The 115,343-nt window shown below is 66.4% G+C and carries 83 protein-coding genes, 1 tRNA gene and 1 pseudogene (2 of these 85 only partly in view); 27 read left to right on the top strand and 58 right to left on the bottom strand.

The genetic code is table 11. From position 1 onward, the window contains the following. From JX552_RS14155 to argC, 11 genes are all read right to left on the bottom strand, one after another. Positions 1-5,910, bottom strand: the 5' portion of a protein-coding gene (locus JX552_RS14155) for a type I polyketide synthase (protein ID WP_205877971.1). 351 nt of this gene lie to the left of the window's left edge; the window shows 5,910 of its 6,261 coding nt (coding positions 1-5,910); its start codon is at positions 5,908-5,910; its stop codon lies beyond the left edge, outside the window. Positions 5,911-5,915: 5 nt separating this feature from the next. Then, a complete protein-coding gene (locus tag JX552_RS14150; protein ID WP_205877970.1) occupies positions 5,916-6,977 on the bottom strand; it encodes a type III polyketide synthase in 1,062 nt (353 codons plus the stop codon). Between the two features lie 140 nt (positions 6,978-7,117). Next, on the bottom strand, positions 7,118-9,079 hold the full coding sequence (locus JX552_RS33340) for a PE family protein (RefSeq protein ID WP_205877969.1): 1,962 nt from the start codon (positions 9,077-9,079) through the stop codon (positions 7,118-7,120). Between the two features lie 230 nt (positions 9,080-9,309). Further along, positions 9,310-10,728: an argininosuccinate lyase gene (gene argH, locus JX552_RS14140; RefSeq protein ID WP_205877968.1), complete on the bottom strand. Its 1,419-nt coding sequence runs from the start codon at positions 10,726-10,728 to the stop codon at positions 9,310-9,312. Between the two features lie 86 nt (positions 10,729-10,814). After that, positions 10,815-12,011: an argininosuccinate synthase gene (locus tag JX552_RS14135; RefSeq protein WP_205877967.1), complete on the bottom strand. Its 1,197-nt coding sequence runs from the start codon at positions 12,009-12,011 to the stop codon at positions 10,815-10,817. Positions 12,012-12,061: 50 nt separating this feature from the next. Further along, entirely contained in the window at positions 12,062-12,568 is a 507-nt protein-coding gene (locus JX552_RS14130) for an arginine repressor (RefSeq protein WP_205877966.1), read from the bottom strand. Beyond that, on the bottom strand, positions 12,565-13,491 hold the full coding sequence (gene argF, locus JX552_RS14125; RefSeq protein WP_205877965.1) for an ornithine carbamoyltransferase: 927 nt from the start codon (positions 13,489-13,491) through the stop codon (positions 12,565-12,567). The genes JX552_RS14130 and argF overlap by 4 nt, the downstream gene beginning before the upstream one ends. Further along, positions 13,484-14,677 carry an acetylornithine transaminase gene (locus JX552_RS14120; protein ID WP_205877964.1) on the bottom strand — a complete coding sequence of 398 codons (1,194 nt, stop codon included), beginning with the start codon at positions 14,675-14,677 and terminating at the stop codon, positions 13,484-13,486. Before JX552_RS14120 ends, argF begins: the two co-directional genes overlap by 8 nt. Further along, positions 14,674-15,555: an acetylglutamate kinase gene (gene argB, locus JX552_RS14115; RefSeq protein ID WP_431195951.1), complete on the bottom strand. Its 882-nt coding sequence runs from the start codon at positions 15,553-15,555 to the stop codon at positions 14,674-14,676. The genes JX552_RS14120 and argB overlap by 4 nt, the downstream gene beginning before the upstream one ends. A gap of 2 nt (positions 15,556-15,557) precedes the next feature. Further along, entirely contained in the window at positions 15,558-16,796 is a 1,239-nt protein-coding gene (argJ, locus tag JX552_RS14110; RefSeq protein ID WP_205877963.1) for a bifunctional glutamate N-acetyltransferase/amino-acid acetyltransferase ArgJ, read from the bottom strand. Continuing rightward, complete coding sequence (gene argC / locus JX552_RS14105; RefSeq protein WP_431195950.1) at positions 16,793-17,836, bottom strand: N-acetyl-gamma-glutamyl-phosphate reductase; 1,044 nt, start codon at positions 17,834-17,836, stop codon at positions 16,793-16,795. The genes argJ and argC overlap by 4 nt, the downstream gene beginning before the upstream one ends. Positions 17,837-18,200: 364 nt before the next feature. Between argC and JX552_RS14100 the strand changes: the two genes are divergently transcribed. After that, complete coding sequence (locus JX552_RS14100) at positions 18,201-26,780, top strand: PE family protein (protein ID WP_205878788.1); 8,580 nt, start codon at positions 18,201-18,203, stop codon at positions 26,778-26,780. An 87-nt stretch (positions 26,781-26,867) separates the two neighbouring features. Here the strand turns inward: JX552_RS14100 and JX552_RS14095 are convergent, their stop codons facing one another. The 10 genes from JX552_RS14095 to JX552_RS14050 all read right to left on the bottom strand — a co-directional run bounded on the left by JX552_RS14095 (position 26,868) and on the right by JX552_RS14050 (position 42,958). Next, positions 26,868-29,789, bottom strand: coding sequence for an ATP-binding protein (locus tag JX552_RS14095; RefSeq protein ID WP_205877962.1), 2,922 nt, complete (start codon positions 29,787-29,789; stop codon positions 26,868-26,870). A gap of 174 nt (positions 29,790-29,963) precedes the next feature. Next, on the bottom strand, positions 29,964-31,088 hold the full coding sequence (locus JX552_RS14090; RefSeq protein ID WP_205877961.1) for a hypothetical protein: 1,125 nt from the start codon (positions 31,086-31,088) through the stop codon (positions 29,964-29,966). A gap of 80 nt (positions 31,089-31,168) precedes the next feature. Further along, positions 31,169-31,822 carry a PE family protein gene (locus tag JX552_RS14085; RefSeq protein WP_205877960.1) on the bottom strand — a complete coding sequence of 218 codons (654 nt, stop codon included), beginning with the start codon at positions 31,820-31,822 and terminating at the stop codon, positions 31,169-31,171. Between the two features lie 171 nt (positions 31,823-31,993). Next, positions 31,994-34,534 (bottom strand): PE family protein, encoded by a 2,541-nt coding sequence (locus JX552_RS14080; RefSeq protein WP_205877959.1) that lies wholly within the window; start codon positions 34,532-34,534, stop codon positions 31,994-31,996. A 239-nt stretch (positions 34,535-34,773) separates the two neighbouring features. Beyond that, entirely contained in the window at positions 34,774-35,466 is a 693-nt protein-coding gene (folE, locus tag JX552_RS14075; protein WP_205877958.1) for a GTP cyclohydrolase I, read from the bottom strand. A gap of 184 nt (positions 35,467-35,650) precedes the next feature. Then, entirely contained in the window at positions 35,651-38,140 is a 2,490-nt protein-coding gene (gene pheT / locus JX552_RS14070; RefSeq protein ID WP_205877957.1) for a phenylalanine--tRNA ligase subunit beta, read from the bottom strand. Continuing rightward, positions 38,140-39,183, bottom strand: a complete 1,044-nt coding sequence (pheS, locus tag JX552_RS14065; RefSeq protein WP_205877956.1) for a phenylalanine--tRNA ligase subunit alpha — start codon at positions 39,181-39,183, stop codon at positions 38,140-38,142. The genes pheT and pheS overlap by 1 nt, the downstream gene beginning before the upstream one ends. A gap of 166 nt (positions 39,184-39,349) precedes the next feature. After that, positions 39,350-41,035, bottom strand: coding sequence for a PE domain-containing protein (locus tag JX552_RS14060; RefSeq protein ID WP_205877955.1), 1,686 nt, complete (start codon positions 41,033-41,035; stop codon positions 39,350-39,352). Between the two features lie 222 nt (positions 41,036-41,257). Beyond that, positions 41,258-42,067, bottom strand: coding sequence for a rhomboid-like protein (locus JX552_RS14055; RefSeq protein WP_241011037.1), 810 nt, complete (start codon positions 42,065-42,067; stop codon positions 41,258-41,260). Positions 42,068-42,076: 9 nt separating this feature from the next. Beyond that, positions 42,077-42,958 (bottom strand): adenylate/guanylate cyclase domain-containing protein, encoded by an 882-nt coding sequence (locus JX552_RS14050; RefSeq protein WP_431195983.1) that lies wholly within the window; start codon positions 42,956-42,958, stop codon positions 42,077-42,079. Between the two features lie 239 nt (positions 42,959-43,197). On the opposite strand from JX552_RS14050, the gene JX552_RS14045 reads away from it, so the two are divergent. After that, positions 43,198-44,241 (top strand): oxygenase MpaB family protein, encoded by a 1,044-nt coding sequence (locus JX552_RS14045; protein WP_205877953.1) that lies wholly within the window; start codon positions 43,198-43,200, stop codon positions 44,239-44,241. 5 nt (positions 44,242-44,246) lie between these two features. Here the strand turns inward: JX552_RS14045 and JX552_RS14040 are convergent, their stop codons facing one another. The 7 genes from JX552_RS14040 to infC form a co-directional block, all read right to left on the bottom strand. After that, a complete protein-coding gene (locus tag JX552_RS14040; RefSeq protein WP_205877952.1) occupies positions 44,247-44,408 on the bottom strand; it encodes a hypothetical protein in 162 nt (53 codons plus the stop codon). Further along, a complete protein-coding gene (locus JX552_RS14035; protein WP_205878435.1) occupies positions 44,405-44,926 on the bottom strand; it encodes a PE family protein in 522 nt (173 codons plus the stop codon). The genes JX552_RS14040 and JX552_RS14035 overlap by 4 nt, the downstream gene beginning before the upstream one ends. A 213-nt stretch (positions 44,927-45,139) precedes the next feature. Beyond that, positions 45,140-45,379, bottom strand: coding sequence for a PE domain-containing protein (locus JX552_RS34115; RefSeq protein ID WP_205877951.1), 240 nt, complete (start codon positions 45,377-45,379; stop codon positions 45,140-45,142). Between the two features lie 93 nt (positions 45,380-45,472). Further along, positions 45,473-46,273, bottom strand: a complete 801-nt coding sequence (locus JX552_RS14025; RefSeq protein ID WP_205877950.1) for a TrmH family RNA methyltransferase — start codon at positions 46,271-46,273, stop codon at positions 45,473-45,475. Positions 46,274-46,292: 19 nt separating this feature from the next. Then, entirely contained in the window at positions 46,293-46,682 is a 390-nt protein-coding gene (gene rplT, locus JX552_RS14020) for a 50S ribosomal protein L20 (protein ID WP_205877949.1), read from the bottom strand. A gap of 90 nt (positions 46,683-46,772) precedes the next feature. After that, positions 46,773-46,967 carry a 50S ribosomal protein L35 gene (rpmI, locus tag JX552_RS14015; protein WP_055579168.1) on the bottom strand — a complete coding sequence of 65 codons (195 nt, stop codon included), beginning with the start codon at positions 46,965-46,967 and terminating at the stop codon, positions 46,773-46,775. A gap of 55 nt (positions 46,968-47,022) precedes the next feature. Then, a complete protein-coding gene (gene infC, locus JX552_RS14010) occupies positions 47,023-47,613 on the bottom strand; it encodes a translation initiation factor IF-3 (RefSeq protein ID WP_205878434.1) in 591 nt (196 codons plus the stop codon). A gap of 383 nt (positions 47,614-47,996) precedes the next feature. Here infC and lysX point away from each other — a divergent pair, with 383 nt between their 5' ends. The 8 genes from lysX (at position 47,997) to JX552_RS13975 (ending at position 58,789) form a co-directional block, all read left to right on the top strand. Beyond that, the gene (gene lysX, locus JX552_RS14005; protein ID WP_205877948.1) at positions 47,997-51,383 is read left to right on the top strand and encodes a bifunctional lysylphosphatidylglycerol synthetase/lysine--tRNA ligase LysX; all 3,387 of its coding nucleotides are present in this window, start codon (positions 47,997-47,999) and stop codon (positions 51,381-51,383) included. A gap of 59 nt (positions 51,384-51,442) precedes the next feature. Next, a complete protein-coding gene (locus tag JX552_RS14000; protein WP_205877947.1) occupies positions 51,443-52,951 on the top strand; it encodes an alpha/beta hydrolase in 1,509 nt (502 codons plus the stop codon). A 3-nt stretch (positions 52,952-52,954) separates the two neighbouring features. Continuing rightward, the gene (locus JX552_RS13995; RefSeq protein WP_346779304.1) at positions 52,955-53,449 is read left to right on the top strand and encodes a DUF6653 family protein; all 495 of its coding nucleotides are present in this window, start codon (positions 52,955-52,957) and stop codon (positions 53,447-53,449) included. A gap of 169 nt (positions 53,450-53,618) precedes the next feature. Next, on the top strand, positions 53,619-55,844 hold the full coding sequence (locus tag JX552_RS13990) for a PE family protein (protein ID WP_277396076.1): 2,226 nt from the start codon (positions 53,619-53,621) through the stop codon (positions 55,842-55,844). After that, a complete protein-coding gene (locus JX552_RS33335) occupies positions 55,844-56,224 on the top strand; it encodes a PE-PGRS family protein (RefSeq protein WP_277396075.1) in 381 nt (126 codons plus the stop codon). The genes JX552_RS13990 and JX552_RS33335 overlap by 1 nt, the downstream gene beginning before the upstream one ends. A gap of 205 nt (positions 56,225-56,429) precedes the next feature. Then, entirely contained in the window at positions 56,430-56,660 is a 231-nt protein-coding gene (locus tag JX552_RS13985; RefSeq protein ID WP_205877946.1) for a hypothetical protein, read from the top strand. 16 nt (positions 56,661-56,676) lie between these two features. Next, a complete protein-coding gene (locus JX552_RS13980) occupies positions 56,677-57,858 on the top strand; it encodes a winged helix DNA-binding domain-containing protein (protein WP_205877945.1) in 1,182 nt (393 codons plus the stop codon). 52 nt (positions 57,859-57,910) lie between these two features. Continuing rightward, positions 57,911-58,789, top strand: coding sequence for a DMT family transporter (locus JX552_RS13975; protein WP_205877944.1), 879 nt, complete (start codon positions 57,911-57,913; stop codon positions 58,787-58,789). Between the two features lie 66 nt (positions 58,790-58,855). On the opposite strand, the gene uvrA is transcribed toward JX552_RS13975, so the two are convergent. After that, positions 58,856-61,762 (bottom strand): excinuclease ABC subunit UvrA, encoded by a 2,907-nt coding sequence (gene uvrA / locus JX552_RS13970; protein WP_205877943.1) that lies wholly within the window; start codon positions 61,760-61,762, stop codon positions 58,856-58,858. Between the two features lie 125 nt (positions 61,763-61,887). Between uvrA and JX552_RS13965 the strand changes: the two genes are divergently transcribed. After that, a complete protein-coding gene (locus tag JX552_RS13965; RefSeq protein ID WP_205877942.1) occupies positions 61,888-62,571 on the top strand; it encodes an MBL fold metallo-hydrolase in 684 nt (227 codons plus the stop codon). Between the two features lie 10 nt (positions 62,572-62,581). Here JX552_RS13965 and JX552_RS13960 read toward each other — a convergent pair whose 3' ends face one another. Then, positions 62,582-63,022: a universal stress protein gene (locus JX552_RS13960; RefSeq protein WP_065137026.1), complete on the bottom strand. Its 441-nt coding sequence runs from the start codon at positions 63,020-63,022 to the stop codon at positions 62,582-62,584. 123 nt (positions 63,023-63,145) lie between these two features. Here JX552_RS13960 and JX552_RS13955 point away from each other — a divergent pair, with 123 nt between their 5' ends. After that, positions 63,146-64,717, top strand: a complete 1,572-nt coding sequence (locus JX552_RS13955) for a mannosyltransferase (protein WP_205877941.1) — start codon at positions 63,146-63,148, stop codon at positions 64,715-64,717. Here the strand turns inward: JX552_RS13955 and JX552_RS13950 are convergent. The 4 genes from JX552_RS13950 to JX552_RS13935 are packed head-to-tail and all read right to left on the bottom strand — an operon-like array spanning position 64,706 to position 71,772. Continuing rightward, positions 64,706-66,115 (bottom strand): MFS transporter, encoded by a 1,410-nt coding sequence (locus tag JX552_RS13950; RefSeq protein WP_205877940.1) that lies wholly within the window; start codon positions 66,113-66,115, stop codon positions 64,706-64,708. The two genes, JX552_RS13955 and JX552_RS13950, sit on opposite strands and share 12 nt — an antisense overlap. 27 nt (positions 66,116-66,142) lie before the next feature. After that, positions 66,143-67,576, bottom strand: coding sequence for an MFS transporter (locus tag JX552_RS13945; protein WP_205877939.1), 1,434 nt, complete (start codon positions 67,574-67,576; stop codon positions 66,143-66,145). Continuing rightward, positions 67,573-69,741 carry an excinuclease ABC subunit UvrB gene (gene uvrB, locus JX552_RS13940; RefSeq protein ID WP_205877938.1) on the bottom strand — a complete coding sequence of 723 codons (2,169 nt, stop codon included), beginning with the start codon at positions 69,739-69,741 and terminating at the stop codon, positions 67,573-67,575. The genes JX552_RS13945 and uvrB overlap by 4 nt, the downstream gene beginning before the upstream one ends. A gap of 57 nt (positions 69,742-69,798) precedes the next feature. Further along, complete coding sequence (locus JX552_RS13935; RefSeq protein ID WP_205877937.1) at positions 69,799-71,772, bottom strand: serine/threonine-protein kinase; 1,974 nt, start codon at positions 71,770-71,772, stop codon at positions 69,799-69,801. 158 nt (positions 71,773-71,930) lie between these two features. Here JX552_RS13935 and JX552_RS13930 point away from each other — a divergent pair, with 158 nt between their 5' ends. Both JX552_RS13930 and JX552_RS13925 read left to right on the top strand, forming a co-directional pair. After that, positions 71,931-74,477, top strand: coding sequence for an FHA domain-containing protein (locus JX552_RS13930; protein ID WP_241011035.1), 2,547 nt, complete (start codon positions 71,931-71,933; stop codon positions 74,475-74,477). Between the two features lie 75 nt (positions 74,478-74,552). Further along, positions 74,553-74,993, top strand: coding sequence for a ribonuclease FAU-1 family protein (locus JX552_RS13925; RefSeq protein WP_205877935.1), 441 nt, complete (start codon positions 74,553-74,555; stop codon positions 74,991-74,993). A gap of 372 nt (positions 74,994-75,365) precedes the next feature. On the opposite strand, the gene JX552_RS13920 is transcribed toward JX552_RS13925, so the two are convergent. Further along, on the bottom strand, positions 75,366-75,779 hold the full coding sequence (locus JX552_RS13920; protein ID WP_205877934.1) for a transposase: 414 nt from the start codon (positions 75,777-75,779) through the stop codon (positions 75,366-75,368). A gap of 519 nt (positions 75,780-76,298) precedes the next feature. Here JX552_RS13920 and JX552_RS13915 point away from each other — a divergent pair. Further along, on the top strand, positions 76,299-77,480 hold the full coding sequence (locus tag JX552_RS13915) for an MFS transporter (RefSeq protein ID WP_205877933.1): 1,182 nt from the start codon (positions 76,299-76,301) through the stop codon (positions 77,478-77,480). Between the two features lie 10 nt (positions 77,481-77,490). On the opposite strand, the gene larC2 is transcribed toward JX552_RS13915, so the two are convergent. The 4 genes from larC2 to JX552_RS13895 form a co-directional block, all read right to left on the bottom strand. Next, entirely contained in the window at positions 77,491-78,633 is a 1,143-nt protein-coding gene (gene larC2, locus JX552_RS13910) for a nickel pincer cofactor biosynthesis protein LarC2 (protein ID WP_205877932.1), read from the bottom strand. Beyond that, on the bottom strand, positions 78,630-79,286 hold the full coding sequence (gene larB, locus JX552_RS13905) for a nickel pincer cofactor biosynthesis protein LarB (protein WP_277396074.1): 657 nt from the start codon (positions 79,284-79,286) through the stop codon (positions 78,630-78,632). The genes larC2 and larB overlap by 4 nt, the downstream gene beginning before the upstream one ends. Then, complete coding sequence (gene larE, locus JX552_RS13900; RefSeq protein ID WP_205877930.1) at positions 79,283-80,137, bottom strand: ATP-dependent sacrificial sulfur transferase LarE; 855 nt, start codon at positions 80,135-80,137, stop codon at positions 79,283-79,285. The genes larB and larE overlap by 4 nt, the downstream gene beginning before the upstream one ends. Before the next feature lie 400 nt (positions 80,138-80,537). Next, positions 80,538-80,984: a hypothetical protein gene (locus JX552_RS13895; protein ID WP_205877929.1), complete on the bottom strand. Its 447-nt coding sequence runs from the start codon at positions 80,982-80,984 to the stop codon at positions 80,538-80,540. Between the two features lie 62 nt (positions 80,985-81,046). Here JX552_RS13895 and JX552_RS13890 point away from each other — a divergent pair, with 62 nt between their 5' ends. After that, positions 81,047-81,718, top strand: coding sequence for a TetR/AcrR family transcriptional regulator (locus JX552_RS13890; protein ID WP_205877928.1), 672 nt, complete (start codon positions 81,047-81,049; stop codon positions 81,716-81,718). 13 nt (positions 81,719-81,731) lie between these two features. Here JX552_RS13890 and coaE read toward each other — a convergent pair whose 3' ends face one another. The 5 genes from coaE to JX552_RS13865 form a co-directional block, all read right to left on the bottom strand. Then, entirely contained in the window at positions 81,732-82,946 is a 1,215-nt protein-coding gene (gene coaE / locus JX552_RS13885; protein WP_205877927.1) for a dephospho-CoA kinase, read from the bottom strand. A 9-nt stretch (positions 82,947-82,955) separates the two neighbouring features. Continuing rightward, complete coding sequence (rpsA, locus tag JX552_RS13880) at positions 82,956-84,401, bottom strand: 30S ribosomal protein S1 (RefSeq protein ID WP_205877926.1); 1,446 nt, start codon at positions 84,399-84,401, stop codon at positions 82,956-82,958. Between the two features lie 121 nt (positions 84,402-84,522). Continuing rightward, a complete protein-coding gene (locus tag JX552_RS13875) occupies positions 84,523-85,476 on the bottom strand; it encodes a lysophospholipid acyltransferase family protein (protein ID WP_205877925.1) in 954 nt (317 codons plus the stop codon). A gap of 28 nt (positions 85,477-85,504) precedes the next feature. Further along, positions 85,505-88,171, bottom strand: a complete 2,667-nt coding sequence (gene polA / locus JX552_RS13870; protein WP_205878433.1) for a DNA polymerase I — start codon at positions 88,169-88,171, stop codon at positions 85,505-85,507. A gap of 97 nt (positions 88,172-88,268) precedes the next feature. After that, positions 88,269-88,556, bottom strand: coding sequence for a putative quinol monooxygenase (locus JX552_RS13865; protein WP_205877924.1), 288 nt, complete (start codon positions 88,554-88,556; stop codon positions 88,269-88,271). A 141-nt stretch (positions 88,557-88,697) separates the two neighbouring features. On the opposite strand from JX552_RS13865, the pseudogene JX552_RS13860 reads away from it, so the two are divergent. Both JX552_RS13860 and JX552_RS13855 read left to right on the top strand, forming a co-directional pair. Further along, positions 88,698-89,137, top strand: a pseudogene (locus JX552_RS13860) (Zn-ribbon domain-containing OB-fold protein). Beyond that, positions 89,128-90,336, top strand: a complete 1,209-nt coding sequence (locus tag JX552_RS13855; protein ID WP_205878432.1) for a lipid-transfer protein — start codon at positions 89,128-89,130, stop codon at positions 90,334-90,336. The pseudogene JX552_RS13860 and the gene JX552_RS13855 overlap by 10 nt, the downstream one beginning before the upstream one ends. 432 nt (positions 90,337-90,768) lie before the next feature. Here JX552_RS13855 and JX552_RS13850 read toward each other — a convergent pair whose 3' ends face one another. Then, complete coding sequence (locus tag JX552_RS13850; protein ID WP_055579179.1) at positions 90,769-91,386, bottom strand: ANTAR domain-containing response regulator; 618 nt, start codon at positions 91,384-91,386, stop codon at positions 90,769-90,771. A gap of 72 nt (positions 91,387-91,458) precedes the next feature. On the opposite strand from JX552_RS13850, the gene JX552_RS13845 reads away from it, so the two are divergent. After that, a tRNA-Leu gene (locus JX552_RS13845) sits at positions 91,459-91,532 on the top strand. Positions 91,533-91,659: 127 nt separating this feature from the next. On the opposite strand, the gene JX552_RS13840 is transcribed toward JX552_RS13845, so the two are convergent. From JX552_RS13840 to JX552_RS13830, 3 genes are all read right to left on the bottom strand, one after another. Beyond that, on the bottom strand, positions 91,660-91,956 hold the full coding sequence (locus JX552_RS13840) for a WXG100 family type VII secretion target (RefSeq protein ID WP_205877923.1): 297 nt from the start codon (positions 91,954-91,956) through the stop codon (positions 91,660-91,662). A gap of 3 nt (positions 91,957-91,959) precedes the next feature. Then, positions 91,960-92,265 carry a WXG100 family type VII secretion target gene (locus JX552_RS13835; RefSeq protein ID WP_205877922.1) on the bottom strand — a complete coding sequence of 102 codons (306 nt, stop codon included), beginning with the start codon at positions 92,263-92,265 and terminating at the stop codon, positions 91,960-91,962. Positions 92,266-92,394: 129 nt separating this feature from the next. Next, entirely contained in the window at positions 92,395-92,613 is a 219-nt protein-coding gene (locus JX552_RS13830; RefSeq protein ID WP_205877921.1) for a hypothetical protein, read from the bottom strand. Between the two features lie 68 nt (positions 92,614-92,681). Here JX552_RS13830 and JX552_RS13825 point away from each other — a divergent pair. Further along, a protein-coding gene (locus JX552_RS13825) for an IS3 family transposase (protein WP_241011034.1) occupies positions 92,682-93,862 on the top strand; the annotation gives its coding sequence in 2 pieces (ribosomal slippage) (positions 92,682-92,951 and positions 92,954-93,862; 1,179 coding nt in all). A 392-nt stretch (positions 93,863-94,254) separates the two neighbouring features. Here JX552_RS13825 and JX552_RS13820 read toward each other — a convergent pair. The 8 genes from JX552_RS13820 to JX552_RS13785 form a co-directional block, all read right to left on the bottom strand. Continuing rightward, complete coding sequence (locus JX552_RS13820) at positions 94,255-94,713, bottom strand: hypothetical protein (RefSeq protein ID WP_205877920.1); 459 nt, start codon at positions 94,711-94,713, stop codon at positions 94,255-94,257. Positions 94,714-94,724: 11 nt separating this feature from the next. Next, positions 94,725-95,699, bottom strand: coding sequence for an RHS repeat-associated core domain-containing protein (locus JX552_RS13815; protein ID WP_205877919.1), 975 nt, complete (start codon positions 95,697-95,699; stop codon positions 94,725-94,727). Beyond that, the gene (locus tag JX552_RS13810) at positions 95,648-96,940 is read right to left on the bottom strand and encodes an RHS repeat domain-containing protein (protein WP_205877918.1); all 1,293 of its coding nucleotides are present in this window, start codon (positions 96,938-96,940) and stop codon (positions 95,648-95,650) included. The genes JX552_RS13815 and JX552_RS13810 overlap by 52 nt, the downstream gene beginning before the upstream one ends. A gap of 52 nt (positions 96,941-96,992) precedes the next feature. Beyond that, the gene (locus tag JX552_RS13805) at positions 96,993-97,544 is read right to left on the bottom strand and encodes a hypothetical protein (RefSeq protein WP_205877917.1); all 552 of its coding nucleotides are present in this window, start codon (positions 97,542-97,544) and stop codon (positions 96,993-96,995) included. Positions 97,545-97,553: 9 nt separating this feature from the next. Then, entirely contained in the window at positions 97,554-98,330 is a 777-nt protein-coding gene (locus JX552_RS13800; RefSeq protein WP_241011132.1) for an RHS repeat-associated core domain-containing protein, read from the bottom strand. A gap of 313 nt (positions 98,331-98,643) precedes the next feature. Next, positions 98,644-99,042, bottom strand: coding sequence for a hypothetical protein (locus JX552_RS13795; protein WP_205877916.1), 399 nt, complete (start codon positions 99,040-99,042; stop codon positions 98,644-98,646). Between the two features lie 74 nt (positions 99,043-99,116). After that, positions 99,117-101,240 (bottom strand): RHS repeat protein, encoded by a 2,124-nt coding sequence (locus JX552_RS13790; RefSeq protein WP_205877915.1) that lies wholly within the window; start codon positions 101,238-101,240, stop codon positions 99,117-99,119. Positions 101,241-101,286: 46 nt separating this feature from the next. Then, positions 101,287-105,066 carry a DUF6531 domain-containing protein gene (locus JX552_RS13785; protein ID WP_205877914.1) on the bottom strand — a complete coding sequence of 1,260 codons (3,780 nt, stop codon included), beginning with the start codon at positions 105,064-105,066 and terminating at the stop codon, positions 101,287-101,289. Positions 105,067-105,232: 166 nt separating this feature from the next. Here JX552_RS13785 and JX552_RS13780 point away from each other — a divergent pair, with 166 nt between their 5' ends. From JX552_RS13780 to cydC, 6 genes are all read left to right on the top strand, one after another. Further along, positions 105,233-106,564, top strand: a complete 1,332-nt coding sequence (locus JX552_RS13780; RefSeq protein ID WP_205877913.1) for an adenylate/guanylate cyclase domain-containing protein — start codon at positions 105,233-105,235, stop codon at positions 106,562-106,564. A 51-nt stretch (positions 106,565-106,615) separates the two neighbouring features. After that, positions 106,616-107,185 (top strand): HdeD family acid-resistance protein, encoded by a 570-nt coding sequence (locus tag JX552_RS13775; protein ID WP_205877912.1) that lies wholly within the window; start codon positions 106,616-106,618, stop codon positions 107,183-107,185. A 94-nt stretch (positions 107,186-107,279) separates the two neighbouring features. Further along, the gene (locus JX552_RS13770; protein WP_205877911.1) at positions 107,280-108,749 is read left to right on the top strand and encodes a cytochrome ubiquinol oxidase subunit I; all 1,470 of its coding nucleotides are present in this window, start codon (positions 107,280-107,282) and stop codon (positions 108,747-108,749) included. 23 nt (positions 108,750-108,772) lie between these two features. Next, positions 108,773-109,813: a cytochrome d ubiquinol oxidase subunit II gene (cydB, locus tag JX552_RS13765; protein WP_205877910.1), complete on the top strand. Its 1,041-nt coding sequence runs from the start codon at positions 108,773-108,775 to the stop codon at positions 109,811-109,813. A 56-nt stretch (positions 109,814-109,869) separates the two neighbouring features. Continuing rightward, a complete protein-coding gene (cydD, locus tag JX552_RS13760) occupies positions 109,870-111,483 on the top strand; it encodes a thiol reductant ABC exporter subunit CydD (RefSeq protein WP_205878430.1) in 1,614 nt (537 codons plus the stop codon). After that, a complete protein-coding gene (gene cydC, locus JX552_RS13755) occupies positions 111,470-113,113 on the top strand; it encodes a thiol reductant ABC exporter subunit CydC (protein ID WP_205877909.1) in 1,644 nt (547 codons plus the stop codon). Before cydD ends, cydC begins: the two co-directional genes overlap by 14 nt. 38 nt (positions 113,114-113,151) lie before the next feature. Here cydC and JX552_RS33330 read toward each other — a convergent pair whose 3' ends face one another. Further along, on the bottom strand, positions 113,152-113,274 hold the full coding sequence (locus JX552_RS33330) for a hypothetical protein (protein WP_277396073.1): 123 nt from the start codon (positions 113,272-113,274) through the stop codon (positions 113,152-113,154). A 20-nt stretch (positions 113,275-113,294) separates the two neighbouring features. On the opposite strand from JX552_RS33330, the gene JX552_RS13750 reads away from it, so the two are divergent. Then, complete coding sequence (locus JX552_RS13750) at positions 113,295-113,792, top strand: MTB12 family secreted protein (protein WP_205877908.1); 498 nt, start codon at positions 113,295-113,297, stop codon at positions 113,790-113,792. Here JX552_RS13750 and JX552_RS13745 read toward each other — a convergent pair. Further along, a protein-coding gene (locus tag JX552_RS13745; RefSeq protein ID WP_205877907.1) for a TIR domain-containing protein crosses the window boundary here: on the bottom strand, positions 113,789-115,343 show its 3' portion. It continues 1,220 nt past the right edge of the window; 1,555 of the gene's 2,775 nt are visible here — the last part of the coding sequence; the start codon falls outside the window, past its right edge — the gene reads right to left on this strand; its stop codon occupies positions 113,789-113,791. The genes JX552_RS13750 and JX552_RS13745 overlap by 4 nt on opposite strands.

Raw genomic sequence — 115,343 nt, 5'->3', positions numbered from 1 at the left:
CGTCAGCGAGTCAAAACCCATCTCTTGGAAGGCGCGCTGAGCGCTGATGTCGGCGGTGCCCGAGCGGCCGAGCACCGTTGCGGCATTGCTGCACACCATGTCGACGAGTTCACGGCGGCGCTGTTCGGCGGTGAGTCCGGAAAGTCGCGCGGTCAGGCCCGTTGTCGATACGCCCGTCGCCTCCACGGTCCTTCGCATCGGGCGGTGCACCAGCTCACTGAGCAGCGCGGGAGCATCTTCGCTCAGCGCGGCGGCGTCCAAGCGGGTGGCGGTCACGACGGCGGAATCGGCCCGTAGGGCGGCGTCGAACAACGCCAGCGCTTGGCCGGTCGACAGCGTGGCAAGACCGACCCGGCCCATCCGGGCCTTGTCACGCTCACCGAGATGGCGCGTCATCGCACTGGCCTGTTCCCACAGCCCCCATGCCACCGACGTGGCCGGCAAGCCCCGCACCCGGCGGTGTTCGGCCAGCCCGTCCAGGAAGCTGTTGGCCGCCGCGTAATTTCCCTGGCCTGGGGTGCCCAAGATGCCGGCCATCGACGAGAACACCACGAAGGCAGACAAATCGAGATCCCGCGTGAGTTCGTGCAGATTCCAGGCTCCGTCCACCTTGGCCCGCAGCACCGCGTCCAATCGCTCGGGGGTCAGCGTCTCGATCAAGCTGTCGTCGAGAATGCCGGCTGCGTGAATCACCGCCTGCAACGGAAACTGTTGCGGCAGCTGCGCCAGCAACGCCGAAACCGCTTCACGATCGGCCACGTCGCACGAGAGCACCGACACCTGCGCGCCGCACGCTTGTAACTCTCCGACCAACTGCGAGGTCTCCGGGGCCTGAGCACCGGAACGGCTCACCAGCACAATGCTGGGCACCCGGTAGCGGAAAACGAGGTGCCGGGCCAGTGCCGCGCCGGCCATTCCGGTGCCACCGGTGATCAACGCGGTGCCGGTGGCGAGCGGGTCGATGGTCAGCACCACCTTTCCCGTGTGCCGGGCCTGGCTGACAAACCGATACGCCTGGCGAACCCGCTGCACGTCAAAAGTCTTGAACGGCAACGGCGCCAGCTCTGCCGTCGCGAACAAGGTCATCAGATCGGTCAGCATCCGCGCCGTGAGGTCCGGACCGGCCTCGATCAGATCGAATGCCCGGTAATGGATTTCGCGGGCTGCCAAGTCCTGGGGTGCGCGAAGATCGGTCTTCCCCATCTCGATGAAGCGACCGCCCGGGGCCAGCAGCCGCAGCGAGGCGTCGATGAACTCACCGGCCAGTGAGTTGAGCACCAGGTCGACTCCGGCGCCGCCGGTAACCGCCCGAAACTTCTCCTCGAACTCCAGCGTCCGCGAGTCAGCGATGTGCTCGTCGTCAAACCCCATCGCCCGTAGCGTTTCCCACTTGCCACTGCTGGCGGTGCCGAAAACCTCCAAGCCCCAATGCCGGGCGAGCTGCACCGCCGCCATCCCCACTCCGCCGGTGGCCGCATGCACCAATACCCGCTCGCCGGCCTTGGCCGCGCCCAGTACCGACAATCCGTACAGCGCCGTCAGAAACACTACCGGGACGCCGGCGGCCTGGGGCAGCGACCAGCCGGCCGGCACCGCGGTCACCAATCGCCGATCGACCACCGCCTCCGGACCGACCACACCCAGCAAGCCGAGCACCGCGTCACCGACGGCCACATCGGAGATCCCCGGACCCACTTCCACCACCACACCGGCGCCCTCGGCGCCGAGCTCGCCACCTCCGGGATACATGCCCAACGCCACCAGGACATCCCGAAAGTTCACCCCGACTGCTGCCACGGCGACCCGCACCTGTCCAGGGGCGAGCTCCACCCGTTGATACGGGCCGACCCGCACGTCGTCCAGCGTGCCTCCACCCCCGGTGACCAGATGCCACGCCTCCTGGCCCGCGGGCAACTCCAGCGTCGACGATTCGCACGGCTTCAGCCGGGCCCGGTAGGCGACCCCGCGGCGCACCACCAATTGCGCCTCAGCGCAACCGATTAGCTCGGCGGCGTCCAGTGATCCGTCGGAATCCAGCAGCAGCAATCGACCGGGATGTTCGGCCTGAGCCGATCGCACCAGACCCCACACCGCCGCACCGGCCAAGTCCGACACGTCTTCGCCTGCCAACCCGACAGCGCCGCGGGTTTGCACCACCAAAACTCCGCCGTCCTCACCTGCCAACCAGGATTGCAGCCGGCGCAGCGCTGCGTGCGTCGCCGCATACACCGATGTCGGGGGCTCACCGTCGCGCGCCACCTGCCACACCCTCGGTGAGGTACCGTCGCCGGTCGGCGCGACGATGGGTGTCCAGTCGATCTCGAACAGGCCGGCGTCGCCACGCCCGCCCACCGCGGGAGGCTGGGCAGCGACCGGGCGAAACGCCAAGTCCCGCACCGTCAGTACCGGAAGTCCCCACGCGTCGGCCAAGTCCAGAGCCACCGAATCGGTGCCCACCCGGGTGATCCGGACCCGCAGCCGAGCGGCGTCAGTGGCGTGCAGCGACACACCCTGCCAGGAGAACGGCAGCACCGTGGCGTTCGGTGCATCCGCTAGTCCCAGCGCATGCAGCGCCGCGTCCAACAGCGCCGGATGGATGCCGAATCCGGTGGTGGTCAGTCCGTCGGGCAATGCGATTTCCGCGAAGATGTGATCAGCCGACTGCCACATCGCCTGCAGCCCAAGGAAAGCCGGGCCGTACTGATAGCCCCGGGCGGCCAATCGCTGATAAGCGCCAGCCAGATCGACGGCCGTCGCACCGACAGGCGGCCACACCGACAGGTCCGCCTGCGGTGCCGGTGTATCGGTCCCCAGAGATCCCGTGGCGTGCAGCGTCCACTCCGATTCGGGACCATCGGCATACACCGCGATCTCTCGATACCCGGCGTCGTCGGGGGCTCCCACCACTACCTGCACGCGTACCGCGCCCACCTCGGGCAACGGCAACGGCGTCGACAACGTCAGCTCCCGCACCACCGGGCAACCGACCTCGTCGCCGGCCCGCAGAGCGAGTTCGACGAATCCAGCGCCGGGGAACAGGACGCTGCCGGCCACGCCGTGATCGGCCAGCCACCGCTGGGCCGACCGCGAGAGGTTGCCCGTCAACACCACACCGCCGGAATCGGGCCGCTGCACCACCGCACCCAGCAGGTCGTGCGCGGCGCCAACCAATCCGGCGCGGCGCACATCTCCGTCGCCAGACTCGGTCAGCCAGTACCGGCGCCGTACGAATCCGTAGGTGGGCAGCGGGACTCGGTGGGCTCCCTGGAACACCGTGGACCAGTCCACTGCCACGCCCGCCACCTGGGCCTGAGCCGCTGACTGCCAGAACCGTTGCAACCCGCCGTCGTTGCGGCCCAACGACGGGATAATCACCGACCGCTCGGCGCCGAGCGTCTCCTCAATGCCCCCGATCAATACCGGGTGCGGACTCGATTCGATGAAGACCTGATGGCCGGCGTCGAACGCCGCGCGCACGGCACTTTCGAATTGCACTGTCCCACTGATGTTCTGATACCAGTAGTCGGCGTCGAGTGCGGCGGTGTCCAGTATCGCGCCGGTCACCGTCGAGTAGAACGCCACCGACGACGAACGTGGTGTGATGCCCTTGACGGCAGCGATGAGATCGTCACGGATGGCCTCGACGTGGAACGAGTGTGACGCGTAGTCGACATCGATCCGGCGTGCGCGGACGTTCTCCGCCTCGCATCGGCTGACCAGTTCGGCCACGGCATCCACCTCGCCGGACACAACGATCGACGAAACTCCGTTGACGGCAGCGATATTCAACCGGCCGGCCCAGGCTGTCAACAGTTCCTTGGCGCGGTCCAGGCTGAGCGCCAGCGACGCCATGCCACCGGCGCCGGACAGTTGCACCAGCAGCCGGCTGCGCTGCGCCACCACCGTGGCGGCATCTTCCAAAGAGAGGGCACCGGCCACATAGGCGGCGGCGATCTCACCCTGCGAATGGCCTATGACCGCGTGTGGTGGGACCCCGAGGGAACGCCACAGTTCGGCGAGCGAAACCATGATGGCCCAGAGGGCCGGTTGCACCACATCCACCCGGTCGAGACCGGGCGCGCCGGGCGCTGACCGGATGACGTCGAGCAGCGACCAGTCCACGTGTTCCCGCAGTGCCTTGTCACAGCGCTGCAGGTGGTCAGCAAATACCGCCGAGCTGTCCAGTAGTTCGAGTCCCATGCCGATCCACTGCGAGCCCTGGCCTGGAAACACGTACACCGTCTTGCCCACCCTGGCGGCGCGGCCGGTCACCACGCCGGGACCGACCTCGCCGGCCGCCAGGAGGGCGAGCCCGTCGCTGAACTCGGCGGCATCGGCGGCCACCACCACCGCGCGGTGGTCGAACAGCGATCGGGTGCTCACCAGTGACCAGCCCACGTCGAGCGGGCGCGCGTCGCCGGCCTGGACCCGCGCCAGCAAGCGCCGGGCTTGGTTGACTAGCGCGTCCGCCGATCGAGCGGACAGCACCCACGGCACCACGCGCTCATCAGGCTCGGGTGGGTGATCATCCACGTCCGGAAACTGCTCCAGAATCACGTGCGCGTTGGTGCCGCTGATCCCGAACGACGACACCGCGGCCCGGCGTGGACGTGCGCGCTGCGGCCAGGGTCGCTGTTCGGTCAACAACGACACCGCACCCGCCGACCAATCGACATGCGGGGTCGGCACGTCGACATGCAACGTCTTGGGCAGCACCGCATGCCGCATCGCCATCGTCATCTTCATGACGCCCGCGACTCCCGCCGCTGCCGACGTGTGAGCCATGTTCGACTTGATCGAACCCAGCCACAGCGGCTCATCGCGATCCTGGCCGTAGGTCGCCAAGATAGCTTGTGCCTCAATGGGATCGCCGAGCGTGGTGCCGGTCCCGTGGCCTTCGACGACGTCAACGTCCGCGGTGGTGAGCCGGGCATTGGCCAATGCGGCGCGAATGACCCGCTGTTGGGATGGACCGTGGGGGGTGGCCAGGCCATTGGAAGCGCCGTCCTGGTTGACCGCCGAGCCTCTAACCACGGCCAGCACCGGATGTCCCAACCGTTGCGCATCGGCCAACCGCTCCACGACCAGAGCACCGGCACCCTCGGAGAAGGCGGTCCCGTCGGCGGCACCTGCGTAGGCTTTGCACCGACCGTCCGCCGAAAGTGCGCGCTGCCGGCTGAATTCGATGAACATGGCCGGGGTGGCCATCACCGTCACGCCGCCGACCAGTGCCAGGTCACACTCCCCCGATCGTAGTGACTGCACCGCCAGGTGCAGTGCCACCAATGATGACGAACACGCCGTATCCACCGACACCGCCGGACCTTCCAGGCCCAGCACGTAGGCAACCCGACCGGACGCCACACTCAGCGTCGAACCGCGCAAGCCGTAACGCTCCAGGTCGCCGGGCACCCGGCCCTGGCCGCCATACGAGCCGTGGAATATGCCGGCGAACACGCCGGTCGCCGAACCGCGCAGGGTCAGCGGATCAATTCCACTGCGCTCCAACGCTTCCCACGACACTTCGAGCAGCAACCGCTGCTGGGGGTCCATCGCCAGCACCTCACTGGGCGCGATCCCGAAGAACTGCGCGTCGAATCCCGCGACATCGGTCAGAAAACCTCCGGAGCGGGTGTAGGACTTGCCTGCCGCGTCCGGATCGGCGTCGTACAACTCTGCCAGGTCCCAGCCGCGGTCCGCGGGGAACTCGGTGACCACATCGCGACCGGCGGCCACCATCTCCCACAGGTCTTCCGGGGTCTCGACTCCACCCGGATACCGGCAGCCCATGCCGACCAACGCAATTGGCTCGGTCGCCCGGGATAGGTAGTCGCGATTCTCGCGCTTGAGCCGCTCGTTCTCCTTGAGTGATCTCCGCAGGGCGGCAATGAGCTCGTCTTGGGTGCTCACGGCATTCAGTGCCAGCGCAACAGGACCAGCTCGGAACAGAAGCCGGGTCCCATGGCGATCATCAGTCCGGGGCTTCCACTGGGCGGTGGCTTGGCGAGTGTGTCACGCAGCACGTGCAGCACCGACGCCGAGGACAGGTTTCCGATCTCACCGAGGGAGCGCCAGGTGAGTTCCAGCGCTTCCGCCGGCAGATTGAGGGTTTCGATGATCGCGTTGATGATCTTCGGCCCGCCTGGATGGCTGACCCAGGCGCCGATGTCGGTGGTAGTCAGGTCATGTTCGGCCAGAAAGGCGGTCACGTCGGTGCGCAGATACTGTTCGACCACGGCCGCCACGTCTTTGGAGAGAACAAGCTCGAAACCGCCCGAGCCAACATCGAATCCCATGGTGCGCAACGAGTCTGGGTACAGGTGGCTACGCGAGGCGATGATGCTCGGACCACCGGCACTCACCTCCCCGGCGCGAGACTCGCCGACGGCGATCACCGCGGCCGCACCGTCGGCGAACAAGGCGCTGCCCACGAGCCCGGCCACAGAGGGCTTGTACCCGGGGAAGGTCAGCGAGCACAGCTCGACCGATATCAGGGCCGCGATGCCGTCGGGGGCTCCCTTCAAGTAGTCGTGCAGCCGGGCCACTCCGGCCGCCCCGGCCACGCAGCCCAGCCCGAACAGCGGCACCCGCCGAACGTCGTCCCGCAGCCCGACCCGCCCGGCGATCCGCGCGTCCAGGGACGGCACCGCCAGACCGGTGACCGTGGTGGTGTAGAGCACGTCAAGATCTTCGGGACGCAGTCCGGCCTCGTCGAGCGCACCCATCAGGGCCTCGACCCCCAAATCCACAGCCTTCTCGATGAAGATGCTGTTCGCTTCGCCGAAGTCGTGCAGCCGCGGGTACTGCTCCAACGGAAGCACCAGGTGACGGCTGTTGACTTTGCCGCTGGCATGCAGCTGCCGGACGATGTCTTCGTAGTCGGCGAATTCGGGGATGCTGACGAACATGTCGGTGAGTTCTTGCTGCGAATAGCGATAGGGCGGCAGGGCACCGAAGACGCCTGCGATGACACTCATTGGTCCCACCCCCTTAGATACGAACATCACGGTCACATCGTTCAGGCAAAAGTTCAACCGAATCGCTTAGAGCGGGAAGTTTAGTCGCGGCCAACGTGACCGGCAAAAGCGGCGATCCGCCACTCGGCTGCTCCGCGTGATCAGCGCGGCCCGGGGCTGCCCGCCGGTCCTGCCGTTCCGACAGCACCGTCAGCCCCCGCACCACCGTCATCCCCTTGAGTACCGTCCAAGCCGACTCCGCTGACACCGACGCCGCCCTGGCCGCCGGCGCCGCCGGCTCCGCCTTCACCGCCGAGGCCGCCCAGACCGGCGACCCCGCCGGCCCCGCCACTACCGGGTTGCCCGAACCAGCCACCAGCACCGCCGTTGCCCCCGGCGCCACCAACGCCGCCGCCACCGCCTGCACCGCCGGTGCCACCATCGCCACCAGCGCCGCCGTCGCCACCGAATGCCTTGGCCGACGCTGTGGTGGCGGACGCGGTGGCTGTGGCGCCACCACCGGCGCCGCCGTGGCCGCCAAGCCCGCCGGTGGACCCGAGGCCGCCTTGTCCACCCGCGCCGCCGGCCCCGCCGTGCCCGCCATCACCGAATAACCAGCCGCCGTGGCCCCCAGTCCCGCCGGTGCCACCGGCAGCGCCGGTACCGGCATTGTTGGCACCGGCGCCGCCGGTCCCACCAGGGCCGCCCATACCGCCAACGGCGATGGCCGTGGCTTTGGCAGTGGGGTCCGTTCCCCCGGTGGCGTTGGCTGTGCCAGTACCACCGGCGCCTCCGGTGCCTCCGGTGCCTCCGGTGCCGCCGGTGCCTCCTGCGCCTCCGACACCACCGCCAGCGGTCGCGCTAGTCTGTCCGACACTCGTGCTGGTGACGGCGGTGGCAGTGTTGGCGGCCCCGGCACCTCCCAGGCCACCGTTGCCACCGCTGCCGCCTGTGCCACCCGTTCCACCGTTGCCACCGACCGCGGTGGCGGTGGCGCCGATACCGGCGGTCGCAGTGGCGGTGTTGGTGGCACCAAGCCCTCCCGGGCCGCCCGAGCCGCCGATACCTCCGGTCCCCCCTGCACCCCCGTTGCCGCCCGAGGTGGACGCCCCTGACGAGATGACGGCGCTGATAGAACTGCCGGTGGCGGTGGCGGCGCCGGCCGGGCCGCCGAAGCCGCCAACCTGGCCGACCCGACTGCCGTCGGCCCCGAGCCCGCCGTCGCCGCCGACAGCCTGGGCGAGGCCGACCACAGAGTTGGTGACCGAGACACCCTGCGCCCCGCCCTGAGCACTGCCGTTAGGGGCCGCAGGACCCGGGTTGGTGCCGGCGACTCCGGTGGCCCCGGTCCCACCGGGCCCGCCGATACCACCAGCACCTGAGATCAAGGCGGCGTTACCGCCAGTCCCACCCGACCCGCCGATGCCGTTGTTGATCGCCGGGTTTCCCGCGCCACCGGCCCCCCCGGCACCCCCGTCACCGAAGAAGTACCGGCCGTTGCCGCCCGCCCCGCCGGTGCCGCCAGGCCCACCCACGCCACCCGCCCCACCGTTGCCGAACAACCACCCGCCCGCTCCGCCCGACCCTCCGGGCGCACCCAGCCCTCCGGTTCCACCGATTCCGCCGCTGCCGATCAAACCGGCATCGCCGCCCCGACCGCCAACCACCCCAGCAGCTGTGCTGGACCCGCCCCTCCCACCACTGCCGTATAACAATCCGCCGTCACCGCCTGGCTGTCCTACGCCGCCAACGGTCCCGCCATTTGCGCCATTGCCGATCAGTGGACGTCCCAGCAGGGTCTGCGTGGGCGCATTGATCAGGTCGAGGACAATCTGCTGAGCATTGGTTGACTCGGCGTTCGCATACGAGGTCTCTGCCGATTGCAGCGTTTGCAGCAATTGCCGATAAGACACTTCTACCCGGGCGCTGAATTCCTGATAAGAATGAGCATGTTGGCCGAACAATGCAGTAACGGCCGCCGATACCTCGTCAGCTGCCGCGGCGGCAATGGTGGTCGTCGAGGCTGCCGCAGCCGCGTTCGCCGTTCCGATCAGGGTCCCGATGCGGGCCAGGTCTAGTATCGCTGCAGCTTGCACCGAAGGCGCGACAACGACGAACGACATTCTCGGATCTCCTGGTCTGGGGATGTGCGCAGGGACCCGGCAGCGCTGACCACCGAGCCCCCAGGGTCGCCGAAGCATACCGCCATTGATGTCGCCCAACACCGGATTCCGGAGATTCTGTCCCGCCATTTTGGTGTCCGTCGTGGACCCGCGAAATCCACGCAGAGGTGGCCGCCGTCCAGGCAAAAATTCAGGCGATGAAAGAATGGGAAAAATAGGGGCATTTCAGCTCAGCGTAAATGGCCCAATCGCTCCCGCAAGGCGACGCATTCGACAGTTACCGCATCTAATTGACCGGCGACCCGCTCCGGCGCCGTACCACCCCGTGCGTCACGCGACGACACCGAGCCCTCGACGGTCAGCACGTCACGGACACTGGGCGTGAGCTCGGGGCTGATCGCCGCCAGCTCGTCGTCGGTCAACTCCTGCAGCCCGACGCCGCGTTGTTCGGCGGCCTTCACCGCGGCGCCGGCGGCCTCGTGGGCGGACCGGAACGCGACGCCCTGGCGCACCAGCCATTCGGCGATATCGGTGGCCAGGGTGTAGCCGGCCGGCGCCAGGGCGGCCATTCGGTCGACATGGAACGTCAGGCTGCCCACCAGCCCGGCCATCGCTGGCAGCACCAACTCCAGCTGGGCCACCGAGTCGAATACCGGCTCCTTGTCTTCCTGGAGGTCGCGGTTGTACGCCAGGGGTTGGGCCTTCAGCGTGGCCAGCAATCCGGCCAGGTTGCCGATCAGCCGCCCGGACTTGCCGCGGGCCAGTTCGGCGATATCCGGATTTTTCTTCTGCGGCATGATCGAGCTGCCGGTGGACCACGAGTCGTGCAGCGTGACGTAGCCGAACTCCGTCGAGCTCCAGATGATGATGTCCTCGGCCAGGCGCGACAGATCGACCCCGATCATGGCGAACACGAACGCCGCCTCGGCGGCGAAATCCCGGGCCGCTGTGGCGTCCACGGAATTGTCGGCGGCGGCCGCAAAGCCCAGCTCCGCGGCGATGGCGTCCGGGTCCAGCCCTAGGGACGAGCCGGCCAGCGCCCCGGATCCGTATGGCGAGATGGCGGCGCGCTTGTCGAAGTCGACGATGCGGTCCACATCGCGCAGCAACGGGTGCGCGTGGGCCAGCAGGTGATGTGCCAGCAGGATCGGCTGGGCGGATTGCAGATGCGTCTTGCCCGGCATGATCGCCGTCGGGTGGGCGCCGGCCTGTTCGGCCAACGCCGCGACCACCTCGAGCACCCCGTCGGCGACCCGGCGTACCGCGTCGCGCAGCCACATCCGGAACAGCGTGGCGACCTGGTCGTTGCGGGAACGTCCGGCACGCAGCCGGCCACCGAGGTCCGGCCCCACCCGGTCGATCAGGCCACGTTCCAGGGCGGCGTGCACATCTTCATCGGTGACCAGCGGGCCGAAGCTGCCGTCGGCGACGTCTTCGGCGAGGCTGTCCAGTCCGGCCAGCAGACCGTCGCGCTGTTCTTCGGTGAGCAGGCCCGCGTGGTAGAGCACCACGGCGTGCGCCCTCGATGCGGTGATGTCGTAGGGGGCCAGGACCCAGTCGAAGTGGGTGGACTTGCTCAATGCAGCGAGCGCGTCGGACGGGCCGCCGGCGAACCGGCCACCCCACAGCGAACCCTCATTGGTCACCACGTGTCACCTTCTCCTGGCGAGCAGACGCAGAAGGCCCTCTGCCGGCGGCGTGTCAGGGGCTTTTCCGTCTGTTCGCGCCGGGAAGGTCACCGCATGTCCCGGCGGGACGCGATCTTCGACGACAGGCCATGAACGTAGACGAAGCCCTTGGCCATCGACTGGTCGAAGGAGTCGCCCTCGTCGTAGGTGGCCAGGTTGAAGTCATACAAGGACTCGGCGCTGCGGCGGCCGTTGACCGCGATGTGGCCGCCGTGCAGGACCAGCCGGACCTCACCGGTGACGTGCTCCTGGGTCTTGGCGACGAAACTTTCCAGCGCCACCTTCAGCGGCGAGAACCACAGCCCGTCGTACACCAGCTCGGCCCAGCGCTGGTCGGTGTGCCGCTTGAACCGACCCAGCTCGCGTTCCAGGGTCACGTGCTCGAGTTCGGCATGCGCGGTGATCAGCACCATGGCCCCGGGCGCCTCGTATATCTCGCGGCTCTTGATGCCCACCAACCGGTCCTCCACGACGTCGAGGCGCCCGACGCCCTGCGCCCCGGCCCGGCGGTTGAGCTCCTCGATAGCCTGCAGCACGCTCACCCGCCTGCCGTCGATAGTGACCGGTACGCCCTGCTCGAAACCGATGATCACCTCGTCGGGGGTGTTCCAGTTGACGGTGGGGTCTTCGGTGTAGGAGTAGACGTCCTTGGTCGGCGCGTTCCACAAGTGCTCCAGGAACCCGGTTTCGACGGCGCGTCCCCACACGTTCTGGTCGATGGAAAATGGCGAGCGTTTGGTGACGTTGATCGGAATCGCGTTCTCCTCGGCGAACGCGATCGCTTTCTCGCGGGTCCAGGCATAGTCGCGGACCGGTGCCAGCACCTCCAGATCCGGTGCCAGCGAGGCGAATCCGACCTCGAAGCGAACCTGGTCGTTGCCCTTGCCGGTGCAGCCGTGCGCGACGATGCTGCCGCCGTGCTCGCGTGCGGCGGCTACCAGATGCTTGGCGATCAGCGGCCGGCTGATGGCCGAAACCAGCGGATAGCGGTCCATGTACAGCGCATTGTTGAGAATGGTCGGCAGGCAGTACCCCTCGGCGAACTCGTCGCGGGCGTCGACCACGACGGCCTCCACCGCGCCGCAGTCCAACGCCCGCTGGCGCACCACCTCCATGTCCTCACCGCCCTGGCCGAGGTCGATGGCCACCGCAACGACCTCACGGCCGGTCTCCTTGCCTATCCAGCTAATGGCCACCGAGGTGTCCAGACCGCCGGAATAAGCCAGGATGACGCGCTCTGACATGAACAGTTCTCCTTTTGCTCGTGCAAAGTCTGCAGCAGTGTATTTGAGATCTACGAGGTCTTCTTGAGGCCTTCCAACGCCACGGCCACTTCGGCGCCGGTCATCGGTTCACGGGCAACCACGAACACCGTGTCGTCACCGGCGATGGTGCCGACGACGTACGGTAACGCCGCGCGGTCGATGGCGCTGGCCAGGTAATGGGCACCGCCGGGCGGCGTGCGTAGGACAGCGAGGTTTGCGCTGGCATCGGTGGATACCAGCAGCTCACCGAGCAGGCGGGTCAACCTTCCGGTGCCGCCGGCGACACCCCGGACGGGGCTGCCGTCTTCGGGTACGACATAGACGCCGACGCCGCCGTCCGCGCCACGCAGCTTGATCGCCCCGAGTTCCTCCAGGTCCCGCGAGAGCGTGGCCTGGGTGACTTCGATGCCTTCGGCGGCCAGCCGGGCGGCCAGTTCGCTCTGGCTGCGCACCTCGGCGGTGGACAGGATCGCGACGATTCGGGCCTGCCGGCCGGCGCGGTTGGCGCTCACCTCCGGAGCCGCTTTCGCCGTCATTGCGACCGCTCCAGCAGCCAGACCAGCAGCGCCTTCTGCGCATGCAGGCGGTTCTCGGCCTCGTCCCACACCGCGCTGGCCGGGCCGTCCATCACCTCGTCGGTGATCTCGTCACCGCGGTGCGCCGGAAGGCAGTGCAGCACAAGGGCATCGGCGTTAGCCAGGGTGAGCAATCGGCGGTTGACCTGGAATGGCCGGAACGGCTTGACACGGTCCAGGCCGTCGCCCTCCTGGCCCATCGATATCCAGGTGTCGGTGACCAGGACGTCGGCGCCGGCCGCGCCCGCGTCGGCATCGGCCGTCACTGTCACGGTGCCACCGGTCTCGTCGGCGCGCCGGCGTGCCGAGGTCACCACATCCGGATGGGGCGTAAAGCTCTCTGGCGCAGCGACGGTCACGTGCATGCCCGCGGTGACGCCGCCCAACATCAGGGAGTGGGCCATGTTGTTGGCGCCGTCGCCCAGGTAGGTCATCTTCAGGCCTGCCAGGGTGCCTTTGCGTTCGGTGATGGTCTGCAGGTCGGCCAGGACCTGGCAGGGATGAAACTCGTCGGAGAGTGCGTTGACGACGGGCACCGACGCGGTCGAGGCCATGGCCTCCAGCCGCTCCTGCCCGAAGGTGCGCCAGACGATGGCGTCGACGAAGCGGGACAGCACTCGCGCTGTGTCCTCGAGGGTTTCGTCGCGCCCGAGTTGGGTGTTGCGCCCGTCGACCACCACGGCGTGCCCGCCGAGCTGCGCGACACCCATCTCGAAGGAGAACCTGGTGCGGGTCGAGTTCTTGTCGAAGATCACCGCGACTCCGCGCGGACCGTCGAGGGGACGACGGCTGAACGGATCCTTTTTCAGGATGGCGGCCAACTCGAGGACCTCGGCCTGTTCGGCGGGCGTGAGGTCGTCATCACGCAGAAAATGTCTAACCATGTGCGGCTCCCGCGGTGTCGAGGATGGCCGGCAGGGCGGCGACGAAGCCGTCCAGTTGAGATTCTGTGATGATCAGCGGCGGGGCCAGCCGAATCACGTTGGGCGCGGCTGCGTTAACCAGGTATCCGGCGGCGCGGGCCGCCGCTTCGGCTTCCTTCGCGTGTGGCGCCTTGAGCACGATGCCCTGAAGTAAGCCCCTGCCCCGCACCTGGTCGATCAGCGGATGGCCCAGCGACTCGATGCCGTCACGCAGCGACTTGCCCTTGGTTTCGGCGCTATGGACCAGATCCTCGTCGGCCAGCACCGTCAGTACGGCCAGCGCCGCGGCGGTGCAGACCGGGTTGCCGCCGAACGTGCTGCCGTGCAGGCCCGGGGTGAACAGGTCGGCGGCCGGCCCGACTGCGATGCACGCGCCGATCGGCAACCCACCGCCCAGCCCCTTGGCGAGGGTGATCACATCCGGGGTGATGCCGTCGTGTTGGTGGGCGTAAAACGCACCGGTGCGCCCGATTCCGGTCTGCACCTCGTCAAGCACCAGTAGGGCTCGGTGCCGGGCGGTGATGTCTCGAGCCCCGGCCAGGTACCCCTCGGGCGGCACGACGACGCCGCTCTCCCCCATGATCGGTTCGAGGAAAACTGCGGCGGTCTCGTCGTCGACCGTCGCGGCCAACGCGTCGACGTCGCCGTAGGGGACGTGGGTGACATAACCCGGTAGCGGTTCGAACGGCGCCTGTTTGCTCGGTTGTCCGGTAAGCGCCAGCGATCCCATGGTCCGGCCGTGGAAGGCTTCTTGTGCGGCAACGATTTTGGTACGACCGGTCAGCCGCGTCAGCTTGAACGCGACTTCGTTGGCTTCGGTTCCGGAGTTGCAGAAGAACACTCGCGCTTGAGCGTCCGCCCCCAACAGCGCCACCAGCCGTTCGGCCAGAGCGATTCCCGGTTCGGTGGCATAGAGGTTGGAGGTGTGGCCGAGTGTCGACATCTGTCGGGTGACGGCATCGATGATGGCCGGGTGCCGGTGGCCGAGGACGTTGACCGCGATGCCGCCGAGCAGGTCGACGTAGGTGGTGCCGTCGACGTCGGTGACGACGGCTCCGTCTCCGCTGGCCAGTGCCATCGCCGGGGTGCCGTAGTTGTTCATCATCACGGCCTGCCAGCGTTGCTGCACCCCCTGCGTGGCGGTCATGCGCAGACCACCTTGGTGCCGGTGCCCGCATCGGTGAAAAGCTCGACCAACACACAGTGTTCGACTCGTCCGTCGATGACGTGTGCGCTGGGCACACCGGCCGTCACCGCGCGCAGGCATGCCTCGACTTTGGGGATCATCCCGGCCTCCAGACTGGGGAGCAGTTGCGCCAATGTGGCCGTGTCGATTTCGCTGACCAACGACGTGCGGTCGGGCCAGCGGGTGTACAGGCCCTCGACATCGGTCAGCATCAACAACTTCTCTGCGCCCAGCGCTTCGGCCAGTGCCGCCGCGGCGGTGTCCGCGTTGATGTTGTGCACCACGCCCTCGGCATCCGGGGCCAGCGTTGACACCACTGGAATCCGTTTGGCGGCAATCAGATCCAGCACGGCCGCAGTATTGACGAGTTCGACGTCGCCAACCAGGCCGATGTCGGTGTCCACACCGTCGACGGTGACGCTGCGCCGCACCGCAGTGAACAGTTGCGCGTCCTCACCGGTGATCCCGACGGCGTACGGGCCGTGCACGTTGATGAGGTTGACCAGTTCGCGGCCCACCTGGCCGAACAGCACCATCCGCGCCACATCGAGCACTTCCGGTGTGGTGACCCGAAATCCGCCCTTGAAATCACCTTCGATACCGAGTCGGCGCAGCATCGCGGTGATCTGTGGGCCGCCGCCGTGCACCACAACGGGATGCACCCCGCAGTTGCGCAGAAACGCCATGTCCGCGGCGAAGGCCCGGCGCAGCGACTCGTCGGTCATCGCGTTGCCGCCGTATTTGATGACGACGATCTTGCCGTTGAGCTGTTTGAGCCACGGCAGCGCCTCGGCCAGCACCTGCGCCTTGACCTGGGTGGGCAGGTCGTCGATGTTCATGATCATGAGCTGTAGGCCGAGTTCTCTTCGACGTATGCGTGCGAGAGGTCGGTGGTGCGAATGTCGGCGTAGCCGTCACCGATCGCGAGGTCGACTACGATGTGGATGTCGGCGCCCGACAGATCCACATCGCGCGCGCCGGGAGTGCCGGTACCTTCCCGGTACACCACGGACCCATTGAATGACACGGTGATTCGGTCGGGATCCAAAGCGACCGGGGCCATCCCGACCGCCGCCACCACCCGGCCCCAGTTGGGGTCGGAGCCGAACACCGCGGTCTTGACCAGGCTGTCGCGGGCAATGAACCGCGCGGCGGCCAACGCGTCGTCTTCGGTGGCCGCCCCGGTCACCGTCACGGTGACGCGCTTGGTGACACCTTCGGCGTCGGCCTGCAACTGAGCACATAGATCATCACACACCCGGAGCACCGCATCGTCGAGATCGGCTTGCGAGGGCATGATTTCGCTGGCGCCCGACGCCAGCAGCAAGACGGTGTCGTTGGTCGAGCAACTGCCGTCGATGTCGAGTCGGTCGAATGTGCGTGCCGTGGCCCGCCGCAGCGCCCGCTCCAAAGCCGTCGCGTCGGCCACAGCGTCAGTGGTGATCACGCACAACATGGTGGCAAGTGACGGCGCCAACATGCCGGCCCCCTTTGCCATTCCACCGACCGTCCACTTGTTCTGATGATGCAGCGCAACCTGTTTGGGCACGGTGTCAGTGGTCATGATGGCGTGAGCGGCGTCATCCCCGCCAGTGAGCCCACCGTGCATCTCATGCACGATGTCGCTGGCACCCGCGAGCACCTTGTCCATGGGCAGCCGATCCCCGATCAGCCCGGTGGAGCAGACGGCTACCTCGATAGCGCCCGTCTCGGTGCCCCAGTCCGACAAGGCGGCAGCGACGGCTTCAGCGGTCGCGTGAGTGTCCTGGAACCCGCCCGGCCCGGTGCAGGCGTTCGCCCCACCAGAATTGAGGATCACCGCGCGCAGCCGTCCGGTGGATAGCACCTGCTGGGTCCAGAGCACCGGCGCGGCCTTGACCTTGTTGCGGGTGAAGACCCCGGCCGCCGTGTAGTCGGGTCCCTCGTTGAAAACCATCGCCAGATCAAGAGCGCCGGAAACCTTGATACCGGCCGCGATACCGGCGGCCCGGAAACCGGCCGGGGCGGTGACACCTTGAGCGCGAAGCAACCTCGTCAGGTCAGCAATGTCGGACGCGGGGTTGGTGACAGGATCGGTCACGGGGCCACTCCGACCACCGAAAGTCCTTCGGTTTCAGGCCAACCCAGCGCCAGATTCATCGACTGCACCGCAGCGCCTCCCGTTCCTTTGACCAGGTTGTCGATTGCGGCGATCGCTACGAACGTCGCAGCGTCCTCGTCCACGGCAACCGCAATGTGCGCAGCATTGCTGCCGATCACCGAGCCGGTGCGGGGCAGCTGCCCTGCTGGCATCAGATGAATGAAAGGCTCGACGTCGTAGGCTTTTTTGTAAGCGGCGCGGAACTGCGAAATCGGTGCGCGGGTGGGTGCGGTGCAGGTGGCGAGGATGCCGCGAGAGGTCGGGATCAGCACCGGGGTGAAGGACACGGTCACCTCACGATCGGTGACCGACCTCAGACCTTGCACGATTTCGGGAGTGTGACGGTGGGCGCCGCCGATGTTGTAGGCCCGCGCCGATCCGATGACCTCCGACCCGAGCAGATCCGTCTTCGCCGCGCGTCCAGCGCCGGAGGTGCCGCTGACCGCGACGACGGTGACCGCCGGTTCGATGAGGCCCTCCGCCACTGCCGGCAGCAGGGCGAGCAGCGCCGCCGTCGGATAGCAGCCGGGTACGGCGATGCGGCGCGCACTTCTCAACTTGTCCCGTCCGCCGGGCAACTCGGGCAACCCGTAGGGCCAGTTTCCGGCATGCGGGGAGCCGTAGAAGCGTTTCCAGGCCGCCGCATCATTGAGCCGGAAGTCTGCGCCGCAGTCGATGACCAGCGTCTCCGGTCCGAGTTGGTCGGCCAGCGCCGCCGAATGCCCATGCGGCAGGGCGAGAAAAACCACCTCATGGCCGCTCAACACCGCAAGCTCGGTAGGTTCGACGACGCGCCCCGCCAGGGGAACCAAGTGCGGATGGTGCTCCCCCAGCGAGCTCCCGGCACTGCTAGCCGCCGTCACTGCACCTATTGCCAGGCGACCGTCGGCGTAGGCCGGGTGCCCGAGGAGCAGGCGGAGAATCTCGCCCCCCGCATAACCACTGGCACCGGCAACTGCCACCCGTATCGCGTCGACCATCGGCCGATTGTGCATGGTTATGCAGAGCATTGCAAACTCATTCCCCAAGTGAGCGGTACCCGCACCGCGGGAGGGGAAGAGACCCCGCCGGCCCATGTCAATGCGACACGCCGAAGCGGCCTTCCCAATCTGTCAAACCGCTGATATACACGAGGGAGCAGTTGCTCTCTCGCACAGCTGATTTCGGGCAAAAAGTAGGACCGGAAGGTCAATCGCAAACTATAAGATTTCACCCGAAAATTCTTAGGAATAACGGGTTTAACCCTGTCTCCGTACGGGGATCTATTGCCCACGTGTTGCCCCTAGACGATCGGGCGTCGTTGGGTCGCGACTTGTTCCATTGGGGTCATCTGGGGAGATGGACATGTCCTTTGTCATTGCTGTGCCTGAATTCGTCGAAGCGGCGGCTGAACAGCTAGCCGGTATCCGTTCGTCGTTGGTTGACGTGAGTTCCGCTGCGGCGGGGGCAACCACTGAGCTCGTTCCCGCAGCCGCGGACGAGGTGTCTGCGGCGATCGCCCGGATGTTCGGCACGTTAGGTGCGGACTACCAAGCTGTCAGCGCCCAAGCCGCGGCCTATCACCAAGAGTTCGTCGGCCTGATGACACGCAGTGCGACGGCATACGCCGCTGCCGAGGCGGTCAATGGTTCACTGCTGCTGGACTTCGGCGGGTTCCTCAGCGGCCTGCAGAACAACTTCGCCAACCTTGCCGCACAGGTCAATGGTGCGCTGGGCACCACCTTCGGCATTCCCGGGCTGGGCGGTTCGATCGGCGGGTCCGGCTCGCTGATGGGCAGCCTGGACGCGGGAGCCGCGGTGCGGGCATTGACCTCGCTGCCCAGCCTCGGGGCCGGACTGGCTCTGCAGACCGGCGGGGCGCTCTCCTCGGGCCTGGGCGCCGGACTGGCCCAGACCGGACAAGTGATCGCCAACACCGGCGTCGCGCTGCAGAGCCTCGGTGCCGGACTGTCGGGCAGCGGCACCGCCCTGTTCGGCCCTGCGAACGCGGCCCTCGAGGCGTTCCTGACCACAGGAATCGGCGCCGACCTCTCCGCCGCTTTGACCGGCAGCCTCAACGCGAACTTCTCCGGACTGGCCGAACTCGCCCAGACGGGCGGCATGCTGGTCGGCAACTTCTTCGGCAACCTCTCCGGGCTGGCCTCCGACTTCAGCGCCACCCTGCCCGCTCTCGGCGCGCAGCTCAGCGGCGCGATCAACGGCGCTATCAGCGGCGGTCTGCCCGCGTTCCAGGCTGGCCTGAGTGGATTGATCAGCGCCGGCCAGAACCTGGCCGCCAACTTCAGCGCCACCCTTCCGACCCTCGCCGCGCAATTCAACGGCGCCCTGAACGCTGCCCTGAGCGGAGGTCTCCCCGCCGTTCAGGCCCTCATCAACGCCAGCCAGAATTTCGCCGCGAGTTTGGGTGCCGCACTGCCCGCATTGGCCGGACAGCTCAACGGCGCTTTGTCCGGCGCCTTCGGCACCGGCCTGGGCAGCCTCAACGCAGCCCTCAACGCCGCTCTGAGCGGCGGTCTGCCCACGCTGCAGGCCGGCCTGAGCGGACTGATCAACGCAGGTCAGAACCTGGCCGCCAGCTTCAGCGCGACCCTGCCCGCCCTGTCCGCAGCGCTCAACGGTGCCCTGTCGGGCAGCTTCGAGGCCAGCCTCGCCGGGTTGAGCGCTGCCCTCAATGGCACCTTGAGCCTGCCGGCCCTGTCCGCCGCACTCGAGGGGCTGGTCCAGACCGGCGCCAGCCTGGCCGGCAACTTCCCGGCCCTCGCCGCACAACTCGCGGGCGGCTTCGGCACCGGCCTGGCAAGTCTGAACACCGCACTCAACGCAGCGTTCAACGCCGCGCTCAGTGGTGCTCCGGCCTTCCAGGGCGCCCTGAATGCACTGCTCAGCGCGGGCCAGAACCTGGCCGCGAACTTCAGTGCAGCCTTCCCCGCGCTGTCGGCATCCCTTTCCGGGGCACTATCGGGCAGCCTGAGCGCCAGCCTGGCCGGACTTTCGGCCGCCCTCAACGGGGCGTTCAGCGGCGGGCTCAACGGGCTGACCGCCGCATTGAACGCCGCCTTCGGTGGCGGGCTCCCCGCGTTCTCCGCCGCACTCAGCGGCATCATCCAGACCGGGGCCAACGTGGCCGGCAATTTCAGCATGGCCCTGCCGGCCCTGGCCGCACAGCTCACCGGCAGCTTAGGCACCGGACTGGCGACCCTGAACGCTGCGCTCAACAGCACGCTGGCTGCCGCGCTGAGTGGAGCGCTGTCCGGCGGATTCTCCGCCACGTTCCCGGCCCTGAGCGCAGCCTTCCAGGGCGCGCTGAATGCCGCGTTGTCGGGCAGCCTGCCGGGGTTCCAGGCGTCGTTGGGTGCGCTCAACGGCGCATTGCAGGCCGCCCTGTCCGCGGCCCTGTCCGGGGCACCGGCATTGTCGGCGGGGTTCAACGCCCTGCTGGCCGCCAGCCAGAACCTGGCCGCCACTTTCGCTGGATCCCTGCCGGCGCTGGCCGCTCAGCTCTCGGGGGCGTTCGGAGCGACGTTGCCGACCCTGTCGGCGGCGTTCACCGGGGCGATCAACGCCGCCCTGTCCGGCAGCCTGCCAGCCTTCCAAGCCTCCCTGGGCGCCCTGTCGGGGGCGTTCAACGCCGCCCTGCAAGCCGCGTTCGCCGGCGCCCCGGCCCTGCAAGCCGGCCTCAACGCCCTGCTCAACGCCGGGACCAACCTGGCCGCCAGCTTCACCGGCGCCTTCCCGGCCCTAGCCGCCCAACTCTCAGCCGCTTTCGGCGGTGCCCTACCGGCACTCAACGCCGCGTTCTCGGCCACCCTGTCAGCAGCCCTGTCAGGCAGCCTGCCAGCCTTCGAGGCCTCCCTGGGCGCCCTCAACGCCGCCTTCCAAACCGCGCTCAACGCCGCCCTCAGTGGCGCTCCGGCCCTGCAAGCCGGACTCAACGCCCTGATCACCGCCGGACAGAACCTGGCCGCCACCTTCGCTGGTGCCCTACCAGGGTTGTCGGCCAGCTTCCAAGCCGCGCTGCCCGCGCTCAACGCCGCCCTCTCGGCGACCCTGTCGGCAGCGTTCTCGGGCAGCCTGCCGGCTTTGCAGGCCTCCCTGGGCGCCCTGTCCGGGGCGTTCAACGCCGCCCTTAACGCCGCCCTGTCCGGGGCCCCGGCCCTGCAAGCCGGCCTCAACGCCCTGCTCAACGCCGGGGCCAACCTGGCCGCCAACCTGGCCGCGGCCTTCCCCAACCTCTCGACAGCACTGAGCGCCATGCTCAACGTCAACCTCGACCTGGCCGGGCTCTCCGCGGCCCTGTCCGGAGCCCTCTCGGGCAGCCTCAACGGGCTCAGCGCAGCCTTCAACGCCGCGTTCTCGGGTGCACTGCCGGCCTTCTCGGCCTCCCTGGGCGCGATCAACACCGCCTTCCAGGGCGCGCTGAATGCCGCGTTGTCGGGCAGCCTGCCGGGGTTCCAGGCGTCGTTGGGTGCGCTCAACGGCGCATTGCAGGCCGCCCTGTCCGCGGCCCTGTCCGGGGCACCGGCATTGTCGGCGGGGTTCAACGCCCTGCTGGCCGCCAGCCAGAACCTGGCCGCCACTTTCGCTGGATCCCTGCCGGCGCTGGCCGCTCAGCTCTCGGGGGCGTTCGGAGCGACGTTGCCGACCCTGTCGGCGGCGTTCACCGGGGCGATCAACGCCGCCCTGTCCGGCAGCCTGCCAGCCTTCCAAGCCTCCCTGGGCGCCCTGTCGGGGGCGTTCAACGCCGCCCTGCAAGCCGCGTTCGCCGGCGCCCCGGCCCTGCAAGCCGGCCTCAACGCCCTGCTCAACGCCGGGACCAACCTGGCCGCCAGCTTCACCGGCGCCTTCCCGGCCCTAGCCGCCCAACTCTCAGCCGCTTTCGGCGGTGCCCTACCGGCACTCAACGCCGCGTTCTCGGCCACCCTGTCAGCAGCCCTGTCAGGCAGCCTGCCAGCCTTCGAGGCCTCCCTGGGCGCCCTCAACGCCGCCTTCCAAACCGCGCTCAACGCCGCCCTCAGTGGCGCTCCGGCCCTGCAAGCCGGACTCAACGCCCTGATCACCGCCGGACAGAACCTGGCCGCCACCTTCGCTGGTGCCCTACCAGGGTTGTCGGCCAGCTTCCAAGCCGCGCTGCCCGCGCTCAACGCCGCCCTCTCGGCGACCCTGTCGGCAGCGTTCTCGGGCAGCCTGCCGGCTTTGCAGGCCTCCCTGGGCGCCCTGTCCGGGGCGTTCAACGCCGCCCTTAACGCCGCCCTGTCCGGGGCCCCGGCCCTGCAAGCCGGCCTCAACGCCCTGCTCAACGCCGGGGCCAACCTGGCCGCCAACCTGGCCGCGGCCTTCCCCAACCTCTCGACAGCACTGAGCGCCATGCTCAACGTCAACCTCGACCTGGCCGGGCTCTCCGCGGCCCTGTCCGGAGCCCTCTCGGGCAGCCTCAACGGGCTCAGCGCAGCCTTCAACGCCGCGTTCTCGGGTGCACTGCCGGCCTTCTCGGCCTCCCTGGGCGCGATCAACACCGCCTTCCAGGGCGCGCTGAATGCCGCGTTGTCGGGCAGCCTGCCGGGGTTCCAGGCGTCGTTGGGTGCGCTCAACGGCGCATTGCAGGCCGCCCTGTCCGCGGCCCTGTCCGGGGCACCGGCATTGTCGGCGGGGTTCAACGCCCTGCTGGCCGCCAGCCAGAACCTGGCCGCCACTTTCGCTGGATCCCTGCCGGCGCTGGCCGCTCAGCTCTCGGGGGCGTTCGGAGCGACGTTGTCGACCCTGTCGGCGGCGTTCACCGGGGCGATCAACGCCGCCCTGTCCGGCAGCCTGCCAGCCTTCCAAGCCTCCCTGGGCGCCCTGTCGGGGGCGTTCAACGCCGCCCTGCAAGCCGCGTTCGCCGGCGCCCCGGCCCTGCAAGCCGGCCTCAACGCCCTGCTCAACGCCGGGACCAACCTGGCCGCCAGCTTCACCGGCGCCTTCCCGGCCCTAGCCGCCCAACTCTCAGCCGCTTTCGGCGGTGCCCTACCGGCACTCAACGCCGCGTTCTCGGCCACCCTGTCAGCAGCCCTGTCAGGCAGCCTGCCAGCCTTCGAGGCCTCCCTGGGCGCCCTCAACGCCGCCTTCCAAACCGCGCTCAACGCCGCCCTCAGTGGCGCTCCGGCCCTGCAAGCCGGACTCAACGCCCTGATCACCGCCGGACAGAACCTGGCCGCCACCTTCGCTGGTGCCCTACCAGGGTTGTCGGCCAGCTTCCAAGCCGCGCTGCCCGCGCTCAACGCCGCCCTCTCGGCGACCCTGTCGGCAGCGTTCTCGGGCAGCCTGCCGGCTTTGCAGGCCTCCCTGGGCGCCCTGTCCGGGGCGTTCAACGCCGCCCTTAACGCCGCCCTGTCCGGGGCCCCGGCCCTGCAAGCCGGCCTCAACGCCCTGCTCAACGCCGGGGCCAACCTGGCCGCCAACCTGGCCGCGGCCTTCCCCAACCTCTCGACAGCACTGAGCGCCATGCTCAACGTCAACCTCGACCTGGCCGGGCTCTCCGCGGCCCTGTCCGGAGCCCTCTCGGGCAGCCTCAACGGGCTCAGCGCAGCCTTCAACGCCGCGTTCTCGGGTGCACTGCCGGCCTTCTCGGCCTCCCTGGGCGCGATCAACACCGCCTTCCAGGGCGCGCTGAATGCCGCGTTGTCGGGCAGCCTGCCGGGGTTCCAGGCGTCGTTGGGTGCGCTCAACGGCGCATTGCAGGCCGCCCTGTCCGCGGCCCTGTCCGGGGCACCGGCATTGTCGGCGGGGTTCAACGCCCTGCTGGCCGCCAGCCAGAACCTGGCCGCCACTTTCGCTGGATCCCTGCCGGCGCTGGCCGCTCAGCTCTCGGGGGCGTTCGGAGCGACGTTGCCGACCCTGTCGGCGGCGTTCACCGGGGCGATCAACGCCGCCCTGTCCGGCAGCCTGCCAGCCTTCCAAGCCTCCCTGGGCGCCCTGTCGGGGGCGTTCAACGCCGCCCTGCAAGCCGCGTTCGCCGGCGCCCCGGCCCTGCAAGCCGGCCTCAACGCCCTGCTCAACGCCGGGACCAACCTGGCCGCCAGCTTCACCGGCGCCTTCCCGGCCCTAGCCGCCCAACTCTCAGCCGCTTTCGGCGGTGCCCTACCGGCACTCAACGCCGCGTTCTCGGCCACCCTGTCAGCAGCCCTGTCAGGCAGCCTGCCAGCCTTCGAGGCCTCCCTGGGCGCCCTCAACGCCGCCTTCCAAACCGCGCTCAACGCCGCCCTCAGTGGCGCTCCGGCCCTGCAAGCCGGACTCAACGCCCTGATCACCGCCGGACAGAACCTGGCCGCCACCTTCGCTGGTGCCCTACCAGGGTTGTCGGCCAGCTTCCAAGCCGCGCTGCCCGCGCTCAACGCCGCCCTCTCGGCGACCCTGTCGGCAGCGTTCTCGGGCAGCCTGCCGGCTTTGCAGGCCTCCCTGGGCGCCCTGTCCGGGGCGTTCAACGCCGCCCTTAACGCCGCCCTGTCCGGGGCCCCGGCCCTGCAAGCCGGCCTCAACGCCCTGCTCAACGCCGGGGCCAACCTGGCCGCCAACCTGGCCGCGGCCTTCCCCAACCTCTCGACAGCACTGAGCGCCATGCTCAACGTCAACCTCGACCTGGCCGGGCTCTCCGCGGCCCTGTCCGGAGCCCTCTCGGGCAGCCTCAACGGGCTCAGCGCAGCCTTCAACGCCGCGTTCTCGGGTGCACTGCCGGCCTTCTCGGCCTCCCTGGGCGCGATCAACACCGCCTTCCAGGGCGCGCTGAATGCCGCGTTGTCGGGCAGCCTGCCGGGGTTCCAGGCGTCGTTGGGTGCGCTCAACGGCGCATTGCAGGCCGCCCTGTCCGCGGCCCTGTCCGGGGCACCGGCATTGTCGGCGGGGTTCAACGCCCTGCTGGCCGCCAGCCAGAACCTGGCCGCCACTTTCGCTGGATCCCTGCCGGCGCTGGCCGCTCAGCTCTCGGGGGCGTTCGGAGCGACGTTGCCGACCCTGTCGGCGGCGTTCACCGGGGCGATCAACGCCGCCCTGTCCGGCAGCCTGCCAGCCTTCCAAGCCTCCCTGGGCGCCCTGTCGGGGGCGTTCAACGCCGCCCTGCAAGCCGCGTTCGCCGGCGCCCCGGCCCTGCAAGCCGGCCTCAACGCCCTGCTCAACGCCGGGACCAACCTGGCCGCCAGCTTCACCGGCGCCTTCCCGGCCCTAGCCGCCCAACTCTCAGCCGCTTTCGGCGGTGCCCTACCGGCACTCAACGCCGCGTTCTCGGCCACCCTGTCAGCAGCCCTGTCAGGCAGCCTGCCAGCCTTCGAGGCCTCCCTGGGCGCCCTCAACGCCGCCTTCCAAACCGCGCTCAACGCCGCCCTCAGTGGCGCTCCGGCCCTGCAAGCCGGACTCAACGCCCTGATCACCGCCGGACAGAACCTGGCCGCCGGCCTCAGTGCCGCCTTCCCTGGCCTGGCTGCGCAACTGGCGGCAACCTTCGGGGGCACTTTGCCTGCCCTCAACGCCGCCGTCAACGCCACATTATCGGCGGCACTGTCGGGCAGCCTGCCGGCTTTGCAGGCCTCCCTGGGCGCCCTGTCCGGGGCGTTCAACGCCGCCCTTAACGCCGCCCTGTCCGGGGCCCCGGCCCTGCAAGCCGGCCTCAACGCCCTGCTCAACGCCGGGGCCAACCTGGCCGCCACCTTCGCCGGTGCCCTGCCGGCCCTGTCGGCCAGCTTCAGCGCCTCCCTACCCGCGCTGAACGCCGCCCTCTCGGCAACACTGAGCGCGGCATTCTCGGGCAGCCTGCCGGCTCTCCAGGCATCCCTGGGCGCCCTGTCCGGGGCGTTTAACGCCGCGTTGAGTGCGGCTCTGTCCGGCGCCCCGGCCCTGCAAGCCGGCCTGAATGCCCTGCTCAACGCCGGGGCGAACCTGGCCGCCAGCATCAACGCCGCGTTGCCCAACCTCTCCGTCGCGTTGACCGGATTGCTCTCGGGCAGCGTGAACCTGGCCGGTCTGTCCGCCGTCCTCACGGGCAGCCTGCCGGCATTCCAGGCCAGCCTGGCCGCGCTCAATGGGGCCTTCCAGGCTGCCGTGAACGCAGCTCTGGCTGGGGCTCCTGCCATCCAGGCCGGCTTCAACGCGCTGGTCACCGCCGGGCAGAACCTGGCAGCCAGCTTCACCGGCGCCCTGCCGGCACTGGCCGCGCAATTATCGGCGTCCTTTGGAGCCACCCTGCCCGCCTTGTCGGCGGCGTTCACCGGGGTGATCAACGCCGCCCTGAGCGGGAGCCTGCCGGCCTTCGAGGCCAGGCTGAACGCCCTCAGCGGCGCCTTCCAGGCCGCGCTCAACGCCGCCCTGACCGGCGCCCCGGCCCTGCAAGCCGGCCTCAACGCCCTGCTCAACGCCGGCGCCAACCTGGCCGCGAGCCTCAACGCCGCTCTGCCCGACCTGTCACTCGCCCTCAACGCCATGATCTCGGGCAACCTCGACCTGGCGGGACTTTCCGCAGCGCTCAATAGCGGGATCACCGGCTTGGTGAACGCGGGTCAGTCGCTCTCGGCCGGGTTGTCGTCCAGTCTGTCCGGGCTGACCCAGACAGGCTCCGCGATCACCAGCAATCTGGTGGCGGCGCTGACCGGGAGCGGTGAGACCGGTGCCACGATCGCGGGCATCTGGCTGAACGCGCTCAACCAGGCCGCGACCGTCTTCAACAACGCCCTCGGCGCCAGCTTCGGAGCCAGCCTCTCCGGGTTCGGCCAAACCGGTGGAGCCCTCGTCGCAGGCTTCGAGAACGCCCTGGCAGGTCTCACCCAGACCGGCGGCACGTTGTTGACGTCCCTCAACAACGCCGGCCTGACCCTCGGCGCCTCGATTCGCAACGTCCTGCTGAACCTGCAACTGGCCCTGCAGGCCGCATTGAACGCCAGCTTCGGCGTCTCGGTCGGCACCTAGATCCCGGCCCTAGATCCGAGCCCCCGACGACGCGGCACCGGACGTGCGGCAGCAGCTGCCCTTCGGTGCCGCGTCTTTGGGCGGTGGCTACACCGCGGCAGCGCGTTGGGAGTGGCGCTGCAAAGCCGATCGCGCCCGAGCCACCACCTCGGCGCCGTCGGGAGCCGACTCCCGGTGAGCAGCGAAACGAATCGGGCCAAGGCTTGCCTGCAACGCGGTCAGCTGATCGGCATGCAAAGGCGAAACCTTACCCGCGTTGACCTGTGCCCAGTGCAGGAACGCCACGTCGTCCTCGGCTCCGAGCCTAAGTAGCAATCTCGTCACGTAGCGCAAACTGATCCATAGTTCCGTCCAATCGCCCACACGGTCCCAGTGGTCCAGCACGTCGTCGAACAAATGCGCTGCCGCCGTGGGATCACCGTGCACGGCTCGCGTCGCGGCGGCCTCCATCAACGCAATGCCATACCACCAGAAGTTCTGAACGTCCCCGGCCAGGCTCGCCGCTTCGTCGAACAAGGCCAGAGCTCGTGCCGGTTCGGCCCGCTTGAGCAGGAAGGCCAGTCCGAAGTAGGCGGTTGAGCGGGCTGTCGGGTTTCCGGTGGTTTCGGCGATGTCCACGCCTTCGCGCGCGGCGGGCAGATACGCATCGAAGTCGCCTCCCAGCACCCCGTGCAGTACTGCACCGGTGGAGAGCGTCTGTCCCAGCCTGATCGGGTTGCCGCCCCGCCGAGCCACCGCCACCTGTTCGTCCCAATAGCGCAGAACCCGTTCGACCTGTCCCTCATGCAGGTCCAGATCGGCGAGCACATCTCCGGGATAGGCGATCCGCGACGTACCGGGGCCGGGCACCCGCCCGCTTGCCAGGTCCGCCAGTCTTCGCGCGGCCCCATACTCACCGCGGGCCCACGCTCCCCGTGCGGCCGTGCCGACCACCGCGGGATACAGCGGATGTTCGGGAGCGGCAACCGAGGCGACGCGCTCGGCCCACCGGAACACCTCATATCCGACGCGGATGCCGAAAATCTCCGCACACGCCGCGATCAGTCGAAGCGCTAGGTCGATGTTCTGCTCAGCCATCGCCCGCTCGAATGCGGTGCGCAAGTTGTCATAGTCGGGCAGCACCCGTTCGATCCAGACACGTTCCTCAGCGGTCTCCACGCCGGCCCCCGCGCGCTCGGCCAGATCGGTGAAGTATTCCGCGTGCCGAACCGCCAGCGGATTCTCGATTCCCAGGTCCTGCAGGCGTTCTCGCCCGTACGCGCGCAGGGTTTCCAAGACCGCGTAGCGGGTGTGGTCGGTCAGGTTGCGCACCACCACCATCGACTTGTCGACCAGACCGGCCAGCAAATCGAGCGTCTCGTCCTCATCACCGCTGCCAGACATCGCGTGGGCGGCCGCCAGATCAAAGGACCCCGCAAACACCGACAGTTGCGCAAAAAACACCTGTTCAGCCTCGGTGAGCAACCGATACGACCAATCGATGGTGGCCACCAAACTCTGCTGACGTGGCAGTGCACCACGCAGCACACCCCGCAAGAACCCCAACCGATCCAGCCGCCGCACCACATCGGCTGCGCTCATCACCCGCATTCGCGCCGCGGCCAACTCCACCCCCAGCGGCAGACAATCCACCCGCCGGCAAATCTCAGCCACCGTCCCCGCCGGCTGCCCTTCCGCCCTGAAACCCGGCACACCGGCCCGCGCCCGATCCACAAACAATCGCGTCGCGTCCTCCACCGACAACGGCGCGATGGCCACCATCTGCTCGCCCTCAACCCCTAGCGGCTGACGACTGGTGGCCAGCACCGACACCCCTGGGCACTGACGCACGATGCGCTGGGCCAATCCCGCCGCCGCCTCCACCACGTGTTCGCAATTGTCCAGAACTACCAGCGCGGTCCGCGACCGCAGATACTCGATCACCGACTCCTCGACGCCCATCCCATGCTGCTGCCGCAACCTCAGTGCCGCCGCCACCGCATGGCCCACCGCCTCACCGTTGTCCAACGGGCCCAACTCACACAGCCACACCCCGTCGACAAACCGCTGTTGTTCTCGCCGCGCCACCTCCCACGCCAGCCGCGTCTTGCCCACGCCCCCCACCCCTACCAACGTCACCAGCGGCCCCTCCCCCACCGCCGCCACCGTCTGCGCCAACTCCCGCTCGTGGCCCACAAAGCTCGTCGCCCGACGCAGCAATTCCGAATGCGACCGTTCACACACCACCGGACGCACCGGCACTGCGTCCACGGTGACCGCAGGCTCGGCGCGATGGCGGGCGTCACCGGCGAGGATCTGCTGATGGACGCGGGCCAGGGCCGGGCTGGGTTCGACGCCCAGTTCCTCGACGAGCCGAAGCCGGGTGCGTCGGTAGGTGTCCAATGAATCGGCCTGGCGACCACACCGGTACTGCGCCAGCATCAACTGTGCGGCCAGCCGCTCATCGAGCGGATGAGCAGCCTGCGACGCACGCAGCTCCACCAACAGCTCACCATGACGTCCCGCCCCCAACGCCACGTCATTGCGATCCAGCTCCACCGCGAACCGCTCCGCACGCACCGCACTACGAACCTCGTTCACCCACGGCGTGTCCAGGAACGTGAAAGGCTCGCCGGACCAGACCTGCAACGCCTGATCGAACAACGCCGCAGCCTCGACCGGATCGGAACTCGCGCGCGCCCGCGCCGCCAGATCCCGGAACCGGTACAGATCCACTGACGACGCGTCCACACTGAGCACATAGCCTGACGGCCCCCGCGAGATCGTCACACCGTCGGTGTCGGTGAGCAGACTCCGCAGGCGAGATACGTATCCCGCCAGCGAGTTCCGGGCCCGGCGCGGCGGCCGATCCGACCACACACGATCCACCAACTGCTCCGGGGAAACCGCATGATTGGCATCCACCAGCAACGCCACCAACACACATAGCCGTCGGGCATGGCCGATCTCCAGCCGCCGCCCGTCCACCCACACCTCGACGTCGCCGAGCAGGCGGAACTCGACCGTCATTCGGCCCTCTCTTCCGGCAGCAAACACAGCGTGTCTGGTGAGACCAGAGCATACGTCGCTGCCGCGCCCACTCGGCACAGAATCCGGGCACGCGGCCTGCAGACGAACCGTGTCAGCTCTGCGGGCAGTTGCCGCCTTCCGACGGCACGCCGCAGGGCAGAAGCGTCGGTGGGGCTAGGCAGGCGTGATGGCGTCGGCCAGGTGGCGCGGCGTGTAGACCAGCAACGTGTTGGCCAGACCGGCGAACGGCGTACCGCCCAAGGTCAGGTTGATCGGGATCGGGATGCCCAGAATGTCCAGCGGGACCGTGGCGGACACCTGCTGCGGCGGAACGAGAACTCCGTTGAACGGCAGGTGCAGCACGATCGGCAGCGAGATACCTGGCAGCAGTTGCGCGTTCATCGTCAGGTCGACCAGGGTGGTCCCGTTGAGCGCGCCGTCGAGAACGTAGGCCGGGAAATCGAAAAGGCCGCCGGCAATCATGCCGATGTTGCCCGTCGCGATTCCGTTTCCGATAACGGTGCCCGCGGTTGCGAAGCCGTCCAGCCCGGCGACCGGTGCTCCCAGCACCGAGAAGAGGACCGACAGCGGCAACCCGAAGTTGGCGTCGAGCGTCAGCGCCGGGGGGATGAGCGTGAAGTCGATGGTGGTCGAGATGCTGGTGTCGGCGAACGCGCTGAGCATGTTGGCGACGTTCTGCATGATCTTGTTCGGCACGCTGCCGGGCGGAATCAAATTCGCAAACGTCTGAGCTTCCTGACCCGGGATGGCGAACAGGGGGAACAGGTCGGCCGCGGGGCCGAGCACCTTGATGTTGTTCAAATTGCTGGTGTCGAACCCGGTGATGAAGAGGTTGAGGAATGCGGCCGTGCCGTCCTGTACGGCGCCGTTGTAGTCGCCGGCCTCGATGTCCTGGCTGACCGCCTGCATGCTGGTCTGGAATTGGCCCAAACCGGCCTGCACATCGGTGCCGAACCTGCTCAGTGAACTGACGACCGTGTTCCCGTAGGTCACCTGATCGGCCAGCGCCGTCTGCAGAGCCAGCACCGGGTTCGCCGCGGCGAGATTATTGAGGGTCACTTCTGCCCAGAGCGCTGGGTTCTGCGCCAGGAAAGAAATCTCCTGACCGATCTGGACCGCGTAGCCCTGCTGATTGGCAAGCACCTGCCGCAGCACGGGGAAGGGGTCTTGGCCGAAGGCGGTGTTGAGCGCCGACAGGTTGTTGGAGGTGTTGGTGAAGAGTTGCTGCCAGGCGCTGCCGGCCGGATACACCGGCGCGGTGACGGCGGCGGGGAACAACCCGGGCAGCAAAGTGCGGCCGAGGTCGCCGATGACGGGAATTGTTCCGATGGGGCCGGTGAGCGATTGCAGCGCGTTGGTCAGCGCCGGAGCGCCGGTGCCGTTGAGGAACCCTGAAGCCAGCAGGCCGAGCTGCTCACCCGCGCTGTCGAAGACCGGCGCCAGCGCCCCCCTCCCACCAGGCCCGTCAGCAGGCCATTGCCGCCCACCAGCGGGCCGAGCAGACCGCCCGTTCCGCCGAAGAGAAGCGGGCCGAGGATACCGCCACTGCCGCCCAGCAGAGTGCCCAAACCGCCGGTGGTTGTGCCCCGCGGGCCCAGAATGCCACCGAGCGCGCCCAATCCGCCACCTGTCGTGCCGGTACCGCCGACAATCCCATCCAGCAAACCACCGAGCGGGTCGGGAGCCGCCGGTGCGGCACCGCTGACACCATCGAACAGGACCTGCTCGGCGTTGGCGAGGTCAGCGGCGAAGTAAGCGGCCGCGCTGCTCTTCAGTAGGCGCACGAATTCGGCGTGAAACGCCGCCGCCTGGGAGTTCACCGCTTGAAATTCCTGCCCGAAGGCGCCGAACAGACGCGAGATTGCTGCCGAGATTTCATCAGCCGCGGCCTCGGCGATGCCGGTCGTCGGAGTAGCGGCAGCCTGCGCGGCGGCAGCGATAGAGGATCGAATTCCAGCCAATTGACCAGCTGCCGTGGCGACGAAATCCGGCTCGGCGATCACGAACGACACGGTCGGCCCCCCTTGTTGTACACCTGTCGTAGGCGCGCGGGTACCCGATCTTGTTGAATTTAAAACGTCAGATCAGTAGGTATTACTGAGTGACGCATCACGTCGCGCTCGGCTGGACAGTGCGTCGTGCTCCGCAAGCACTTACGCCGGTACGCCGGTATGGTCTGCTAGCTACGCGATCGCCTTGGCGAGCTGCCCGGGTGCGTAACTGAGTAGGGCGGGAATGATGCCGCCGGCGGGCGTCCCCCCGAGGGTGACGGAAACCGGCCCGATCACCGGGGCGACCACATTGGCCACCAAAGGCCGCAGAGGCGACAGAATCCCTCCCACGGGAATATCGAGCGTCACGGGAACCCCTGCCGTGGCCGATAGCGGCAGCCCCAGCGGCAGCACGGCCTCGCCATTGAGGAAGCCGTTGACGATATTGGCCGGCGCACCGATCAGTGCGGTCGCTGCGGCCGGGATATTCCCGGCCTGCAGTGCACTCGTAACCGCGGTTGCGCTGTCTGCGAACGCCAGCGCTGTGGTGATCGGCGAGCCCACGGCGTTGAGTGTCATCGCCAGCGGCAATCCAACGGTCGCTGTCCCGGTCAAGGCTGTGGTGTCGAGCGCGAAGGCGATGTTCGTGTCCAGGACCGTCCTGATCACGTTCGTGAAGTTCTGCGAAATATCGCCGGGGATAGTCAGAGGGGGAAACAGGTCGCCCACGGTGCCGAGCAATTGAATGTTCGCGAAATCACTGGCGTTGATGCCACTGACGAAGAGACCCACCAAAGCCCCCGCCACGTCGCCGGCCCGCAGGTTCGCAGGCACATTGGCCAGCCCAATCGTGAAGTCCCGGGTGGCACTGGTAAGCGCCGTGAAGCTCAGCGAAGCGTAATTGAACTGGTTGGTGAGGAACTGGTTCACGAATGGCACCGGATCAGCCAGCCACGCATCGCCGATGCTCTGCAGGTTGGCGCGCGTGTTAGTCAGCAGGTCCTCGTAGGGCCCCAGAGGCGAGGTGCTCGCAGCGGAGTAGGAGCTCGCGGCGGCGCCGGGTGAACCGCCCGTCCCGAACAGGCCGTTGGTGCCCGGGTTGCCGGGTCCGCCGGCGGCGCCTCCGCCGGGGCTTCCACCGGCCCCACCTGCGCCACCGGCCCCACCGGTACCGAATAACGTGGCATTGCCGCCATCACCGCCATTGGCACCGTTCCCGCCTGATGCGCCGACGCTTCCGCGGGCTCCGCCGGCTCCACCGGCCCCGCCGTCACCGCCATTCCCGTACAGCAGTCCGCCGTCGCCGCCGACTCCGGCAGCGCCGCCGGCGCCGCCTTTGCCGAGGGTGCCACCGCCTACTCCGCCGGCTCCACCGTTGCCACCGGCTCCACCGTTACCGACCAGCAACCCGGCGGTGCCGCCATCACCACCCACGCCACCGGCGCCGCCGGGGAGGGCGAGGAAGCCTGCGCCGCCGTCGCCGGCGGCTCCGCCGGCCCCACCATTACCGAAGAAACTGGCGTTGCCGCCCGCCCCCCCGTTACCGCCAGCTCCGGCTCCGGCGATACCGCCGGCCCCACCTGTGCCGCCGGCACCACCGGCTCCACCGTTACCGCCAAGCAGTCCGCCGCTACCGCCGGCACCGCCGAAGCCGCCACTGAGACCAATGACGCCAGCAACTGCCAAGCCGGCGCCGCCGTTCCCGCCGTATCCGCCAGAACCATAGAGCCCGGCGCTGCCGCCGGTCCCGCCCGCCGCGCTCTCCGCGCCCCCGGCCGAACCACCGTTCCCGCCCTGGCCGATCATGGTGTTCCCGCCGGCACCGCCGGCACCAACGGCGCTCGATCCGCCGTTTCCGGCATTGCCGAAGTACGCGTTACCCCCGGCACCGCCGGGAGTTGTCGCGCTGGAAGCGCCGTTGCCGCCATTGCCGAACAAGCCGCCGTTGGCTCCGGCCTGCCCAGACCCGGTGCCGGCGTCGCCGCCGTTACCGTAGAAAACTCCCGCGCGACCAGCGGCGCCGCCGGTCGGCCCGCTGCCGCCGTTGCCGCCGTCGCCGAACAGCACGGCATTGCCCCCGGCGCCGCCGGCCCCGGTCCCGGTCGCTCCCACACCACCAGCACCGCCGGCGCCGCCGTTGCCGAACAACAGGCCACCGGCACCACCGGCGCCGCCGGCTCCGCCGACAGCCGGCCCCGCACCCCCGGCACCACCGATTCCGCCGTTGCCGATCAACCCGGCGGCTCCACCGGCACCGCCCGCGCCGCCGGTGGGTCCACCTGCCCCGCCATTGCCCCCGTTGCCGTACAGGATGCCGCCCGGCGCACCGTCCCTCCCGGGATTCGACCCCGTCCCGTCCGGGCCGTCGGCGCCATTGCCGATCAACGGGCGTCCCAGCAATGTCTGAGTTGGCGCGTTCACCACGTCGAGCACAGTCTGCAACGGCGATGCGGCCGCAGTTTCGGCAGCGGCATAGGCCGTCGCGCCGCCGTTCAGCAAACTCACGAAGTCCGCATGAAATGCGGTCGCCTGCGCGCTCAGCGCCTGGAACTGTTCGCCGTAGCTGCCGAACAATTGCGAGATGGCCGCCGATACCTCGTCGCCGGCAGCAACCACCAAACCGGTCGTGGGGCCCGCCGCCGCCGACGCGGCCGAGCCCAGGGCCGTGCGTATAGCTGCCAGATTGTCCGCGGCTGCGGTGACCAAGTCCGGCGTAGCAACCAAGTAGGACATTTCGGGCTCCCCTCGCTCCGTTGCGGAGTTTTGCCTGAACTTCATCAGGGCAAGAGGGAGCCTAGAGCGCAGGTGTGGGTACCCGCGGCAAAACCGACCAAATACAAACATTCACACCGGACTCAGCACCCAGCCTGACCGCTACACCGGCGAGCGAGGCGGGATCACCGGCGGTAGCGCATCGACTGCGGCCCCGAAACTTCGGGGCAGGAAGGCCAACTGGCGCCCTGGCGGAACCGCTAGCCGCACCGCAACGCGCGCACTTCAGCGAGGAACTCGCGGCGCAGATCGGCGTCGGCGAACTCGCCGCGCCACACCATCGTGGTCGTCCGCGAATGCTCCTCAACGCCCCGCAGGTGCGTACAGAGGTGGGCGGCTTCCAGGTGCACGGCCACGCCACGCGGGTCGATCAGCGCGATCAGACCGTCGGCGATCTGCTCGCCGAGCCGCTCCTGAACCGTGAACCGGCGCGCGAACAGCCGGACGAGCCTCGTCAACTTCGAAATACCGATGATCTGGTCGCCTGCGATGTAACCGATGAACGCGGTTCCGAAGAAAGGCAGGGCGTGATGCTCGCAAAGACAGTTGAAGTCGATCGGCCCTTCGATCACCTGCGAGGGCGCAGCTTCGGAGGACTCGCCACGCTCCGTCGGAAAGCTTGTCGCAAGCTTGGGGTCGCCGTCGTATCCGGCGGTGATGTCGTACAGCGCCCTGAGAAAGCGCTGCGGAGTCTCCCGCGTTCCCGGCGTGTCCAGGTCCAACCCGAACGCGGTGAAGATCTCGGCGATCGAGGACCGGAAACGCTCCCACTGCGACTCGGAAATTCCCCGCGGTGGAATGTCGAACCAACGAGTGGCCAGGTTCGGGGTGATCCCTGTCGCGGTGCCCGCCATCTCGATGACATTGTCCGGCTGGTTGGCCAAGTTCTTCATGCAGACTCCCCTCGCCAGCGGTGCTGGAAAGCGGTTCGGCTCCGGCACCCGTCCGAGAATGTTACGCCAGCACGGCCAAACTCTTAGCAAACTGTTGAAACAAATTCAACAAGAATGGGACACCGGAAGTATCCGCTGGCAAAAAGGGAAGACGCCTCGGCGAAACCGACGTCCGTCGGTCTTCTTAGCTACGCAACTCGGCGCCGAGCCGCTCGGCAGCGCACCGTACGGCCGCGTCGCGCGCCGCAGTGGCGTCTTCCTCAGTGAGCGTGCGGTCCGGCGCCCGGAACCGCATGGCGAAGGTCAGCGACTTGCGCTGCGCACCGATCTGGGGGCCGGTGAAGACGTCGAACAATTGCAGGTGCTCGAGCAGATCGCCGGCCCCTTCACGCACGGCGTCCTCGACCGCCTGCGCGGGAACGTCGTCCCCCACGACCAGGCTGACGTCCTGAAATACCGCCGGGAAAGGCGACACCCGCGGCGCGGGCGGCACGCCGCCGACCGGAATGGCATCCAGGTTCAGTTCGATCGCGCAGGTCCCCTTCGGCAGCCCGGCGCGTTCGATGACAGCCGGGTGCAGCTGTCCCGCGTGGCCGACCACGGTGCCGGCGGCGAGAACTTCCGCGCATCGGCCCGGGTGCCACGGCAGGTATTTGGCAGCTTGGAGTGTGACATGCACGCCACAAGCGCGGGCGATGATCCGTACCGTCTCAAACGCATCGGCGGCCTCCACGGCCCGCCCCGGCCCCCAGGGCCCGCGCGGCTCGCGTAGGCCGGCCAGCACGGCGCCGATGTGCTGCGGTTGGCGAGGCAGCGACGCATCCAGGGTGGCGATCTCGTCATCGGTGGGGCGCCGGTGGACCGGGATCAGGTCGACGGTGCGGGTCTGCTCGGTCGGCTGCACCACCTGCGCGAGAGCGAACAGTGCGACATCACCCAGGCCACGGGAAACGTTGCGGTGCAACGCTTCCAGTAGGGCCGGCAACAACGTGGTGGCCAGTTGCGGGCGATCCGCTTCCAGCGGGTTGACCACGTTGGTTGTGCTGCGCCGGGGGTCGTCGGCCGGCAGTCCCCACAGGTCGAACACCCCGGCCGGCAGGAATGGCGTAGGCAGGATCTCGACATAGCCCGACAACGCCAGCGACTTCCCGATCGCCCGGCGGCGTTGCTGCGCGGTGGTGAGGCCCCGGCCTGCGGGAGCCGACGGCAGCAGCGACGGGATCGCCTCGAGGCCCTCCAGTCGCAGCACCTCTTCGACGAGGTCGGCGGGTTGCCGCAGATCGGGGCGCCAGCTCGGCGGGGTGACGGTCAACATGCCACCGCTCTGTGACACCGAAGCGCCGACCTGGGCCAGACGCCGTGCGGTGGTGCCCGGTGCATAGGCCACTCCGGCGATCCGATCCGGCAGATCGGCCGAGATCTCGATCGGTGGCGGTGCCCAGTCCGCGCGCGGCGGCTCGCCTCGCCAGTCGGTCAGGAAGGGTTCGGCCACGCCCCCGGCGATGTCCACCAGCAGCCGTGCGCACCGGTTCAACGCGGCTACCGAGATGGCCGGGTCGACGGCGCGTTCGTACCGGCGTGCCGCTTCACTGGGCAGGTGCAGTCGTCGCTGGGTACGCGATATGGCCGCGGGATCCCAGACCGCGGCCTCCAGGAGGACATCGGTGGAGTCAGCGCGCACTTCGGTGCTGGCCGCACCCATCACGCCGCCGATCGCGGCGGTCGCCACATCGTCGACGATCAGGACATCGATCGGCTCCAACGTGCGTTCGGCGTCATCGAGGGTGACCACGGTTTCCCCGGGCCGGGCGAAGCGCACCTCGAAGCCGCCGGTGACCCGAGCGCGATCGTGGGCGTGCATCGGGTGGCCGAGTTCGACCATGACGTAGTTGGTGACGTCGACAGCCGGTGAGGTGGCCCGGATGCCGCAGAGCAGCAGTCGCCGCTGCAGCCACCACGGGGACACGGCCGCCGGATCGATCCCGATGACCGGGCGCAGCGCGAACCGACGCACCCCGGTATCGGGGTCCACGGTCAACGGCCATGCCTCGCCCTGCGCCGGTAACGGCTCGACATCGGCGGGATCGACGAAGTCCAGGTCGTAAGCGCAGGCGATCTCGCGAGCCAGTCCCCGCACCGACAGTCCGTAGCCGCGGTCAGGGGTGATGGCCAACTGGAACACCACATCGTCCAGGCCCAATACGGTGGCGCCGTCAGCGCCGGGGTCGGCGGTTCCCGGCGGCAGGACCAGGATTCCGGAATGATCTGCCCCCAGGCCGAGTTCGGCGGCCGAGCAGATCATGCCGTTGGAGTTACGGCCGTACGTCTTACGCGCGGCGATCGTGAAATTCCCGGGCAGGATGGCGCCCGGCAAAGCCACCACCACCAGGTCGTCCACCACGAAATTGGTTGCTCCACAAACGATTTCCCGATGAGGCTCCGTGCCACCAACGTCGACTCGGCAGGCTCGGATGGGTTTCTTGAAGCCGCTCAGTTCCTCGATCTCGGTCACCCGCCCCACGGCCAGCGGGCCCTCGACCGGACCCAGCCGGGCCACGTCCTCCACCTCATGACCGATGCGCACGAGCGCCTGCTCGAGCTCACCGGCGCCGACATCCCAGCCCGGCGCACCGACTGAGACGACCTCGCGCAGCCAGCTGTAGGGAACGCGCATCACGCCCCCACCCCGAACGGCAGCGAGAAACGGATGTCGCCTTCCACCATGTCACGCATGTCGGGTATGCCGTTTCGGAACTGCAGCGTGCGTTCCAGCCCCATGCCGAAGGCGAAGCCGGAGTAGACCTCCGGGTCGATGCCTGCGGCCCGCAACACGTTGGGATGGACCATCCCGCAGCCGCCCCACTCCACCCAGTCGGCACCGCCCTTCTTGCCCTCGAACCAGACGTCGACCTCTGCCGACGGTTCGGTGAACGGGAAGAAATGCGGGCGCATCCGGGTGCGCGCCATCGGCCCGAATTCTGCACGGGCGAAGGCGTCGAGGGTGCCACGCAGGTGCGCCATGGTCAGCCCACGATCCACAGCCAGCCCCTCCACCTGGTGAAAGACGGGTGTGTGGGTGGCGTCGAGTTCGTCGGTGCGGAAAGTGCGCCCGATCGAGATGATGTAGACGGGCAGCTCGCGCTCCAGCAGAGTTCGCACCTGCACCGGCGAGGTATGGGTGCGCAGCAGCTGCCGAGAATCCTCCGGCGCGATGTAGAAAGTGTCCTGCTCGCTGCGGGCGGGGTGGTCCGGAGGGAAGTTGAGCGCGTCGAAATTGAACTGCTCGGTTTCGACCTCGGGACCCTCGGCCAGTTCCCAGCCCATCGCGACGAACGTATCGGCGATGTGCTCGGCGAGCATGGTGATCGGGTGCCGCGCGCCGGTCGGTTGCCTCGTCGAGGGCAGGGTGACGTCGATGCGTTCGGCCACCAGCACGTCGGCGTCGCGCTCGGCGCGCAGTACTGTCACGCGCTCGTCGTAGCTGTGTTGCGCTTCGCTGCGCGCGACGTTGACCCGCTTGCCCGCGTCGGCACGCTGTTCCTTGGGCAGACTGCCCAGCGCTCGACGCGCCACGGCCAGCGGTGAGCGGTCTCCCAGGTATTCGGTCTTGACGTGCGCGAGCGCATCCAACGTATCCGCGGCCGCAATGGCACGCTGGGCAGCCTCGACCGCCTTGGCCAGGGCTTCCGGCGACAGGTCGACGGGTTGATCACCCACGCGGCGGCACTCTCCTTGCTGAGGCTGGTCGGGCTGCCCGGCCTCTACCCCGCGCGATGGGCTCGAGCGCGGCCCGCATCGTCAGCGGGAGGGTTCACGGCAGGGTATGACGCAACTGCCGATCATAAGACATGGCAGCGTGTGGCAAGGATCACCACGGCGGGCATCAGTCGTCGTCGAATTCCTCGAAGGTCTGCGAGAACTGCCACGGGTTTTGCGCAACGCCGCTGCTGGTGTTCGACAAGACGCCCAGCGGTCCCGGGAAGTCGCGGTTGACCGACCACATGTGCAGACCGCCAAGCCCCTTCTGCTCAGCGAAATCGGTCAGCTTCTGCGCGTCGGCCAAGGTAAAGACCTCGACTGGATTGTCGTTCACCCCGATCATCGGTGTCACATCGATCATGGCCCAGATCTCGGCGTCGGACTTCGAGGGATACAGCGCTGTCAACTGATCCTGGACCGAGGTAGCCGCCTGAATCGCGTAATCCCCCATCCTCCCCTCGTACGGAGCCAAGTTGGGGTCGAAATAGTCCATTGCCATGATGTTCACGCGGCCGACCTGCACGTGATTGTCGATCGCGTTTTGCACGACCCTGAGCCCGTCGGGGGTCAGCCCAGTAGGCATCACGGGGAGGGTGAACGACACCTCGACCGGTTTACCAGCGGCGATCCCGTCCGCCTGCAGCATTGCGATCGCCTGTGAACGACGGGTCAGGGAGGCCGTGTCGCCAAGCGCCGAGCCCTCGATGTCGAAGTCCAGTTTGTGGAATCCGTAGGCCTTCATCACCGAGCCGTATTTCGCGGCCAGCTGGTCCGCTGTAGGTGTCGTCAGCGCTAGTTCCTGGTTAGCCGCCCCGCCGAACGAGATGGTGGCATCGATCCCGGCGCCGCGCATCGCGGTGATCTGGTTATTGATCTGGTAAATCAGGGTGCCGTCCGCCAGCGATCCGCCATTTCCGATCGTGTAGGCGTCGAAACCTCCCCACGCCGGCTGGCCCTGTGAGTTGGCGGTGACGAAACCGAGCGTCACATCCTCGATGCTCCCGACACTGCCTGCACCGGCGAAGTCGAATTGGGGCCACAGCGTCATGTCGACGTAGGGGGAGAACACCTGCTCGGCGCCGGACGGTGTGGGCGTCGGGGTTGGCGTGGGCGTCGGCGTGGGCGTCGGGGTTGGCGTGGGTGTCGGGGTCGGGGTGGGTGTCGGGGTCGGTGTGGGCAGCGGGCTACCGTCCTGCCCGGCGATACCGGGCAAACCGAACAACAGTCCAGCTCGCCCGCCCGCACCGCCACGCCCCGCTGCGCCGTTGTTGACGCCCGCCACCGCCGATCCCCCAGCGCCGCCGGCACCGCCGTTGCCGAACAAACCTGCGTCGCCTCCCGCGCCGCCGGCCTGACCGCCCGCGCCCGCGGCCCCTCGGCCACCATTTCCGAACAACAGGCCACCGTCGGCCCCGCGAGCACCCGCCACGGATGCGTCGGCACCGTCGCCGATCAGGGGCCTGCCCAGCAACAGCTGGGTGGGCGTATTCATCGCGGTGAGCAGTTGTCGCTCGAGAAGCTGCAGCCCCGAGGCGTTGACCGCCTCCGCGCCGGCAAACGAAACCGCACTCGCGGTCATCGCTTGCACGAAGCGCGAGTGGTAAGCCGCCACCTGAGCGCTGAGGGCGCGGAATTCCTGACCGTAAGCGCCGAACGCACCCGCGATCGCCGCCGACACTTCATCAGCGGCGGCCGGTGCGAGCCCGGTAAGACCCTCGGTCACATGGGCGGCCACCACCACCGAGCCGAGGTCTTCGAGATCCGCCGCCGCGGCGAGCAGCATCTCCGGATCGGCGATCACAAACGGCATGGCATCCTCCGGTCGGTTGTACGCGCCGAGCATACGTTGCCACGCACTCATCCATGTTTCAATCGCCAGGCACAACAATATGATTGGGAAGTAACGCATTCCGAGCCGGATATCATTGGGAATATGGTCGCTACCAGGAATTTTGGCAAACCATCTCCCAGCTGCACAGAAACTTGCCGATACACCAACTCGAGCCTGTCAGCTCCGGAGTCGAACCAAATTCTAGTTTGCTATTCGGTTGCTTACGGCACGTGCAGTGACCGGGGCGGCGTTCGGTGCGGGGCGATGACCGAATCGGCGCGCAACGAGGTGGGCCAGCAATGCTCCGGTCAGACCGAAAACGGCGCCGCCGGCCATCCCCCAGATGCTGTGGACGAGCATCAGGAAGCCGAAACCTGCCGAACCCAGCAGCATCAGACACCGCGCCGGCGTCCAGTGGATCGGCGCACGAAAGCTGAACGAAACCAAGACCCCCAGCGTCACGGCGACGGCGTGCCCCGCGTTGGTGAATTCGCCACCGATGACGGCTGCGGCCACACTCACCGATATCCACCAGCCGATCCACCCCCACCGCAGCCGCGGCGGGATCGTGGCGGTAAGGGCGCCGAGCGCGGCCAGGGCGCCATAACTCATGCCCACATCGCTGACGCGAGTGATCGACCAAGGCATCCAGCCCATCTTGACCGCCATGGCCAACGCCGCCGCCACCACCAGCGTGGCCCCGATGTGCCCGACGAAAAATGCCACGAGCAGCCGGATGGTGTGTAGGTGGAGCTCGGCCAACACCAGCAGGCAGGTCAGGAAGGGCAGCCAGAACCACAACGGTCCGGCCTCCACGACGAAGGCACTGCCGATCAGGGTGCCGAGCCGCCCGTGCGATAGGTTGTGCAGGTTCGTGCTGGCATGCCGAATAACGCGGTCATGGGCCTGCGGGCTCAACATCAGCATTGTGACGCTCACGGCGAACAGGGCCGCCACGTAGGCCACGGTGAATCGCACCCGAGACAGCCGGGTGAAAAAGGAAGCAGTCATCGCTTTCCACTATGCATGGGCGTTTGTCTCATTTGTGTTATCGCTCGTTGACAACTCCTTGTGAGTTTTCAGGCGGTAGATCGCCAGATCCGGCGGGATGCCAGTCAGTTTGCTGGCGAACATCGGCCGGCGCGCCCGCTTGGCCGTGACACCCATGGCGTCCAGATCGCTCTGGGGGATCAGGTCTAGCGTGGGACTTGAGATCATCACCCCGCCTTTGGTGGCGCGTTCCATGACTCGGGCCGCGATGTTCACATCGACGCCCAGCCAGTCCGAGCCCAGCCGCTGTGGCCTTCCGGTGTGGATGCCCACCCGCATCCGAGGGCGATAACCTTGCACCTCAACAGATTTGATGGCTTCTTGGGCTGCCAGGACGGCCTTGACCGCAACGCCAGGACGACGGAAGACCGCCATGATGCCATCGCCCATCCGCTTGACGATGTGCCCGCCGGCGTCCAGTAGCGGGGACTCGACCGCACGGGCAACCTGGCGCAGCAACGTGAGGGCGGCGTCGTCCCCGGCGTGCAGCGACCACGTGGAGAACCCCACCAGATCGGTGAACACCAGGGTCACTTCGGGGTTTGCCGGCTTTCGTGAGACGGCTTCGGTCATCGCCTGCCACACCTGCAAGACGCCCAGGCTGACTTCCCGCGATGCGGCGTCACGATCGCCCAGCAGTCGGTCGGCGGCCCGTGCGGCCGCCCGCGGACCGCCCTCACCAGCCGTCGACAGCGGATCACCGAACTCGGGGTCACCCGGTAACAACCGTCGCGCCCGCTTCACGAACGCCACCACGCCCGGGCTGTGATTGGTGTTGCTGAGCCACTTGGTCGGGGAACGCCGGGATGCGGCGCCTTCTGGCGCCACCGCTGTCGCGGTCTCTTCGGGCACGCCGGACTCCGCTTCGCCAGACCCGACCTCCACTCGGCAAGGGTAGGTGCTGCGGGCTGAACAGGGCAACGAGGCACTCCCCACCTGTGTCGTAGCGCGCCACAAACGCCCTGATCACGCAAGTGCACCGGTGCTGTGGAGAGTGCGTAACACAGGTCCGACGCATATCTCCGGGTGCTAGACAACGCATGTTGTCACCGTTTATCGTGAGCGCAAAATGAGGCGCTTTGGAGGCCGTGATGACTGTTTCTCCGACGACAGCGGCTGACCCTCTCGGGCCTGACTCGTTGACCTGGAAGTACTTCGGAGACCTGCGCACCGGGATGATGGGCATCTGGATCGGCGCGATCCAGAATATGTATCCCGAACTCGGCGCGGGGGTTGAGGAGCATTCAATCCTGCTGCGCGAACCTCTACAGCGGGTGGCCCGGTCGGTGTATCCGATCATGGGCGTGGTTTACGACGGCGACCGCGCGGCCCAGACCGGCCAGCAGATTAAGGGCTACCACCGGACCATCAAGGGCACCGACGGCGCAGGCCGGCGCTATCACGCCCTGAACCCCGAGACGTTCTACTGGGCACACGCGACGTTCTTCATGCTCGTCATCAAAGTGGCGGAGTACTTCTGCGGCGGACTGACAGAAGCCGAGAAGCGTCAATTGTTCGACGAACACGTGCAGTGGTACCGGATGTACGGGATGAGCATGCGGCCGGTGCCCGGCTCGTGGGAAGAATTCCAGGAATACTGGGAGCGGGTCGGTCGCGACGAACTCGAGATCAATCGGGCGACTCTCGAAATCTTCAATATGCGGATCCCCAAGCCGAAATTCGTCCTCATTCCCACGCCCATCTGGGACCAGCTGTTCAAGCCCATGGTCGCCGGCCAGCGCTGGATCGCGGCCGGCCTCTTCGAGCCCGCGGTGCGGGAAAAGGCGGGAATGCACTGGACTCCTGGCGATGAAATCCTGCTGCGGGTATTCGGCAAGCTGGTCGAACTGGCTTTCCTTGCGGTACCCGACGAAATCCGTCTTCACCCGCGCGCGTTGGCCGCCTACCGCCGCGCGGAGGGTCGCATCCGCAGCGACGCACCACTCGTCGAGGCGCCCGCGTTCATGGCGCCGCCGCGGGACCGCCGCGGGCTGCCGATGCACTACTTCCCGCCCCGACCCCGCTCCCCGCTCGAGCCGGCCAGGATGATCATGGAACGCGCCGGCGCCCTGGTGCACGGCACGCTGTCGATCGCCGGCCTGCGACCGGCGCGCGGCCGCATTCGAGCGGCTTGAAACCGCTAGATCACACCGAGTGGCTGCAGGAACCGCGGGGTGAAACCGAACTGGGTGCCGCGGAAGTGGAATTCCCAGCCCAGCGCGGTGATCGAGCCGCCGACAACCGTGGGTACGGTTCCGATCACCGTTATCGCGACCGGTCCCAACGGTGTGGGTCCGTTCAATGATCCGGTGAACACTCCCGTCGGCGAGACGAACAGGTTGCCCCCGCCGACATCCACGACACGGGACCGAACGCCGTATTCACGGTGCCGGTCACATTGGCAGCGAAGCCGACGACACTGTAGAGGTCGGTTGGGATGATCGGTGCAACACTCAGCGACAACGATCCCACCTGCCCCAGAGGACCGTTGAGGATCGCGGATTGGTACACCCCACCCAGGCCGAAGCTCGAGGAAACCTGCAACGGGCCGCAACCGGAGCTCTGCCTCACGGTGGTGAGGCCGATGAGAGCCACCAGGGGGCTGGCCTCGGCTGCGCCAATAGGTCCAACATTCGCCAAAGTGTGCTGCACGTTGGCGAATTCGGCACTCAGGTACTGTGCGGCACCGCTGTTCAGTAAGTTGACGAAGGCGTCGTGGTAGACCCCGGTCCGGGCGCTCAATGCCTGAAATTGTCGGCCGTGCTTTCCCAGAAGCGCTGCGATCGCAGTCGAAATCTCATCGAGTGCCGGAAGCCGGATATCGGATCACAGCTCATCGAATTCGCATGTCGCGAAGAAATCCTCGCGGCCCAAATGGTTTGCTGTCGCGCACGAGCGCTCGGCGCTTGACGGTGTTTGCCTCCGAATTGACCCGTTGCTGCGCTGGCCCGATGCGTTCGCCATCGCAACGCTGAGCTGGCGATCTGGGCATTCACCCACTGAAGCGCTCTGCCGTTCGACAGTGTCACGAAATCAACGCGAGAAAACGAAGACATGGGATTGACGACCGTAAATTCCTGGCGATGCCGATCCGAATAGCCTCGTGGTCGCCGACGTGATCTCCCCAGCACCGCGAGGCGCGATTGCAGTGTTGCGACACACCGCCGCGTCGCTTGCGATGCGCAGCACAGATTTCACACTTTCTACGTTGCCAAGTGCCGCTGTCACGGCTTCCGGAACGTCCCTGAAAAGAGATACCGCCGACCCCCCCATCCGGCCAATTAGACGAGAGGCGAATGGTAACGGTCAGCCGCCACGACGGTCACCGGGTGCATTTCGGATGTTTTCACCATCCGGACGAGAAAGTCAGGTGCGCTGACCCAGCTTCAGCGCCCGGGCACTCTGATACATGCAAATGGCGGCGGCCGCAGCAACATTCAAACTCTCCGCAGCCCCGGCCATCGGGATACGCAGCCGGTGATCGGCCTGTGCGGCGACCTCGTCCGAAAGGCCGTGGGCTTCCGGTCCGAACAGCCAGGCCGTCGGCCGCCCAAGCGCCAAGTCGGCGTCGTCAAGGGAGATCTCCCCGTCCACGGCGGTGGCCAGCACCTGCAGGCCGGCGGCGCGCAGCAAGGAGAGCACCGCCACGGCATCGGGTGCGACCGTGACAGGTACCGAGAAGATGCTGCCGGTCGAGGCGCGCAAGCATTTGCCGTTGTAGGGGTCGACGCTGTGGCCGGCCAAGATCACCGCCGCGGCGCCCATCGCGTCGGCGATGCGAATCATAGTGCCGGCGTTGCCCGGTTCGTTGATGTCCACCGCGACCGCGACCAGCCTTGGCGAGCCTGCCAGGACGTCGTCCAGGCTCGTCGTCGGGACCTGGCACACCGCGACCAGACCTGTCGGAGTCACCGTGTCGGCCAATGCTTTTGCCGCCCGTTCGGTCACCAGGTGGACGGGTACCCGCTGCCCGGTGACCAACGCGTCATGGCGGCGCTCGGCGTCCTCGCTGACAAAGAGTTCTCGAACCAGCCCGCGCTGTAGAGCCGCGGCTACCAGGTTCGGGCCCTCCGCGAGAAACAAACCCGCCCGGCGCCGGGCGACGTGGCGGTGCAATTTGACCGCCGCGACCACCCGGGCCGAGCGTTCGGTGAGGGCGGCCCTCATCGTCTGAGGACCCGACCGGTTAGGCAGCCTCTCCGGAAGGGGCGTTCACGTCCCCGGGCAGTGCTGCCCGAGCGACCTCGACGAGTGCGGTGAACGCCGCCGGATCGGTGACGGCGATGTCGGCCAGATTCTTGCGGTCCACCTCGACGCCGGCGGCCTTGAGGCCTTGGATCAACCGGTTGTAGGTGATGTCGTTGGCACGCGCGGCGGCGTTGATCCGCGAGATCCACAACTTACGGAACTCGCCCTTACGGGCGCGACGGTCACGGTAGGCGTAGTTGAGCGAATGCAGCTGCTGCTCTTTGGCTTTGCGGTAGAGCCGGGATCGCTGACCGCGATAGCCCTTCGAAGCTTTCAGGACGCTGCGCCGCTTCTTGTGGGCGTTGACTGCCCGCTTCACGCGTGCCATGGGTGTTCCTACTCTCGTTCAAAATCGATCGCGGCTGCCGAAAGGCCGCTGTCGATAGGGGTTTCGTGGGGGATGCGGTGACGCGCTGGGCTACCCGTTGAGCAGCGAGTTGACCCGCTTGGTGTCGTTCGCGGACACCACGGTCCGGCCGTCGAGCCGCCGGGTGCGCTTGGTCGCTTTGTGCTCGAGCAGGTGCCGGCGATTGGCTTTTTGCCGGACGATCTTGCCGGTACCGGTGCGCCGGAACCGCTTTGAAGCCCCGCTATGGGTCTTGGCCTTGGGCATGTTTCCTCGGTCTTCCTGGTTGCGTGAGCTGTTCTGGTGGTGCTGCGAGTGGTTGCTAGGACGGTTGGGCGTCACCGGTTGAATCGGCCGGCCCCGCCGCACTTCCCGGATGCTGTGCCCTGGCTCGGGTTTTCGCGCCCCGGTGTGGTGCCAGCACCATCGTCATATTGCGGCCGTCCTGCTTGGCCGACGTTTCGACGAATCCGTATTCGGCGACATCGGCGCCCAGACGCTGAAGCAGTCGGTAGCCCAGCTCCGGCCGGGACTGCTCGCGGCCTCGGAACATAATGGTGACCTTGACCTTCGACCCCGCTTCGAGGAAGCGGACCACGTGGCCCTTCTTGGTCTCGTAGTCGTGGTCGTCGATCTTGGGTCGCAGCTTCTGTTCCTTGACGACGGTCTGCTGCTGATTCCTGCGGGATTCACGCGCCTTCTGCGCCGCCTCGTACTTGTACTTGCCGTAGTCCATGATCTTGCAGACCGGCGGCCTGGCATTGGGAGCAACTTCGACAAGGTCGAGATCGGCGTCCGCGGCAACGCGGAGTGCGTCTTCGATACGCACAATGCCTACCTGCTCTCCCCCCGGGCCGATCAATCGAACTTCAGGCACGCGAATGCGCTCGTTGACGCGGGTCTCAGTGCTGATGGGGCCTCCCTCGTTGGCTTCTATTCCGGTGCGGCACAAACCTCGGACCGAGCCGGAAACAGCGGTGGGAGCACACCAACCATCAGCAAAAAAGCCCTGCACATGCAGGGCCCATTGCCGACCGATCGCGGTTTGAACGGGTCAAACCGCCTGCGCAACGCACAGAACAGGCATCTTTACGATGCCTGTGACCGGACCGAATTGCCTTGAGAAATCTCGTGGCAAACGGTGGGAGTGGGACTCCTCTTCACTGTCCCTGGCTTGCCGCCGGGATGGTCGCAGCGATCAGTCTAGCAGGCACAACGGGCGGACCCGCCAACCCGGCGAATGCGAACATGCGGTCTCCATTTACCAAGCCAGTCTTAGCATGTAGGCGGCTAAGCATGACCAAGCCGGGAATTTCCCGGCTCAAGGGAATATCCTCGCGGTCTGTGACACTCACTAAGCCGCGCCCGACGCGAAGGGCGACTTCCCGGTATCACTGGCTGCCCGCGGCAGCCGGGTGGACCGTCGGCGTCATCGCGACCGTGTCGCTGCTGGCCAGCTTGTCTCCGCTGATCCGCTGGCTGATCCACCAGCCGCGGACGTTCATCAACAGCTACCTGTTCAACTTTCCGGACACAAGTTTCGCCTGGTCATTTGTGCTGGCCCTGCTGGCCGCGGCGCTGACGGCGCGCAAGCGCATCGCCTGGGTGTTGCTGCTGGGCAACATGGTGGTCGCCGCGGCGATCAACGCCGCGGACATCGCCGCCGGCGGCAACACCCCCGCCGAGGCGTTCGGCGAGAACCTGGGCTTCGCCTTCCACGTGGTCGCGATTGTCCTTCTGGTGCTGGGCTACCGCGAGTTCTGGGCCAAGGTCCGCCGAGGTGCGCTGTTCAGGGCGGCGGGCGTCTTGTTGATCGGCGGCCTCATCGGAATTCTGGCGTCCTGGGGTCTGGTGGAAATGTTCCCCGGCACCCTGGCAGCTCCGGACCGGCTGCCCTACGTGGCCAACCGGGTCATCGGTTTCGGCTTCGCCGACCCGGACCTGTTCACCGGCCGGCCGCACGTGTTCCTCAACGCAATCTTCGGGCTCTTCGGAGCGTTCGCTCTGATCGCCGCCGCGATCGTGCTGTTCCTGTCCCAGCGCGCCGACAATGCCCTGACGGGTGAGGACGAGTCGGCGATTCGCGGTCTGGTCGAGCTGTGGGGCAAGAACGACTCGTTGGCCTACTTCGCCACCCGGCGCGACAAGTCGGTGATCTTCGCCCCCAGCGGCCGCGCCGCCCTCACCTACCGCGTCGAGGTGGGCGTCTGCCTGGCCAGCGGCGATCCCGTCGGCGACCCGAAGGCATGGCCACAGGCCGTCGACGCCTGGTTGCAGCTATGCCAGACGTATGGCTGGGCACCGGGCGTCATGGGCGCCAGCTCACAGGGCGCACAGGTCTACCGTGAGGCGGGCCTCAACGCCCTGGTGCTGGGCGATGAGGCAATCCTGCGCCCGGCCGAGTACAAGCTCTCCGGCCCGGAAATGCGCGGCGTGCGCCAAGCCGTGACGCGGGCCCGCCGGGCCGGGCTGACGGTGCGCATCCGGCGTCACCGCGACATCTCACCGGACGAGATGGAACAGACCGTCGCACGGGCGGACAACTGGCGTGACACCGAAGCCGAACGTGGCTTCTCGATGGCCCTGGGCCGGCTCGGCGACCCGGCCGACGGCGACTGCCTGCTGGTCGAGGCGATCGACCCGAGCGGCGAAGTGGTGGCGATGTTGTCGCTGGTGCCGTGGGGCACCACCGGGGTGTCACTGGATGTGATGCGCCGATCCCGACAGTCCCCCAACGGGACCATCGAATTGATGGTCAGCGAGCTCACCTTGCACGCCGAGAATCTCGGCATCAGCCGGATCTCACTGAACTTCGCGGTCTTCCGATCAGCGTTCGAGCAGGGCGAGCAACTGGGCGCAGGTCCGGTAGCGCGGCTGTGGCGCGGGCTGCTGGTGTTCTTCTCGCGGTGGTGGCAAATCGAGACGCTGTATCGCTCGAACGCCAAATACCAGCCCGAGTGGGTGCCCCGGTACGCGTGTTACGACGACGCCCGCATGATGCCGCGGGTGGGCGTCGCCTCGGTTATCGCCGAAGGCTTCCTAGTACTTCCGTTCACCCGGCGCGACAAGGTCCACACCGGCCACCACCCCGCGGTGCCACAGCGATTGGTGGAGTCCGGGCTGTTACATCCCGACGGCACGGCACCCGACGTCAGCAGCTTGCAGGCGGAGAACCTGTCCGACGCCGAGGCCGACGGCGCCCGGCGCCAACCCGAGCAGGTGCGGGTCCGGCTGGCCAAACTCAAGCAGCTCAACGAGGAGGGTGTTGACGCCTATCCCGTCGGCGAGCCACCCAGCCACAGCGTCACAGCGGCGCTGGCGGCCGAAGACGGGTCACCCGTCTCGGTGGCCGGGCGCATCCTGCGGGTCCGCAACTACGGCGGCGTGTTGTTCGCGCATCTGCGCGACTGGTCGGGCGAAATGCAGCTGCTGCTGGACAACTCACGTCTTGAGCAAGACCGGGCGGCGGACTTCAACGCGACGATCGACCTTGGTGATCTGGTGGAGACGACCGGGCACATGGGATTCAGCGACAAGGGCACCCGGTCGCTGATCGTCACCCACTGGCGGTTGATCGGCAAATGCCTGCGCCCTTTGCCCAATAAGTGGAAGGGCCTCACCGATCCCGAAGCCCGGGTGCGGACCCGATACGTCGACCTGGCGGTCAACGCGGAATCGCGCAACCTGATCACCGCCCGAAGCAGCGCACTGCGCTCGATTCGCGAAACGTTGTTCGCCAAGGGATTCATCGAGGTCGAAACGCCCATTCTGCAGCAGGTGCACGGGGGTGCCACCGCCCGTCCGTTCGTGACCCACATCAATGCCTACGCTATGGACCTGTTCCTGCGGATCGCCCCGGAGCTGTACCTCAAACGGCTTTGTGTCGGCGGTGTGGAGCGCGTTTTCGAACTCGGCCGGGCCTTCCGCAACGAGGGGGTCGACTTCAGCCACAATCCCGAGTTCACGCTCCTGGAGGCCTATCAGGCACACGCCGACTACACGATGTGGATCGACGGCTGCCGCGAGCTCATCCAGAATGCCGCCGAGGCTGCCAACGGCGTTCAGATCGCGCTGCGGCCCAGGACTCAGGATGATTCGATTAGCCACCAGGCGGGCTTGGAACCTATCGACATCTCCGGCGTGTGGCCGGTGAAGACGGTCCACGACGCTGTCTCCGAAGCCCTCGGTGAGCACATCGATCCCGACACCGAGCTCACGACTCTGCGCAAGCTGTGCGACGCCGCCCGCATCCCCTACCGCCCCTATTGGGACGCCGGCGCGGTGGTGCTGGAACTGTACGAGCACCTGGTCGAGGAACGCACCGAGCACCCGACCTTCTACATCGACTTCCCCACCTCGGTGTCTCCGCTTACCAGGCCACATCGCAGCAAGCGCGGGGTGGCCGAGCGCTGGGATCTGGTGGCTTGGGGAGTCGAACTTGGTACCGCCTACAGCGAACTCACCGACCCGGTGGAACAGCGCCGCCGCCTGGAAGAGCAGTCGCTGCTGGCCGCCGGCGGCGACCCCGAAGCGATGGAACTCGACGAAGACTTCCTGCAGGCGATGGAGTACGCGATGCCCCCCACCGGAGGGCTCGGAATGGGTGTCGACCGTGTCGTCATGTTGATCACCGGCCGCAGCATCCGCGAGACTCTGCCGTTCCCGCTCGCAAAACCGCACTAGGACCTCGTCTTAGCTGGCGCACCCGGGCTCAGTTAACTCACAGGAAATAGTGCGGAAACATGGTCCCGGATGGGATTCCGGCGAACAAGAATGAACCCGTGACCGCGTCGACGCCCAGTGACTGGGCGACGGCGGCGTCCGCTGACGAGCTTTCGACTCAAGCCTTCTGCCACACCTCGCTGATGCACGGTTGGGTGCCTTTCACCGTCCAGGTCGTGACCGGCGTGGCGCTGCTGCTGTCCATCGGCTGGCGGACGCGGGCCTGGCGGCTGCGCTGGCTGCCATTGGCAGCGCTGGCCGGATCGGCTGCGGCCTACGCGACCCGCGCATGCGTCAGCCGGATTTCCACCGAACCGGCCCCAGATGCGTTGTGGGCCTGGGCCGGATTAGCCGGAATGGCTGTGACGGTGCTGTTGCTCGGCTGGGGCAGCGCACACTGGTGGCGCCGGGGCATCGCGCTGCTGTCCGTGCCGCTGTGCCTGTTCAGCACCGCGCTCACCCTCAACATGTGGGTCGGATATTTCCCGACCGTGCAGGCATTCTGGGGGCAGCTGACCTCCGGACCGCTTCCCGACCAGACCGATCCGGCCACCATCGCCGCCATGGTCGGCAGCGGCGAACGCCCGCCGCACGGCAGCCTCGTGCCGGTCGTGATCCCAGCTGAGGCGTCGCATTTCAAGCATCGCGGTGAGCTCGTGTACCTGCCGCCGGCCTGGTTCGCGAGCTATCCGCCGCCGCGGCTGCCGACCGTGATGATGATCGGCGGTCAATTCAACACGCCCGCTGACTGGGTACGCGCCGGAAATGCCGTGCGGACGGTCGACGCCTTCGCGGCCGCGCATGACGGCAACGCTCCGATGCTGGTGTTCGTGGACTCTGGTGGCGCATTCAACAACGACACCGAGTGCGTCAACGGACGGCGCGGCAACGCCGCTGACCATCTCACCAAAGATGTTGTTCCGTTTATGGTTTCGCAATTCAGGAGCAGCCCCGAGCCGGCCAACTGGGGCATCGCGGGCTGGTCGATGGGCGGGACCTGCGCGGCGGATCTGACTGTCATGCATCCCAACTTGTTCAGCTCATTCGTTGACGTGGCAGGCGACCTCTATCCCAACGCTGGAAACAAGCAAGAGACGATCTCCCGGCTGTTCGGCGGTGACGCCGCGGCGTGGGCGTCGTTCGACCCGAGCACGGTGATCACCCGGCACGGGCCGTACACCGGCGTTGCGGGGTGGTTCGCGATCCCGTCGCATCGTGAACTGCCGATCGCCGACACCGCTGCCATGCAAGAGGCCGGGCGGGACGCCGAAGCCAATCCCAGTAACCAGACGGCAGCCGCCAATGCGCTGTGCGCGCTGGGGCGCTCCTACGCTATCGACTGCGCGGTGGTCCCGAAACCGGGCAAGCACGACTGGCCGTTCGCGGACCAGGCCTTCGCGACGGCGCTGCCGTGGCTGGCCGGCCGGTTGGGTACACCCGGGGTGCCCAGGATCCCCCTGCCGGGAACCGCTTCGCCCCCGACGCCCACCGGACCGCCGAACCCGCAGCTGGTCGCGGCCGGTAGGTAGCAGGTGTTCCCGGTTGCCCGGATCCGTCGCGCCATTTTCGCGCGGCACTGCAACCCGTGGAGCGCGTGGACGCGCTGGGCCAGCACACCGCTGACCCTCGTTCCGATCTGGACCCGACGGCCGATCCACGCGGTGCTGGTCGGGGCGTGGCTGGCAATCAACCCGTTCGTGTTCGGGAAGCCACACGACCACCGCGCCTGGGCAACGCGGGCGATGCTGGGCGAAGAACTGTGGATCACCCGCCGCCCGCGGGATGCCGCGATGGTGGTCAGCGGGGTGACCTCCGCGGTGGCAGCCGTAGGCGTCGTCGCCGCACGGCGTCGTCGACTGCGTCCAGCATTGCTGGCCGTGGCGGCACAGATGGCGCTGACGATGCTCTACTGGCAGCAGATGGTGGGCTACCTGGAGCGGGCCTCCCCCGAGGATTCGCACACAAACAGCGCCGAACATCGGCTTTGGCAGAGCGATAGCGGGAAATCGTCTCGCCATTCTCGGTGATTTCGTATCCGGTGCGACGGCTAGGCCCTTACAGATAATTTTTCGCCGCCCATATCGCCCAAATAGGCGGTGCAGGTCTGAACTATGTGATGCACTTCAATGACTCAATCCGCCAAGCGTGTTTTGGCAATCGGCCGCCGGTCGGTCCGGCCACACGGGAGTAGTCGATATGTCGCTTTTGGCAGTAACACCACATGAAATTTGCTCTGCTGCAACAGGTTTGACTACCATCAGCGCGACGCTAAGCACCGCCAACGCTGCCGCAGCGGGGCGGACGGCGGATTTGCTGGCCGCCGGCGAGGACGAGGTGTCGGCCGCTGTTGCCGCTCTTTTTTCCGAGCACGGGCTGGCGTATCAACTGGTCAGCAGACAAGCGGCGTCATTCCATGCCCAGTTCGCAAACGTCTTGGCCGCCAGCGGCAGTTCTTATGCTCTCGCCGAGGCAGCGACCGCTGCCCCATTGTCCAGTCCACTGCAGATCGTCCAGCAAAGCCTGCTCAACGCAGTCAACGGTCCCTTCCTGGCCCTGACCGGGCGCCCACTCATCGGCAACGGCGCGGCGGGCACTCCGGGTACCGGGCAAGACGGCGCACCGGGCGGATGGTTGTTCGGTGACGGCGGAGCCGGCGGCTCCGGCGCGCCGGCACAAAAAGGCGGCAATGGCGGGGCCGCAGGGCTATTCGGCACCGGCGGTACCGGTGGCGCCGGCGGCATTGTTGGTGGCGCTGGAAACACCGCCGGAGCCGGCGGCGCCGGGGGCGCCGGCGGTTTTCTGTCAGGCAGTGGCGGCGCCGGCGGCGACGGAGGGTACGGCCGCACCGGCGCCGCCGGTGGCGGGGGCGGACTCGGTGGCGCCGGCGGGCTGTTGGGCGCGGGCGGACACGGAGGGGCAGGCGGATTCGGTGCCAGCGGGACTGGCGGGGGTGTCGGCGGAGCGGGCGGAACCGGCGGCTTACTGGCAGGTCTGTTGGGCGCCGGTGGCGGGGCCGGCGGAGCCGGCGGGTCTAGCGGCGGCTTGGGCAACGGCGCAACCGGCGGAGCGGGCGGAGCGGGCGGATTGTTGTTCGGCAACGGTGGGCCTGGCGGTGCCGGAGGTTCCAACCAGGGTCCCGGTTTTTCGGCCGGGGCCGGCGGGCATGGCGGCAGTGCAGGATTGCTATTCGGTGACGGCGGTTCTGGTGGGGCCGGCGGGTCCAGCCAGGCTGGTGCGGGCGGAGCTGGCGGGGCAGGCGGTACCGCCGGCTTGATCGGGGCGGCCGGAGCCGGAGGTACTGGCGGCGCCGGCGGCGCCGGAACCGGCGGGGCCGGCGGAGCCGGTGGTGACGCCAGAGTTCTCGGCGGCGGTGGAAGCGGCGGAGCCGGCGGGGCCAGTGGAAACGGCGTGGGCGGACACGGTGGTGCCGGCGGTCAGAGCGGCGTGGTGTGGGGCACCGGGGGTGCCGGCGGTAGCGGAGGGGCAAGCCTGTTGGGTGGCGCCGGCGGACAGGGCGGAAACGGCGGCAACGGCGTACTGATCGGCAACGGCGGCAACGGCGGCGTCGGCGGGACCGGTACGGCGCTCGGCGGCACCGGCCTCGGCGGCACCAGCGGCTTGCTGGTCGGGCTAGACGGCTATAACGCTCCTGCCAGCAGCTCGCCGCTACACGCCCTGCAGCAACAGATCTTCGCCGCAATCAACACACCGACCCAAGCGCTCACCGGGCGTCCTCTGATCGGCAATGGCACACCCGGACAGGCGGGCACCGGTCAAGGCGGCGGCCCCGGCGGGTGGTTACTTGGCGACGGTGGGGCGGGCGGCTCCGGCGCCGCGGGCCTTAACGGGGGCGCCGGCGGAGCCGCTGGGTTGTGGGGCACCGGCGGCGACGGCGGAACCGGTGGCAACTCCTCGGTCGGCAATGCTGGAGCGGGAGGGTCTGGAGGCGCCGGTGGCGTCCTCGGCGGCAACGGTGGAGGCGGGGGCGGCGGCGGTCTCACCAATGTCGTTGGCGGCCGCGGCGGGGCCGGCGGTTCCGGCGGGACCGGGGGGTGTTCGGCGCCGGTGGTGACGGTGGGCTCGGCGGAGCCGGTCTGGCCGGCCCCGGTGCGGTCGGCGGTGTCGGTGGCGCTGGCGGCAACAGCGGGCTACTGGGCACCGGCGGCGGAAACGGCGGCGGCGGCGGACTTGGCGCTTCCACCGGGGGCGCCGGAGGCGCCGGGGGCAACGCCGGCCTGCTTGCCGGCCCCGGCGGCAACGGCGGAGCCGGCGGGTGGAGCACTAACAACGGCGGGAAAGGCGGAACCGGTGGAAACGCCGGCCTGCTGTTCGGCGGCGGAGGAGACGGCGGAACCGGCGGTTCGGGAGCTTCGACGGGATCGGGCGGTGCCGGAGGCAACGGCGGCAGCGCCGGCTTCCTGATGTCCAACGGCGGCGCCGGCGGTGCCGGCGGACCGTCTTCGAGCACCGGCGGGGCTGGTGGAAACGGTGGTAGCGCGTCCCTGATCGGCAGTGGCGGCGCAGGCGGGGCGGGCGGGATCGGTCTCACTGTTGTCGGGGGCTCCGGCGGATCCGGCGGCCTTGCGGGCCCGCTGTTCGGGACGGGAGGAGCCGGGGGCGCCGGTGGCGCGGCCGACTCCGGGTTGTCCAAGGGAGGTGCTGGCGGGATGGGCGGTGGCGCCGTGCTTTTGGGTGTGGGCGGCAACGCCGGCAACGGCGGGACGGGTCCTACGTCGGGGAGCGGCGGGAGTGGCGGATCAGTGCTGCTGTTCGGCCTGAACGGGTTCGACGGAGTACCGTAACCCCGCATCGTTGACCGCTTCGAGCGCAGGAATTGCCGCCGACGGCCCGCAAGTACATCGGGTGACGGCTTGTCCGGACTTTCCCTGCTACTCGCCTTTGCCGTCTGCGGCTATTCCGCCGGCGGATACGCTGATTGGTTCAGACAGGATCAGCACCGCTGCCGTCAGAACGCCTTCAAGAACCTGCGCCAGTACCCTGTTCAGCATGCCTGGACAGCCGCCGAATACCGACCCCGGATACGACGACTCCGGCGTGCCGAAATTCGACTCGGTGCGCGAGAAGATCGAGTCGCGCTTCGGGGCCGCGCAGGGTGCCGAAGAACTCGCAGCCGAAACCGCCGAAGGCAGGTCCGTCGAGGAGCAGTACGAGCAGCGTCAGCGAGCGGCAGCCGAGCGCCTGGCGAATATCCGGGAGTCGATGCGCACCGATGACTGACGTCACTCGGTGACTGATGCGTAGATTCAGCATCGCCGAACGCCGGAACCGGTTGGCGCGCAGGCATTTTCTTTCCGGCGCCGGCTCCGTGTCCCGGGTGACCGCCGGGCTGATAGGCCTGCACGCCACCGATCCTGCCACTCCCTACCTGTCACTGTGGGCGCGGTGCCGCGCGTTCTCGACCGGCGACCTGGACCGGGTTCTGTACGAGAAGCGCTCTGCCGTCAAGCAACTGGCGATGCGTAGGACCTTATGGGTGGTGAACTCCGAAGACGTGGGGCTGGTTCAGTCGGCGGCCAGCGCTCAGGTAGCCGACACCGAGCGGCGCCGACTGCTCACCGACCTGCATAAGGCCGGCGTGACCACGGACGGCGAGAGCTGGCTGGACCAGGCGTGCGCCGCGGTGGTGCGCCATCTGGCTGACCACGGCCCGACCAGCAGCACCGAACTGCGCAAAGCGCTGCCGGAGTTGGCCGGCAACTACGACCCGGCCCCCGGAAAGCGCTGGGGCGGCACGGTTCCCGTGGCGCCGCGAGTGTTGACAGTGCTGTCTGCGCGCGGTGACATCATGCGGGGCCCCAACGACGGGGGCTGGACCGCGTCGCGCCCGCGCTGGAGCGCCGCCGCGGACTGGCTCGCGCAGTCCGGCGAACCGATGCCGGAAGCGGCGGCGCGGGCCGAGTTGATCCGCCGATGGTTACAGACATTCGGCCCGGCGACGGTCAACGACATCAAGTGGTGGTTCGGCACCACGTTGACCGCGGTGCGGGCGGCGCTGGCCACCATCGGCGCGGTGGAGGTCGACTTGCACGGCGGCGCCGGTTACGCGTTGGCCAACGACTTGGGCGTAGAACCGGAAGTGGCTCCGTGCGGCGCCCTGCTGCCCGGTCTGGATCCCACCACCATGGGCTGGTCCGAACGGCACTGGTACCTGGGCGAGCATCGCGAGCAGATCTTCGACAGCAACGGCAACGCCGGGCCAACGGCTTGGTGGAACGGACGCGTGGTTGGCGGCTGGTGTCAGGACCCCGCCGATAAGCAAGACGCGCGCGTGCATCTGCAGCTGCTGGAAGACCCCGGCAGCGAAGCGCGACAGACCTTGCAGCAGCAGGCCGACCAGCTCACCGAATGGCTGAACGGGGTCCGGATCAGCGCACGCTTCCCGTCACCGCTGTCGAAGTCGGGCCTTCGGGCGTGACATCGAAGCACAGGACGATGGGAAAGCACGGGACAAGGGGTATGCCTGAGCCATGGACTGGCTGATGTCGCATGCGGTCGCGATCGGCTCGGCGTTGCTGGCATCGTTTGTCGCGGCGGTTGGCATCGTCGTTCGGCAGGCCGCTCTGCAGGCGGTAGCGGGCGGATCCCCAAGTGCCGTGGCAGTGATTCGGGACCGGCTGTGGTGGGCCGGTACCACCGCCGCCATCGCCGGATACGTGTTTCAAGCCCTGGCCTTGGCGCACGGGTCGCTGCTGTTGGTGCAACCGATGCTGGTCTCCTCCCTGCTGTTCGTGCTGCCCCTGAGCGCGGTGCGGTCAGGGAATCGGGTGCCGGGCTCCGAGTGGGCCTGGGCGAGCCTGCTTACCGCCGCACTCGCGGTGTTCGTGCTGGTGGGCCAACCGCGAGAGGGGCACTACCGGCCTCCGACGCCGGCGTGGGCGCTGGCGCTGGTCGCAGCGGTGCCGGTGGTCGTCGCGGTGCTGGCTGCCCGTCGCACCACCGACCGGGTCCGCGCCACCTGGCTAGGTGTGGCGGTGGCCCTGTTGCTCGGGATGATCGCCGTGCTTACCAAGACCTGCACGCAGCGCTACGCGGTGGGAGGCTGGCACGCCCTGCTCACCGCCCCCGCACCGTACGTGCTGGTCGCTCTGGCGGTTGCGGCGACGGTGCTGCAGCAGTGGGCGTTCCATGCCGGTGCCTTGCAGGCCTCCGTGCCGATCATGCTGGTCGGCGAGCCGCTGGTCGCGGTGATGCTGGGCGTGCTGGTGCTCGGTGAGCACCTGACGGTCCAGGGTGCCGGGGCGGTTGCGCTGCCGCTAGCGATCGCGGCGATGCTGGCAGCCACGATTGCGCTGGCCCGTGGGGAAGGTGCGGAGACGGAGAAGGCAGCCGCTACCCTCCGGGCCTGACTCAGCGAGCACGCGGGCCCCGCTGTTGGCAGTAGGTGTGATGCGGCCGGCGCAGCGCCGGGAGTGTTACGCGCTGACTTTGCGCCGCTTGGTGTTGGCCCGTCGTGCTGTCGGCGGCGCCACCACCTCGGCCAGGAACTTGCCGGTGTAGCTTTCCGGGACCGCGGCCACGTCCTCCGGAGTGCCTTGCGCGACAACGGTTCCGCCGCCGGCGCCGCCTTCGGGTCCCATGTCGACGATCCAGTCCGAGGTCTTGATAACGTCCAGGTTGTGTTCGATCACGATCACCGTGTTGCCTTTGTCGACCAGGCCGTTGATCACCTTCAGCAGCTTGCGGATGTCGTCGAAATGTAGCCCGGTGGTCGGCTCGTCGAGGACGTAGATCGTCCGCCCGGTCGAGCGCTTCTGCAGCTCGGAAGCCAACTTCACCCGCTGCGCCTCACCACCGGACAATGTCGGTGCGGGTTGCCCGAGGCGCACGTAACCCAAACCGACCTCGACCAGGGTGCGCAGGTAGCGGTGGATGCCGCTGATCGGCTCGAAGAACTCCGCAGCCTCCTCGATCGACATGTCCAGCACCTCGGAGATGGTCTTGCCCTTGTAGTGCACCTCCAGGGTCTCCCGGTTGTACCGGGCGCCCTGACAGACCTCGCACGGCACATACACATCGGGCAAGAAGTTCATCTCAATCTTGATGGTGCCGTCACCGGTGCAGGCTTCGCAGCGACCACCCTTGACATTGAACGAGAACCGGCCCGGTTGGTAGCCGCGAACTTTCGCTTCGGTGGTGGCGGCGAACAGCGTCCGGATCTTGTCGAACACCCCGGTGTAGGTAGCTGGATTGGATCGCGGCGTTCGCCCGATCGGCGACTGATCAACCCGGACCAGCTTGTCCAGGTGGTCCAGGCCGGTGACACGGGTATGGCGGCCGGGCACCTGCCGCGCACCGTTGAGACGGTTAGCCAGCACTGCGGCCAGGATGTCATTCACCAACGTCGATTTGCCGGATCCGGACACCCCGGTGACCGAGGTCAGCACTCCAAGCGGGAATGACACGTCGATGCCGCGCAGGTTGTGTTCGCGGGCGCCGACGACGGTGAGCTGCCGCTTGCGGTCGGTCGGCCGTCGCAGCGCGGGCATCTCGATGCTTTCGCGCCCGGACAGATAGGCGCCGGTAATCGACTCCTTGTTGGTCAGCAACTCGCTGTACGGGCCACTGTGCACGATGAGGCCGCCGTGCTCGCCGGCCCTGGGGCCGATGTCGACGATCCAGTCCGCGTGCTCGATGGTGTCCTCGTCGTGCTCGACGACGATCAGCGTATTGCCCAAATCCCTGAGACGCGTGAGGGTTTCGATGAGCCTGCGGTTGTCGCGCTGATGCAGACCGATGGACGGCTCGTCGAGCACATAGAGCACGCCGACCAGCCCGGAGCCGATCTGGGTAGCCAGCCGGATGCGCTGGGCCTCACCGCCGGACAGCGTGGCCGCCGCCCGCGACAGCGACAGGTACTCCAGCCCAACGTCGAGCAGGAACCCCAACCGCGACTGGATCTCTTTGAGCACCTGCCCGGCGATCGCCGCCTCGCGGGTGCCCAGCGTGAGGGCGTTCAGAAAGTCTGAGCAGTCAGCTATCGACAGCTCACAGACTTCGGCGATGGACTTCGGGCCGTACTCCCCCGCGGTCAGCATGACCGCCAGGATTTCCGGCTTCAGCCGCGTGCCGTCACACACCGGGCACGGGATATCCCGCATGAAGCCCTCGTAGCGCTCCTTCATCTGTTCGGACTCTGTCTGAGCCATCTTGCGTTGCAGGAACGCCAGCACGCCCTCGAACTCCGCGTAGTACGAGCGGGTGCGCCCGTACCGATTGCGATACCGCACATGCACCTGCTCGTCGGCGCCCTCCAGAATTGCCTTGCGGGCCTTGGCCGGCAGCTTGCGCCACGGGGTGTCGACGTCGAACCCGAGCGCGTCGCCCAGCCCGGCCATCATCCGGGTGAAGTACTCCGCGGTGTGGCCGGACGACCAGGGCGCCACCGCGCCTTCGGCCAGCGTCAGATCTGGATCGGGCACCACCAGGTCGGGATCGACCTCCTTGCGGATACCCAGACCGACGCACTCGGGGCAGGCGCCGTACGGGGAGTTGAAGGAGAAGGACCGCGGCTCCAGGTCGTCGACCGCCAGCGCATGCCCGTTCGGGCAGGCGAGCTTCTCGGAGAACCGCTGCTCACGAGGGTGATCATGCTCGTCGCGGTCGTCGGGGAATTCCAGCACCACAATGCCGTCGGCCAGATTCAGCGCGGTCTCCACCGAGTCGGTGAGCCGCTGCTTGGCGCTCGCTTTGACGGTCAGGCGGTCCACCACCACCTCGATGTCGTGCTTTTCCTGCTTCTTCAGTTTCGGCGGCTCGGTCAACGGGTGCACCACTCCGTCGACCCGCACCCGGCTGTAGCCCTGGGCGTTGAGCTTGTCGAACAAGTCGGCGAACTCGCCTTTGCGGGTTCGCACCACCGGCGCGAGCACCAGGAACCGGATGCCTTCCTCCATCGCCAGCACCTGGTCGACGATTTGCTGCGGCGTCTGGCGCGCGATGCGCTCACCGCAGGCCGGGCAGTGCGGGGTGCCGGCGCGGGCGTACAGCAGGCGCAGGTAGTCGTACACCTCGGTGATAGTGCCGACCGTCGAGCGCGGGTTGCGGTTGGTCGACTTCTGGTCGATGGACACCGCCGGCGACAGCCCCTCGATGAAGTCGACATCCGGCTTGTCCATCTGCCCCAGGAACTGGCGGGCGTATGCCGACAGCGATTCCACGTAACGCCGCTGACCCTCGGCGAAAATGGTGTCGAACGCCAGCGAGGACTTACCCGACCCGGACAGCCCGGTGAAGACGATCAAGGCATCCCGGGGTAGATCAAGGTCGACGCTGCGCAGATTGTGCTCGCGTGCGCCCTTGACGATGAGGCGGTCAGCCACGCTGCCCCTTTCAGCTGAAACTCGTGTCGCCCTGGTCATAAACGGTCAGAACGCAGGCCGCATTCCATGCTAGGTCGCCCCACCGACAAGCACCCCGGCCAGCCGTCCAAGTAGCCTGCTGGGGTATGACCGCTTCCCAGCTCAGCGACGACTACACCGGACACGTCGAACCGGGCACGGCGGCCCGGCGCACGCTGCCCGGAGCGACGATCGTGAAGGCTTCGGTAGGCCCGATGGACAACAACGCCTACCTGATCACATGTTCTGCGACCGGAGAAACGCTGCTCATCGATGCCGCGAACGACGCCGACGTTCTGATCGACCTCATACGACGGTACGCGCCGACGTTATCGCTGATCCTGACCAGCCACCAGCACTTCGACCACTGGCAGGCGCTGGCAGCCGTCGTGGCGGCCACCGGATCGGCGACGGCCGCCCACGAAATCGACGCCGAGCCGCTTCCGGTCCGCCCGGACCGTTTGCTGGCCAACGGCGACACGGTGCAGATCGGTGAGCTGACGTTCCAAGTGATCCATTTGCGGGGGCACACCCCGGGATCGATCGCGCTGGCATTGGACGGCCCCGCAACCGGTGGTGTCACCCACTTGTTCACCGGCGACTGCTTGTTCCCGGGCGGTGTCGGCAAAACGTGGCAGCCGGGCGACTTCGAACAATTGCTCGGCGACGTCACCACCCGGGTGTTCGACGTGTACGACGATTCCACCGTGATCTACCCGGGCCACGGCGACGACACCGTGCTGGGCGCCGAACGCCCGCACATCCAGGAGTGGCGCGAGCGGGGCTGGTGACGCCCCGGTTCTAGGTGGTGTGCACGATCAGGACGTCGACCTTGGCCTTCCGGGAGACGTTCGCCGGCACAGAACCGAGCAGCCGGCCCGCGATCGTGCTTAGACCTACGTTGCCGACCACCAGCAGATCCGCTTTCTCCGACTCAGCGAGCTGAACCAGCGCGTCCACCGGCGCGCCCTCGATCGCCCGCTCCTCGACGTTCTTCGCCCCGGCGTTGTGTGCCCGCTCCTTTGCGTCGTGCAGGATCTCGTAGATGGGGCCGGTGCCGGTGACCTTGTAGCTCTCGCTCTTCAGGGCGTCGACCGCACGCGCGTCCTCGTGCTGCGGCAGGTATGCCGACGCAATGATCAATTTGGCGTCCGCCCCCGCGATCGCGGCTGCCCTGTCGACCGCGCGCAGCGACGAATCCGAGCCGTCAGTCCCTACGACCACGGTTTGATAGGCGCTCATTTACCCTCCAAGGTGTCGGTGTCCGCCAACTCAAGACCCTATCGCGTTGCTGGACCCAGACGGGAGAGGTTTGCGGCGCGGGTCACGTCCCGGCCGCCTGTGCACATAAAGTTGAGATCAACCATGTCTGTGTCAATCGTCGAAAATCCAGTGGCTGACGACGCCGAACCGGCGGCCACGACACATCGGAGGGGTCGTTTACTCGACCCCTGGGTGGTCGCGGCGCTGACCTCCGTCATCAGCGCAGCGTGGGCCGGCAGACCGTCGTTGTGGTTCGACGAGGGAGCGACCATCACGGCTTCGGCCAGTCGCACGCTACCTGAGCTGTGGAAGCTGCTGGGTCACATCGATGCCGTGCACGGCTTCTACTACCTGCTGATGCACGGCTGGTTCGCGATCTTCCCGCCGACGGAGTTCTGGTCGCGGGTCCCCAGCGCGCTGGCTGTCGGGGCCGCCGCAGCGGGCGTGGTGGTGTTCGCCAAGGAGTTTTCCGGGCGCGCGACGGCGCTGTGTGCGGGTGCCGTGTTCGCCATTCTCCCGCGGGTGACCTGGGCCGGCATCGAAGCACGCTCGTCGGCACTGGTGGTTGCGGTCGCCGCATGGCTCACGGTGCTGTTGGTTGCCGCGGTGCGCCGCAACCGGGCGCGGCTCTGGGTGTCCTACGCGCTGCTGCTAATGCTGGCGATTCTCGTCAACGTCAACATGGTGTTGCTGGTGTTGTTCTACGCCGCAATCCTGACCTTGCTGACGCCCCGGGGATCGCGCAAGTGGCCGGCGATCTGGCTGGCCGTGACATCGGTGGTTGCGCTGGGGGCGATGACGCCGTTCATGCTGTTTGCTCACCAGCAGGTGTGGCAGGTCGGGTGGATCAACGGACTGAAACGGAACCTGTTCCTGGACGTCGTGCACCGCCAGTACTTCGACCACAGCGTCCCGTTCGCGATCCTGTCAGGCGTGCTGGTACTGACCGCCGCCGCTCTACGCCTCACCGGCAAGGTGCGTGCCGAGCACGGCGCAAGCCGGCTGCTGCTCGTCAGCGCGCTGTGGGTGGTGGTTCCCACCGCCACCGTGCTGATCTATTCGGCCGTGAGCGAACCGATCTACTATCCGCGATACCTCATCTTCACCGCTCCGGGTGCGGCCGTCGTCCTCGCCGTCTGCATCATGGCGATCGCCCGCCGGCGCTGGCAGGTGGCCGCACTGGTGGCGGTGCTGGCCGCCGCCGCGTTCCCCAACTACTTGTTCACCCAGCGTGGGCCGTACGCCAAGGAAGGCTGGGACTACAGCCAGGTCGCCGACGTCATCAGCGCCCACGCTGCCCCCGGCGACTGCCTACTGGTCGACAACACGGTGCCGTGGAGGCCCGGGCCGATCCGCGCGCTGTTGGCCACCCGTCCCGCGGCCTTCCGGTCGCTGATCGACGTCGAGCGGGGCTTCTACGGGCCCAAGGTCGGCGCGCTGTGGGACGGTCACGTGGCGGTGTGGCTGACGACGGCGAAGATCAACAAGTGTCCGACATTGTGGACGATCACCAACCGGGACAAGTCACTGCCCGATCATCAAGTCGGGCAAGCGTTGTCGCCCGGAGCGGCGTTCGGGCGGGCACCGGTCTACCTATTCCCCGGCTATCTCGGCTTTCACATCGTGGAGCGGTGGCAGTTCCACTACTCGCAGGTCGTCAAGTCAAGCCGCTGAGCGCCGGTCGCGATGAGTCGCCTGGTAGGAGGCGACGAACCCGAATGCGGCCAGCGCAGTGAACACCGAGAACAACCAGCGCGCCGACGTCACTTCCCCGCCCGGGGCGGTGTTGACCACGACGCCGGCCAGTCCTGCGCCGAAGGCCCCGGAACTAAGTTGGATGATGTTGATCGCGGCGGCCGCCGCGCTGCTTTCGGCCGGGTCGTCGACCGCCGTCATCGCCCGCACCGCCAGGTGCGGCCACGCGATCCCGATGCCCGCCCCGGTGGTCAACAGCGCCAGCGCCCAGATCGCGACGATGCCGAGCGGCGCGTAGGGGCGCTGGGTCACCGCGCCCAGGGCCAGGCCGGCCGCCATCACCAGCGGCGCCGCCGCGACGACATGCCCGATCACCTGACGATTGGTCAGCGATGCACTGGCGATCTCGCCGATCGTCCACCCGGTGGCCAGCGCCGCGCCGAGAAAGCCAGCCTCCACCGGACTCAGGTCCGCCAGTTGCTGACCGAACAGCGGCACGTAGGTGTTGGCCATCGCGGCGACCATCTGTACGGCCATTGTCAGGTAGATCCACTTCAACGGCCCTGGGCCGAATACGCTTCGCGGCAGCACCGCGACGTGCATACGCCAGTCGACGATCAGGAATACGCCGACCAGCAGCACCGCGGCAGCCAGCAGCCCAAGGGTTTGCACCAGGTAGTGCGGCAGGGCGGCGACGCTGACGGCCAGTGCGGCTGCCCCCATCAGCAGCAGCGACCAGATCGGCACCGCGCGGGTTGGCTTTGGTGCATCTTCCGAGCCGGACCGTGTCGCCCTCACGACCTTCAGCACCAGCACGGCCATCAGCGCAGCCGCCAGGCCCATAGCCACGAAAGCCCACCGCCACAGCCCGAACTGGGCAAAGAATCCTCCCGCGGTGGGCCCGATCAGCGTTGCGACGCCCCACATCGTCGACACCAACGCTGAGCCGCGGGTCCATAGCGGACGCGGAAGGGCGGTGTTGATCAGCGCGTATCCCAGGCCTGCCAACAGGCCGCCGGCAACGCCCTGCAACATTCGCCCCGCGACGAGCACTTCGATGGTCGGCGCCAGTGCCGAGACCAGCCCGGCAAGCCCGAACACGGTCAGCCCCATCAGATATGACGATCGAGCACCGACGCGCAGCAACATCGGGTTGACGGTGGTCGCCGCGACCACCGAACCGATCAGATACAGCGTCGTCGCCCAGGAGAACAGTCGATCGCCGCCGATGTCGGCGACGATGCTCGGAAGCATGCTGACCGTGAGGAACTCGTTGGTGGCGTACAACGCAACGCCGCCGGCCAACACGGTGCACGTGCCCAGGTGCTGCCCGATCAGCTCACGCCAACTGCCGGTCTCGCCGACCGTCTCCGCCACTCCTCCACCGTAAGAGGTAGGGGTGCGTTACGGCCGCAACTCAGCTGCCGGTGGTGGCGCCGACCGCCGGCCACCTCGCGTTGCCCGGTAGGACGCCAGCACTCCGAGCGCCGCGAGCACGGTGAACACCGCGTACAGCCACCGCGCCTCCATCAATTCGCCGCCGGTGGCGGAGTTCACCACCACCCCCGCGAGCCCGGCGCCGAAGGCCGCCGAGATCAGTTGCACGGTGTTGATGGCCGCGGCCGCCGCACCGCTTTCGGAGGGATCGTCGACGCAGTCCATGGCACGTGCCGACAGGTGTGGCCAGGCCATGCCGATGCCGGTTCCGGCGATCAACAGAGCCACCGCCCACACCGCGATGAGACCGGGCGACGCGTCGGCACGTTGCGTGACGGCACCGAACGCCAGGCCGCTGGCCATCAGCAGCGGAGCGATCAGGACGACGCGATCGATCACCCGGGGGTTGGTCAGCGAGGCGCTGACGATCTCGCTGGCGGTCCACCCGATCGCGAGAGTGGCGCCGAGGAAGCCGGCCGCCACCGGAGTCAGGTGTCCCAATCGCTGACCGAACAGCGGCACGTAGGTGTCCACCATCACGGCCATCATCAGCACCGCGAGAGTCAGATATATCCATTTCAGCGGCCCGGTTCCGAAAACGCTGGGCGGTAAGACGGTCGCCCGGCTGCGCCGGTCGACCAGAACGAAAGCCGCGATCAACAACAGCGCCACCGCCAGAAGCGCTGCGATCGCCACAGCGTTGTGCGGCAACTGCGCGACACTCACCGCCAGCGCGGCCGCCCCCACCGGCAGCAACGACCAGAGCGGTATCCGAAGGGCGCGTGCCGCCGGGTTGTGAGGGGCCGTCGGTGTCGAGGCCAGCACCGCCGGGACGAGGATGGCAAGCAATGCCGCCAGGATGGCCATCGCACCGAACGCCCACCGCCACAAGCCGAACTGCGCGAACAGACCACCCATCGCCGGGCCGACCACCGTGGCGACGCCCCACATCGCCGAGACCAACGCCGAGCCGCGGGTCCACAGTTCGCGCGGCAGCGCGGCATTGATCAGCGCATAGCCCAGCCCGGCCAGCGTGCCGCCGGCGACTCCCTGCAGTGTGCGCCCTGCGATCAGCACCTCCATGGTCGGGGCCATCGCGCAGGCCACGCTGGCCACCCCGAAAACGGCCAACCCCAGCAGGAAGGATGAGCGCGCGCCGAAACGGCGCAGGATCGAGTTCACGGTTGTCGCCGCTACCACCGACCCGACCAGGTAGAGGGTGACCACCCAGGCGTACAGGCGATTGCCGCCGATCTCGGCGATGCTGCTGGGCAGCAGACTGACGGTCAGGAACTCGTTGGTGGCGTACATCGCGACGCCGCCGGCCAGCACCGTCGACGTGCCCAGGTGCTGGCCGAGCAGCTGGCGCCAGGTTCCGGTTTCGCTCGTAGTCTCCGTCACTTCAGACCGGCGGCGTCCATGCCGCGCAGCTCCTTCTTCAGGTCGGCGATCTCGTCGCGGAACCGGGCGGCCAGCTCGAACTGCAGGTCGCGCGCGGCGGCCATCATCTGTGCGGTCAGGTCCTTGATCAGATCGGCCAACTCGGCGCGCGGCATCGTGGAGGTGTCGCGTCCCTCGATCACGCCGGCGCTCACGGCCCTGCCGGGCTCGCCCTGCGCGCGGCGGCCACGTGACGCGTTGCGTCCGGACCCACCGATCTGGACCGCGTCGGTGGCCTCTGTGTCTGCGGCCTCGCGATAGACCTGGTCGAGAATGTCGGCGATCTTCTTGCGCAGCGGCTGCGGGTCGATGCCGTTGGCCTCGTTGTAGGCGGTCTGCTTGGCGCGACGGCGTTCGGTCTCGTCGATCGCCTCTTTCATCGAGTCGGTGATCTTGTCGGCGTACATGTGCACTTCGCCGGAGACGTTCCGCGCGGCGCGGCCGATGGTCTGGATCAGGCTGCGCACCGAACGTAGGAAGCCCTCCTTGTCGGCGTCCAGGATCGACACCAACGACACCTCGGGCAGGTCCAGGCCCTCACGCAGCAGGTTGATACCGACCAGAACGTCGTACTCGCCGAGCCGCAGTTGGCGCAGCAGCTCGACCCGTCGTAACGTGTCGACCTCGGAATGCAGGTAGCGGACCCGGATGCCCATCTCCAGCAGGTAGTCGGTGAGGTCTTCGGCCATCTTCTTGGTCAGGGTCGTCACCAGGACCCGTTCGTCGCGTTCGGTGCGTTTGCGGATCTCTCCGATGAGGTCGTCGATCTGCCCCTTGGTCGGCTTGACCACGACCTTCGGATCGACGAGGCCGGTCGGGCGGATCACCTGCTCGACGAATTCGCCGCCGGTCTGGCTGAGCTCGTACGGTCCTGGCGTGGCAGACAGGTACACCGTCTGCCCGATCCGGTCTGCGAACTCCTCCCAGGTCAGCGGGCGGTTGTCGACCGCAGAAGGCAACCGGAACCCGTATTCGACGAGGTTGCGTTTCCGCGACATGTCGCCCTCGTACATGCCACCGATCTGCGGCACGGTGACGTGCGACTCGTCGATGACCATCAGGAAATCCTCGGGGAAGTAGTCCAGGAGGGTGGCCGGCGGGGAACCGGGGCCGCGACCGTCGATGTGGCGCGAGTAGTTCTCGATCCCCGAGCAGAACCCGACTTGGCGCATCATCTCGATGTCGTAGTTGGTGCGCATCCGCAGCCGCTGGGCTTCCAGCAGCTTGCCGTGCGCCTCGAGCTCGGCCAGCCGCTCGGCCAGCTCCTGCTCGATCGTCGAGATGGCCTGCGCCATCCGCTCCGGACCGGCGACGTAGTGGGTGGCGGGAAAGATGCGCAACGAGTCGACCTGGCGGACCACGTCGCCGGTGAGCGGGTGCAGGTAGTACAAAGCCTCGACCTCGTCGCCGAAGAATTCGATGCGCACCGCCAGCTCTTCGTAGGACGGGATGATCTCCACCGTGTCTCCGCGCACCCGGAACGAGCCGCGGGTGAACGACAGATCGTTGCGCGTGTACTGGACGTCGACCAGCAGCCGCAGCAGCCCGTCGCGCGGCACCTCCATCCCGACCTGCAGCTCGACGGAGCGGTCCAGATAGGACTGCGGCGTGCCCAGGCCGTAGATGCACGACACCGACGCCACCACCACGACGTCGCGGCGCGACAGCAGGCTCGAGGTCGCCGAATGCCGCAACCGTTCGACGTCGTCGTTGATCGAGCTGTCTTTTTCGATGTAGGTGTCGGTCTGCGCGATGTAGGCCTCTGGCTGGTAGTAGTCGTAGTACGAGACGAAGTACTCGACCGCGTTGTGCGGCAACATCTCTCGCAGTTCATTGGCCAGCTGGGCGGCCAGCGTCTTGTTCGGCGCCATCACCAGGGTGGGCCGCTGCAGCCGTTCGATCAGCCAGGCGGTGGTCGCCGATTTCCCGGTGCCGGTGGCACCGAGCAGCACGACGTCGCGCTCTCCCGCTCTGATCCGGCGCTCCAGGTCGTCGATGGCGGCGGGCTGGTCGCCTGCGGGTCGGTGCGGGCTGACCACCTCGAAGCGGGCACCGGAACGCACGACCTCGTCCACGGCGCGGTATTCCGAGTGGGCGACTACTGGGTGTTCGGTGGCGAAAGCCATGGTCGCCAGGGTAGTCGGCACCACCGACAGGCCGCCGGGCGCGAAGCCGGGATCTCATCAGCTGTGCCGCGCCCACACCCGGGTGAGCGGGTTGCATTCGATCAGATAGCCGTCACCGGATGCGGACATGGCAAACGCTGGGATATCCGGCCGGTCACAGGAACTGCCGGCGGCATGCACCCCGGTCGTGATCGGCGCCTTGCTCCAGACTCCGCCCTCGCAGACGACCTGCTCGTTGCTGGTCTGGTCGTAGCCGAGCTTGTCCACGTCGCTGCACATCCCGCTCAGCACCGGTGGCATCGGACGGGTGGCCGGGACGGCGACCGCACCGATCACCTGCGCAGGGTCGGCAAGTGGCAGGTTCGCCGGCACCTCACCCAATCGGGTCGCCACCACAGGCACCCGCAGCACCGCACCCTGTGCGCCACATTCGTTGCTGCCGACCGTCTCGGTCTGGACGCCGCGCAGGGTGCCGTCAGCCTGCAGGGCCAACGAAAGCGCGACGGTCTCCTGTTGGGTGCTCTGTCCCGCCTGATTCGCCTGGTGGCAGTGGATCCGTATCTGCTGCGAGGCTCCGTGCCAATAGCCGGCGACGAACTTCAAGGTGTCGGTCTCGCCGCCGTCGGTGGTGTCAGCCACCTGATGGGTGCCGTCATCGAGCCGAACCCCGGTGGCGGCACACCCGCCGGGGGTGCAGACCGAACGGAAGGCCCACCAGTTGGTGGCGCCTCCGTCGTGGCGAATGGGAGTGCCGCTGGTGGTGCGCTTCGCCCGGTTGAGATCGAGTCGGTAGATGCCGTCGAGCACCCGGCCGGACGGTGCTGTCACCGGCGCCGGCGCGGCGGGTCTGGCGGCCAGCGAAGGGCTGGGCTGGGACGGGTCGGCCTCGAAGCTGTACATCGTCGACCAGGTGGCCGCCACGGCGATCAGCACCGCACAGACCAATGCGGCCGCCATCCGGACACGCGGCGGAACCCGACGTCGTAAGCGGGCATTCGGAGCGGGCGGGGGCTCGGGTGGATCGGCTGCGCAGGTTTCATCCGAGCCCGCATGGACCGCGGCGGCGAACATCCGGCACCGCTCGAACCGATCTTCCGGATTCTTCGCCAGTGCTTTGGCGAACACGCCATCCAAGCGGGCAAGATCCGGACGATAGTCGCTGAGCCGGGGCGGTTCGTCGTGCAGGTGCTGGCTGATGACCGCGACGGGGTTGGCGTTGCGGAACGGCGGCGCGCCGGTGAGGAGGTGAAACGCCGTTGCGGCCAAAGCATATTGGTCGGCCCGCCGATCGATGTTAGAGCCTGCCAGTTGTTCCGGCGCCGCATAGGCGACGGTTCCGACCGCGACGTTGGTCTGGGTGATTCCACTGATGTCCGCGAGGTGACGCGCAACACCGAAGTCCGCCAACAGGATTCGACGCTCCTGGCCGTGTGGGTCGTCGGGATGGATGGAGCCGGGGTGGCTCAGCAGGATGTTTGCGGGTTTGACGTCGCGGTGCAGTAGCCCACGGTCGTGCGCGTAATCGAGTGCTCCGGCGACGGCATCGAGTATCGCGCACACATCCTTGACCGGCATTCCTTGCGGGTGAACCTCTCTCACTAATTGGGATGCGTCGCTGCCTTCGACGTAGTCCATGGAAATCCAGAGCTGGCTCTGGAATTCGCCGCGGTCGTGCACGCCGACGATGTGCGGATGCCACAGCGTCGCCGCGAGATCGGCTTCCCGGTTGAACCTTTCGCGGAATTCGGCGTCCGCGGTGATCGCCTCGGCAAGTACCTTGATCACGTCGCGGCGGGGCAACCGCGGATGCAGCACTAGGTACACCTCGGCCATCCCGCCGGCGCCGAGCTGCCGGAGAATCGTGTAGCCGGCGAACGATTCGCCACGGGCCATGCCCGGTCGAACCGACGAGTCGGGTGCGGAGCCGGACGCTGGGACCCGGCGCCGGCGGTGTGTAACGGTTGTCACCAGCCCGCGACCGGCCTTGAGACCAACCCTCAGACGCCGGGTGACGCCTGGTCGTTCTTCCATCCGCACCAATCCCCTCCTCCATTGGCATGATGCATGAAAAGCATTGGCGCAGGACGGGATGCAAGCTATGAAACAGCTATGTATGACCCTCCGGGACACATAGCAACGTCACAGCTGGGACACAAATAGCGCCGTGCGAGCGGGCTAACCTGGGAGTGGTGAGTCGACCAGCCCCGCCGGCATTGACGATTCGGCATGACGGGTCCCAACGTTCCTTCGTCCCAGGCTACGAGGTGGTCGTCGGACGCGATCTGGACGCCGATCTCCGCATCCCCGACCCCCGCATTTCCCGCGCGCACCTGATCTTGCGTTTCGACCGCGGCCGCTGGCTGGCGATCGACAACGGCTCGCTGAACGGCACCTACGTCGACGGTTATCGGATGCCCGTCGTCGACATCCACGACGGCCAGAGCATCAACGTCGGCAATCCCGCCGGGCCGCGGCTCACCTTCGAGATCGGGCGGCAGCGTGGGCCGGCGGACCGGCTGCTCAGCACGTTCAACAGCCGAGCAAGTCACGACAGCGGACCACCGACGCTGACATGGTCAGTAGGCGCGCCACGTCCGGCGCCGCCGCAGCCGAACGGGCGGCCGGTCCTACTGCCCCGGCGCCCGGCGACGACGCCACCGCTGCCGCCCGAGGACGTCACCACCGTCAACGTCGGGCCCCCGCCTGCCGAGCTCACGGTCGTCGACGCCAAGTCCGCAGACGTATCCGACCTGGCCACGCGGATGGTCAGAATTCTGTCGTCGCGCTCGGCGGCAATCGCCGGGGCCGCTAAGTCCACCGGTGTCATCACGATCGGCCGGGCTAGCGACAACGACATCGTGGTGTCCGACGTGCTGGCCAGCCGCCAGCACGCGACCCTGCGCACGACACCGCTGGGCACCGAGATCCAGGATCGCAGCGTCAACGGAACTTTCGTCAACGGCACCCGGGTCGGTTCGGCGATCCTGTCCCCGGGGGACGTCGTCACCATCGGCAACGTCGACCTGCAGTTCAGCGACGGCACCCTGGTGCCGCGCACCGAAGCGGCAACCCGCACCGGAGGTCTCGAGGTACGCGGGGTGAACTACACCGTCGACAACGGCAAACAGCTGCTCGACGGCATCACCTTGACCGCCCGGCCCGGGACGCTGACCGCCGTCATCGGCGGGTCAGGTGCCGGGAAAAGCACGCTGGCCCGGCTCATTGCCGGGTACGCACGGCCCAGCAAAGGCTCGGTCAGCTTCGAAGGTCATGACGTCCACGGCGAATACGCATCGCTGCGCAGCCGAATCGGGATGGTCCCGCAGGACGACGTGGTGCACCGCCAGCTGACAGTGCACCAGGCGCTCGGATACGCCGCCGAACTCCGGCTGCCGCCGGACACCAGCAAATCCGACCGCGCGCGCGTGGTGGCCCCGGTTCTCGAAGAACTGGACCTGACCAAACACGCCGACACCCGAGTCGACAAACTTTCCGGGGGCCAGCGCAAACGCGCGTCGGTGGCACTCGAACTGCTCACCGGGCCGTCGCTGCTGATCCTCGACGAGCCCACGTCCGGGCTCGACCCCGCGCTCGACCACCAGGTCATGACGATGCTGCGCGAGCTGGCCAACGCCGGCCGGGTCGTGATCGTGGTCACGCACATGTTGTCCTACCTGGACATCTGCGACCAACTGCTGCTGATAGCGCCGGGCGGCAAGACCGCGTATTGCGGTCCGCCGGATCACATCGGTGGTGCGATGGGCACCACCAACTGGGCCAAGATCTTCAGCCAGGTGGGCGCAGACCCCGCCGAAGCCAACCGCCGCTTCCTGGAACGCAGCCAGTCACAGGACCGGCCCGGACCGGACTCCGCCCCGGCTGACCTGGGTGAACCGGTGCACACCAGCGTGCGACGGCAGATCTCGACCATCGCCCGCCGACAGGTTCGCTTGGTGGTGGCCGACCACGCCTATTTCGTCTTCCTGGCGCTGTTGCCCTTCATCCTGGGCGCCCTGTCGCTGACGGTGCCGGGCTCGAACGGATTCCGCGCGGCGGGCGAGCACGGCGGCACCCCGGACGAATCCGCGCAGATCTTGAACCTGCTGCTGCTGGCCGCGGCGTTCATGGGCACCGCGCTGACCATCCGCGACCTGGTCGGTGAGCGGGCGATTTTCCAGCGCGAACAGGCGGTGGGTTTGTCGACGACGGCGTACCTGCTGGCCAAGACGGCGGTGTTCTGTGGGTTCGCCGTGCTGCAGGCCGCGATCGCCACCGCCATCGTCGTCGGAGGCAAGGGCGCGCCGACACGCGGCGGGTTGGTGCTGGGGCACGGAAACGCTGCCGCCACCTTCGAGTTGTTCTTCACCGTGGCCGCTACCTGCGTGGCCTCGGCTCTGCTGGGCCTGGGCATCTCGGCGGTGGTGCGCTCCACCGAACAGATCATGCCGCTATTCGTGGTGTCGATCATGGCGCAGCTCGTGTTGTGCGGCGGAATGGTGCCGGTGACCAATCGGGTTGTGCTGGAACAGGTTTCCACGGTCATACCGGCGCGGTGGGGTTACGCCGCCGCAGCGTCGACGGTCGACGTGCGGTCGCTGGTGCCCGGGTCGCTGCTGCCCCAAGACAGGTTTTGGCAGCACACGTCCAAGATCTGGTTGCTGGACATGGGCATGCTGGCTGCGTTGTCGATGTTCTACGCCTGCTTTGTGCGCTGGAAATTGCGTCTTCGTAGGTAGAGTGGTTTCATCCATCCTCCGAAGCACGAAACGTTCGACCTGGCCGCCCACACCAACACCGATCCGAAGGGCATCGTGCGGGCGGTCGACAAGTATGCCGTGCATCCCTGGGGCCTTTATCTGGCCCGCCCCACGCCGGGCCGCGACCAGTTCCATTACCTGGAGTCGTGGCTGCTGCCGCCACTGGGTCTGCGCGCCACTGCGTTTCACTTCAACCCCGGTCATGAACGCGACCACGACTACTACCTTGACGTCGGTGAATACACAGCGGGTGACACGGTATGGCGCTCGGAGGACCACTATCTGGATATCGAGGTCCGCACTGGGCGCGGCGCGGAATTGGCGGACGTCGACGAGCTTTTGGACGCTGTGCACCAAGGCTTGCTGAGCCAGGACGTCGCTGAGCTGGCGATCCGGCGCGCCGTGTGCGCACTCGACGGGCTGGCCCGCCACGGCTACGACCTGATGGGTTGGCTGGCCGGCCAGGGCATGACGCTCAGCTGGCGACAGGCGTAGGAGGCTGGGTCAGTAACGGGTTCGGCGGCCTACCGGCACTGCGGAGCGTGGCCGATTTCGATTCTGTAGTCAGGGCGAGGTCCGTCGGCGTGTCACCGCCCTAGACGCAGACTCAATGCCATGGATGCACACTGGGCGGACAAGCCGCCGGTTGAGGCTTGGGCGGCTTGGCAAATCTTTTCCAGTCGGGTTTCAGGGCGCCGCAACTCTTAGGGCCACACGTCGCCGCGGCGGTCCTTGCAGAAATTCTCATCCTTGGCCTTATCAATCCGTTCGGCGTCAGCCAACAACGCCGGGAACTCGTCGGCGGGGCATCGCTCATCGCTTTGCGTTTGGAAGTGTTGGACCTTGTGCCATCGAGTGCGACCTGGCTCAGGATGACCATGCCGGCGGCCTGGCACAACGCCAGTGCCTGCACGAACAGGTGCCCCAGGGCGGATAGGTGGCGTTTGCGGAATCACGCGATCGCCGGTAGTCCGGCGCGCTACCTGCGGCCAGCCAGCGAAACGCAACCACATCGACGCAGGCGGCTTCCAGTTTTCGTGATGAGCGCACCCCGGTGGCGTAGCCGTACATCAGGATGCGCACCATCAGCCGCGGATCGTAAGGCGGCCCACCACTTCCCTCGGTATAGCCGGCACGGATCCGGGCCAGGTGCAGGTGCTCATCGACGAGGTCAGCGACAAATCGGGCCAGATGCTCAGCCGGCAGCCAGTCATTCAACGATGGCGGCAACAACATGCCCCGGTCGGAGGCGAACACCCGGAATGTCTTGTCTACCAACACCTGGCGTCAAAGAATGCAGATCCACCCGCTGCGCGGGGTATACCCCGAACAATCTGCCATCTCCGAGATCATCAGGCACACCCCATCATCGCGGGCACCCAGCAATCAGATGCCCACCCCCAAACGGCTTGTTAACGACCCAGACTCCTAGGGCGAAAGTGCCTAACGTAACGGAACCCCTCCGGAGTGGCTTTCGGCTTGAAATCGGAACTACGGCTCCCAGGCCAACGGAACCCGTCACGACATGGCGAAAGTGGTTGCTTGCCAAACGCCGCGGCCCATCCCCTCCGCCAGGATCCGGCCACTGCATGGTGCTTGCTTTGCGGCCAGACACCGCAAAACCGCTTCTCAAGTACGCCGCGACAGATACGCTATTTATTTCCAGTCACGGCCTGGTTTCACATGCGATAAGTACTGTAGGCAACAGTTGTTTGAAGCAATAGGGTGCACGCGCGGTGCTCGGACAGTCGGCGTGGCATGGTAACGCGACAGGCCGACCGCCGCACTTATGTGATAGCGATGGTCATCGATACCACCGGCAGCGGTGTGTGGATTCCGTTCTCCCTGCTCTACTTCACTTACGCACGTCACATGAAGCTGGCCGATGCCGGCGCCGCGCTGACACTGGGTGGCCTCGTCGCGCTGGTGGGGGGCGGCTTGTTGACCGGAGCCATCGTTGACCATATCGGGCCTTTCCGCACCGCAACGCTCAGTTCGCTGATCCGGGTGATTGCCTTTCCTTGCTATCTCGCTGACAACACCTTTGTGTCACTGTCAGTGATCGCGGTGGCGTTGAGCTTTGGCGGCCGCTTGTTCTGGGTGGCGCATCCCGGGATGGTGAGTGCGTTGACTCGGTCTGAAGACGCTCGCGTCAACCTTTTTTCGATGATCAATGCCTCGCGCAGTGTCGGTCTGGGACTCGGCGGACTGATCGGGTCGCTCGGCGCGTGGGCCCAGCGCGGCGGCGGCCCGTTCTGGACGTCCATCGTTCTGGCGAACGCACTCAGCTTTGCTGTGTGCGGGTTGCTGTTCTGGCGGCTGCGGCGCTTTGACCATCAGGCGAAGCACGGTGTCGGCAGAGGTTCGGGCGGCTATCGCGACGTGCTGGCTCAACGCCGGTTCTTGGTGTTCGTCGCGGCGATCTTCGCGGTCGCGTTGGCAAACATCGGCTTCGACTCAATGCTGCCGGTGTATCTGCTCTCGCTGAGCTTCCCGATCTGGGCTCCGTCGGTTGCCTATCTGGTAGTCAGCATCTTGGTCGCCGCCTTTGCGCCGCTGGCGGCTCGGTGGGGACGTCGCCGATCCGGGCTGCGGTTGTTGGCATTGGCGGCCGGGCTGCTCGAGATCGTTTTCGCGGTGCTCATCGTATTGGTGACGGCCCCGGCGGGGAGATCAGTCCTGCTGGGCGTGGCCGTCGTCCTGTTCAGTTTGGCCTCAGCGACTTTCGGTGCCACCGGACTGAAGGTCATGTTGAGCTTCGCGCCGCCGGGAAGAACGGGGCGCCATTCCGCAGTCTATTCGTGGTCGTGGGGTATCGCCATCGCTGTCGGCCCGGGAATGTTTTCCTCTTTATTCACCGTCAACCGAGTGCTTCCGTGGGTCTTCCTCGCAGTCGCGCTGGCGTTCGCGATCGCCGCATTTCTTGCGTCGTCGTGGACCGTTACACCGGCACCTAAACTAGGCGAGACAGCTGACTCATAACGTGACGCGTTCAATCCGACTGCGCCACAGCATTTTTCATAGCCTCGTCGTATGCAAGTCGGCGGGCATTAGCTAACACATGCTTCGCGGGTTGTCCGAGCACTTGTGCCGCCGCCACCACATCCCGCCACTCTGGGTTGATGTTGACGGTCTCACCGTCCAGCCGGGCGATCTTGATACGGATCGGTTGCCCGCCGATTTGAATCAGGACTTCCGTTCTGGCCAACTTGTAGTGCTTGGTCACCGTCGATTCGCGAAGTCCGATCGAACTGGTCTCGCGAAATATGATGGCACGCAGATCCGTAGCGCGATTTGCGGGGGCCAGTACCGAGAGTGTGTGGGCGGGGCGCCCTTTCTTCATGATGATAGGGGTGAGCCAGGCATCGTAGGCTCCGGCGGCGAGCAGTCGCTCGATGACGTATGGCCAGATGCGTGGGTCGAGGTCGTCCACGTTGGTTTCGAGCTGAACGCTGCAGGCATCTTGGTCGAACGGTTCACCGATCACGATGCGGAGCGCGTTGGCCACTTCGGGCCCGTTGCACTGGCCCGCACCGTATCCGACCTCACCTAAGACCAGCGGGGGCATCTCGCCCCATCCCGTCACCAGCGTTGCGAGCACCGCTGCGCCCGTGGGCGTGGTGCCTTCCAACGTGGATGGACCCACGGCCACCGGCAGACCCTTGAGGAGTTCCAAAACCAGAGGCGCTGACATCGACGCTGCGCTGCCGAGACTTACCGGCGAGCAATGTAGCTGCTCCAGGCCCAAGTGATGGAACCCGGCCGCTGAGCCGACTACGCAAGCGAGCGTGTTGCGCAGATGACCCGGGTCGACTGTTGTCGCGGGATTTCGCCTGACGCGCGACTCAGCCTCGTAAAGCCGACGACAGATGGCGGCGACGACAGGGCGAATAGGTTCTTCAATTCCCTCGATCAGCCGTTCAACTTCCGTAAGCCGCGGGTCCTGGTCCCCGCGAATCTCGACATCGGCGGCAATGGTGCCGGCCCGCTCGCAGATCGTCGACCGGAGCATGAGGCCGAGGTCAAGTCCGTCAACCGCCGCTTGCAACAATTCCAGGGGCACCCCGACGTCGACGAGAGCGCCGAGTAGCATTTTGCCGCTGACCCCAGCTCTGGCGTCGATCCAGCCAATCACTTGCGGTGCAGCCTCAGCAAGATTCGGTTGGCCGCGCACGCCGCCCCGAACCCGTTGTCGATGTTCGTCACGGCAATTCCTTGCGCACAGCTGGTCAGCATCGAGTGAAGCGCCGAGTGTCCGTCCGCGGCGGCGCCGTAGCCGGTCGATGTGGGTACGGCGATAATGGGCTGGCCGGTAAGCCCCCCCATCACCGAGGCTAGGGCGGCATCCATTCCGGCAACCACGATTACGACGTCACACGCGCCGATGTCTTCAACTCTTTCCAGCAGGCGCCAGAGACCAGCGACCCCGACGTCGACGACACGAGTGGCTGTGAAACCAAGAAACTCGAGAGTGCGACACGCCTCGGCTGCGACAGGGATATCCGACGTTCCAGCAGTCACAACGGCCACTGTGCCCTCCCGAGGTGAGAGGCAACCATGCATAAAGGATGTTGCCGACTCCGAGTCGTAGTCCATCGAGTTGCCGGCAAGATCCCGGACAGCCTGGTACTGAGAGTCGCTCATCCGCGTGAACAGCACCGGGTTGTCGGTTCGTCCGACCAGCTCGGTGACGATAGCGCGGAGTTGCTGCGTCGTCTTGTTGAGGCAGAACGTCGCCTCCGGCATACCAATCCGCGCAAGGCGGGCGTAGTCGTATCGAAGGGTCACGCGAGCAGCTTAAGGGCGCGACCGGGACGATAGGGCTTGTCGTCCAAGATGACCTCGTGCAGCGACGGCTCAACCGTCCGCATGGCCGTAGCCACCCGATCGATGACGTCAGTGGTGACCAATTCGTGGTCTTCGGCCGTCACCTCGATTAGCACGACGTCTTCACGTAACCGGCACCGGACGACATCGATTCCGGTCAGGATCCGTACCAGGTCTTCACCGATTTCAATCGACCGAAGTCGCGACGGCGTCACGGCGGTATCCGTGTATAGGCGGCTGGCGAGGCAGGGTGACGCTGGAAGCTCCGCGAAATTAAGGCCCAGTTCGCGGGCGACCGACCGGATGTCTTCCTTGCCATAACCAGCTTCGATGAAGGGGTGTCGGACGCCGTTCTCCTCGGCGGCGATCAGACCGGGACGGTACTCGCCGAGATCGTCAGTGTTGGCGCCGCTCAACACCGTTGCGCCGGCACGGGTTGGCAGCTCGCCGATCGCCGAGTACAGGTGACTTTTGCAGAAGTAGCAGCGGTTGCGCGGATTGGCGAGATAACGTTCGTCGTCGAACTCCGCGGAACGGACCAATTCAAGCGTCCAGTTCTCACGCTCAGCCTGGGCGATGACCCGGGCTGTGGCCGCCGCGGGCACGGCCGGTGTAACGGCGTGAGCCACTATCGTGTCCTCCCGCGCCGCCCGATGGGCGACAGTAGCCAGCAACAGACTGTCCACGCCGCCGCTGCAAGCCACTATGCGGGTCGGCGTCGCATCCAGGGCTTGCCGCAGCTGAGTAAGCTTCATCGACGGGACCTTCTGGGTAACCATTGTTTTCCTTGAATCGTCGTGTGATGCGTTCATGTCGTCGACCCTCGCTGGCCGTGCACTGTTCCCGTGCTCACAAGTTGAGTATTAAGTAAGTGTGGGCTGGCGAGCTAGGTACGGCCAGCACGATATTGCAGTGCGAAGATCCCCGCGTCGGGACAACGCAACCGCCTTTGCGTGCGCAATTGAGAACGTTTTCGGTCGGCGGTGAGCATTATTATGCATAGATATTGTTGCAATGCGCAACTATCAATTCCGATGGGGGTACGGACCGCAGATCAGACACCTGCAGCGGTTCAGGAACTGTTTGCCCGTGGGCAGGTCTGGCCCCACCAGCAGTGCGACAAACTGCATGGCCGTAATGCCATGACCCGCGCGCGTAGGGGCTCGGCAGAACGTGGATGCTGGTCAAACGGCGCGCGGAGGTCATGACGTGTCATGAGATAGCTCGCACGAGCCTGCGCCAGCGCCGCTGCCGGTATCGGTAGATGGCGTTCGCCAACACCACCACGACGCCGGTGAGCAGGCGGGCGTCGATGTCGACCGTGTCGCCGTAGCGGCACGAACCCCCTTGCAACGGCTCGACGCGCAAGGTGTGGTTCCACGCCTTGAGAATTCCGCCGTGTTCCCGGGTGCGGATGGTTCCGCTGGCCTCGTCGACGTCGACGACCTCAATGGTGTGCCGGTAGGCGGGGATCACATGAAACGCAAACAGCCAACCGGTACCGCGTTCGCCCTGCCGCAGCGGTTCGGTACGCCCGGCCAAGGCGGGGAATCCGAACAAACCCTTGCACACGTAGCGGAAGGTAGCCGGCGACAGCATTGCCGACCACACTCGCTCCGCACTGGTGGGCAGGATAGTTTCAACACGTACGGTGCGCACGATCGGCTCCTTGTTAGGTTGCCTTGATTTTGCTCAGTAGCGCGCCGGATGACTACTCGCTTTTGACCAGGAGACGCACCATCCCTCCCAGCGACCGATTTCGGCAGCGTAAGCAGCCCAAACAGGAGCGGGCCATCGAGACCAGGCAACGCATCCTCGATGCCGCGGCTCAGGTTTTCGCCGAGCACGGGTACGTCGCGGGTACTACCAACCGCATCGCCGAACGGGCCGGACTCTCGATAGGGTCGTTCTACCAGTACTTTCCCAATAAAGACGCGGTATTGCGGGCCTTGATGGACGAACACGTGGATGCGGGAACGAAGCTGCTGAGCGAACGTCTGGCCGCCGGTCTGCCACCACGGCTCGACGAAACCCTGCGATTGTTCGTGCGTACCACAATTGATAACCACCGGGAGAATCCTCGTCTGCATCGGGTGTTGTTCGAGGAGGCCCCGAAAGCGCCGGCGTTTCTTGCCCAGTTACGCGAATTGGAGCAGTTCACCGTAAACCTGGCCAATCAGTTACTCCAGCAGCACCCGGACCGCCGAGCCAGTCGACTGACCGCCCACGTCGTCGTCGCGACAATCGATTCGCTGGTGCACCGACTCATCACGTCAGCGGAACCGGCGGATTTTCAAGAAGTCGAGGACGAAATCGTGGCATTGCTCATGGGGTATCTGGAAAGCGGCCCGCGCAACTCGCCAAGTGTCATGGGCCCAGAATGTCCGTGCTGAACCGAATACCGGCTCAGGGCTTCCAGCCGGTGGTATCGGCCCACTCCCAGGCGCGCCGGTAGGCGTCGAGGAACCACGGTTCCTTGGCGGTGGCGTACCGGGTGGTGTCGCCATCTCCATAAGCTTCGGCTGCTCGCTTGATCGTCACATAGTCTTCGCGCACACCGGGGTTGGCCTTCAACCAGTCCACGAACAGCAATGCGAACTGTTGATTGGGCCAGCCGGCCACCCGGACGTGCACATTGGTGGGCCGTCCGGGATCGGCCGCGGCGTGAATCCTTTTGTGCCACCACGCTGGATCGTCGCTGTGGTCGAAGCCGGCTACGGTGCTGCGGGCGTCGGCTTTGGCGGTGTCCACGGTGATGTGCTCCAGGCGCGGATAACCGGCGGCCAGCAACGGTTCGACGAGTTCGTCTGCCACGTCCAGGGATTCGACCGTCACCTGGATGTCGATGACGTCCTTGGCGTCGAGATCCGGCACTGCCGTGGATCCGATATGGTCGACCCGCATCACCCGGTGGCCACCGGCGGTCTTCAACCGATTGACGATGCGGCGGGCTTGATCCGGCCAAGTCGGGTCCACCGCGGCCAGCCGTGCCGGGGCGCGCGCGCACCGGCGCTCGGTGAGGTTGTGCGCGAACGGGAGTATGCGGTTGTGCCACACGTCCCGAGCGCGCAGCACCAGGTCGTCCTGGCTACCCGAGTTGTCCAGCCAGATGTCGGCAACGGCACGGCGCTGATCGTCGGTGGCCTGCGCGGCGATGCGGGCACGGGCATCCTCTTCGGCCATGCCGCGTTGCTCCACCAGGCGCCGAACGCGCAATTCGACGTCGGCATGCACGACGACGACGAGCGGAAACAGCGGCGCCATCCCCGATTCCACCAGCAGTGGAATGTCTTCCACGACGACGGCATCGTCGTGAACGGCTTCGATGATCTCCGCGCGGCGTTTGGCGACCAGCGGATGCACGATGCCGTTGAGCTTCCTGCGCTCTTTCTCATCGGCAAAAGCTTTGGCCGCCAAGGCAGGCCGGTCCAGGGCACCGTCGGGACGGAGGATGTCAGCACCGAAGGAGTCGACAAGCGACTTGAGCCCCTCAGTGCCGGGCTCGACTACTTCCCGGGCGATGACATCACCGTCGACGATGATGCCACCGCACTCCGAGAACGTATTCGACAGCGCCGACTTTCCTGCACCGATACCGCCGGTCAGGCCGATGCGCAGCATCCGCGCGGATTAAGCGCTGCCGGCGAGCTTTTCCCGCAGAGCCGCCAGTTGGGCGTCACTGGCCAGCGACCCGCCCGCAGACTTCTCCGAGGAGCTGCTGCTCGACGAGGACTGACCGCCGCTGCTGTGCTCCGCTGCCTCCGCCGCAGCGAACTTCTCCATCTGCGTGGTGTGCATCTTGTGCCGGCGCTCGGCCTCGGCGTAGCGGGCCTCCCACTCGTTGCGCTGGGCGTCGAAACCTTCCATCCACTCGTTGGTTTCGGCGTCGAAGCCCTCGGGGAAGATGTAGTTGCCCTGCTCGTCGTAGCTGTCGGCCATGCCGTACTTAGCGGGGTCGAACTCCTCGGTGTAGTCCTCGTTGGCCTGCTTGAGCGACAACGAGATCCGGCGACGCTCCAGGTCGATGTCGATGACCTTGACCATCGCATCGTCGCCGACAGCAACCACCTGGTCTGGCACCTCGACGTGACGCTCGGCGAGCTCGGAGATGTGCACCAGGCCCTCGATGCCCTCCTCGACGCGGACGAACGCACCGAAGGGCACCAGCTTGGTGACCTTGCCCGGCACGATCTGCCCGATCGCGTGAGTGCGGGCGAAGTGACGCCACGGGTCTTCCTGAGTCGCCTTGAGCGACAACGAAACCCGCTCGCGGTCCATGTCGACGTCGAGCACCTCGACGGTGACCTCGTCGCCCACCTGCACCACCTCGGACGGGTGGTCGATGTGCTTCCAGGACAGCTCGGAGACGTGCACCAGACCGTCCACTCCGCCGAGGTCGACGAACGCGCCGAAGTTGACGATCGAGGAGACGACACCCTTGCGGATGGTGCCCTTCTGCAGCTGGTTGAGGAATTCGCTGCGCACCTCGGACTGGGTCTGCTCCAGCCAGGCGCGCCGCGACAGAACAACGTTGTTGCGGTTCTTGTCCAGCTCGATGATCTTGGCTTCGATCTCCTTGCCGATGTACGGCTGCAGGTCGCGCACGCGGCGCATCTCGACCAGCGAGGCGGGCAGGAAGCCGCGCAACCCGATGTCGAGGATCAGACCACCCTTGACCACCTCGATGACGGTGCCCTTGACGGCCTCGTCCTTCTCCTTGAGCTCCTCGATGGTGCCCCAGGCACGCTCGTACTGCGCACGCTTCTTGGAGAGGATGAGCCGGCCTTCTTTGTCCTCTTTGGTGAGAACCAGGGCCTCGACCTCGTCACCGACGGAAACGACCTCGTTGGGGTCGACGTCGTGCTTGATGGAGAGCTCGCGGGCGGGGATGACCCCTTCGGTCTTGTAGCCGATGTCGAGGAGCACCTCGTCCCGGTCCACTTTGACGATGGTTCCCTCGACGATGTCGCCATCGTTGAAGTACTTGATCGTTTTGTCTATTGCGGCGAGAAAGTCCTCGCTGGTGCCAATGTCGTTGATGGCTACTTGCGGCGAGGTGACGGTGGGACTCGGCATATTGTTGGGTTGCTCCGGACAGGGTTCATCGAAGGGACATTTGGGTTTACCCGTTGAGGCTACTCGACGGGTCGCAAGCTGGACAAACTCGCCCCCCACCGAAGCGCCGGACTGCGCAGCGTCAGCGGCGGCGCCCGATCGAATCCGACACCAGCCCGCCGGGCATCAGCCACTGCTGCGGCTCACGCTCGATGAAGAGAGCGATCGCGTCCGCAACCCGCTGCGAGGTCTCTTGCACCGCATCCCGGACGTTCTGATCGTCCCCGCCGAGCGGGACATCCGCAGGGATCGGCTCGCCGAAAACGGGTTCACGCTCATGTTTGTGCTGGAACACCGCCCCCGGGACGATCAACGCGCCGGTCCGCAGGGCCAGTAGCGCCGGCCCCGGGCCGATCGGCCGCTTGATACCGGCCAGATCCACTTCGATGCCTTTACCGCCGCCTTCACGTGCCCGGAAATAGTCGCCGGCGATCGCGACGATACGGCCGCGCCGGATGGCATCTGCCATCGCCGCCGTGATGCTGACCCCTCCGGTGCGTTCGACGACGATCAACTCCAGCCCGGCCTTCTGGGCCCCGCGCGTGATCACCCACTGCATAAGCGCACGCTGCCGATTGGCGACCACCGTCGTGGGCAACCCGTTGAGCGCCAGCACGATCGGCAGCGCCGCGTACGAGCCAAGGTGTGGGAAGGCGACGATGGCGCCGACCCCGGCGGCGCGGCCGGCTTCCAGCGCGTTGTGGATGGGTGACGGATCGGCGATTCCGAAGCGCCGCCGAGCGGCGCCATGCGGTGCGGCGAGGAACCAGATGGCATCGTTGGCGTTCCTAACCAGCGCGCGGTACATCGCCCGGACCGGCTGCCATTTGCGGGTGGAGAATTGTGCGGTCGGGTCGACGTTGTCGCGGAAGTCCTGCAGGACGTTCAGATGCTGGGCGCGACCCCGCCAGTACACGAGCCGCGCCACCACGGCCAGGAACGCGTCGGCCACCGGGGCAGGCAGCATCGCGAACAATTTCGACGCCACCATCAGCGGGTAACGCGAGAGCGGGCGGCGCTCGGCGGCATCCGACATCTCAGCAGTCTAAATTCGCGAGCCGCGTTTAATGGGCGGCGGCGTCCCAGCTGCGGCCGTACCCCACCGACACTTCAAGCGGCACATCCAGCGGATATGCCCCGCCCATGTTGTCGCGCACCAGCTTCTCGAGCCGATCGCGTTCGCCCGGCGCGACCTCGAACAGCAACTCGTCGTGGACCTGCAACAACATCCGTGAAGCGAGCCCGCTCGCCGAGATCGCCTGGTCGACCTGGATCATCGCTACCTTGATGATGTCGGCGGCGCTGCCCTGGATCGGAGCGTTGAGCGCCGCCCGCTCGGCGGCTTCCCGCACCTGGCGGTTGCTGCTGTCCAACTCCGGCAGGTAACGCCGCCGGCCCAGCACCGTCGAGGTATAGCCGTCTTTGCGGGCCTGTTCGACGACGGCCATCAGGTAGTCCCGCACCCCACCGAACCGGGCGAAGTACTGGTCCATCTGCTCTTTGGCTTCTTCGGTGGAGATCTTGAGCTGGGCGGACAGCCCGTAGGCGCTCAGGCCGTAGGCCAGCCCGTAGGACATCGCCTTCACCCGGCGCCGCAGTTCGCCGGTGACCTCGCCGATCGGCACCCCGAACGCCCGCGAGGCGACGAACGAGTGCAGGTCTTCGCCGGTGTTGAACGCCTCGATCAAACCCTCGTCGCGGGACAGGTGCGCCATGATCCGCATTTCGATCTGGCTGTAGTCAGCGGTCATCAGCTCGGCGTACTGGCCCTTACCCACGACGAACGCGTCGCGGATCTGGCGGCCCGCGTCGGTGCGGATCGGGATGTTCTGCAGGTTGGGTTCGGTGGAGGAGAGCCGGCCGGTGGCGGCGATCGTCTGGTTGAACGTGGTGTGGATGCGGCCGTCGGCGGCCACCGAGTTCAGCAGCCCGTCGACGGTGACCTTGAGCCGGGTGACGTCGCGGTGGGTCAGCAGGTGTTGCAGGAACGGGTGGCCGGTCTTGTCGAACAGCGACTGCAGAGCGTCCGCGTCGGTGGTGTAGCCGGTCTTGGTGCGCTTGGTCTTGGGCATGCCGAGCTCGTCGAAGAGCACCACCTGCAACTGCTTGGGCGACCCGAGGTTGATCTGCTTGCCGATCACGGCGTAGGCGGCCTCGGCGGCGTCGCGGATCTGGTCGGCGAACTGACTCTGCAAGTCACCGAGCATGCTCAGGTCGACGGCGATGCCGACGCTCTCCAACCCGGCCAGCACTCGCTGCACCGGCAGCTCCATGTCGCCCAGCAGCGCGGTGGAGTCGATGCGTTCCAGCTCGGCGTCCAACGCGTCGGCCAGGTCGATGACGGCCCGGGCGCGCAGGATCGCGGTCTGCGCGGCCTGCTCGTCGCTGCCGTCGTCATCGTCAAGCAACGAAAGTTGTTGCTGCTCCGATGTTTCCGCACGCAGCTCGCGGCGCAGATATCGCAGCGAAAGGTCGTCGAGGGTGAAGCTGCGCTGCCCGGGCCGCACCAGGTAGGCGGCGAGTGCGGTGTCGGAGGTGACCCCGTTCAGCGACCACCCGCGCCCGCGCAGGTCGTGGATGGCCTGCTTGGCTTCGTGCAGGGCCTTGGGCTTGTCGGGGTCGGCCAGCCAGGCCGCCAGTGCGGCGTCGTCCTCGGGCGTCAGGGTGGCGGTCTCGAAGTAGGCGCCGTCGCCGTCGGCGGCGGCGATAGCTACGGCCGTCGCGTCGCCGCCGTGCGGCAGGTGGGTGCCGACCACCGTCAGGCCGGCGCGACGGCCGTCGCCGGCGTGGTCGGCCAGCCACTGCGCCACGGTGCCGGGTTCCAGGGCGCCGCCGCGCACGTCGAAGCCCTCGTCGACCTCGGGTTCGACGGCGGCCAGCGTGTCGAACAGCCGGTCCCGCAAAACCCGGAACTCAAGGTCGTCGAAAAGGCGATGGATGTGGTCGCGGTCCCAGGGCTGCAGCCGCAGGGTGTCGGGGGTTTGTGCCAGCGGCACGTCCTTGACCAGCTCGGTGAGCTCCCGGTTCAGGACGACGTTGGCCACATGGGCCCTCAGGGCGTCTCCGACTTTTCCGCGCACCGACTCGACGTTGTCGACCAGCCCCTGCAGCGAGCCGTACTCGATGATCCACTTCGAGGCCGTCTTCTCCCCCACCCCCGGGATGCCGGGCAGGTTGTCGCTGGGGTCGCCGCGCAGGGCGGCGAAATCGGGGTACTGCCGGGGGGTCAGGCCATATTTCTCGACGACGGCGTCCGGGGTGAAGCGCGTCAGTTCGCTGACGCCCTTGCGCGGGTAGAGCACCGTGACGTCGTCGCTGACCAACTGCAGCGAATCGCGGTCCCCGGTAACCACCAGCACTCGGTAGCCCTCGTTCTCGGCCTGGGTAGCGAGCGTGGCGATGATGTCGTCGGCCTCGAAACCGGCCTCGGCCAGCACCGTGATGCCGAGGGCTTTGAGCACCTCTTTGGTGATGTCGATCTGGCCGTGGAACTCATCGGGCGTCGAGGACCGGTTCGCTTTGTACTCGGGATAACGCTCCGAGCGGAAGGTCTGGCGGGAGACATCGAACGCCGCTGCAATGTGCGTCGGGGCTTCGTCGCGCAACAGGTTGATCAGCATGGCGGTGAAGCCGTACACGGCGTTGGTGGTCAGCCCGCCGCGAGTCTTGAAGTTCTCCGCAGGCAGCGCGTAGAACGCCCGAAACGCCAGGGAATTGCCGTCGAGCAGCATCAGCGTCGGCTTGTCGTTGGCGGTGTCTGCGGGATTCGCCGTGCCGGCGGCCGTCCGTGCTGGGCTCACGGCCCTACTCTAGGCACCGCCGCCGACATCACAGCAGCCGCCGCTGGGCGGCCACCTCGTACTCGTAGACGGCGGCGGAAACTATCGCGTCTTGTTGCTCATCCCCGGGTCCGGCGCCGCGGAACATGTCGACCGCCCGCTGCGACACCCATCGTTCGAAGATGTCGACACGCCCCGGATCGAGCGGATCCGGGGTGATCGCGAAGTCGAGGCAACCCGGTGCACGCCGGGCCTGCCGCGTCACTTCCGCGCAACTGGCCAGGTAGTTGTCGCGCCGCGGCGGGTCGACAGTGATGAATCCGGCGACGATCACCATGAAGCGCTCCTTTCGTGGGCACGATCGCTTTCCCGGGTATGACCGGCTGCGCCCACCGATCTCGTCGGGTCAGAGGTGCGCCGGTCGGTGCGAACTGGAACACGTTTCAGTTTTCTGGCCCTCGTTGAGTAATCTGAGCTGGTGCCAGAGGTCATTCAAGAACCCGCGATCGACGGATGGTTCGCCACCGATGACGCCGGACAACCCCATCTGATCGGCAGCAGATGCCCCGCGTGCGGCACTTACGTCTTCCCCCGCGCGAGAACAACTGCCCCAACCCGGGCTGCGACAGCGATGCGTTGGAGTCGGTCGCTTTGTCGCGGCGCGGGAGGCTGTGGAGCTACACCGAAAACCGTTACCCACCGCCGGCGCCCTATCCGGCCGCCGATCCCTTCGAGCCGTTCGCCATCGCTGCCGTCGAGCTGGCTGACGAGGGAATCATCGTGCTGGGCAAGGTGATTGAGGGCACGCTGGCCGCGGATCTGAAGGTGGGCATGGAGATGGAGTTGGCCACCATGACGCTGTTCACCGATAAGGACGGCGTCGAACGCATCGTGCACGCGTGGAAGGTCTGCTCATGAGTGCTCCCGAACCGCTGTACATCCTCGGCGCGGGCATGCACCCGTGGGGCAAGTGGGGCCGCGACTTCACCGAGTACGGCGTGGTCGCCGCCCGCGCGGCACTCGCCGAGGCCGGACTGGATTGGCGGCAGATCCAGTTGGTCGCCGGGGCTGACACCATCCGCAACGGCTACCCGGGCTTCATCGCCGGGTCGACGTTCGCGCAGAAGCTCGGCTGGAACGGGGTACCGGTCAGTTCCAGCTACGCGGCCTGCGCCAGCGGCTCACAGGCGCTGCAGAGTGCGCGAGCGCACATCCTGGCCGGCTTCTGCGACGTCGCGCTGGTCATCGGAGCGGACACTACCCCCAAGGGCGCCTTCGCCCCAGTGGGCGGGGAACGCAAGAACGACCCGGACTGGCAGCGGTTCCACCTGATCGGTGCGATGAACCCCGTGTACTTCGCGCTGCTCGCGCGCCGCCGGATGGACCTTTACGGCGCGACGTCGGAGGACTTCGCTCAGGTCAAGGTCAAGAACTCCCAGCACGGCCTGCAGAACCCGAATGCCCGCTACCGCAAGGAATCTTCGGTCGAGGATGTGCTGGCCAGCCCGGTGGTCTCGGACCCATTGCGCCAGCTCGACATTTGCGCGACCTCCGACGGCGCGGCCGCGCTGATCGTGGCCAGCGCCGAGTTCGCCCGCAAGCATCTAGGTTCACTGGAGGGTGTGCCATCGGTGCGCGCGGTCAGCACGGTGACTCCGCAGTACCCGCAACATCTTCCCGAATTGCCGGATATCGCAACGGATTCCACGGCCGTGGTGCCCGCTCCCAAGCGGGTGTTCAAAGACCAGATCCTCGATGCCGCCTATGCCGAGGCCGGTATCGGACCCGAGGACGTCAGCCTGGCTGAGGTCTACGACCTGTCGACGGCGCTGGAGCTCGACTGGTACGAGCATTTGGGGCTGTGCCCCAAGGGCGAGGCCGAGGCGCTGCTGCGGTCCGGCGACACTGCTTTGGGGGGCCGCGTTCCGGTCAATCCGTCGGGTGGGCTGGCCTGCTTCGGGGAGGCCATTCCCGCCCAGGCGATCGCGCAGGTCTGCGAATTGACCTGGCAGCTGCGGGGTCAGGCGACGGGCCGGCAGGTCGAAGGTGCGCGCGTCGGCGTGACCGCGAACCAGGGGCTGTTTGGCCACGGCTCATCGGTGATTGTGGCGCGCTAGCTTGGCCGACGGCACGAACGTGCACTAAATGCCAACGCCAGCGGCGTGTCGCTGTACCCACGCGCACGCTCAACCAGAGGGTGCCCCGGGCTTAAAGCACGAGCGTGCACTAAATGCCAACGCCAGCGGCGTGTCGCTGTACCCACGCGCACGCTCAGCCAGAGGGTGCCCCAGGCATAAGGCACGGGCGTGCACTTGATGCCAACGCCAGCGGCGTGTCGCTGTACCCACGCGCACGCTCAGCCAGAGGGTGCCCCAGGCTTAAGGCACGAGCGTGCACTAAGTACCACCGGCAACGGGGCGTCGCTGTACCCACGCGCACGCTCAACCAGAGGGTGCCCCAGGCATAAGGCACGGGCGTGCACTAAACGCCAACGCCAGCGGCGTGTCGCTGTACCCACGCGCACGCTCGCGGCGAAGGCGGCTGAGCGCCTACTCCTTGGGCGTGTCGAGAGTTTCCAGCACGACTTCAGCGACGCGCTTCATCGAAGTCCGCCGGTCCATGGCGGCCCGCTGAATCCACTTGAAGGCTTCCGGCTCGGTCATGCCCTGCTTAACCTGCAGCAAGCCCTTGGCGCGCTCGACCAGCTTCCGGGTCTCCAGCCGGTCCGACAGCGTCTCGACTTCCCGCTCCAGCGCGGTGAGCTCGCTAAATCGGCTGACCGCCAACTCGATGGCGGGAACCAGGTCGCTCGCGGTGAAGGGCTTGACCAGGTACGCCATCGCACCGGCGTCACGGGCACGCTCGACGAGGTCGCGCTGGCTGAAGGCGGTCAGAACCACGATCGGCGCGATTCGCTTGCTCGCGATCTCGGCCGCCGCGTCGATGCCGTCACGACGTGGCATCTTCACGTCCATGATCACCAGGTCGGGCTTGTGTTGCTCGGCAAGTTCAACAGCTTCCTGCCCATCGCCGGCTTCGCCGACGATGTCGTACCCCTCCTCTCGCAGCATCTCAGCCAGGTCCATGCGGATGAGCGCTTCGTCTTCCGCGATGAGGACCCGGCGCGGCGGCGGAGCGGCGGCGGCATCGGTGGTGGGGCCGGTCATGACGGACATTGTGACGTGACGGCTGTGCGCGGTGATGCTGGGGGTGTCCTCTAAGGTAGGAGTCCGGCACCAGCCCTCGTATCCCAACTGGCAGAGGAAACGGATTCAAAACCCGTCCAGTGTGAGTTCGAATCTCACCGAGGGCACTACTTACCCGGGCCGCGAACGGTCGTCCTGGGAAGCGGCAGTATTGGTCGCGACGCTGAATGCGACGCCCGTTGGCTGCATTGGCAGCAGTTCAAAGCGTTTCACGCTCGATACCGGCGACGGTGCCTAGTCGCTCCACATGGTGACGTTAGTGTTCACAGCACCGTTGTAGTTCGTGTGGGCCACCTTGGCGCCCTCGCGGATCTTTCGTAGCCCTTCTTGTAGTTCACCGACGCCCAAACGCCACAGGGCATGCCATCGCTTGTGGGCCTGTTCGGTGGCGCCCTCCCAGGGCATCTGGCTCACGAATGCGTCAACGTGCCCGACTGCGGAATCGGCGCCGCTCGTGAAGCGCGCCAGGTGCTCGATCAGCGCGTCGAGCGCCTCGAGATCGACGGTGAATGCGTCGTCGTTGCTGCCCATCGGCTAATTCGCCTCGTCGGATTGCTCAAATCGGTGGGCCGCTTGGGCGACCAGCCCGGTGACCTGGTCCAGCGCCTGGGTGATCTTCCCGACACCGTCCTGCCATTCGCGCCAGCCGTCGTGTACCTTGTCAGCGGCGGCGCCGGTCCAACTGCCCTTGATGACGGCTTCCGCCTCGCGCTTGAGCCGCTTGAAGGCTTCTTCGATCTCGGTGTTCACCTCATCGATGCTTTTGGCCGCCGTAATCACGCCGGCGGGATCGATGCTCAGCTCCGGCACTGGGCCGGCATTGCCGCTCTCCGTTGCCATCCTGCTCGACCTTTCCGGGGTCCGTCGCGACGGCCGTATGGCGTCTGGCTCGAGGAAGTTTAGTGGGCGGAGGTGTGAGGGAACTGGTCTGCGCCGAACGCGACCGGCTCCCCGTTTACCGCTGCCTGCTTATATTCCGCGACGAAGCGGGTCTTTTGCGGGATCCCATTCCGGCGGTTCCTCCCATCCGGACTCCGCATCGGCGTGTCGCTGCCGGCGTTTGAGGATCGCCTTCAGGCCGGCAAGGTCGGTGTAGTGGGCGCGGATCTGCTTGATCCGAGCAACCAACTTCGCGTTGCCCGCGACGTCCTGGACGATCCGGTCCAGGATCTGTTCAACGGCGAGCAAGGGGCTGCTGAACGGATCTGTGACATCTGAGATCGCTTGACGAGCAGTCAGGCTGGAAGGATGTCGTTGTGCCCAAGCCCTACCCTGAGGAGTTCCGTCGCGACGTCGTTCGGGTTGCGCGCGAGCGTGGCGCTGGCGTGTCGGTCGAGCAGGTCGCCCGGGATTTCGGGATTCACCAGACCACGTTGAATGCGTGGCTTCGTGCCGCCGATGCCGACGAAGGGCCGAAGTCGATCGCGTCGCCGGATGTGTTGCGGGAGAACCGGGATTTGAAACGGCGCAACCGCCTGCTGGAGCAGGAGAACGAAGTCCTGCGCAAGGCCGCGGCCTATCTGGCGTGAGGATCGCTACCGGGAAAAGGCTCTACTCGCTCGTGAAGGAGCTGGCCGCCGCCGATGCCCCGATCAGGGTGCCGGTGACGGTCTCGTGCCGGGTATTGAAGCTTCACCGCCAGCACTACTACGCCTGGCTGGCCGCTCCGATCACCGCCGCCGAGTACGACGAGGCCTACTTGGCGAACGCGATCTTCGATGCCCACCGCGACGATCCCGAGTTCGGCTACCGGCTGTTGTTCGATCAGATCGACGCGGCCGGCCACAAGGTTTCCGAGCGCACGGTGTGGAAGATCTGTTCGACCAACCAGTGGTGGTGTGTGTTCGGGAAGAAGCGGCACGGCCGCAAGGGCCTGCCCGGCGCCCCGGCGCACGAGGACTTGGTGCGCCGCGACTTCACCGCGAGTGGACCAAATCGTTTATGGCTCAGCGATATCACTGAACATCCGACCGCCGAAGGCAAAGTCTACGTCTGTGCGGTCAAGGACGTCTGGTCCAACCGGATCGTCGGCTACTCCATCGCCGAGCGGATGACCTCACAGCTGGCCGTTGACGCCGTCGAATCCGCGGTCGCCCGCCGCGGAGGCACAGTCAACGGTTGCACACTGCACACCGACAGAGGCGGTCAATTTCGTTCCCGCAAACTCCAGCAGACTCTGTGGCGTCACCACATGCTCGGCTCCATGGGACAGGTCGGCTCGGCCGGGGACAACGCCGCCATGGAGAGCTTCTTTTCCCTGCTACAGCGCAACGTCTTGGACCGCCAACGCTGGGCCACCCGCGACGACCTGCGCATCGCGATCGTCACCTGGATCGAACGGACCTACCACCGCCGACGAAGGCAAGCCCGCTTGGGCCGATTGACCCCTATCGAATTCGAAGCCATCATGACCGTGGCAGCCAATCAGGCCGCCTGAAGAGCTGTCACAGAATTGTTCAGCAGCCCCGTCCAGCAATTCTTTCGGTCCAAGCCCGAGACCATCCCGGCCATCAACTCACCGGCATGACGGCGCGGCTCATAGCGGGCGAAACGCGGCGCGATCAAATCCGTCACCGCCGAGAACTCACGACAACCACCGATACAGGTCTATGCTATGAACCGCGGCGGCCGCGGCTAATTCAGATGTCTTCACAAACTCCGAACAATGCCGCGGTCACCGTCCTGAACAGCGCAGACACGCCACAACACACCATCCACGATCTACGGCTCCGGTAATAGAACGCGCGATCACTGATACTCGCCTCAACCTCCCTCGCACCCTGGCAGACGATCCCTCGGTTGGTTTTCCAGATCTGCGGATCCAGGCCGTCAATACGATCGGAGTCGTTCAACTTGGTGCTGATAGGCTTGACTGCTGGCCGGATTGATGCGCATCATTTCTCTAAAAAATTGGACGCCAGCCATTGTTAAAGCGCTTACCAATTCCACTTCGCCTACGACTGCTGTCTTGACAATGTCACCAAAATAGGACGTCACACGAACTTGGTCCTTGCCGGTTCTTTCAAAGGACAACTTTATGGGCTGGTCCGGGAATAATGTTTGCGCTCGACCAAATTTGCAAAGATCGTCGATCATATTAGCGATATAAGCCCATAAGTCATCGATAGTGTCCCACATGGTCCTATCGACTATTGAAACTCCGTTGATGGTAAGTTCTATTGCGCCATCAATATAATTATCGTCTTGCACTAAATAGTCGCTGCCGTTACAGATCTCATGAAACTCTTCACCACGCTTGTTGCAGAGATAGGATCTAATTGAGATCATATTTAGTAACCTTACTGCTCGAATGGAAATAATTGCCGAATATGTCCTTTACCTATTCCGACTGCATACTGTATTCCATGGACCCAACCGCTAACTTGATATGACTCCATTGACCCATGCTCAATAATAACGGCGCGATTTTCGCGCAATACCTTCGCAACGATACTCGCAAGTTCATCTGTCGTTGGATTTCCCGCAAAGAAAGTTTGCGTCCTTTTGACCGATCCATCCCAATATTCCAGATGATGACGAGTGAGGATATGTTCGAGATCGCGCCGGTCTAGGAGCAATCGAACACTACCAAGTGTGAAGGATCGGTTCGCCCAGTCCCGCAGCGCATTCTGCAGGGCAATTGCTTTACACGGCATCAGCCCTAACGGGTCGGTCTCAGCGGTCGGGTTGCGGGGATATCCATACGGATTCGGTGCTGGAGCCAACCCCAGGGGATCAGCGGTGACATAACGACCGGTCCCAGGCTGGTAGTAGCGGTGCCGGTTGTAGTGCCACCCGGTCTCCCCATCGAAGTACTGCCCGGGGAACCGCAGCGGAGTCGATACCTCTCCTGTCCAAGTGGTCTGTCCCCACAGCCCGCTAATCACTCGGCCGGCCACCGTCGCGCTAGCGGGGTCGATCACATGGGTCGGAGTGCCGAGGTGGTCAGTGACCAGGGCGTAAAAGGCGCGGTCAACATCGGGTTGCGACCAGGACATCCGCCCCTCACAGACCGCCGACACAGCCGGCGCACCACCCACACGCAACGGCACATCCACACCGGGTTCATCGCTGGCAACAGAGTGAATCTGCGCCAACGGTGTGGCAGCGCCCGGCAGATAGGACCAAGTGGTCGTGGCACCCGCGCCGCCGCCCCCGCCGGCGGCAGTTTGCTCGAGGAGCTGATCACCCAACCACGCGAACACCACCGTCTCGCCGGTAGTCACGTTGGTCTTGCGCGTCCGCCGGCCAGCGGTGTCGTAGCCATAACCCACGAATGCCCATCCGGCGTCGTAACGCTGCGCAACCGGTCATAGGCATCCCACCGGTAATGCCACACCTCAGCCTTACGGTTCAATCGCCGCGTCACCGTCCGCACCAGCCGCCCCGCCCGGTCATAGCTGTAGCGCGAACGCCCGTCATCAACCAACAACGTGCCGCGATACTCCCAAAGCTCAGCACCACCGGAAGCCCCCACGACTGCAGTGCGAATGTTGTCGCTGGCGTCATAACCGAACCGCTCGGCCACCACACCACCCACCGCCACCGCATTAACGCGGCCCACCCCGTCCAACCGGTAACGGGTCTTGACCTGATCGACGGTGCGCACACTCAACGCCCCATCAGGCCGATAACCAAACGACGAGCCGGTCAATACACGCTCCACCGCGGCGGGAGTAGGGCCCAAGAAAAGCCGTCCTTCCATCGAGGCGGTCCACGACTGGTTCAGCAACCGTCCGACTGGATCGAACTCGCGCTCAACCCGCGCACGCCCCACCTCAGCGCGAGTGATCCAACCCGCGGCGTCGCTGCCCAGCCCGACCGCCCTCCCAGCGGCAGTCAACCCGCTAAGCACTCCCCGCCTGTCGTAGGCATACTCGGTACGTACACCGCTGGGACTACCAACACCCACCAACTGCCCAGCAGCGTTCAACGACGCCGTCACCGACTGCCCATCCCAGACCGCTACTTGAACTCGGGAAGTCACGTCATAGGAGTAGGTTCCGGCTCCGTGGGCATTGGATGCCTCGCTCACTTCCCCGTCTGCCCCGTACCGGAAGCGGGTCACCTCCCCCTCAAACGCACCCGAACCCTCTGCCGCGCCGGTGATTTCGGCGACCGGCCTGCCAACAGCGTCGTAGGTGTAGCGGATCGACTGACCCTCGGCATTGCTCTTCTCGGCCAGACGGCCCGCGGCGTCGTAACGGTACGTCGTGGTCGCCCCATTGAAGTCGGTCTCCGACTGCAGACGACCGTCAGCGAAATACGCATAGCGCCAATTCAATCCGTCGGGATTGACCACCTCAATGAGTCGGCGCGCACGGTCATAACGATATTCGGTGCGCGCACCATCCGGCCCGATCTGCGCGGTCAACAGGTCGTAGAAGCCATACTCGAACCTCGTAATGGCGCCCAACTCATCAACCTGCAAGACGCAATTACCCTCACCGTCGTAACCCCACGACCGCACAGTCCCGTCAGCGGCAACCCGTTGCAGCACCCCGCCCTTCGGCATCCTGGGTCAGGGCCGAGGTGGCCGAGTTCCTCGGCCGTGCCCTCCGAGTCTTTCAGCCGTTGCGTGGTTTTTGCATTCGTTCCGCCCACTCATCAAACAAATCCAATTCACTCGCGGAAAGCGGTCTAGTCAGCAACCCCACCAACATTCTGTCTGACAGTAGAAACTTCACACTACCAGCATCTATTAAGTTCGTAGGTTCTTTGGTGGTATCAAGAATCACTGAGATCGATTGCTCGGCGACGATAGTGCAGTGGATTTTTGCTAGATTATCGAAGTGCGCAGGATGTCCAAATTCCCGAGGTTCTTGGAATGCAAAAGACGAAACGTCTACGACTGGAATACCCTGCCGCGCAGGAAGCAATGCGAAGGGATCATCTGCGCGACAAGTAATTTCTTGGTCGGTTCCAAGGACGACAAACGAATAAATCTCACCACTCAGTCGATCAATTTTGATTTCAGCACTATTTCTGCGGTGATCACCCAAATATCCAACTATTCGATCTCCGCGATGGGTATGCTTCAAAACATAGTGCAGTATAACGTAGAAATCCATCTCCAGATAAGAATCGCCAGCTGTATCGACGCCCTTGATTGGAATCATGTCACACTATCACCAGAAGTTTCCATGAAAGAGTGTGGGCAAGAGGCCTTCTCCTCTTGGAGGTCCGAATGTCGTGCTCCAGTTATCGATCACCATTACGTCATCATAGGCTATGCCCTGCTCAAGCGCATGGCCGACGGCCCGCCTGAGATTAGATAGATCTGCCTGGATTCGAATATCGAAAAGCTCATGTCGGAGAAAATCACGTCCGCCAGGACTAGAGCGCTCGTGTGGAATACCTCTTTCAACGTATGAACCTAGCACTTCGTGCAAATGATCGGTAACATTCGGGTGCACCCAGACATCCCCATTCGGCGTGCTCAATTCAAACGACCTCGGAATGGGCGTACCTGGATAATTCGGTTGAGTGGGCTTGATGTGGTCCCATATGGTGCCGCTACGAGCAGAACTAGAACCCGGCGTCTCCTCGCCGGGACACGCCATCAGCCCTAACGGGTCGGTCTCGACGGTCGGGTTACGCGGGTAGCCGTAGGGATTGGGCGCCGGGGCCAACCTCAACGGATCAGCGGTGCAGTAACGCCCAGTCGCCGGGTGGTAGTAGCGGTGCCGGTTGTAGTGCCACCCGGTCTCCCCATCGAAGTACTGCCCAGGAAACCGCAGCGGAGTCGATACCTCTCCCGTCCAAGTGGTCTGCCCCCACAGCCCGCTACTCGCCCGACCGGCCACCCTCGCGCTAGCCGGGTCGACCACATGGGTCGGAGTGCCCAGGTGATCAGTGACCAGGGCGTAAAAGGCGCGGTCAACATCGGGTTGCGACCAGGACATCCGCCCCTCACAGACCGCCCCAAGGACCATCAATGAATATTTCTCGCCACTTAGTCGATCAATTTCGATCACGGGTATGTTTCCATGGATGATCACCCACGTTTCCTACTATTCGTTCTCTTCGCAAAGTAGGCTCCACAGCGTAATGAATTAGAACGTAAGAACCCATCCCTAGGTAAGAATTGCCAACCGGGTCAACGCCACTAATTAGTGGCGAGTCACATCTATCACAAGAAGTCCATGTTCCGCTGTGGCAAAGCCATTTAGCATCAGTTCGTGCAAAGTTTTTCCTGGACGCCTCACCGAGTTGACTTCATTCTATGACTGCGTCCAGCTGCTCAATTAGCTGATAATACATATCCTTATCCTTTGGGTTGATACGTATCATTGTTGCGAAGAATTTTATGCCCGATGCCTTTAGGCACCGAATAAGTTCGACCTGCTTGACCACTGCCAACCTAGGCCCATCACTAGGATATGACGCAACGCGAACTAGGCCTTCGCCAATGGCTTCAAAAGTTAATTTCAGCGGTTGATCAGGATAGTAGGTATGCGCTTTTCCCACCTTTTTTAGGTCAGATATCATATAAACTAGGTAGGCCCACAGTTGGTCGATGTGATCCCACATCGACCGGTCGAGTACGGCAATGTTATCGATCTGCAACTCTAGCGCACCATCGATATGCGGATTCTCATCAAAAAAGTACGTCATGTTGTCCGTTATTTCGACAAGGTCCTCGCCACGTGAATTACACAAAAATGACTTAACAGATATCATATGCGACTCTACTTTGCAACCGGATAGAACTGATGAATGTGCCCCTTAAATATTCCAACTATATGATCCATGCCGTTCACTCTACCCTCGATTTGGAACGCTTGTCGTGATCCGAAATTCACAATCATGTCGCGGTTGTCATATAAAATATCTGAAATTGCGTCTAACAGTTCTTTAGGCGTCGGACTTCCCGCGAAGAATGTTTGTACCGGCTTAGCGGACCCGTCCCAGTAATGCAAATGATGGCGCGTCAAGATATGTTCAAGGTCCTTTTGATCCATTAGCAGCTTGACGTTGCCGAATGTAAAGGATTGGTTGACCCAGGCCTTCAGCACTTGGCGCAACGGTGCAGGCTTGCACGGCATCAGCCCCAATGGGTCGGTCTCGACGGTCGGGTTACGCGGGTAGCCGTAGGGATTGGGCGCCGGGGCCAACCCCAAGGGATCGGCGGTGCAGTAGCGCCCGGTCGCCGGGTGGTAGTAGCGGTACCGGTTGTAGTGCCACCCGGTCTCCCCATCGAAGTACTGCCCAGGAAACCGCAGCGGAGTCGATACCTCTCCCGTCCAAGTGGTCTGCCCCCACAGCCCGCTACTCGCCCGACCGGCCACCCTCGCGCTAGCCGGGTCGATCACATGGGTCGGAGTGCCCAGGTGATCAGTGACCAGGGCGTAAAAGGCGCGGTCAACATCGGGTTGCGACCAGGACATCCGCCCCTCACAGACCGCCGACACAGCCGGCGCACCACCCACACGCAACGGCACATCCACACCCGCCTCAACAGCCGCATGAACCTGCGCTAACGGCGCCACCGCCCCCGGCAGATAACACCAGCTAGTCGTCACACCCGCACCCACCCCAACGGTCGCAGTCTGCTCCAGAAGCTGATCACCCAGCCACGCAAACACCACCGCCTCGCCAGTGCCCACGTTGGCCTTGCGGGTACGCCGACCAGCCGTGTCATACCCATAAACCCACGAATGCCCATCCGGCGTCGTAACGCTGCGCAACCGGTCATAGGCATCCCACCGGTAATGCCACACCTCAGCCTTACGGTTCAATCGCCGCGTCACCGTCCGCACCAGCCGCCCCGCCCGGTCATAGCTGTAGCGCGAACGCCCGTCATCAACCAACAACGTGCCGCGATACTCCCAAAGCTCAGCACCACCGGAAGCCCCCACGACTGCAGTGCGAATGTTGTCGCTGGCGTCATAACCGAACCGCTCGGCCACCACACCACCCACCGCCACCGCATTAACGCGGCCCACCCCGTCCAACCGGTAACGGGTCTTGACCTGATCGACGGTGCGCACACTCAACGCCCCATCAGGCCGATAACCAAACGACGAGCCGGTCAATACACGCTCCACCGCGGCGGGAGTAGGGCCCAAGAAAAGCCGTCCTTCCATCGAGGCGGTCCACGACTGGTTCAGCAACCGTCCGACTGGATCGAACTCGCGCTCAACCCGCGCACGCCCCACCTCAGCGCGAGTGATCCAACCCGCGGCGTCGCTGCCCAGCCCGACCGCCCTCCCAGCGGCAGTCAACCCGCTAAGCACTCCCCGCCTGTCGTAGGCATACTCGGTACGTACACCGCTGGGACTACCAACACCCACCAACTGCCCAGCAGCGTTCAACGACGCCGTCACCGACTGCCCATCCCAGACCGCCACCCGAACTCGAAAAGCCACATCATACGAATACGTCCCGGCTCCGTGGGCATTGGATGCCTCGCTCACTTCCCCGTCTGCCCCGTACCGGAAGCGGGTCACCTCCCCCTCAAACGCACCCGAACCCTCTGCCGCGCCGGTGATTTCGGCGACCGGCCTGCCAACAGCGTCGTAGGTGTAGCGGATCGACTGACCCTCGGCATTGCTCTTCTCGGCCAGACGGCCCGCGGCGTCGTAACGGTACGTCGTGGTCGCCCCATTGAAGTCGGTCTCCGACTGCAGACGACCGTCAGCGAAATACGCATAGCGCCAATTCAATCCGTCGGGATTGACCACCTCAATGAGTCGGCGCGCACGGTCATAACGATATTCGGTGCGCGCACCATCCGGCCCGATCTGCGCGGTCAACAGGTCGTAGAAGCCATACTCGAACCTCGTAATGGCGCCCAACTCATCAACCTGCAAGACGCAATTACCCTCACCGTCGTAACCCCACGACCGCACAGTCCCGTCAGCGGCAACCCGTTGCAGCACCCCGCCCTTCGGCATCCCGGGCCGCGACAGTGCGGTATCCGCGTGGATCGGTCGAGGCCACCACCCGACCGAACCCGTCGTATTCGATGACCGTCGCGTTGCCATCCGCATCGATGAACCGCGTGGGTAACCCGGCGGCGTTGACGACGATGTCGGTGCGTCGCCCTTCTTCGTCGACCGTCGCGACAAGAGCGCCGGCCCGGTTGTACTCGCGACGCCGACTCGCCCCGTCACAGGACTCCTCGATCACGTTCCCGTCCGAGTCGTAGGTCAGCACCACGGGCGAGTGACCCTCGCGCAAGAGCCGAATCGGGCGACGCGGGCCCGAATACTGCACTCGCGTCACCGCGCCGAGCGCATCGGTGATCGTGGCGATGTCACCGTGCTCGGTGTACTCATAGCGTGTCACCGCCCCGGACGGGTCCGTCACCACCAGCGGATCGCGCCACCGGTTGAATTCCGTTGTCGTGAGCCGTCCGCCGGGATCTCTCACCCGCCGGGGCCGCAGGTCACCGTCGAACTCATACGCCGTCTGTCCGCCATCAGCGTCGGTGAACGTCGACACGAGCCCGTCGGCGGTGGACACGAAATCGAAGGTGCCTGCCCACACCCCGTCGGTGCCCTGCTGGCTGGCGATGCGTCCTTCGGTGTCGTAAACGTTCTCGTAGTGCGAGCCCAACGAATCCGTCCAGGCGATCATCTGATGATCACCGTCATAGACGAAAGTTGTTGTCGCACCACAACCGTCGGTGACCGCCGCCAAATCACCGTCGGTGTAACCGAACCGGCGGATCGGAATGCCTGCGCCGTCCGAGCTCAAGTCGTACCCGGTGATCCGGGTGCCGTCGGAATGCACGTCGATCCGGTACCCACCGGAATGCGTGACGGCCTTCGGGATGCCGTTGTCGGTGTAGTGGAACAGGATTCGATTCTGGTAACGGTCGGTGACCGCCGAGATGGACAGCACTCCGACGCCCAGATCGGTTCCGTTGAGCCCGGGCTTGGGTTCGAAGTGGTAGCTATGCTGGGTGTTCTGGCTGAACAATCGGTATCCACCGCCAGTTGTCCTGAACAACAACCAGTTTCGGCCATGTCGCGGTTTCTCTGGTGAATCGACCCCCGGATGGGCAAACGCCAGCATCGTGCCGTCAGCATCGACCGTGGTGACGGCGTCCTCAGTCACCACCACCCGCGCATCGAACGTCGACGTCCACGACGGCCCGAACCAGACGCCGCGGCGATACTGCGACCGGTGCTGACGCCGCAACACCAGCGGTAACACCCCCGGCAAGTCGATATCGGTCATCGGCAGGAAGTACTCGCCGGTCGCCATGTCCACCGGCTCACCGTTCGCACACCGATCAGACGGTTCATTGGAACTGCCCGGCTCGCGCGCATCGTCGGCGATGCCGCGATCCCGCTCGGCCTGCGTCAGCGGATCGTGTTCATTGTCGAGAAGCTGCGGTTCGCTCGGCCGCCCCTCGTGTGGGCCCGCAGCAGCCGGCGCTCGCTCACCCGCGGGTGCAGTCCTATCCCCTACGCCGACCGGGGTGTCCGTCGGGCCGTATGCAGCACCGTCGGTCAGCGAACTCTTGACATCCGAGGGCACGCTGCGTGTGCCCGCAGCACCACTCGACGCCACCGGTGGAGCCTTCGCGGCTTCGGCCGCCTGACCCGCCGTATGCGCCCCGGCGGCCGCCCCCGGCTTCACCGGCACATCGGAGACCGAAGGGGTGTGCGGCGCGGCTGGCGCAGGATCGGGCGGGCGAACCGGTACTCCCGACGGCTCGACCGGGTGCGCCTGGACAAGGTGGGGCGGTGCATGTTCGGGCGGATGCGCGCCCGGCGCCATTTCGGAATGGGGCGTCACCACGAAATCGGAGGCCCCCGGAGGTGTGTCAGGGGGTGGTTTCACCAGGTCGGAAGGCGCGGCCTCGGCGAAATGCGGGATGGCCGGCGGCTCGGTGTGCGCTGACTCCAACGGCTCGACGGGGCCACGCGCAGCAGGACGCTCGCTCAGTGGCGCCTCATGAGGCTGGGTAGGTGCATGAACTTGCGCCGCCGGTTCGCCATGTGGTGCCCCCGGCGACGGCGGGTGGACCGGCTCGGCGGGTGCGGGTTCCGCCCGCGATACCGGGCTCGGTTCAGAGGGGTGTTCAGCGGGCGGGTGCGGCGCCGGTTCCGCCTCGGTCGGTTTCAGCTCCGTGGCCGGCATCCCAGGCTGTGAGGGCGGCGAGGGCCCGTCGGGATGCTCGGTCGGCAACGCGCTCCGCGTCGGCGGTTCCGGGCCGGGAGGCGGCTTAGGCGGCTCGATGATCGGAGCCTTGATCTGGTCCAGGTCGTTGGCCACCTTGCCGGCCCGCGCACCGATATCGCCGCCGACCTCCCCCGCGCGCCCCACCAGGCCGGCGCCGTCGCGGGCGGTCGCCCCCAGCTTCGACTCCAACCCAACTCCGGTTTCCCCGGCGCGCGCTGACGTCTCCGCAGCCGTAACCGCGGGCTTGGCCTCACCCACCCCCGGGATGAAGAACTGCGCGACATCGGCGACGTTGCGGCCCAGACCTCGCAACGGGTGATCGGAATTCCAGTCGTCGTAATCGATCAGCGCCTTGCCCCGATCCAACACACCGTGCGGGTTGGTAGCCAGCTGGTAGGCAAGGATCGGCGGCAGGGCCATGCCCAGCGTGTCGGCCATGCCTTTCCAGCTTTCCAGCGCGCCTCTGCGGTCGTAAATGAAGCGACTCGGGTCGAGCCCCTCGATGCCCTGCACCGCCCCGGCGACGCTGTGGATCACGCCGTTCTCGATGTCGATGTAGCCGTTGACCACCGGGGCCACCACGGGAAACTCTTTGCTGACCCAACGTTCCAGTCCGTCGGTGACCCCGTCGACACCGCTCATGAGCTGCTCAAACGCCCACGCAGCGGCGTCAGCTTCATCTTTCATATGGCTCAGCACGACTTTGATGTCGTTGGCTATCGCCTTGATGGTCGCCAGTGGATCGCCGTCTTGGAAAAGGGATACCGCCAGGCCGACCAGGCCCCCGCTCACCGGGTTCAGCCGGTTGAGGAGGTCGCGAATCGCGTTCTGGGTGGCCTCGACCTTTTCGGCAAACGACTTCAGCGAGTCCGCGACCCGCCGACACTGGTCGGCAACCGCGCCTACGTTGTGGCCAAGATCGTCGATGGCCGAGGACATAAGCTCTGCCTCGGGCAGCTGCTGACCGGCGAAAAGAGCCTTCCTGCCGCCGACATCTGTAGCAGTGTGGCTCAATGCGTCGGCGTAACCCACCCACGCCCGCGCCGCCGCGCGCATCGAAGCCGGATCGCCGTCAGGCCACAGATCCCCGACGAAGCCCTCCACCACCGCCCACAACACCGGAGCCGCGACGCCCGGACCGAACGGACTCGGCATCGCAGGTGCGCGCGCCGGGGCAGGACACGGAGGAATCGACAATGACGGCTGACCCCCACCGGGCACGGACATTGCATTGCTCAGCGCATAGTTGTAGGCCGACATCTTGACGCCGTAGCCCACCCGCTGACACGCGCCGATCGCCGCGGCTCCGGCGGCGAGAACATTCGCGCCAGAGTTGATGTACTGCGTCCCGAACTTCACCCCGGCGCCGTCGTGACCCGAATTCACCCCCGAAATGCCGCCCATCAGGGCCGACAGAGCCGCGGCCAGCCCATCCGCATCACTGGACAGTTTGTCGCCGACGGCTGACAACTCACCCGGGTTGACATCGAGCGGCGCCACTGATCACCTCCTGTTGCGGCGTCAGTAACAGTACGGCGATTGGCGCAGTCAGGCCGTCCCTGCACAGACGAGCCGGAATGCGGACGCCGGTGGTGATGTTGCCCACTGAAACAGGACGCGGCGGCAAGACCGCTCGTTTGTCGAGGTCAACAGTTAGGCTCTATCCGTGGCCGCTAAGAAATGCGGTGCCCGATCGGCCGGCGCAGACGGCTCAGAACGCCGGCCGGATTGTGTTGCCGCCGTCCGCTCGCCGACGCGCGACCTGCGCCAGCACTACGCCGCCAGCGCCGCGCGGCGGGCGCGCATCCTCAACATCGCCGCCTGGCTGTCCGTTGTGATCAGCGCCAGCTTTATCGGCGTCCAATTCTTCATGGGCTCATGGCTTTGGGAAGTGCTGTTCATCAACATTGCCGCAATGCTGCTGTTTGCGATCGTTCCGATGCTGCACCGCTTCGGGGAGCTGGTGGCACCGCTGACGTTCATTTTCACGGCGTACATCACGGTGTTCGCGAGCTGCTGGGAGGTCGGTACCGGATCGGGCGCCGAATTGTTCTTCCTGGTCGGCGCGTGTCTGGTGGTGTTGGTGCTGGGCATCGAGCACATCGTGCTGGCAAGTATTCTGGCCGGGCTCTCCGCCGCTCTGGTCATCACTGCCGAGCTGGTCATTCCCCGCGACACCGGCCTCCAGCCGCCCTGGGCACAGACGACGGGCTTCGTCATCACCACTCTGTCCGCGTGCGTCGTGGTGGTCGTAACGGTCTGGTTTGCACTGCGCGACACCGCGCGCGCCGAAGCGGTGATGGAAGACCAGTACGAGCGCTCCGAAGCGCTGCTGGCCAACATGCTGCCGGCCAGCATCGCCGAGCGCCTCAAAGAGCCCGAACGACGCGTCATCGCCGACAAGTACGACGAGGCCTCCGTCCTTTTCGCCGACATCGTCGGCTTCACCGAACGTGCGAGCAGCACCCCGCCGGCCGAGCTGGTCAGATTCCTGGACCGTCTCTACAGCGCGTTCGACGAGTTAGTGGACAAGCACGGACTGGAGAAAATCAAAGTCAGCGGCGACTCCTACATGGTGGTCAGCGGCGTACCCCGCCCCCGCCCCGATCACGTCCATGCGCTGGCCGACTTCGCCCTCGACATGGCCGACGTCGCGGCGGCACTCAAGGACCCGCACGGCCGTGCGGTCCCACTGCGGGTCGGCCTGGCGACCGGCCCGGTGGTCGCCGGCGTCGTAGGTTCGCGCCGCTTCTTCTACGACGTCTGGGGCGACGCGGTCAACGTGGCGTCGCGCATGGAGTCCACGGATTCCGTCGGCCAGATTCAGGTTCCCGACGCGGTCTACGAGCGACTGAAGGACGACTTCGTGCTGCGCGAGCGGGGCCACATCGACGTCAAGGGCAAAGGCGTGATGCGCACCTGGTATCTCGTCGGTCGCAAGGTCCCAGGAGCGCCCGCGGAACTAAGGACCGAAGACCCCCGCGCAGCGCGCGTCTAAGGGACAAAAGGCCCCTGTACCAGGACCACCACATGCGCCACACTGGTGCTCATGGAAAACACTTCCGCGACGTTGCCTCCCCCGAGCTTGCTGCCACATCTCTGGAAGACCACGCTGATATCGGGCGTGTTGTCATTGGCTGTCGGCGTCCTGATCGTGGCCTGGCCGGGTATGTCCGTTCTGGTCGCCGCCATTGCGTTCGGCGCCTACCTCCTGATCACCGGCGCAGCACAGGTGGCCTTCGCTTTTGCCCTGCACGTATCCGCGGGCAGCCGCATCCTGCTGTTCATCAGCGGCGCCGCGTCGCTAATCCTCGCCGTGCTGGCGTTCCGACATTTCGGGAATGCCGTTCTACTTCTTGCCATTTGGATCGGGGTCGGGTTCATATTCCGCGGTGTCGCGACGACCGTCTCTGCCATCAGCGATCCCGCCCTGCCCGGTCGCGGCTGGCAAATCTTCATCGGCGTCATCAGCCTGCTCGCCGGAATCGTCGTGATGGCTTCCCCGTTCGAGTCGATCATTACGCTGGCCCTGGTCGTCGGCGTCTGGTGCATCGTCATTGGCGTATTCGAGATCGTGTCCGCGTTCGGTATCCGCAAGGCATCCCAGAACCTCACGTAACAAGCCCGCAACTGCAATCACGCTAGCGATGGCCAACCGCAACTACTACACTCTGTCGTAGGTTGACTATCCCTGCATCCTCGGGAGTTAACAGATGAACGTCGTCGACATATCGCGGTGGCAGTTCGGTATCACCACCGTCTACCACTTTCTTTTCGTGCCGTTGACCATCGGCCTGGCCCCGCTGCTGGCGATCATGCAGACCACGTGGGTAGCCACCGGCAACGTCGCCTGGTATCGGCTGACGAAGTTCTTCGGCAAGTTGTTCCTGATCAACTTCGCGATCGGTGTGGCGACCGGGATCGTGCAGGAATTCCAGTTCGGCATGAACTGGAGCGAGTACTCACGCTTCGTCGGCGACGTCTTCGGCGCACCACTGGCCATGGAAGGCCTGCTAGCCTTCTTTTTCGAATCGACGTTCCTGGGTCTGTGGATCTTCGGCTGGGGCCGGTTGCCGCGCCTGGTGCATCTGGCCTGCATCTGGATCGTGGCGATCTCGGTGAACGTGTCCGCGTTCTTCATCATCGCGGCGAACTCGTTCATGCAGCACCCGGTCGGCGTGCACTACAACCCGCAGACAAAGCGCGCCGAGCTGAACAGCATCGTGGCGCTGCTCACCAACAACACCGGGCTCACAGCGTTCAGCCACACCTTCACCGGCGGGTTGCTCACCGCGGGAACATTTGTCGCCGCCGTTAGCGCGTGGTGGCTGGTGCGGTCGCAGACCACCACCGTGGACCCGGGCACCCAGGCCATGTATCGCCCCGCCACCGTGCTGGGCTGCTGGGTGGTGCTGCTGGCCACCGTCGGGCTGTTCTTCACCGGCGACCACCAGGGCAAGCTGATGTTCCAACAGCAGCCGATGAAGATGGCGTCCGCAGAGTCGTTGTGCGACACCCAAACCGACCCGGACTTCTCGATTCTGACCGTGGGGCGGCAGAACAACTGCGACGCGCTGACCCGGGTCATCGAGGTGCCCTACGTGTTGCCCTTCCTCGCCGAAGGCAAGACCGAAGGCGTGACGCTGCAGGGCGTGCGCGACATCCAGCGGAACTACGAACAGCGATTCGGTCCAAATGACTACCGGCCCAACCTGTTTGTCACCTATTGGTCGTTCCGCGCGATGATCGGGCTGCTGGCGATCCCGGTGTTGTTCGCCCTGATGGCGCTGTGGCTGACCCGCGGTGGCCGCATCCCCAGCCAGCGCTGGTTCGCCTGGTTCGCGCTGCTGACAATTCCAACACCGTTCCTGGCCAACATCGCCGGCTGGGTCTTTACCGAAATGGGCCGGCAGCCATGGATTGTGGCGCCCAACCCCACCGGCGATCGGAACGTGCACCTGACCGTCGCGGCCGGCGTTTCGCACAACACGTTCGCCGTGGTCGTCACCTCACTGGTCACCTTCACGCTGGTCTACGCCGTTCTCGCGGTCATCTGGTTCTGGTTGCTCAAGCGCTACATCGCCGAGGGACCACAGGAACACGACGCCGAACCGACCGCACCGCCGCCCGAGGACCAGGACTCCGATCAAGAGCAGGTCAAGACCCTGTCCTTCGCCTACTGACAGAGCCCGATAGGAGCTGACACGTGAACCTTCAACAGTTGTGGTTCGGCCTCATCGCGGCGCTGTTCCTCGGCTTCTTCGTCCTCGAAGGGTTCGACTTCGGGGTGGGCATGCTGATGGAGCCCTTTGCCCGCGTCAGTAAGGGCGACCGCGAGGCACACCGGCGCGCCGCGCTCAACACCATCGGCCCAGTATGGGACGGCAACGAGGTCTGGCTGATCACCGGTGGCGCAGCAATGTTCGCGGCGTTCCCGGGTTGGTACGCCACCGTGTTCTCGACGCTGTACCTGCCGCTGCTGGCGATCCTGTTCGGCATGATCTTGCGAATCGTGTCGATCGAGTGGCGCGGCAAGGTTGACGACACCAAGTGGCGAGGGTGGGCCGATTTCGGCATCGCGGTCGGCTCCTGGTTGCCTGCGATCCTGTGGGGCACGGCCTTCGCAATTCTGGTGCGCGGGCTGCCGGTGGACGCCGACGGTCAGGTCAGGCTCTCGATCACCGATGTGCTCAACCCCTACACGCTGCTCGGTGGCGTGGCTACCGCTGCGTTGTTCCTGTTCTACGGCGCACTGTTCGTGGCGTTGAAGACGGCCGGCGCCATCCGCGACGACGCGCACCGGTTCGCCCGGTGGTTCTCCCTGCCGGCAACGGCACTTGTTGCGGGATTCGGGGTGTGGACCCAGCTGGCCTACGGCAAGGACTGGACCTGGTCCGTGCTGGGGTTGGCGGTCGTGGCCCAGCTGGCGGCGGTACTGCTGGCGTGGCGGGGGGTATCCGACGGCTGGGCGTTCGTGTGTGCCCTGCTCGTGGTGGCCAGCGTGGTGGTGCTGTTGTTCGGCGCACTGTTCCCCAACCTGGTGCCCTCGACGCTGAACAGCCAGTGGAACGTCACCATCTACAACGCCTCGTCGACGCCCTACACGCTCAAGATCATGACTTGGGTCGCCGCCATCATGACGCCGTTGACGGTGATCTACCAGGCGTGGACGTATTGGGTTTTCCGGCAACGTATCTCGGCTGACGGAATACCGCCGTCGATCGGTTTGACCAGGCGCCCGTCCTGAGCGAGAAAGGCTCTAGGGCACCGCTGGACCCGCGGCTGTGGCGGGCATCGGGCGCGCTGCGCCGCTTTCTGGTCGCCGAGGTGGCCTGCGGAGTGGTCATCAGCGGCTGTGCAATAGTCTCGGCGATCATCCTGGGGTCCACCGTCGCGCGGGTGGCCGCGGATCCCTCGGCACGAAACCTGCACAACTGGTTCGGCACGCTGTCAATTCTGTTGTTGCTGTGGTTATTTCGCGCACTCATCCACTGGCTGCAGGCACGGTTGGGGCAGCGGGGGGCCAGCGCGGTGATCGCCGACCTCGGCGGTCAGGTACTGACGGCGGTAACCGACCGACAGCCCAGCGAGTTGGCGGGCCAACGGGACGCCGCCGCGGTCGTCGTCACCTGCGGACTGGACGGTCTGCGTCCCTATTTCACCGGCTATCTGCCCACCCTGCTGTCGGCCGCCATTCTGACACCGGCCACCGTGGCGGTGATCGCCTGCTACGACTTGAAATCGACGCTTATCGTGGTCGTCACGTTGCCCCTCGTACCCATCTTCATGGTGCTCATCGGCTTGGCCACGGCGCACCGATCGGCATCCGCACTGGCTGCCATGACCACGCTACAGTCCCGCCTGCTGGATCTGGTTGCCGGCATTCCCACCCTGCGCGCCCTGGGCCGCGCGTCGGGCCCCGAGCATCGGATCGCCGAACTCAGTGCCGCCCATCGCCGTTCGACGATGGCGACCCTGCGGATCGCGTTCCTGTCGGCACTGGTGCTCGAATTGCTGGCAACCCTGGGTGTCGCCCTGGTGGCCGTCGGCATCGGGCTGCGCCTGGTGTTCGGCGAGATGAGCCTGAGCGTAGGCCTGACCGTGCTACTGCTGGCCCCGGACGTGTACTGGCCCCTGCGACGCATCGGGGTGCAGTATCACGCGGCCCAAGACGGACGGGCCGCGGCCGACAAGGCATTCTCTCTCATCGGCGACCCGACACCAGCCGCATCGGGTCACCGGACGGTGACCGCACACGGGGCGCCGATCCATATCGACAACCTCAGCGTGGCAGGGCGGGACGGCTTCTCGCCGCACGATCTGACCGCGATCGTCGAACCGGGTCAGGTGACCGTACTCACCGGCCACAACGGCGCGGGTAAGAGCACCACGCTGCAGGTGATCGCCGGCCTCACCCCGCCATCGTCAGGACGTGTCACGATCACCGGCATCGACATCGGCGAGTTGGAACCCGCTCAATGGTGGCATCAGATCTCCTGGCTAGCCCAACGCCCGGTGCTGATCCCCGGCACAGTGCGAGACAACCTGGAGCTGTTCGGCGCGCTGGATGATCTCGACAAAGCCTGCAGTGCAGCGGGATTCGACACCGTTGTGGCTGACTTATCAGCCGGGTTGGACACCGAACTGGGCCGCGGCGGGGTCGGGCTGTCGCTTGGGCAGCGCCAGCGCCTGGGCCTGGCGCGGGCGCTCGGGTCGCCGGCGCCGGTGTTGTTGCTCGATGAACCCACCGCACACCTGGATGCCGACACCGAGCAACGGGTGCTGGCGGCCATCGTCGCGCGGGCCCGTGCCGGCGCGACGGTGGTGGTCGTCGGGCACCGCGCGCCGGTGCTCGCGATCGGCGACCGGGTCGTCAATGTCGTCGCCGCGACTGAGGTGCGCTATGCGACGGTCTGATCCCCTCCGGCTGACCGCAGATCTGTTGCGGCCCCGGCTCCCCCGCCTCGTCGCCGCCGTCGCGCTGGGAGTGCTGGCACTGGGCAGCGCGCTCGCGCTGGCCGGCGTGTCGGCGTGGCTGATCACGCGGGCCTCCCAGATGCCGCCCGTGCTCGACCTGTCCGTCGCAGTGGTCGCCGTGCGTACTTTCGCGATCTCACGTGGTGTACTGCGCTACTGCGAACGGCTGGTGACCCACGACGCGGCATTACGGGCCGCCGGCACGGCCCGCGCGCAGATCTATCACCGGCTGGCCACCGGGCCGGTCGCCGGCGCCGTCCGGCTGCACAGCGGTGAGCTGGTGGCCCGGGTTGGTGCCGATGTCGACACGCTGGCCGATGTGCTGGTGCGGGCGCTGGTGCCGATCGGTGTCGCGGCGGTGCTGTCAGTAACGGCGGTTGTGGTCGTCGGAATCATCTCGGTGCCGGCAGCCGCGGTGCTGGCGATATGCCTGCTCGTGGCCGGTGTGGTCGCGCCCTGGTTGGCCGGACGGGCCGCCGCCACTCAGGAAGCCATTGCCCGCCAGCATCACTCCGAACGCGACAGTGCGGCCATGCTGGCACTCGAGCATGCGCCGGAACTAAAGGTCGCGGGTGTACTGCCGGACGTCATCGCCGAATCGCAACGACAGCACCGGGTCTGGGGTACCGCGTTGGACGCCGCCGCCCGGCCGGCCGCCGTCGCCGAGGCGGTACCGACCGCGGCGATCGGCATCAGCGTGATCGGCGCGGTGGTGGCCGCCCTGGCAATGGCGCCCGCGGCGGCCCCAACAACGCTGGCCGTGCTGATGTTGTTGCCGCTGTCTGCCTTTGAGGCAACGGGCGCTCTGCCGGCCGCAGCGGTTCAGTTGACCAGGTCTCGCGTATCCGCACGTCGTCTACTGGAACTGGCTCCGCCGGTCGCCACATCCGGCGCCGAAAAGGTTTCTCCGGCCGGGCAATCGGGCCGGTTGTCGGCACAGGTAACCGTCGGCCACCCCGGCGGGCGCACTGTAAGCGCCGGGATCGACCTGCCGCCGGGCGCCCGACTGGCGGTGATAGGTCCCAGTGGCTCGGGCAAGACGACACTGCTGATGACCATGGCCGGGCTGCTACCGCCCGTGCGGGGACGGGTGACGCTGGACGGGATCGACCTGCAACGGATCCGGGAAGACGAACTGCGGCGCACGGTCGGCTTCTTCGCCGAGGACGCGCACATCTTCGCCACCACGGTTCGGGACAATCTGCTGGTGGCGCGTGGCGACTGCGACGATGACCAACTCACCGCAGCCCTGATGAGGGTCGGGCTGGGCACCTGGCTGTCCGGCCTGCCCGACGGTCTGTCCACTGTGCTGACCGCTGGGGCACAGGCGGTCTCGGCCGGGCAGCGCAGGCGGCTGTTGTTGGCGCGGGTGCTGCTCTCCCCCGCGTCGATCGTGTTGCTCGACGAGCCCACCGAACACCTCGATGCGGTCGACGCCGACCGAGTATTGCGCGAGTTGCTTTCAGGAGACAGCGAATTGATGCCTGCCACCAGAACTGTCGTGGTGGCAACACATCACCTTCCGGCTGACATCGATTGCGCCGTCACAGGTGTCGCCGGCGCGGCATGAACTCCAGCGACAACAACGCTCCAGCACCCCGCCGAGATTCATGCACAACCCCGGTCGGTGTGTGCGACTTTCGCCGAGACCGGCAGCATCGCCGCCAGTTCGGCGATCGGGATCGAGTGCTCGGCGACGATCCAGGTGAAGATGCCGTTACGCCTGATCACGCCGGGTTTAGTATCGGAACGTGCCAGCAAAACGTTTTGCGGTAGGCGTCGTTGCGATCGCCGCGGTCGCGGCGGCCACCGGAGTGGTCGGCCGCACGCCCTCCTGCCCAGCCTCCGAAGTCGACCCGGTCGTGTTCGCGGCCCCCCTGCCGCTGGATCCGGCAGCCGACTTGCCCACTGCCGGACAGCTATTCGACCTGCTCAACGCGTTGCAGGACGTCAACGTCCCGTTCTCCGACAAGAGTCATCTCGTCGAGGGCGGCATCAGCCCGATGGAGGCCCACCTGGCCGACGCCCGCCTCAAACAGGCTGTGGCGCATGGCGAATTACCGCTAAAGGCCACCGTGACCAATATCCTTTCTACCGGTGCGAATACGGTTTCGGCTGATGTCACGATCTCCGGTCCCAAGCTGAACCCGGTGACCCAGAACCTGACGTTCGTCAACCAGGGCGGCTGGAAAATATCTCGCGCTTCAGCGGTGACGCTGCTGGAGGAGACCGGCGCGGCCAGAAGCTAATCGGGCGCCACCGGGAGATTCGGGCACACGACGCGGTAGTCGATATCCGGAGATACCCACTCTCGCCACTGACGGTGGCTCATATTCGCAGTGATCTTGTCGCACAACAGTTCTGACCACGCGGTGGGCCCCGGCCACACCCGCAGCGTCTGATCCTGGCTGCCCGACGCCACCCGGCGTCCGTCGGAGCTGAACGCAACGCTGGTAACCACCGCGGTGTGACCGGTCAGCGGTGCACCCACCGCCGCACCGGTGCCGGAGTCCCATAACCGAACGGTGTGATCGGCGCTGCCGGAGACGATGTGACGCCCGTCGCGGCTGTAGGCCACCGCGCGCACCACCGCGGTGTGACCCGTCAACGGCGCACCGATCGGGGCGCCCGTGACCGCGTTCCACAGCCGCAGCGTCTTGTCCCAGCTGGCGCTGACGATGCGAGTCCCGTCCGGGCTGAAGGCCACCCCGCGCACCGGCGCGGTATGTCCGGTCAGCGGTCCTCCGACGGGCGCACCGGTCTGCGCATCCCACAGGCGCAGCGTCTTGTCCCAGCCGGCTGAGACGATGCGCCGACCATCCGGACTGAACGCGAGGGCCTCGACAAAACCGGTGTGACCGGTCAGCGGGTTGCCAACCGGGGAGCCGGTAGCGACATCCCACAGCCGCAGCGTCTTGTCGGTGCTGCCGGAGGCGATGTGCCGCCCGTCGGGGCTGAACGCGACGGTAGTAACGGCGCTGGTGTGGCCGGTCAGTGGCGCTCCGATCGGAGCGCCGCTGGCGGCGTCCCACTGGCGAAGCGTGCTGTCATCACCGCCGGAAACGATGCGTGTGCCGTCCGGGCTGAACGCCACACTGCTCACCTTGTTGGTGTGTCCGAGCAGCGGGCCACCGATCGGGGCCCCGCTGCCGGCATCCCACAACCGCAGCGTCCCGTCGATGCTGCCGGAGGCGATACGTCGCCCGTCCGGACTGAACGCCACACTTTCCACGCCGTTGGTATGGCCGGTGACTTCCAGGCCGAGCGGCGCATCGGGCACGGCCTCCCACCAGCGCACCGTGTCGTCGGTGCTGCCGGAGACGATCCGGCGCCCGTCGGGACTGAATTCGACGTCGAAGACGGGATCGCTGTGCCCGGCAAGTGGCGCGCCGATCACGGCACCGGTGGCGGCATCCCACAAGCGCAGCGTGTTGTCGGCGCTGCCGGAAACGATGCGCTGTCCGTCCGGGCTGAAGGACACACTGAGCACTTGATCGGTGTGGCCGGTCAGCGGTGCACCGACCGGTGTGCCGGTGACGGCGTCCCACAACCGCACCGTGCCGTCCCAGCTCGCGGTCGCGATGCGGCGGCCGCCGGCGCCGAACGCCACGTCGACCACGTCGTCGGTGTGGCCGGTCAGCGGCGGTGCGGCAGCGGCCCCGGTCGCCGGGTTCCACAGCCGGGCCGTGTTGTCTGCACTACCGGAAGCGACTCGGCGCCCATCCGGGCTGAACGCCACCGACGTGACCTGGTCGGTGTGGCCGATCATCGGCACGCCGATCGGTGCGCCGGTGCCGGCA

This window comes from Mycobacterium gordonae (assembly GCF_017086405.1).
GTDB classification, from domain to species: Bacteria; Actinomycetota; Actinomycetes; order Mycobacteriales; family Mycobacteriaceae; genus Mycobacterium; species Mycobacterium gordonae_D.
This window is presented reverse-complemented; position numbering and strand designations above follow the sequence as displayed.

Coding starts and splice junctions, on each gene's coding strand:
- JX552_RS14150 (WP_205877970.1), bottom strand. CDS start 6,977: ATGAGTGTCATCGCAGGCGTCTTCGGTGCCCTGCCGCCCTATCGCTAT.
- JX552_RS33340 (WP_205877969.1), bottom strand. CDS start 9,079: ATGTCGTTCGTCGTTGTCGCGCCTTCGGTGCAAGCTGCAGCGATACTA.
- JX552_RS14135 (WP_205877967.1), bottom strand. CDS start 12,011: ATGTCAGAGCGCGTCATCCTGGCTTATTCCGGCGGTCTGGACACCTCG.
- JX552_RS14130 (WP_205877966.1), bottom strand. CDS start 12,568: ATGACGGCGAAAGCGGCTCCGGAGGTGAGCGCCAACCGCGCCGGCCGG.
- argF (WP_205877965.1), bottom strand. CDS start 13,491: ATGGTTAGACATTTTCTGCGTGATGACGACCTCACGCCCGCCGAACAG.
- JX552_RS14120 (WP_205877964.1), bottom strand. CDS start 14,677: ATGACCGCCACGCAGGGGGTGCAGCAACGCTGGCAGGCCGTGATGATG.
- argB (WP_431195951.1), bottom strand. CDS start 15,555: ATGAACATCGACGACCTGCCCACCCAGGTCAAGGCGCAGGTGCTGGCC.
- argC (WP_431195950.1), bottom strand. CDS start 17,836: ATGGTCGACGCGATACGGGTGGCAGTTGCCGGTGCCAGTGGTTATGCG.
- JX552_RS14100 (WP_205878788.1), top strand. CDS start 18,201: ATGTCCTTTGTCATTGCTGTGCCTGAATTCGTCGAAGCGGCGGCTGAA.
- JX552_RS14095 (WP_205877962.1), bottom strand. CDS start 29,789: ATGACGGTCGAGTTCCGCCTGCTCGGCGACGTCGAGGTGTGGGTGGAC.
- JX552_RS14080 (WP_205877959.1), bottom strand. CDS start 34,534: ATGTCCTACTTGGTTGCTACGCCGGACTTGGTCACCGCAGCCGCGGAC.
- folE (WP_205877958.1), bottom strand. CDS start 35,466: ATGAAGAACTTGGCCAACCAGCCGGACAATGTCATCGAGATGGCGGGC.
- pheT (WP_205877957.1), bottom strand. CDS start 38,140: ATGCGCGTTCCCTACAGCTGGCTGCGCGAGGTCGTCTCAGTCGGTGCG.
- JX552_RS14060 (WP_205877955.1), bottom strand. CDS start 41,035: ATGCCGTTTGTGATCGCCGATCCGGAGATGCTGCTCGCCGCGGCGGCG.
- JX552_RS14055 (WP_241011037.1), bottom strand. CDS start 42,067: ATGACTGCTTCCTTTTTCACCCGGCTGTCTCGGGTGCGATTCACCGTG.
- JX552_RS14045 (WP_205877953.1), top strand. CDS start 43,198: ATGACTGTTTCTCCGACGACAGCGGCTGACCCTCTCGGGCCTGACTCG.
- JX552_RS34115 (WP_205877951.1), bottom strand. CDS start 45,379: ATGGGGGGGTCGGCGGTATCTCTTTTCAGGGACGTTCCGGAAGCCGTG.
- JX552_RS14025 (WP_205877950.1), bottom strand. CDS start 46,273: ATGAGGGCCGCCCTCACCGAACGCTCGGCCCGGGTGGTCGCGGCGGTC.
- rplT (WP_205877949.1), bottom strand. CDS start 46,682: ATGGCACGCGTGAAGCGGGCAGTCAACGCCCACAAGAAGCGGCGCAGC.
- rpmI (WP_055579168.1), bottom strand. CDS start 46,967: ATGCCCAAGGCCAAGACCCATAGCGGGGCTTCAAAGCGGTTCCGGCGC.
- lysX (WP_205877948.1), top strand. CDS start 47,997: ATGACCAAGCCGGGAATTTCCCGGCTCAAGGGAATATCCTCGCGGTCT.
- JX552_RS14000 (WP_205877947.1), top strand. CDS start 51,443: ATGGTCCCGGATGGGATTCCGGCGAACAAGAATGAACCCGTGACCGCG.
- JX552_RS13990 (WP_277396076.1), top strand. CDS start 53,619: ATGTCGCTTTTGGCAGTAACACCACATGAAATTTGCTCTGCTGCAACA.
- JX552_RS33335 (WP_277396075.1), top strand. CDS start 55,844: ATGTCCAACGGCGGCGCCGGCGGTGCCGGCGGACCGTCTTCGAGCACC.
- JX552_RS13985 (WP_205877946.1), top strand. CDS start 56,430: ATGCCTGGACAGCCGCCGAATACCGACCCCGGATACGACGACTCCGGC.
- JX552_RS13980 (WP_205877945.1), top strand. CDS start 56,677: ATGCGTAGATTCAGCATCGCCGAACGCCGGAACCGGTTGGCGCGCAGG.
- JX552_RS13975 (WP_205877944.1), top strand. CDS start 57,911: ATGGACTGGCTGATGTCGCATGCGGTCGCGATCGGCTCGGCGTTGCTG.
- JX552_RS13965 (WP_205877942.1), top strand. CDS start 61,888: ATGACCGCTTCCCAGCTCAGCGACGACTACACCGGACACGTCGAACCG.
- JX552_RS13960 (WP_065137026.1), bottom strand. CDS start 63,022: ATGAGCGCCTATCAAACCGTGGTCGTAGGGACTGACGGCTCGGATTCG.
- JX552_RS13955 (WP_205877941.1), top strand. CDS start 63,146: ATGTCTGTGTCAATCGTCGAAAATCCAGTGGCTGACGACGCCGAACCG.
- uvrB (WP_205877938.1), bottom strand. CDS start 69,741: ATGGCTTTCGCCACCGAACACCCAGTAGTCGCCCACTCGGAATACCGC.
- JX552_RS13935 (WP_205877937.1), bottom strand. CDS start 71,772: ATGGAAGAACGACCAGGCGTCACCCGGCGTCTGAGGGTTGGTCTCAAG.
- JX552_RS13915 (WP_205877933.1), top strand. CDS start 76,299: ATGGTCATCGATACCACCGGCAGCGGTGTGTGGATTCCGTTCTCCCTG.
- larE (WP_205877930.1), bottom strand. CDS start 80,137: ATGAACGCATCACACGACGATTCAAGGAAAACAATGGTTACCCAGAAG.
- coaE (WP_205877927.1), bottom strand. CDS start 82,946: ATGCTGCGCATCGGCCTGACCGGCGGTATCGGTGCAGGAAAGTCGGCG.
- rpsA (WP_205877926.1), bottom strand. CDS start 84,401: ATGCCGAGTCCCACCGTCACCTCGCCGCAAGTAGCCATCAACGACATT.
- JX552_RS13875 (WP_205877925.1), bottom strand. CDS start 85,476: ATGTCGGATGCCGCCGAGCGCCGCCCGCTCTCGCGTTACCCGCTGATG.
- polA (WP_205878433.1), bottom strand. CDS start 88,171: ATGCTGCTCGACGGCAATTCCCTGGCGTTTCGGGCGTTCTACGCGCTG.
- JX552_RS13865 (WP_205877924.1), bottom strand. CDS start 88,556: ATGGTGATCGTCGCCGGATTCATCACTGTCGACCCGCCGCGGCGCGAC.
- JX552_RS13850 (WP_055579179.1), bottom strand. CDS start 91,386: ATGACCGGCCCCACCACCGATGCCGCCGCCGCTCCGCCGCCGCGCCGG.
- JX552_RS13840 (WP_205877923.1), bottom strand. CDS start 91,956: ATGGGCAGCAACGACGACGCATTCACCGTCGATCTCGAGGCGCTCGAC.
- JX552_RS13835 (WP_205877922.1), bottom strand. CDS start 92,265: ATGGCAACGGAGAGCGGCAATGCCGGCCCAGTGCCGGAGCTGAGCATC.
- JX552_RS13820 (WP_205877920.1), bottom strand. CDS start 94,713: ATGATCTCAATTAGATCCTATCTCTGCAACAAGCGTGGTGAAGAGTTT.
- JX552_RS13810 (WP_205877918.1), bottom strand. CDS start 96,940: ATGCCGAAGGGCGGGGTGCTGCAACGGGTTGCCGCTGACGGGACTGTG.
- JX552_RS13805 (WP_205877917.1), bottom strand. CDS start 97,544: ATGATTCCAATCAAGGGCGTCGATACAGCTGGCGATTCTTATCTGGAG.
- JX552_RS13800 (WP_241011132.1), bottom strand. CDS start 98,330: ATGTCCTGGTCGCAACCCGATGTTGACCGCGCCTTTTACGCCCTGGTC.
- JX552_RS13795 (WP_205877916.1), bottom strand. CDS start 99,042: ATGACGTACTTTTTTGATGAGAATCCGCATATCGATGGTGCGCTAGAG.
- JX552_RS13775 (WP_205877912.1), top strand. CDS start 106,616: ATGGAAAACACTTCCGCGACGTTGCCTCCCCCGAGCTTGCTGCCACAT.
- JX552_RS13770 (WP_205877911.1), top strand. CDS start 107,280: ATGAACGTCGTCGACATATCGCGGTGGCAGTTCGGTATCACCACCGTC.
- cydC (WP_205877909.1), top strand. CDS start 111,470: ATGCGACGGTCTGATCCCCTCCGGCTGACCGCAGATCTGTTGCGGCCC.